General features: G+C 63.1%; 102 protein-coding genes and 1 pseudogene (2 of these 103 only partly in view). 46 read left to right on the forward strand and 57 right to left on the reverse strand.

Annotated features, from left to right (window positions below; genetic code table 11):
- From ACP7DE_RS20055 to ppnN, 11 genes are all read right to left on the reverse strand, one after another.
- On the reverse strand, positions 1–598 hold the 5' portion of the coding sequence (locus ACP7DE_RS20055) for a Gfo/Idh/MocA family protein (protein ID WP_426073721.1). It extends 404 nt beyond the left edge of the window; only the first 598 of its 1,002 coding nucleotides appear in the window; it begins with the start codon at positions 596–598; the stop codon falls past the left edge of the window.
- Between the two features lie 12 nt (positions 599–610).
- On the reverse strand, positions 611–1,633 hold the full coding sequence (locus ACP7DE_RS20060) for a porin (protein WP_426073722.1): 1,023 nt from the start codon (positions 1,631–1,633) through the stop codon (positions 611–613).
- Positions 1,634–1,660: 27 nt separating this feature from the next.
- Positions 1,661–2,620 carry a 2-hydroxyacid dehydrogenase gene (locus ACP7DE_RS20065; RefSeq protein ID WP_426073723.1) on the reverse strand — a complete coding sequence of 320 codons (960 nt, stop codon included), beginning with the start codon at positions 2,618–2,620 and terminating at the stop codon, positions 1,661–1,663.
- Between the two features lie 20 nt (positions 2,621–2,640).
- Positions 2,641–3,615 (reverse strand): sugar kinase, encoded by a 975-nt coding sequence (locus tag ACP7DE_RS20070; protein ID WP_426073724.1) that lies wholly within the window; start codon positions 3,613–3,615, stop codon positions 2,641–2,643.
- Positions 3,612–4,358 (reverse strand): sugar phosphate isomerase/epimerase family protein, encoded by a 747-nt coding sequence (locus ACP7DE_RS20075; RefSeq protein WP_426073725.1) that lies wholly within the window; start codon positions 4,356–4,358, stop codon positions 3,612–3,614. Before ACP7DE_RS20075 ends, ACP7DE_RS20070 begins: the two co-directional genes overlap by 4 nt.
- A complete protein-coding gene (locus tag ACP7DE_RS20080; RefSeq protein WP_426073726.1) occupies positions 4,355–5,089 on the reverse strand; it encodes an amino acid ABC transporter ATP-binding protein in 735 nt (244 codons plus the stop codon). The genes ACP7DE_RS20075 and ACP7DE_RS20080 overlap by 4 nt, the downstream gene beginning before the upstream one ends.
- Positions 5,076–5,726 (reverse strand): amino acid ABC transporter permease, encoded by a 651-nt coding sequence (locus tag ACP7DE_RS20085; protein ID WP_426073727.1) that lies wholly within the window; start codon positions 5,724–5,726, stop codon positions 5,076–5,078. The genes ACP7DE_RS20080 and ACP7DE_RS20085 overlap by 14 nt, the downstream gene beginning before the upstream one ends.
- Before the next feature lies 1 nt (position 5,727).
- Positions 5,728–6,420 carry an amino acid ABC transporter permease gene (locus ACP7DE_RS20090; RefSeq protein WP_426073728.1) on the reverse strand — a complete coding sequence of 231 codons (693 nt, stop codon included), beginning with the start codon at positions 6,418–6,420 and terminating at the stop codon, positions 5,728–5,730.
- A 91-nt stretch (positions 6,421–6,511) separates the two neighbouring features.
- Positions 6,512–7,318, reverse strand: coding sequence for a transporter substrate-binding domain-containing protein (locus tag ACP7DE_RS20095; protein ID WP_426073729.1), 807 nt, complete (start codon positions 7,316–7,318; stop codon positions 6,512–6,514).
- Between the two features lie 209 nt (positions 7,319–7,527).
- Positions 7,528–8,598, reverse strand: coding sequence for a LacI family DNA-binding transcriptional regulator (locus ACP7DE_RS20100; protein WP_426073730.1), 1,071 nt, complete (start codon positions 8,596–8,598; stop codon positions 7,528–7,530).
- Between the two features lie 199 nt (positions 8,599–8,797).
- Entirely contained in the window at positions 8,798–10,168 is a 1,371-nt protein-coding gene (ppnN, locus tag ACP7DE_RS20105) for a nucleotide 5'-monophosphate nucleosidase PpnN (protein ID WP_426073731.1), read from the reverse strand.
- 311 nt (positions 10,169–10,479) lie between these two features.
- Here ppnN and ACP7DE_RS20110 point away from each other — a divergent pair, with 311 nt between their 5' ends.
- The 3 genes from ACP7DE_RS20110 (at position 10,480) to ACP7DE_RS20120 (ending at position 14,509) form a co-directional block, all read left to right on the forward strand.
- Positions 10,480–11,985 (forward strand): peptide MFS transporter, encoded by a 1,506-nt coding sequence (locus ACP7DE_RS20110; RefSeq protein ID WP_426073732.1) that lies wholly within the window; start codon positions 10,480–10,482, stop codon positions 11,983–11,985.
- A gap of 130 nt (positions 11,986–12,115) precedes the next feature.
- Complete coding sequence (locus tag ACP7DE_RS20115; RefSeq protein WP_426073733.1) at positions 12,116–12,802, forward strand: UPF0149 family protein; 687 nt, start codon at positions 12,116–12,118, stop codon at positions 12,800–12,802.
- 12 nt (positions 12,803–12,814) lie between these two features.
- Positions 12,815–14,509 (forward strand): hypothetical protein, encoded by a 1,695-nt coding sequence (locus ACP7DE_RS20120; protein WP_426073734.1) that lies wholly within the window; start codon positions 12,815–12,817, stop codon positions 14,507–14,509.
- A gap of 40 nt (positions 14,510–14,549) precedes the next feature.
- Here ACP7DE_RS20120 and ACP7DE_RS20125 read toward each other — a convergent pair whose 3' ends face one another.
- A complete protein-coding gene (locus ACP7DE_RS20125) occupies positions 14,550–15,113 on the reverse strand; it encodes a GNAT family N-acetyltransferase (RefSeq protein WP_426073735.1) in 564 nt (187 codons plus the stop codon).
- Positions 15,114–15,169: 56 nt separating this feature from the next.
- Entirely contained in the window at positions 15,170–15,397 is a 228-nt protein-coding gene (locus ACP7DE_RS20130; RefSeq protein ID WP_426073736.1) for a hypothetical protein, read from the reverse strand.
- A gap of 186 nt (positions 15,398–15,583) precedes the next feature.
- Between ACP7DE_RS20130 and ACP7DE_RS20135 the strand changes: the two genes are divergently transcribed.
- Both ACP7DE_RS20135 and ACP7DE_RS20140 read left to right on the forward strand, forming a co-directional pair.
- Positions 15,584–16,789 carry a hypothetical protein gene (locus ACP7DE_RS20135; protein WP_426073737.1) on the forward strand — a complete coding sequence of 402 codons (1,206 nt, stop codon included), beginning with the start codon at positions 15,584–15,586 and terminating at the stop codon, positions 16,787–16,789.
- On the forward strand, positions 16,782–17,711 hold the full coding sequence (locus ACP7DE_RS20140; RefSeq protein WP_426073738.1) for an AAC(3) family N-acetyltransferase: 930 nt from the start codon (positions 16,782–16,784) through the stop codon (positions 17,709–17,711). The genes ACP7DE_RS20135 and ACP7DE_RS20140 overlap by 8 nt, the downstream gene beginning before the upstream one ends.
- A 56-nt stretch (positions 17,712–17,767) precedes the next feature.
- Here ACP7DE_RS20140 and ACP7DE_RS20145 read toward each other — a convergent pair whose 3' ends face one another.
- Positions 17,768–20,035 carry an OPT family oligopeptide transporter gene (locus ACP7DE_RS20145; RefSeq protein WP_426073739.1) on the reverse strand — a complete coding sequence of 756 codons (2,268 nt, stop codon included), beginning with the start codon at positions 20,033–20,035 and terminating at the stop codon, positions 17,768–17,770.
- 372 nt (positions 20,036–20,407) lie between these two features.
- Between ACP7DE_RS20145 and ACP7DE_RS20150 the strand changes: the two genes are divergently transcribed.
- Positions 20,408–22,732, forward strand: a complete 2,325-nt coding sequence (locus ACP7DE_RS20150; protein WP_426073740.1) for a penicillin-binding protein 1A — start codon at positions 20,408–20,410, stop codon at positions 22,730–22,732.
- Positions 22,733–22,775: 43 nt separating this feature from the next.
- Here the strand turns inward: ACP7DE_RS20150 and ACP7DE_RS20155 are convergent, their stop codons facing one another.
- Complete coding sequence (locus ACP7DE_RS20155; protein WP_426073741.1) at positions 22,776–23,474, reverse strand: TetR/AcrR family transcriptional regulator; 699 nt, start codon at positions 23,472–23,474, stop codon at positions 22,776–22,778.
- Between the two features lie 347 nt (positions 23,475–23,821).
- Here ACP7DE_RS20155 and ACP7DE_RS20160 point away from each other — a divergent pair, with 347 nt between their 5' ends.
- Positions 23,822–24,736, forward strand: a complete 915-nt coding sequence (locus tag ACP7DE_RS20160; RefSeq protein WP_426073742.1) for a lipase family alpha/beta hydrolase — start codon at positions 23,822–23,824, stop codon at positions 24,734–24,736.
- A 10-nt stretch (positions 24,737–24,746) separates the two neighbouring features.
- Positions 24,747–25,667, forward strand: coding sequence for a lipase secretion chaperone (locus ACP7DE_RS20165; RefSeq protein ID WP_426073743.1), 921 nt, complete (start codon positions 24,747–24,749; stop codon positions 25,665–25,667).
- Positions 25,668–25,670: 3 nt separating this feature from the next.
- Here ACP7DE_RS20165 and ACP7DE_RS20170 read toward each other — a convergent pair whose 3' ends face one another.
- The 4 genes from ACP7DE_RS20170 to ACP7DE_RS20185 form a co-directional block, all read right to left on the reverse strand.
- Positions 25,671–28,448 (reverse strand): ATP-binding protein, encoded by a 2,778-nt coding sequence (locus tag ACP7DE_RS20170; protein WP_426073744.1) that lies wholly within the window; start codon positions 28,446–28,448, stop codon positions 25,671–25,673.
- Positions 28,449–28,499: 51 nt separating this feature from the next.
- On the reverse strand, positions 28,500–29,543 hold the full coding sequence (locus ACP7DE_RS20175) for a putative bifunctional diguanylate cyclase/phosphodiesterase (protein ID WP_426073745.1): 1,044 nt from the start codon (positions 29,541–29,543) through the stop codon (positions 28,500–28,502).
- On the reverse strand, positions 29,543–31,141 hold the full coding sequence (locus tag ACP7DE_RS20180) for a methyl-accepting chemotaxis protein (RefSeq protein WP_426073746.1): 1,599 nt from the start codon (positions 31,139–31,141) through the stop codon (positions 29,543–29,545). Before ACP7DE_RS20180 ends, ACP7DE_RS20175 begins: the two co-directional genes overlap by 1 nt.
- 364 nt (positions 31,142–31,505) lie before the next feature.
- Positions 31,506–33,269 carry a methyl-accepting chemotaxis protein gene (locus tag ACP7DE_RS20185; protein ID WP_426073747.1) on the reverse strand — a complete coding sequence of 588 codons (1,764 nt, stop codon included), beginning with the start codon at positions 33,267–33,269 and terminating at the stop codon, positions 31,506–31,508.
- A gap of 340 nt (positions 33,270–33,609) precedes the next feature.
- Between ACP7DE_RS20185 and ACP7DE_RS20190 the strand changes: the two genes are divergently transcribed.
- The 7 genes from ACP7DE_RS20190 (at position 33,610) to ACP7DE_RS20220 (ending at position 41,866) form a co-directional block, all read left to right on the forward strand.
- A complete protein-coding gene (locus tag ACP7DE_RS20190; RefSeq protein ID WP_426073748.1) occupies positions 33,610–34,554 on the forward strand; it encodes a 5'-nucleotidase in 945 nt (314 codons plus the stop codon).
- Between the two features lie 87 nt (positions 34,555–34,641).
- Positions 34,642–38,085 carry a transcription-repair coupling factor gene (gene mfd / locus ACP7DE_RS20195; protein WP_426073749.1) on the forward strand — a complete coding sequence of 1,148 codons (3,444 nt, stop codon included), beginning with the start codon at positions 34,642–34,644 and terminating at the stop codon, positions 38,083–38,085.
- Between the two features lie 56 nt (positions 38,086–38,141).
- A complete protein-coding gene (gene serB, locus ACP7DE_RS20200; protein WP_426073836.1) occupies positions 38,142–38,984 on the forward strand; it encodes a phosphoserine phosphatase SerB in 843 nt (280 codons plus the stop codon).
- A 117-nt stretch (positions 38,985–39,101) separates the two neighbouring features.
- Positions 39,102–39,830: a hypothetical protein gene (locus tag ACP7DE_RS20205; protein ID WP_426073750.1), complete on the forward strand. Its 729-nt coding sequence runs from the start codon at positions 39,102–39,104 to the stop codon at positions 39,828–39,830.
- Positions 39,827–40,747, forward strand: a complete 921-nt coding sequence (locus ACP7DE_RS20210; protein WP_426073751.1) for a TIGR04222 domain-containing membrane protein — start codon at positions 39,827–39,829, stop codon at positions 40,745–40,747. The genes ACP7DE_RS20205 and ACP7DE_RS20210 overlap by 4 nt, the downstream gene beginning before the upstream one ends.
- Entirely contained in the window at positions 40,737–41,594 is an 858-nt protein-coding gene (locus tag ACP7DE_RS20215) for a DUF692 domain-containing protein (RefSeq protein ID WP_426073752.1), read from the forward strand. The genes ACP7DE_RS20210 and ACP7DE_RS20215 overlap by 11 nt, the downstream gene beginning before the upstream one ends.
- Positions 41,591–41,866: a hypothetical protein gene (locus ACP7DE_RS20220; RefSeq protein WP_426073753.1), complete on the forward strand. Its 276-nt coding sequence runs from the start codon at positions 41,591–41,593 to the stop codon at positions 41,864–41,866. The genes ACP7DE_RS20215 and ACP7DE_RS20220 overlap by 4 nt, the downstream gene beginning before the upstream one ends.
- A 7-nt stretch (positions 41,867–41,873) precedes the next feature.
- Here the strand turns inward: ACP7DE_RS20220 and ACP7DE_RS20225 are convergent, their stop codons facing one another.
- Entirely contained in the window at positions 41,874–43,739 is a 1,866-nt protein-coding gene (locus ACP7DE_RS20225) for a serine hydrolase domain-containing protein (protein ID WP_426073754.1), read from the reverse strand.
- Between the two features lie 86 nt (positions 43,740–43,825).
- Here ACP7DE_RS20225 and ACP7DE_RS20230 point away from each other — a divergent pair, with 86 nt between their 5' ends.
- On the forward strand, positions 43,826–44,188 hold the full coding sequence (locus tag ACP7DE_RS20230; protein WP_426073755.1) for a DUF4870 family protein: 363 nt from the start codon (positions 43,826–43,828) through the stop codon (positions 44,186–44,188).
- A 37-nt stretch (positions 44,189–44,225) separates the two neighbouring features.
- Here the strand turns inward: ACP7DE_RS20230 and ACP7DE_RS20235 are convergent, their stop codons facing one another.
- A complete protein-coding gene (locus ACP7DE_RS20235; RefSeq protein WP_426073756.1) occupies positions 44,226–45,392 on the reverse strand; it encodes a cystathionine beta-lyase in 1,167 nt (388 codons plus the stop codon).
- Positions 45,393–45,613: 221 nt separating this feature from the next.
- On the opposite strand from ACP7DE_RS20235, the gene ACP7DE_RS20240 reads away from it, so the two are divergent.
- Together ACP7DE_RS20240 and ACP7DE_RS20245 are read left to right on the forward strand one after the other, a co-directional pair.
- Positions 45,614–46,189, forward strand: coding sequence for a PEP-CTERM sorting domain-containing protein (locus tag ACP7DE_RS20240; RefSeq protein ID WP_426073757.1), 576 nt, complete (start codon positions 45,614–45,616; stop codon positions 46,187–46,189).
- Between the two features lie 125 nt (positions 46,190–46,314).
- Positions 46,315–47,025, forward strand: a pseudogene (locus ACP7DE_RS20245) (ISL3 family transposase); the annotation flags it as partial.
- 82 nt (positions 47,026–47,107) lie between these two features.
- Here ACP7DE_RS20245 and rimO read toward each other — a convergent pair.
- Complete coding sequence (rimO, locus tag ACP7DE_RS20250) at positions 47,108–48,463, reverse strand: 30S ribosomal protein S12 methylthiotransferase RimO (RefSeq protein WP_426073837.1); 1,356 nt, start codon at positions 48,461–48,463, stop codon at positions 47,108–47,110.
- 295 nt (positions 48,464–48,758) lie between these two features.
- Here rimO and ACP7DE_RS20255 point away from each other — a divergent pair, with 295 nt between their 5' ends.
- Positions 48,759–50,303, forward strand: a complete 1,545-nt coding sequence (locus ACP7DE_RS20255; RefSeq protein WP_426073758.1) for a hypothetical protein — start codon at positions 48,759–48,761, stop codon at positions 50,301–50,303.
- Positions 50,304–50,426: 123 nt separating this feature from the next.
- On the forward strand, positions 50,427–50,552 hold the full coding sequence (locus ACP7DE_RS20260) for a DUF1203 domain-containing protein (RefSeq protein WP_426073838.1): 126 nt from the start codon (positions 50,427–50,429) through the stop codon (positions 50,550–50,552).
- Positions 50,553–50,624: 72 nt separating this feature from the next.
- On the opposite strand, the gene ACP7DE_RS20265 is transcribed toward ACP7DE_RS20260, so the two are convergent.
- The 3 genes from ACP7DE_RS20265 to phaC form a co-directional block, all read right to left on the reverse strand.
- The gene (locus ACP7DE_RS20265; protein WP_176384465.1) at positions 50,625–51,215 is read right to left on the reverse strand and encodes a nucleotidyltransferase family protein; all 591 of its coding nucleotides are present in this window, start codon (positions 51,213–51,215) and stop codon (positions 50,625–50,627) included.
- A 196-nt stretch (positions 51,216–51,411) separates the two neighbouring features.
- Positions 51,412–51,975, reverse strand: coding sequence for a polyhydroxyalkanoate synthesis repressor PhaR (phaR, locus tag ACP7DE_RS20270; RefSeq protein WP_071076767.1), 564 nt, complete (start codon positions 51,973–51,975; stop codon positions 51,412–51,414).
- A gap of 224 nt (positions 51,976–52,199) precedes the next feature.
- On the reverse strand, positions 52,200–53,924 hold the full coding sequence (phaC, locus tag ACP7DE_RS20275) for a class I poly(R)-hydroxyalkanoic acid synthase (protein ID WP_426073759.1): 1,725 nt from the start codon (positions 53,922–53,924) through the stop codon (positions 52,200–52,202).
- A 238-nt stretch (positions 53,925–54,162) separates the two neighbouring features.
- On the opposite strand from phaC, the gene ACP7DE_RS20280 reads away from it, so the two are divergent.
- Positions 54,163–54,396: a hypothetical protein gene (locus ACP7DE_RS20280; RefSeq protein ID WP_426073760.1), complete on the forward strand. Its 234-nt coding sequence runs from the start codon at positions 54,163–54,165 to the stop codon at positions 54,394–54,396.
- Positions 54,397–54,412: 16 nt separating this feature from the next.
- On the opposite strand, the gene pgeF is transcribed toward ACP7DE_RS20280, so the two are convergent.
- Complete coding sequence (gene pgeF, locus ACP7DE_RS20285; RefSeq protein WP_426073761.1) at positions 54,413–55,198, reverse strand: peptidoglycan editing factor PgeF; 786 nt, start codon at positions 55,196–55,198, stop codon at positions 54,413–54,415.
- The gene (locus tag ACP7DE_RS20290) at positions 55,198–56,223 is read right to left on the reverse strand and encodes an RluA family pseudouridine synthase (protein ID WP_101481730.1); all 1,026 of its coding nucleotides are present in this window, start codon (positions 56,221–56,223) and stop codon (positions 55,198–55,200) included. Before ACP7DE_RS20290 ends, pgeF begins: the two co-directional genes overlap by 1 nt.
- An 89-nt stretch (positions 56,224–56,312) precedes the next feature.
- On the opposite strand from ACP7DE_RS20290, the gene ACP7DE_RS20295 reads away from it, so the two are divergent.
- Entirely contained in the window at positions 56,313–57,116 is an 804-nt protein-coding gene (locus ACP7DE_RS20295) for an outer membrane protein assembly factor BamD (protein WP_071076763.1), read from the forward strand.
- Between the two features lie 37 nt (positions 57,117–57,153).
- Here ACP7DE_RS20295 and yaaA read toward each other — a convergent pair whose 3' ends face one another.
- The gene (yaaA, locus tag ACP7DE_RS20300) at positions 57,154–57,924 is read right to left on the reverse strand and encodes a peroxide stress protein YaaA (protein WP_426073762.1); all 771 of its coding nucleotides are present in this window, start codon (positions 57,922–57,924) and stop codon (positions 57,154–57,156) included.
- A gap of 30 nt (positions 57,925–57,954) precedes the next feature.
- Here yaaA and ACP7DE_RS20305 point away from each other — a divergent pair, with 30 nt between their 5' ends.
- The 3 genes from ACP7DE_RS20305 to ACP7DE_RS20315 all read left to right on the forward strand — a co-directional run bounded on the left by ACP7DE_RS20305 (position 57,955) and on the right by ACP7DE_RS20315 (position 60,802).
- Positions 57,955–58,389, forward strand: coding sequence for a putative toxin-antitoxin system toxin component, PIN family (locus ACP7DE_RS20305; RefSeq protein ID WP_426073763.1), 435 nt, complete (start codon positions 57,955–57,957; stop codon positions 58,387–58,389).
- An 83-nt stretch (positions 58,390–58,472) separates the two neighbouring features.
- Positions 58,473–59,651 carry a pyridoxal phosphate-dependent aminotransferase gene (locus ACP7DE_RS20310; protein WP_426073764.1) on the forward strand — a complete coding sequence of 393 codons (1,179 nt, stop codon included), beginning with the start codon at positions 58,473–58,475 and terminating at the stop codon, positions 59,649–59,651.
- A gap of 47 nt (positions 59,652–59,698) precedes the next feature.
- On the forward strand, positions 59,699–60,802 hold the full coding sequence (locus ACP7DE_RS20315; RefSeq protein WP_426073765.1) for an HD-GYP domain-containing protein: 1,104 nt from the start codon (positions 59,699–59,701) through the stop codon (positions 60,800–60,802).
- 7 nt (positions 60,803–60,809) lie between these two features.
- On the opposite strand, the gene ACP7DE_RS20320 is transcribed toward ACP7DE_RS20315, so the two are convergent.
- The gene (locus ACP7DE_RS20320; protein ID WP_426073766.1) at positions 60,810–61,574 is read right to left on the reverse strand and encodes a DUF2625 family protein; all 765 of its coding nucleotides are present in this window, start codon (positions 61,572–61,574) and stop codon (positions 60,810–60,812) included.
- A 210-nt stretch (positions 61,575–61,784) separates the two neighbouring features.
- Between ACP7DE_RS20320 and ACP7DE_RS20325 the strand changes: the two genes are divergently transcribed.
- Positions 61,785–62,027 (forward strand): hypothetical protein, encoded by a 243-nt coding sequence (locus ACP7DE_RS20325; protein WP_426073767.1) that lies wholly within the window; start codon positions 61,785–61,787, stop codon positions 62,025–62,027.
- Between the two features lies 1 nt (position 62,028).
- Positions 62,029–62,157, forward strand: a complete 129-nt coding sequence (locus ACP7DE_RS20330; RefSeq protein WP_426073768.1) for a hypothetical protein — start codon at positions 62,029–62,031, stop codon at positions 62,155–62,157.
- Positions 62,158–62,164: 7 nt separating this feature from the next.
- On the opposite strand, the gene ACP7DE_RS20335 is transcribed toward ACP7DE_RS20330, so the two are convergent.
- The 19 genes from ACP7DE_RS20335 to ACP7DE_RS20425 all read right to left on the reverse strand — a co-directional run bounded on the left by ACP7DE_RS20335 (position 62,165) and on the right by ACP7DE_RS20425 (position 81,421).
- Positions 62,165–63,067, reverse strand: coding sequence for an alpha/beta hydrolase (locus ACP7DE_RS20335; RefSeq protein ID WP_426073769.1), 903 nt, complete (start codon positions 63,065–63,067; stop codon positions 62,165–62,167).
- Positions 63,068–63,154: 87 nt separating this feature from the next.
- Positions 63,155–63,571 (reverse strand): hypothetical protein, encoded by a 417-nt coding sequence (locus tag ACP7DE_RS20340; RefSeq protein WP_426073770.1) that lies wholly within the window; start codon positions 63,569–63,571, stop codon positions 63,155–63,157.
- Positions 63,572–63,582: 11 nt separating this feature from the next.
- The gene (locus tag ACP7DE_RS20345) at positions 63,583–64,230 is read right to left on the reverse strand and encodes a hypothetical protein (RefSeq protein ID WP_426073771.1); all 648 of its coding nucleotides are present in this window, start codon (positions 64,228–64,230) and stop codon (positions 63,583–63,585) included.
- A gap of 81 nt (positions 64,231–64,311) precedes the next feature.
- Entirely contained in the window at positions 64,312–65,379 is a 1,068-nt protein-coding gene (locus ACP7DE_RS20350) for a tetratricopeptide repeat protein (RefSeq protein ID WP_426073773.1), read from the reverse strand.
- 17 nt (positions 65,380–65,396) lie between these two features.
- Positions 65,397–66,299 (reverse strand): ExeA family protein, encoded by a 903-nt coding sequence (locus tag ACP7DE_RS20355; RefSeq protein ID WP_426073774.1) that lies wholly within the window; start codon positions 66,297–66,299, stop codon positions 65,397–65,399.
- Positions 66,300–68,087 (reverse strand): pilus (MSHA type) biogenesis protein MshL, encoded by a 1,788-nt coding sequence (gene mshL, locus ACP7DE_RS20360; protein ID WP_426073839.1) that lies wholly within the window; start codon positions 68,085–68,087, stop codon positions 66,300–66,302.
- Positions 68,088–68,100: 13 nt separating this feature from the next.
- Positions 68,101–68,499 (reverse strand): MSHA biogenesis protein MshK, encoded by a 399-nt coding sequence (locus tag ACP7DE_RS20365; RefSeq protein ID WP_426073775.1) that lies wholly within the window; start codon positions 68,497–68,499, stop codon positions 68,101–68,103.
- Positions 68,484–69,197 carry a type II secretion system protein GspM gene (gene gspM, locus ACP7DE_RS20370; RefSeq protein ID WP_426073776.1) on the reverse strand — a complete coding sequence of 238 codons (714 nt, stop codon included), beginning with the start codon at positions 69,195–69,197 and terminating at the stop codon, positions 68,484–68,486. The genes ACP7DE_RS20365 and gspM overlap by 16 nt, the downstream gene beginning before the upstream one ends.
- On the reverse strand, positions 69,194–69,889 hold the full coding sequence (locus ACP7DE_RS20375) for an MSHA biogenesis protein MshA (RefSeq protein WP_426073778.1): 696 nt from the start codon (positions 69,887–69,889) through the stop codon (positions 69,194–69,196). Before ACP7DE_RS20375 ends, gspM begins: the two co-directional genes overlap by 4 nt.
- Complete coding sequence (locus tag ACP7DE_RS20380) at positions 69,886–70,830, reverse strand: agglutinin biogenesis protein MshI (RefSeq protein WP_426073779.1); 945 nt, start codon at positions 70,828–70,830, stop codon at positions 69,886–69,888. Before ACP7DE_RS20380 ends, ACP7DE_RS20375 begins: the two co-directional genes overlap by 4 nt.
- A 163-nt stretch (positions 70,831–70,993) precedes the next feature.
- Positions 70,994–74,713, reverse strand: coding sequence for a DUF6701 domain-containing protein (locus ACP7DE_RS20385; RefSeq protein ID WP_426073780.1), 3,720 nt, complete (start codon positions 74,711–74,713; stop codon positions 70,994–70,996).
- Positions 74,714–74,736: 23 nt separating this feature from the next.
- Positions 74,737–75,186: an agglutinin biogenesis protein MshP gene (locus tag ACP7DE_RS20390; RefSeq protein WP_426073781.1), complete on the reverse strand. Its 450-nt coding sequence runs from the start codon at positions 75,184–75,186 to the stop codon at positions 74,737–74,739.
- Positions 75,183–76,076 (reverse strand): PulJ/GspJ family protein, encoded by an 894-nt coding sequence (locus tag ACP7DE_RS20395; RefSeq protein ID WP_426073782.1) that lies wholly within the window; start codon positions 76,074–76,076, stop codon positions 75,183–75,185. Before ACP7DE_RS20395 ends, ACP7DE_RS20390 begins: the two co-directional genes overlap by 4 nt.
- Positions 76,073–76,708 carry a type IV pilus modification PilV family protein gene (locus ACP7DE_RS20400; protein ID WP_426073783.1) on the reverse strand — a complete coding sequence of 212 codons (636 nt, stop codon included), beginning with the start codon at positions 76,706–76,708 and terminating at the stop codon, positions 76,073–76,075. The genes ACP7DE_RS20395 and ACP7DE_RS20400 overlap by 4 nt, the downstream gene beginning before the upstream one ends.
- Positions 76,701–77,285, reverse strand: a complete 585-nt coding sequence (locus tag ACP7DE_RS20405; RefSeq protein ID WP_426073784.1) for a pilus assembly FimT family protein — start codon at positions 77,283–77,285, stop codon at positions 76,701–76,703. The genes ACP7DE_RS20400 and ACP7DE_RS20405 overlap by 8 nt, the downstream gene beginning before the upstream one ends.
- Before the next feature lie 117 nt (positions 77,286–77,402).
- Positions 77,403–77,876, reverse strand: a complete 474-nt coding sequence (locus tag ACP7DE_RS20410) for a type II secretion system protein (RefSeq protein WP_426073785.1) — start codon at positions 77,874–77,876, stop codon at positions 77,403–77,405.
- A 59-nt stretch (positions 77,877–77,935) separates the two neighbouring features.
- On the reverse strand, positions 77,936–78,487 hold the full coding sequence (locus ACP7DE_RS20415) for a type II secretion system protein (protein ID WP_426073786.1): 552 nt from the start codon (positions 78,485–78,487) through the stop codon (positions 77,936–77,938).
- A complete protein-coding gene (locus ACP7DE_RS20420; RefSeq protein ID WP_426073787.1) occupies positions 78,484–79,716 on the reverse strand; it encodes a type II secretion system F family protein in 1,233 nt (410 codons plus the stop codon). Before ACP7DE_RS20420 ends, ACP7DE_RS20415 begins: the two co-directional genes overlap by 4 nt.
- 1 nt (position 79,717) lies before the next feature.
- Positions 79,718–81,421, reverse strand: a complete 1,704-nt coding sequence (locus ACP7DE_RS20425) for a GspE/PulE family protein (RefSeq protein WP_426073788.1) — start codon at positions 81,419–81,421, stop codon at positions 79,718–79,720.
- A 237-nt stretch (positions 81,422–81,658) separates the two neighbouring features.
- Between ACP7DE_RS20425 and ACP7DE_RS20430 the strand changes: the two genes are divergently transcribed.
- From ACP7DE_RS20430 to ACP7DE_RS20510, 17 genes are all read left to right on the forward strand, one after another.
- Positions 81,659–82,357, forward strand: coding sequence for an ABC transporter ATP-binding protein (locus ACP7DE_RS20430; protein ID WP_426073789.1), 699 nt, complete (start codon positions 81,659–81,661; stop codon positions 82,355–82,357).
- The gene (locus ACP7DE_RS20435; RefSeq protein ID WP_426073790.1) at positions 82,354–83,859 is read left to right on the forward strand and encodes an ExeA family protein; all 1,506 of its coding nucleotides are present in this window, start codon (positions 82,354–82,356) and stop codon (positions 83,857–83,859) included. The genes ACP7DE_RS20430 and ACP7DE_RS20435 overlap by 4 nt, the downstream gene beginning before the upstream one ends.
- Before the next feature lie 107 nt (positions 83,860–83,966).
- On the forward strand, positions 83,967–85,940 hold the full coding sequence (locus tag ACP7DE_RS20440; RefSeq protein ID WP_426073791.1) for a type II secretion system protein GspD: 1,974 nt from the start codon (positions 83,967–83,969) through the stop codon (positions 85,938–85,940).
- Positions 85,937–87,343, forward strand: a complete 1,407-nt coding sequence (locus ACP7DE_RS20445; RefSeq protein ID WP_426073792.1) for a tetratricopeptide repeat protein — start codon at positions 85,937–85,939, stop codon at positions 87,341–87,343. The genes ACP7DE_RS20440 and ACP7DE_RS20445 overlap by 4 nt, the downstream gene beginning before the upstream one ends.
- Before the next feature lie 13 nt (positions 87,344–87,356).
- Complete coding sequence (locus ACP7DE_RS20450; RefSeq protein WP_426073793.1) at positions 87,357–89,060, forward strand: GspE/PulE family protein; 1,704 nt, start codon at positions 87,357–87,359, stop codon at positions 89,058–89,060.
- Positions 89,060–90,265, forward strand: a complete 1,206-nt coding sequence (locus tag ACP7DE_RS20455; RefSeq protein ID WP_426073794.1) for a type II secretion system F family protein — start codon at positions 89,060–89,062, stop codon at positions 90,263–90,265. Before ACP7DE_RS20450 ends, ACP7DE_RS20455 begins: the two co-directional genes overlap by 1 nt.
- Before the next feature lie 7 nt (positions 90,266–90,272).
- Positions 90,273–91,838 carry a hypothetical protein gene (locus tag ACP7DE_RS20460; protein ID WP_426073795.1) on the forward strand — a complete coding sequence of 522 codons (1,566 nt, stop codon included), beginning with the start codon at positions 90,273–90,275 and terminating at the stop codon, positions 91,836–91,838.
- Positions 91,835–92,518 (forward strand): hypothetical protein, encoded by a 684-nt coding sequence (locus tag ACP7DE_RS20465; protein WP_426073796.1) that lies wholly within the window; start codon positions 91,835–91,837, stop codon positions 92,516–92,518. The genes ACP7DE_RS20460 and ACP7DE_RS20465 overlap by 4 nt, the downstream gene beginning before the upstream one ends.
- Positions 92,515–92,982 carry a hypothetical protein gene (locus ACP7DE_RS20470; protein ID WP_426073797.1) on the forward strand — a complete coding sequence of 156 codons (468 nt, stop codon included), beginning with the start codon at positions 92,515–92,517 and terminating at the stop codon, positions 92,980–92,982. The genes ACP7DE_RS20465 and ACP7DE_RS20470 overlap by 4 nt, the downstream gene beginning before the upstream one ends.
- A complete protein-coding gene (locus tag ACP7DE_RS20475; RefSeq protein ID WP_426073798.1) occupies positions 92,979–93,701 on the forward strand; it encodes a hypothetical protein in 723 nt (240 codons plus the stop codon). The genes ACP7DE_RS20470 and ACP7DE_RS20475 overlap by 4 nt, the downstream gene beginning before the upstream one ends.
- The gene (locus ACP7DE_RS20480) at positions 93,698–94,414 is read left to right on the forward strand and encodes a type II secretion system protein (RefSeq protein WP_426073799.1); all 717 of its coding nucleotides are present in this window, start codon (positions 93,698–93,700) and stop codon (positions 94,412–94,414) included. Before ACP7DE_RS20475 ends, ACP7DE_RS20480 begins: the two co-directional genes overlap by 4 nt.
- A gap of 11 nt (positions 94,415–94,425) precedes the next feature.
- A complete protein-coding gene (locus ACP7DE_RS20485) occupies positions 94,426–95,199 on the forward strand; it encodes an ABC transporter permease subunit (RefSeq protein WP_426073800.1) in 774 nt (257 codons plus the stop codon).
- On the forward strand, positions 95,199–95,957 hold the full coding sequence (locus ACP7DE_RS20490; protein WP_426073801.1) for a hypothetical protein: 759 nt from the start codon (positions 95,199–95,201) through the stop codon (positions 95,955–95,957). Before ACP7DE_RS20485 ends, ACP7DE_RS20490 begins: the two co-directional genes overlap by 1 nt.
- Positions 95,958–96,043: 86 nt before the next feature.
- Positions 96,044–96,616 (forward strand): prepilin-type N-terminal cleavage/methylation domain-containing protein, encoded by a 573-nt coding sequence (locus ACP7DE_RS20495; RefSeq protein ID WP_426073802.1) that lies wholly within the window; start codon positions 96,044–96,046, stop codon positions 96,614–96,616.
- 27 nt (positions 96,617–96,643) lie between these two features.
- The gene (locus tag ACP7DE_RS20500; protein ID WP_426073803.1) at positions 96,644–97,009 is read left to right on the forward strand and encodes a YgiW/YdeI family stress tolerance OB fold protein; all 366 of its coding nucleotides are present in this window, start codon (positions 96,644–96,646) and stop codon (positions 97,007–97,009) included.
- Between the two features lie 266 nt (positions 97,010–97,275).
- Positions 97,276–101,760 (forward strand): PAS domain-containing protein, encoded by a 4,485-nt coding sequence (locus tag ACP7DE_RS20505; RefSeq protein ID WP_426073804.1) that lies wholly within the window; start codon positions 97,276–97,278, stop codon positions 101,758–101,760.
- Entirely contained in the window at positions 101,757–102,680 is a 924-nt protein-coding gene (locus ACP7DE_RS20510; protein WP_426073805.1) for a diguanylate cyclase domain-containing protein, read from the forward strand. The genes ACP7DE_RS20505 and ACP7DE_RS20510 overlap by 4 nt, the downstream gene beginning before the upstream one ends.
- 23 nt (positions 102,681–102,703) lie before the next feature.
- Here the strand turns inward: ACP7DE_RS20510 and ACP7DE_RS20515 are convergent, their stop codons facing one another.
- From ACP7DE_RS20515 to ACP7DE_RS20535, 5 genes are all read right to left on the reverse strand, one after another.
- Complete coding sequence (locus ACP7DE_RS20515; RefSeq protein WP_426073806.1) at positions 102,704–103,159, reverse strand: MaoC family dehydratase; 456 nt, start codon at positions 103,157–103,159, stop codon at positions 102,704–102,706.
- The gene (locus ACP7DE_RS20520; RefSeq protein WP_426073807.1) at positions 103,152–103,649 is read right to left on the reverse strand and encodes a MaoC family dehydratase; all 498 of its coding nucleotides are present in this window, start codon (positions 103,647–103,649) and stop codon (positions 103,152–103,154) included. Before ACP7DE_RS20520 ends, ACP7DE_RS20515 begins: the two co-directional genes overlap by 8 nt.
- On the reverse strand, positions 103,646–104,791 hold the full coding sequence (locus ACP7DE_RS20525; protein ID WP_426073808.1) for an acyl-CoA dehydrogenase family protein: 1,146 nt from the start codon (positions 104,789–104,791) through the stop codon (positions 103,646–103,648). The genes ACP7DE_RS20520 and ACP7DE_RS20525 overlap by 4 nt, the downstream gene beginning before the upstream one ends.
- Before the next feature lie 16 nt (positions 104,792–104,807).
- Positions 104,808–105,998: an acyl-CoA dehydrogenase family protein gene (locus ACP7DE_RS20530; RefSeq protein ID WP_426073809.1), complete on the reverse strand. Its 1,191-nt coding sequence runs from the start codon at positions 105,996–105,998 to the stop codon at positions 104,808–104,810.
- A gap of 267 nt (positions 105,999–106,265) precedes the next feature.
- Complete coding sequence (locus tag ACP7DE_RS20535; RefSeq protein ID WP_426073810.1) at positions 106,266–106,883, reverse strand: FMN-dependent NADH-azoreductase; 618 nt, start codon at positions 106,881–106,883, stop codon at positions 106,266–106,268.
- Between the two features lie 113 nt (positions 106,884–106,996).
- Here ACP7DE_RS20535 and ACP7DE_RS20540 point away from each other — a divergent pair, with 113 nt between their 5' ends.
- Positions 106,997–107,941 (forward strand): LysR family transcriptional regulator, encoded by a 945-nt coding sequence (locus tag ACP7DE_RS20540; RefSeq protein ID WP_426073811.1) that lies wholly within the window; start codon positions 106,997–106,999, stop codon positions 107,939–107,941.
- A 17-nt stretch (positions 107,942–107,958) separates the two neighbouring features.
- Here ACP7DE_RS20540 and ACP7DE_RS20545 read toward each other — a convergent pair whose 3' ends face one another.
- From ACP7DE_RS20545 to alaC, 4 genes are all read right to left on the reverse strand, one after another.
- Positions 107,959–109,548, reverse strand: coding sequence for an aspartate:alanine exchanger family transporter (locus ACP7DE_RS20545; protein ID WP_426073812.1), 1,590 nt, complete (start codon positions 109,546–109,548; stop codon positions 107,959–107,961).
- A gap of 239 nt (positions 109,549–109,787) precedes the next feature.
- Positions 109,788–110,288 (reverse strand): hypothetical protein, encoded by a 501-nt coding sequence (locus ACP7DE_RS20550; protein ID WP_426073813.1) that lies wholly within the window; start codon positions 110,286–110,288, stop codon positions 109,788–109,790.
- A gap of 250 nt (positions 110,289–110,538) precedes the next feature.
- On the reverse strand, positions 110,539–112,827 hold the full coding sequence (gene metE / locus ACP7DE_RS20555) for a 5-methyltetrahydropteroyltriglutamate--homocysteine S-methyltransferase (protein ID WP_426073814.1): 2,289 nt from the start codon (positions 112,825–112,827) through the stop codon (positions 110,539–110,541).
- Positions 112,828–113,193: 366 nt separating this feature from the next.
- Entirely contained in the window at positions 113,194–114,411 is a 1,218-nt protein-coding gene (alaC, locus tag ACP7DE_RS20560; protein WP_426073815.1) for an alanine transaminase, read from the reverse strand.
- 309 nt (positions 114,412–114,720) lie between these two features.
- Here alaC and ACP7DE_RS20565 point away from each other — a divergent pair, with 309 nt between their 5' ends.
- On the forward strand, positions 114,721–115,343 hold the 5' portion of the coding sequence (locus tag ACP7DE_RS20565) for a pentapeptide repeat-containing protein (protein WP_426073816.1). 61 nt of this gene lie beyond the right edge of the window; the window shows 623 of its 684 coding nt (coding positions 1–623); the start codon lies at positions 114,721–114,723; its stop codon lies off the right edge, out of view.

Below are 115,343 nucleotides of genomic sequence, written 5' to 3' on the forward strand. Positions count from 1 at the left end.
CGGTGACATGGCGCGGTTCCGCATCGAGCAGGAAGCGCAAGGTGTCGACATCGTGCACGAACATGTCGAGCGTGACGCCGCCCGACTCCGGCGCGTCCAGGCGCCAGCCGCGCAGGTGCTGCGGCAGGTTGTTCGCGTGCAGCACGCGGCAATACAGGGGCTGGCCGATCTCGCCCGCGCGTATCAGCTCGCGCACCTTGCCGTGGCTGGCGGCGTTGCGCAAGTGGTGGTTGATTCCCAGCACCACGCCCGCTTCGGCGCAGCCGTCCAGCATGCGGCGGGCGTCCTCCAGGTTCAGCGCCAGCGGCTTCTCGCACAGCACGTGCTTGCCGGCGCCCGCCGCCTGCAGCGTATGCGCCATATGCCATTCATTGGTGGTGCTGATGTACACGGCGTCCGCGCCCGGGTGCGCCAGCGCAGTATCCAGGTCTGTATAGCTGGCGGCTATACCGAACTGCGCGGCAAAGGCTGCGCCGCGCGTGGCGTCCCTGCTGACCAAGGCCAGCACTTCCGCGTCGCCCTGCTGGCGAATCGCGTCGACCATCCATTCGCGCGCCACGGTGCTGGCGCCGACCAAAATCCATCCGATCTTCTTCATTCCATTCTCCAGTTAAAAAGTGTGGCGCAGGCCGAGGTTCCAGGCCTGGTTGCCGCTGCCGTTGTCGGTGGCGTTGCCCACCACATAGGCGGCGCCGTTGCGGTTGTCGATATGCGCATAGGCCGCGTACAAGGTGCTGCGCTTCGACAGTGCATAGGTGTAGCCGATGCCGATCTGGGAAGCGTCGCCGTTGGCGGCGCGCCGGTCGTCGCGCCGCACGTACGAGAGCAGGACGCGGTGCGGGCCCACCGGCAAGGTGGCGCCCAGCATCAGGTCCGCGCTGTCGACCGTGGTGGCGGTGCCCGCCGCGCTCTTGCTGACGGCGACGGCGCCATGCGCCTTGACCACGCCGAAGTCCCAGGTAGCGCCAAGCACCGTGTTGCGCGCCCTGCCCGCCAGCTGCACGTTTGATATGGTATTGGCATCCTGGTGCGCCATGCGCACAGTCAGCGGCCCGCTGGCATAAGTGGCCGCCGCGCCGGTGTAGCGCCTGGCCGCCGCGTCGCCGGGCACTTCGCCGAAACCGTACGCCAGTTCGCCGGAAAGGCCGCCGCGCACAGGCGAGCTGTAGGTGATGCTGTTGTCGACCCGGCTGATGTAGCCGGCCGTGAAGACATTGCTCATCCTGCCCGCAAAACCCAGGTAAAACGGGTCCAGCGCCCCCAGGCTGCTATCGATGAAGGTGTACTGGCGGCCCAGCCGCAGCGTGCCCGCCGCGCCGCTCAGGCCAACGAAAGCCTGGCGTCCGAACAGCAGGCCGCCCTGCGCCGAGCCGCCCGTGTCGGCCAGGATGCCCGCATCCATCGCAAACAGCGCCGTCATGCCGCCGCCCAGGTCTTCGCTGCCCTTGAAACCCAGCCGCGAGCCGTTGGCGATGCCGCTCGTCAGCTTGAACACCCTGCCGCCGGCGCCGCCATTCTCGGAAACCACGCCCAGATCGGTGATGCCGTACATGGCCACGTTCGACTGCGCGCAACACAGGCTGCCGCAGGCGCCGGCGCCGATGATCATTGCCCTTGCTACCTTATTCTTCATCTCTTTCCCTGTCTGTGGATACTACGCTTAGCTCACCAGGTGACGCGGACGCTCGCCGCGCAAGCCGGCCAGCAGCTTGTCCACGGCCTGCTGCGCCATGGCGTAGCGCGTTTCATGCGTGGCCGAGCCGATATGCGGCAGCGCCACCACATTGGCCATGCCCGGCAGCGGATTGTCCGGCGCCAGCGGTTCGCGCTCGAACACGTCGAGACCGGCGCCGTGGATGGTGCCCTGCTGCAGCGCCTCGATCAGCGCCGCCTCGTCGACGATGCGCCCGCGCGAACCGTTGATGAAGATGGCGCCGGGGCGCATCAGCGCGAACTCGCGCCGGCCCATCATGCGTTCCGTCTGCGCCGTCAGCGGCAGCACCACGCAGACAAAATCGGAGCCGGCCAGCAAGTCGTCGAGCGCCACCTGGCGCGCGCCCAGCGCCGCCTCCACCTCGGGCACCGCCTCGCCATTCACGTACAGCACCTGCATGCCGAAACCCAGCGCGGCGCGGCGGGCGACGGCGCGGCCGATGCGGCCCATGCCCAGCATGCCGATGGTCTTGCCATGCACGTTGACGCCATACTGGCTTTCGCCCACGCTGCGCGTCCAGCGTCCCGCCTTGACGAATTCGGCCAGTTCGACAACGCGCCGCGCGCTGGCCAGGATCAGCGCGAAGATCGTGTCGGCCGTCGTTTCCGTCAGCACGTCCGGCGTATTGGCCAGCAAGATGCCCCGTTCGCGCAAATAATCGACGTCGAACTGGTCGACGCCCACCGAAATGGTGGAAATGATGCGCAGGTCAAAGGCCGGGTCCAGCAGTTCGCGGTCCAGGCGCACGCTGGCGCCCAGCAAGCCGTGCGCGCCGCGGATGGCGGCGGCGAACGCGGCGCGGTTGCCCGCATCGATGGCCTCGAAATACGTCACCTCGCATTCGGCGCGCAGGCGCGCCAGCAGCGGTTCGGCCAGCTTTTTATACACAACCACATGTTTTTTCACGAGTGTTTCCCCTGTTCGGTTCAAGATTGGAGCAGCGCGTCGAGCTGGGCGCGGGTCGGCAAGCCTTCCATGTCGCCGGCCACCTGGATGGCGAAGGCGCCGACGCGGTTGCCGCGCCTTACCGCCTGCGCCAGCGGCAAGCCTTCCAGCAAGGCGCTGACCAGGCCGGCCGCGAAGCCGTCGCCGGCGCCCACCGTGTCGACCACGTTGGCCACGCGCTCACCCGCCACCATGCCGCTGTCGCCATCGGCCGTGCGGTAATAGGCGCCCTCGGCACCCAGCTTGATAACCACCAGGCGCGCGCCCCGCTGCAAATAAAAGCCGGCGATGTCGTGCGGCAAGTCGTGACCGGTGAGAATTTTTCCCTCCCCCAGGCCAGGCAGCACCCAGTCCGCCTTGGCAGCGAGGCGGTTGATCTGTTCGACCATCACCGCTGGCGACGACCACAAGGTGGGCCGCAGGTTGGGATCGAATGACACCGTCCTGCCGTTGGCGCGCATGAAGTCGAGCGCCTGGCCGGCGAACGCCAGGCTGGTCTCGGACAGCGCCGCGGCCACGCCGGTGGCGTGCAAGTGGCGCGCGGACAGGAAATAGGCGGGGTCGAAATGCTCCGGCGCCAGCCGGCTGGCGGCGGAACCCTTGCGGAAGTATTCGACCAGCGGATCGGCGCCGTTCTCGGCCTTCTCCTTGAGCAGGAAGGCGCTGGACTGGCCTGCGACGGTGACGACCCGGCTGCAATCGACGCCCTCGGCCTGCACGCTGGCGCGGATGAAGCGACCGAAGGAATCGTCGCCCACGCGGCTCAGCCAGCCGACCCGCAAGCCCAGGCGCGCCAGGCCGATGGCGACATTCGTCTCGGCGCCGGCCAGGCGGCGCGTGAAATGCGCCACGGCCGCCAGGTCTCCCGTTTCCTCGGCAACGAACATCGCCATCGCCTCGCCATAGGTGACGACGTCGAGCGCATGCGCCCCTCGAACCATTTCATGTTCCATCATGCGGCCTCCAGCATCCGGATGTAGCGGCCCGTTTCGGCAACAAGGTCGGCGCCATCCAGCGGGAATTCGATGGCCCGCGGCACGCCCGGCGCAATGTGGGCGAAGACGGCGCGCCAGGCCGGATCGGCCTCGGAGACGGCGCACGCGGACAGCCGCCCGCCGTCATCGAGGACGGCCTTGCAATGCACATAGCGCACATACGGCGCCAGCAGGCGCGCCGCCTGCTGCGCGTCCTCGCCCACCCAGCGCCAGTTGCCGATGTCGAACGTCAGCCCCACCGGCAGCCCGATTTCGCACGCCGCCTCCAGGAAGCGCGCCATAGTCGCCAGCTTGCCGCCATGGGCCGTCTGGTCGTTTTCCACCAGCAGCGCCACGGGCGCCGCCGCCAGCTGGGCCTTCAAGGCTTGCAGGTCCGGCGCGGCCGGGTAGTGGCCCAGCGACACCTTCAGGTAGCGCGCCCTCAGGCGCGCCGCCTCGTCCAGCATCTGCTGCAGCAACTCTTGCTGCAGCAACCCGTCCGCACCCCATAATTCGATGGGCGTGGAATACACCGAGTACAGGCCGCGCGCGGCCACCGCCGCGCCCATGCGCGCCAGGTCGGGCAAGTCGGAAGTAAACAGTTCGCGGCGGATCTCGATGCCGGCGCCGCCCGCCTCGGCCACCACGTCGATGAAATGGCTTTGGCCCAGCTGCCTTACCCTGCTTGCGCCGTAGGCCGACGCCGCCACCAGGACGGGGCTCATTTGATCGCTCCCGCGCCGACGAACTGGCGCGCTTCGGGCGTTTGCGGGTTGCTGAAGAAGGCTTCCGACGGTCCGCTCTCCCACACCGTTCCCTGGTGCATGAAGACGGTGACATCGGCCATGCGCCGCGCGAACTCCATCTCGTGCGTCACCAGCAGCATCGTCATGCCCGCCTGCGCCAGCTCTTCCATCACCTTCAGCACTTCCTGCGTCAGTTCCGGGTCGAGCGCCGACGTCACTTCGTCGAACAGCATCACTTGCGGTTCCATCGCCAGCGAACGGGCGATCGCCACGCGCTGCTGCTGGCCGCCCGACAGCTGCTCGGGATAGGCCTCGCGCTTGTGGTCCAGGCCCACCTGCTTGAGCACGCGCAGCGCCGTGGCGCGACCCTGCGCGTCGGGCACCTTCTTGACGATGCGCGGCGCCAGCATGACGTTTTCTTCCACGGTCAGATGGGGGAATAGGTTGTAGCTCTGGAAGACCATGCCGACATCCTTGCGCAAGTCGAGAAGGTGCTCCTGGCGCGCCGTCAGCGTATGGCGGGCCACGACGATGCTGCCGCTGTCGATGGTTTCCAGGCCGTTGATACAGCGCAGCATGGTGCTCTTGCCGGAGCCGCTGCGGCCGATCACGGCGATCACCTGGCCCCGCTCGACGGCGAAGGAAATGCCCTTGAGCACGTGATTGGCGCCGAAGCTCTTGCTGATATTGTCAATTTCAACGATGGGCATGGAATTTCCTTTCCAGGGTATGGCTGTAGCGCGACAGCGGATAGCACATCGCAAAGTAGATCAGGGCGACGACGGGGAAGACGATGAAAGGCAGGAAGGTCGCGTTGCTGACCAATTGCCCGGCCCGTGTCAGTTCCACCACGCCGATGATCGAGGTGATCGAGGTGTTCTTGATGATCTGCACCATGAAGCCCACCGTCGGTGGCAGCGAATGACGCAGTGCCTGCGGCAGGATGACGTAGCGCAGCTGCTGGTAACGGTTCAGCGCCAGCGCGGCGGATGCTTCCCACTGCTGCCGCTGCACGCCTTCGATGCAGCCGCGCCAGATCTCGCCCAGGTAGGCGCTGGCAAAGATCGTCATCGCCGCGCCGGCCGCGATGATCGGCGACAGCTTGTGGCCGAACAGGGCCAGGCCGTAATAGGTAAGAAACAGCACGATCAACACCGGCGTGCCCTGGATCAGCTGGATGTACAGGGCGCTGGCGAAACGCAGGAACGGGCTGCGCGCCGTGCGCAGCAGCGCCACCGCGAAGCCGGCGATGCCGCCCGTGATGAAGACGATCAGCGACAGGCCGATGGTCCAGCGCGTGGCCTCGAGCAGGAATTGCAGGTTATCCCAAGAAAAGTCACTGATCATGTCATGCTCCCATGCGCACCGCGCCCAGACGGCGGCGGCGTTTGAAGACGATCTGGCCCAGTACCCAGAAGCCGAAGCGGAACAGCAGGGCCAGCAGGGTGTACAGCACCATCACGACGATGTAGATCTCGAAGCTGCGGAAGGTTTCCGCGTCGAGCAGGTGGGCGGCGGCAGTCAGCTCTTCGGCGGAAATGGCCGACACCACGCTTGAGGCCAGCATCATCAGCGTGAACTGGCTGGCCAGCGCCGGATACACTTTTTCCAGCGCCGGCAGCAGCACCACGTGACGCATCACCTGCCAGCGCGTCATGCCCAGCGCCTGCGCCGCCTCCAGCTGCGACGGATGCACGGCGACTATGCCGGCGCGCACGATTTCCGCCGCATAGGCGCCCAGGTTGACCGTCATGGCGACGAGCGCGGCACCGTTGGCGTCAAGCTGCAGACCCAGCGACGGCAAGCCAAAGTAAATGATGAACAGCTGCACCAGGAACGGCGTGCTGCGGATCACCTCGACATACGCGCGCACCGCCACGCGGGCATAGGCGGGACCGTTCTTCAGGATGACGGCGGCGCACACGCCCACCGCCAGTCCCAGCACCATAGCCAGGGCGCTTAGGCGTATCGTCAGCACCGCGCCCCACAACAGGCGGTCCAGCGATGGCATGATGAGCTCGAAATGAAATTCATACGGCATACTCAACTCCTTATCTACGTGCGCATCCGCAGCGGGGCCACCATGGTGGCGCGCCGTGCGGACAGGCACTCTTCCTATGCGGGTTGCGGTATCAGAACGTTGGCAATGGCGGCAGCGGCGCGCCGCTCCACTTGCGCGCGATGGCGTCGAGTTCGCCGTTCAGCTTGACGTAGTAGATGAAATTGTTGAGCCACTGGTGCAGCTCGAAGTCGCCGCGGCGCACCGCCATCGAATTCGGCTGCAGCGAGTAGGCGAAGCGGACCTCGATCTTGCCCGCGCCGCGCGTCTTGATGATGTCGAGCGCCATCGTGCTGGGGATCGAAACGGCATCGACCTGCTTGCTGAGCAAGGCCTGGGTAACGGTGGCGTCATCCTCGAAACGCACGATGCTGGTGCCGGGCGGCGCCATGCGGCTCAGCGCCGTGTCATTCGTGGTGCCGCGCGTCACGCCCACCTTCTTGCCCTTCAGGTCGGCCAGGGCCTTGAATTTGCCGCCGACCGGCGCGACGATCGCCAGTTCAAACGCGCTGTAGGGCATGGTGAACATCAAGGTCTTGGCCCGTTCCGGCGTGGGCGCCAGGGTCGCCACGAGGAAATCGACCTTGCCCGATTCCAGCGACGGCACGCGCGACGGCGCCGTCAAGGGCACCACTTCCACGGGCAGATTCAGGTATTTGCCGATCAGGTTGGCGACATCGACGTCATAGCCGACGGGCGTGCCCTTGGCGTCGATGCTGCCAAACGGCGGCGTGCCGCTGACCACGCCGATGGTCAGCTTGCCTTTCTTGATCAAGTCACCCAGCGTCTGGGCGCCGGCGTCGGCGGCCGCGCCCAGGGCGCACGTCGCTGCCAGCGCGCAGGCCACGATCTTCGCGTAAAACAGTGTCGTCATCTTCATGTTTCAGTCTCCTGTGATCCCGGTACCGGCCTCGTCGAGGCACTTCCGGGAATATTGTCAAATGGACGATTGAGATCGTCTCTTGCCATGTCTTTCCATTGCCCTGCCATTGCCCTGCCTGACTATCCACTCCCCTTTCCAGTGTGAACACTCGCTATGAAACCGGTTCCATACCTTTCCCAAAAAAAAGGGCAACGCCCTCTTCCCCTTCAAGCGTCGCCGCCCTTGCCTGCTTTCCCCCCTTGGGTGGAATTGCGCACAATCAACTTACCCGGCAACAGCACCTCGCGCGGCGGGCACTGATCGCCCTGCAGGCGAGACAGCATGCACGTCATCGCCGAAAAGCCGATCTCGTAAGTCTGCTGCTCGATCGTGCTCAGGCCCGCCAGCGGCGACCACGGCAATTCATCAAAGCCCAGCAAGCCCACGTCTTGCGGCATGCGCAGCGCAAGGCGCTGCAGCATCAGCGCCAGTTCCAGCGCGACCATACCGTTCGAGGCCAGCAGCGCCACGCGGCGGCCGCGCCACTGCGCCAGGCATTGCCGCACCTGCGCGTCGATGGAGGGACTGTCGTCAAGGTCGACTGCCAGCACTTCGCCCACGCAGCCGGGATGTTCGGCCATCACGGCCTGAAAACCGTCGGCGCGCATCTGCCGCGAACTGACGCCCGTCAATGGCGGCGCGACGAAGGCGATGGCGTCGAAACCCTGCTCGATCAGATGCGTGGTGGCCAGCCGGCCCGCTTGCACATTGTCCAGGCCCACCAGGTCAAAATCGGCGCCCTCGATGCGGCGGTCGACCAGCACGATGGGCATGTCCGCCTGCTGCAAGTCGGACGACTGGATGTTGCGCCCCTGCGTGTTGACGATCAACCCTTCCACGCTGTACGAGCGCAGCGAGGCAAGCGACTGCCGTTCGCGCTGCTCGTCATTGCCGGTATTGCACAAGATCAAGGTGTAGCCATGCTGCTGGCAAGCCGCTTCCACGCCGCGCAGCACGGCCACCGTGTAGGGGTTCAGCATGTCCGCCACGACCATGCCGATCAGGCGCGTGCGCCCGCGCTTGAGGCCGCGAGCCATCTGGTTCGGCTGGTAGCCGAGGCGCGCGATGGTGCTGTCGATCTGCTGGCGGATGTTCTCGGACAAAGCGTCCAGTTCGCCGCCGAGAAAGCGCGACACACTGGTCTTCGACACGCCCGCCTCGCGCGCCACCTGGGCGATGGTCACGGGCCTTGCCGGCTCGCCGGAGGCTGTTTTTTTGCTGCCACGTACTGTATCCAAGGTTGCTCCCGACTGCCTGTTGACATCCAAACGTTAAATTTGGAACCGGTTCCAAAGATAGCACCACAGAATCGATGACGCAAGCGATTTGAGCGCTTGTGGCGATGAAGGAACACGCTGGGGGCCATGCAGAGGGGATTACGCCGCTGCCCGCCCCCGGCAAACGCGGAGTCGGGCAGCGCGATGACTGGAAGGTTGCTTACTGGATTACGGTGTAGCAAGGCACGTAGGCCGTACCCGCCAGCTTCATGCGGTGCTGCGCCACGAACGAGGCCAGCAGCGCATCCATGGGGCCCATGATGTCCTTGTCGCCATGGATTTCGAAGTTGCCGTGCTCTTCGATCGAGCGGATACCGTCGTCCTTGACGTTGCCCGCCACCACGCCGGAAAACGCGCGGCGCAGCTGGGCTGCCAGCAAGTGCGTGGGCTGATTCTTGTGCAAGCTCAGGTTGCGCATGTTTTCATGCGTGGGATGGAACGGCTTCTGGAACTCGTGGTCGATCTTCAGCAGCCAATTGAAGTAATACGCATCGCTGTGGGCCTTGCGGAATTCGCGCACCTGGCGTATGCCTTCGAGCATCTCGCGCGCCACCAGTTCCGGGTCGTCGATGATAATTTTATAGCGCTGCTGCGCTTCCGGGCCCAGCGTGTCGCTGATGAACTGGTTGATCTGCACGAAATACTCACGCGAGGTTTCCGGTCCCGTGAAAATCAACGGGAAGGGAATCTCGGCATTCTCCGGGTGCAGCAGGATGCCGAGGATATACAAAATCTCTTCGGCCGTACCGGCGCCGCCGGGGAACACGACGATACCGTGGCCCGCGCGCACGAACGCTTCCAGGCGTTTTTCGATGTCCGGCATGATGACCAGGTCATTGACGATGGGATTCGGCGATTCGGCGGCAATGATGCCCGGCTCCGTGATGCCCAGGTAGCGGCCATTGTGCAGGCGCTGCTTGGCGTGGCCGATGGTGGCGCCCTTCATGGGACCCTTCATGGCCCCCGGGCCGCAACCGGTACAGATGTCGAGACCGCGCAAGCCCAGCTGGTAGCCCACTTCCTTCGAATAATTGTATTCGGCGCGGTTGATCGAATGGCCGCCCCAGCACACCACCAGGTTCGGATTGAGCTGGGTTTGCAGCACGTTCGCGTTGCGCAGGATGTGGAAGACGGCGTCCGTCACGCCTTCCGTGCTGTGCAAATCGAATTTCGGGTTGCCCGTGACTTCATCGCTGACGAAGATGATGTCGCGCAGCACGGCAAACAGGTGCTCGTGGATGCCCTTGATCATCTTGCCATCGACAAAGGCGATGGCCGGCGCGCCCTTGATGTCGAGCTTGATGCCGCGCTCGCGCTGGATGATGGAAATTTCAAACGATTGGTAGCGCTCCAGCAAGGCGCGGCCATCGTCGATGGTGCTGCCGCAATTCAAGACCGCCAGCGCGCAGCGGCGGAAGGTGTTGTACAGGCCGCCCTGGCTGGTGTCGAGCAGTTTGTTGACTTCAGTCTTGGAGAGCACGTCCAGGCGGCCTTCCGGTGAAACCAGAGTATCGATAACGTCGTGTTCCATAATGCGAAAAATTCCTTTAAAAATCGATGCTCGAAGGTCTTGCAGCCTTAATATACGACAAGTCGGGCAAGTTGTGCTGTGGCGCCGCCAAATCGCCCCGGCCGCCCTTGCCTGCAAACCGGTTTGACCAATATGAAACAGTCATTCTTGCTAATGCAAATCGAAATCTTCGCGCAGCGCAATTTGTAGATTAGAATGCCAGCCTATTGGAATTCCCGTGCGTGAGGTTCTTCATGAGAGTCCCCGCCGCCCGCAGGCTTCCATAAGTTTGTTGTATCTATTGACTATAATAATTTTTCAGGAGGAACCGCATGAGCGGTGCGACTACGCCCAACAAGGAAGCCGTTATTCCCGAGTTCAAGCAGATTATGGGCCATCCAAGCCCATTGTGGATGTTGTTCATGACTGAATTCTGGGAACGCTTCGCGTTCTACGGAGTTCGCTGGGCGCTGGTACTGTACATCGTTGCCCAGTTCCACGGTGGCGACGGTTCAGGACAGGCAGCGGCCAACCTGACCTACGGTTCCTTCCTCGCGCTGGTGTACGCCGGCGCCCTGTTCGGCGGCTACATTGCCGACCGCGTCATCGGTTACCAGCGCTCGATCCTGCTGGGCGCCGTCTTCATGGCTGCCGGCCTGTTCTGCATCTCGGTACCGAACCAGGACATCTTCAACCTGGGCCTGGCCACCATGATCGTCGGTAACGGCATGTTCAAGCCGAACATCTCGACCATGGTCGGCAAGCTGTACACGACAGCCGATCCGCGCCGCGACAGTGGCTTCACGATCTTCTACATGGGCATCAACATGGGCGCCATGGTCGCCCCTGTCTTCACCCAGTGGCTGGCCGAGTCGATCTTCGGCACCAGCGCCATGCCGTCGTACAAGATGGTCTTCATGGCGTCCGGTTTCGGCATGATCATCAGCCTGATATGGTTCGCCATCGGCCGCCGCGCCCTGAAGGGTATCGGCGCTCCGGAAGCCGGTGCCGGCAACCCGATGCGCGTCGTCTGGGTGGCCGTCGGCTCGCTGTGCGTGATCCCGCTGATGTACTTCCTGCTGACCGTCGGCGCTGAAAAGCTGCAAATCGTCCTGACGGTGCTGTTCATCGGCCTGGCCTTCATGCTGATGATCGAAGGCATACGCAACGGTAAAGTGGCGCGTGACCGCGTCATCGCCATGCTGCTGATCTTCGTCTTCAACATTCTGTTCTGGATGTTCTTCGAACAGGCAGGCAGCTCGTTTACCTTCCTGGCTGACAAGATCGTCAACCGCGACCTGGGCTTCTGGATCTTCCCGACCGCCTACTTCCAGACGGTCAACTCGGTCGCCATCATCGTCTTTGCGCCGATCATCGCCGCCATCTGGGTCTTCCTGGCGCGCCACAACGTCAACCCATCGATCCCGCGCAAATTCGGCCTGGGCTTGCTGGGTAATGCGCTGGCCTTCGGCTTGCTGATCTTTGCTCTGTCGAGCCTGGTTGGCGCCGATAACAAGATCCCGTTCTGGACCCTGACCACTGTGTACGTGCTGCAATCGATCGGTGAGCTGTGCCTGTCGCCTATCGGCCTGTCGATGGTCACCAAACTGGCCCCAGTGCGCCTGGTCGGCCTGGGCATGGGCGGCTGGTTCCTGTCGACCGGTATCGGCAACAACCTGTCGGGCATCTTCGCCAGCCACGTCAGCGGCACGAGCGGCATGTCGGTGCAGTCGGCCCTGTCCGGCTATACCTTCGGCTTCTGGTCCCTGCTGGGCGCCGGTGTCGTGCTGTTCTTGATCGCACCGCTGATCAACAAACTGATGCACGGCGTGAAGTAAGCGTCTTGCTGTAGATCAGAACGGCGGCCTGCGGGCCGCCGTTTTTCATTCCGGCAGCCGTTTTCTCCTGGCCGGGCGGTACAATAACGCCAGGGCCACCGGCCATCCTCCCACATTACTGAAGAACCCCATGTCCAGCATCTCCACCACCACGCCCCTCTCCGACGACGAATACGCCGAACTCGACACCTTGCTGGCCGCACCCGCCCTGGCCGGCGTCGCCATGGACGTGTCCATGCTGGAAGGTTTGCTCACTGCCGTCGCCCTGAGCCCGAAACAGATCACGCCGGAACAATGGTTGCCATGGGTATGGGACAAGGCTGCAGGTAGCGCTGCGCCCGTTCAAGACGCGGACAAGGAACGTGCAGCCGCCCTGGCACAGCGCCACCACGCCTACATGGTCGAATGGCTGGCGAAGGACCCGGACAGCTTCGAGCCCATCTACGTATGCGGCCCCGAATGGAGCGTGCCCGCCTGGTGTGCAGGCTTCCTGCTTGGCACCAGCCTGGACAAGCCCCAGTGGGCGGCCCTGGCGGTCAGCCACCCGCAATACCTGGCGCCGTTCCGGCACCTGGCCGCTGCCTGCGAGCTTGACGACGATGCAGCCGAAACGGCCATGGATGGCGTGATTCCATCCGTGATCGCCATCAACGCCGCCTGGGCGCGCCAGCGCCACCTGAAAAGCCAGGTACAAAGCCAGCCCGGCGCCACCGTGCTGCGCGACGTGCCGAAGACGGGCCGCAACGACCCGTGCCACTGCGGCAGCGGCAAGAAGTACAAGAAATGCTGCTTTGATGCCGATAGCGCGGCCAGCTAAGGCGGACTCTCCTTGCGCCAGCTGCTGACGGCCATCCTGCGCTTCCTGCTGCGCCACGCGCTGCAGTTCGCGCTCTTCATCGTCATCCTGCTGGCCGGACGCTTGCTGCTGGCCGAATGGCGCGCCTACAGTGCCGGCAGCGAGGCCATGGCCACCCTGCGCCAGGCTTCCAGCAACGCCGGCAACCATGGCGCCGGCCTGGCTGATGCCGCCACGGTCCGCGTCAACGCCCTGCAACAAGCCTCGCTCACGGCCATCGCCGCGCGCATGGCGCAAGTGCAGGCGCAGTTGACCGCCTTACGCGCGCAGCAACAACCCTCGCTGTTTACTATTCCCCTGCCCGACACGAACACCCTGGCCATGCACGCGCAGGACGAAGCGGCGCGCCGCGTGGAAATCGAAGTGCTGGTGCAGGAAGCCCGTTATCTGACCTCCTTGCAAGCGGCGATCAGCGGCGAAGATGCGCGGCACACCCTGGCGCGCCTGCACGCAGAACACGTCAGCGCGTATGCCGCGCTGCAGCACAAGCTGCGCCAGCGCCGGCAACTGGAAGCGCAGCACCCCGTGGCGACCCGCCTGCCCGGCAGCGACGCCTACGCGCAGCTGTCGCAGCTCGAAGTGGAAAGCCAGCACCTGCGCGACATCAACCTGCAAGCTTATCGTGCCTGGGTAGCGCAGCGCGCCCGCACCAGCAACGCCACCCGCCCCGCCTCATTTGCCATCGACAACACGGCATTGGCCGGCGCGCTGGCGCCCGTGCAGGCGGCCATCGCGGCCGGCGAAGGGCAACTGGCGCGCAACTGGATCGCCCGCTGGCGCGCTCCCGTGCTGGACGTGGCACCGACAGCCGCCCTGCTGGTGCTGTCGGCCATCCTGCTGCCCGTCGCCATCAAGGCCTTCTTTTACTTCGTGCTGGCACCCCTGGCCTCGCGTTTGCCGCCGCTGTCGATTGCGCGCGAGCTGCAGATGGCGGGCAGTTCCCTTCCCCTTCCACCACATGGCGAATCGCGCATCTCCGCCGTGTCGCAGGCATTACAGCTAAACCCTGGCCAGCAGATGCTGATCCACCCTGCATACCTGCAATCGTCGCCCGTCAGCACGCACAAGCGCACGCAATGGCTGCTGGACTGGCGCTTTCCATTTACCAGCCTGGCCGCCGGCATGGTTGCGCTGACGCACCTGTACAGCGACGAACCAGCATCCGTGACGGTCTCCGCCAGCGACGATCCGCTGCTGGAAGTGGCCATCGTCCACCTGCCAGCCGGCAGCGCATTGGTATTCCAGCCACGGGGCCTGGTGGGCCTGATCTGCGACACGGGCCAGCCGCTGGCGATGTCCTGTCACTGGCGCCTGGGCAGCCTGCATGCCTGGCTCACCCTGCAGCTGCGCTTCATCGTCTTTCGTGGCCCCGTCACGCTGATCGTGCGCGGCTGCCGTGGCGTGCGCCTGGAGCGGGCCGGCCAGGGCCGCTCCATCAGCCAGTCCGCCACCCTGGGCTTTACGACCGACGTGCTGTACTCGACCCTGCGCAGCGAAACCTTCATCCCCTACCTGCGCGGCCAGCAAGCCTTGCTCAACGACCGCTTCGACGGCGACAACGGCGTCTACCTGTACGAGGAAACCCCGCGCCACGGCAAGCAGCCGGGCACAGTGGGCAAGTGGTTCGAGGGATTCACCGATGCGATCTTGAAAGTGTTCGGCATCTAGCTGACGAAACCATGATGAACGAATGACCTGCGCGCCTGGTTCATGTCAAGCTAAGGGCAGCACCATCCGGCACAAAATCCGGCTGCAGCAAGCCATACACATGCAGGTCGACAAACACGCCATTTAACAATTCCGCCTGCCGCAACACGCCTTCGCGCGTAAATCCCAGCCGCCCGGCCAGCCCCATGCTGGCATGATTGCCTGCCGCGCACTGCAATTCGATGCGGTGCAATTTCAGCGCGCCAAACGCATGCGCCAGGACGGCGCGTACCGCTGCGCTGGCGATGCCACGGCCCAGGAACTGGCATCCCACGTAATAGCCGATCCTCGCATTTCGGTCAGCCTGTTGTATGTCTTTCAGGCGGATGCTGCCGCATAAAGTCGTGCCGGAAAAAACATGCCATTCCAGCACTTCACCGCTGGCGGCGCGCGCGGCAGCGGCTTCCAGATAGGCCCTGGCATCGTCGACGCACGCCAGTTGCACCACGGCGGGAAGGAAAGCGTGCAGGTGGTCACGGTTGTGTCCTACCAGTTCAGCAAGGGCTTCGGCGTGTTCAGCCGAGGTTGGAACAATAGAAATATCTGGAAATGCTGAAATATTCACACGCAGAGACCTCTGGCGGGCCGGTAAAGTGAAAGAAGAAACACGTAGTGGGACCGCTACACCGCAATCGAATGCGACACCGTCAGCCACTCGTCCGGCTGCAAATTCGCCGCCGCCTCGCGGGTAGCCAGCACGCTGTCCGGGTCCAGGTCGGACCGGTTCAGCTTGTAGGAATAGGCAAAATCATCGGCATCGAATGCCTGCCCTGCCTTGACGTAATACTTGAAGCCGACAAAGGAGTCGGGATTGGTGACGACGGTGTATTCAAGCGTGACGCTATTCATGGCGGGCCTCGTCAACGATGGTGAAATAGATATTATGCGTGAATTTGCGTCAATGTGCGTCAATTCTGGCGGCAGCGACGCGGCGGCTAATCCTTGCGGCAAGTCAATGGCCCTGCCGGCTGCCAGCGCTACAGTAGCCTGAACCCACCACCACGCCATTACTGTCCATTACTGTCCATTACTGCCATGCACACCTTGCTCATGAAGATCAGGAACACACTGGCGCCGCCAGCGGGCCTGCCGGCGGCGGCGCGCATGGAGAGGCTGTCGGACCGGCGCGGCCTGCCCGCCGTCGACCCCGGACCGCAAGCCGTCGTCAAGGCCTGTACCACCTGGCTATGCGCGGCGCAAGACCATTCCAGTTCAAACGACGGCGGCGTCGCGCGCGACTACAGCCTGCTGACAGGCTGGTCGAGCTCCTACCCGGAGACCACCGGCTACATCATCCCTACCATGATCGCCCTGGCGCAGCGCACGGGCGACGATGGTCTGCACGGGAGGGCACGCCGCATGCTCGATTGGTGCGTGGCCATCCAGTTCCCGCAAGGCGGTTTTCAGGGCGGGAAGATCGATTCGACGCCGCGCGTGCCCGTCACCTTCAACACGGGGCAAATCCTGCTCGGCCTGGCCGCCGGCGTGCAAGCCTACGGCGCGGCATACCAGGACGCCATGCATCGCGCGGCAAGCTGGCTGCGCGACAGCCAGGATGCCGACGGCTGCTGGCGCAGGCATCCGACGCCGTTCGCCAGCGCCGGCGACAAGGCTTACGAAACGCATGTGGCGTGGGGCCTGTTCGAAGCGGACCGCATCGCGCCGGGCCACGGCTATGGCGCGGCCGGCCTGCGCCAGGTTGACTGGGCGCTGAGCAAACAGCGTCCCAACGGCTGGTTCGCCTCGAACTGCCTCGACAACCCGCTCCTGCCCCTGACCCACACCATCGGCTACGCCTTGCGCGGCCTGCTCGAAGCGCACTGCTTTTCGGCGCGCGCCGACCTGCTGCAGGCCGCCGCGCGCACCGGCACGGGCATTGCCAACGCCGTGGCGGCCGATGGCTACCTGGCCGGCCGCCTCGGCCCGGACTTACAGCCGGGGGCCAGCTACGCCTGCCTCACGGGTTCCGCGCAAAACGCGCATTGTTTGTTCCTGCTGTACCAGCTCACGGGCGAGCGGCACTACCTCGACGCGGGACGCCGCCTGAACCGTTACGTGCGGCGCTCGGTCAGCATCGACGGCCCCGCGCACATGCGCGGCGGCGTCAAGGGCTCGTTTCCCATCGATGGCGACTACGGCACCTGGGCTTACCTGAACTGGGCTGCCAAATTCTGCATCGATGCGAACCTGCTGGAACTGGCGCTGGAACCGCATTTGGAACAGAAAGCCGGCGATGCTTGAGCGGGCCCAACGCGCCGCCAGGGCTGCGCTGGAAGCGTGGCGCCGCGCCGCCAGCACCCGGCACGTGCGCCACAACGCACCCCACGTTACGCGCGAAGCCCTGGCGGCCGGCCTGGCGCGACTCGGCATCACGCAGGGAGAGACGCTATTCATCCATTCTTCGCTGAAAAGCCTGGGCTACGTGGAAGGTGGCGCGCTGGCGGTGATACGCGCCCTGCAGGACGCCGTCGGCCCGCAAGGCACCCTGCTGCTGCCCACCTACTATCTGCCCGGCGGCACGGTGCGCGCCACCTGCGCCATGCCAGACTATGTGTTCGATCCGCGCCGCCATGGCACGCACATGGGACGCCTGCCCGAAGCGTTCCTCGCCAGCGCCGGTGTCCGGCGCAGCATCCACCCCACCCATTCCGTGTCCGCGTGGGGCCGCCACGCCGCCGATCTCACCGAGGCGCACCACCGCGCGCCTTCGATCTTCGGCATGGACTCGCCGTGGCAGAGGTTTATCGGCTGCGACCATGCGAAGGTGCTGGGTCTCGGCATCTCCATGGGCCCGGTGACGTTCTATCACGCGCTGGAAGACGCCATGGGCGACGCCTTTCCCGTGCCCGTGTGGGAAGACGATACAAAGCTGCTGGCCTGCCTGGACCACGCCGGCCATCGCTGGGAAGTGCCCGTGCGCCCTTTCGATCCGGCAGTCGCGCAGCGCCGCATCGACCATCCCGGCCGTGACGACCTGCGCGAGTATTTTCACCGGGAATTTGACGCCGCCGGCCTGCGCGTCAACGGACAGGTTGGCGATGCGGCGTCGTGGTGCATTCCGGCGCAGGCGTTCTTCGAGCACCTGCGCCAGCTGGCGTCCGAGCACGTGACCATCTACGCCAGCGCGGCGCAGCTGGCGGCGCGGCCCATCGGGCACACATAAAAAAAACGCCCGGATCGTTATGACACCGGGCGGTTTTGATTGGATTGGCTAGAACGTCAAGCCTGCGGGCTGTCCGCCTTTTTCTCTCTTGCGACGATGTACAACAGCACGATGATGATCGCATACGGCAGCAGGGACAGCGCGTCCGAGTGCAGGCCCGCGTAGAACGGGTTGCCGTGCTCGGCCCAGTCGGCCATCATCTGGTCGAAGTGCGTCAGCACGCCTGCCGTGATGGCAATGACAATGCCGGCCAGCGCGCCGCCGGCGATGTAACCGGACGCCAGCAGCACGCCCGAACTGCGGTCGCCCGCCAGCTGGCGCTCTTCCTCGTTCAGTTTTGCGTTGTGTTCCAGCTTGTTGTTGCGGCGGTCCGCCAGCCAGCGCACCAGCCCGCCGACGAAGATCGGCAAGGTGGACGACAGCGGCAGGTACACACCGACCGAAAACGCCAGCGACGGGATGCCGGCCATTTCCAGCACCACGGCGATCATCACGCCGAACAGCACCAGGGTCCACGGCAGTTGCTGGTCGAGGATGCCCTTGATGATGTAGGACATCAGCACGGCTTTCGGCGCATCGTATTTTTTCACTTCCGAACCGTCGGGACGCTTGCTGTAATGGCCATTGATGCCCGGATCGACCAGGTAGGCCAGCTGGCCATCTTCTTTGACAAAATATTTGCCGGCCGGGCCGCCCACGGTATCCGTCTTTTGCCAGACTTTATACGTATTGTGGTCGGTGTCGGCTTGCGGGCCATGCAGCTCGCCCGTCACCGTCAGTGTCGATGCGTCAACCGTCAGGCCAGGCGCTACTTGCGCGGCCGGCACGTAGACGGTGCTCGCTTCGTTCAGTTTCAGCAGGATCGGACCGAGAATCAGCGCCGACGACAGCGCGCCCGCCAAAATCGCATACTGCTGCAGGCGCGGCGTGGCGCCCACCAGGTAGCCCGTTTTCAAGTCTTGCGACGTGGTGCCCGCGTTGCTGGCGGCGATGCAGACGATGGCGCCCACCGACAGGGCCGTCACATAGTAACGCCCGCCCGTCCAGCCCATGATGAGGAAGATCAGGCAGGTAAACAGCAAGGTGGCCACGGCCATGCCGGAGATCGGGTTCGACGAGGAGCCGATTTCGCCCGTCAGGCGCGACGACACGGTGGCGAACAGGAAACCGAAGACGAGAATGAGCAGCGCACCGAGGAAATTCATGTGCAGCGGCGTGGCGAAGGTGATCACGGCAATGATGGACAGGCAGCCGATGATGACCCATTTCAGCGGGATATCCTGGTCGGTGCGCAAGGTGGAATTGCTCTTCACGCCTTTGCCCATGCCTTTCAGGCCGGCCGACAGGCTGCGCCAGATCATGGGCATGGCGCGCACCAGCGAAATCAGGCCGCCGGCGGCCACGGCGCCCGCGCCGATGTACAGCACGTAGGCACTGCGCACGTCGTCGGCGCCCATTTCGCTGATCAACTTGGTGCCCGGCGAGAGCACGGTGGTCAGGCTGTCGCCGAAGAACTTGATCATTGGGATCAGCAGCAGGTACGACAGCACGCCACCGGCCGCCATGGTGGCCGCGATGCGCGGGCCGATGATGTAGCCCACGCCCAGCAATTCAGGCGAAATCTCGGCGCCGATGGAGCCGCCCTTCAGCGGCGCGGCAAATTCCACGCCCGGCGTATCCTTCCAGCCCTTGAACGAGATATTGAAGACTTTATACAACAAGCCGACGGCGAAGCCGCCGAAGATGATCTTGGCGCGGCGCTTGGCGTCCAGCGCAGCGGCCGAATCCTTGTCGATGCTTTCGCCGGCGGCGATGCGCGATTCTTCCGTGGCGGCCGCCTTCAGCACCTCGGCGCAGGCCGTGCCTTCGGGGAATTTGAGCTCCTTGTGCTGGTCGACGATCATGGTGCGGCGCATGGGAATCATCATCAGGATGCCCAGCAGGCCGCCGAGGATACCGACCAGCATGACGCGCGAAATTTCCAGATCGAAGCCCAGGATCAAGATGGCGGGCATGGTCACGCCCAGGCCGAAGGCCAGCGATTCGCCGGCCGAGCCGGCCGTTTGCGTGATGCTGTTTTCCAGGATCGACGAATCCTTGCCGCCCACCTTCTTGGCCAGGCCGAAGAGGGTGATGGCGATCACGGCGACGGGAATCGAGGCGCTGACGGTCAGGCCCACTTTCAGCACCAGGTACAGTGAGGAAGCGCCAAAGACCATCCCCAGAATGACGCCCATGAACAGCGCGCGGAAGGTCATCTCGGGCAGCTTCGCATCGGCCGGGATATACGGCTTCACGGCGCTCGGCATTGCATCTTTTGCCATAAATAAATCCTTAATTGTATAAAATAAACAGCCCGGATTTAAGTAATCCTCGGAAAATTAGTGTGAATTTATGACAAACAGAACCGGATGCTATGCAAGGCGCTCGCTGCGACGCAGTGCGAGCACTGCTAGCAGTGAGCAACGCCGCAGAGCGCCGGTTATGGAAGTCAGAAATCACAATAATTTATTGGGGGTTACTTAGGCCCGGGCTATTTTCTTGAAGCCGAGACTATCGCACAGCCGCGTTTCGATGAAAAGGTTTTTTGCTCCCGCTCCCGGAGGCCGGTCCCGGCGCCCCGCCCGCACAGGAAGCGCCGGCGCATTGGTCTATAATCGCTGCCACCGTGCCTTGCACGCTCACGTGAGACTGCCTTGACTGCCAAACGATCCGGATTCCCCTGGCCTTCCCGCCGCGCCACCGTGCGCGGCTTCATCCTCGCCGGCGGCGCCGCGCTGGCCGCAGCCGTGCTGCTGGCCGCCTACCTGTTCCTGTACGTGCGCCCGCGCCTGCCCGAGCTGGACGTCATCACCGACTACCAGCCGAAGATACCGCTGCGCGTGTACACAGCCGACAATGTGCTGATCGGCGAGTTCGGCGAAGAGCACCGCGACTTCGTGCCGATAGCCCAAGTGCCGGAAATGATGAAAAAGGCCCTGCTGGCCATCGAGGACGGCCGCTTCTACGAACACCACGGCATCGACTTCGTGCGCGCCGGCGGCGCCGTGCTGTCGAACCTGCGCCACGGCTTCGGCCACGGCGGCGGTTCCACCATCACCATGCAGGTGGCGCGCAACTTCTTCCTGACACGCGAAAAAGTCGCTTCGCGCAAGCTCAATGAAATCATGCTGGCCCTGAAGATCGAAACAGCCCTGTCGAAGGAGCAGATTCTCGAGCTGTACATGAACCAGATGTACCTGGGCCAGCGCTCGTTCGGCTTCGCCAGCGCGGCGCAGACGTATTTCGGCAAGCCTTTGTCGGAACTGTCGATCGCGGAAATGGCCATGCTGGCCGGTTTGCCGCAAAACCCCTCGCGCCACAACCCGATCAGCAATCCAAAGAAGGCGCACGCGCGCCAGCAATTGGTCTTGAAACGCATGCGCGAACTCGATTACATCAGCGAAGGCCAGTACCAGCAGGCGCTGGCGCAACCGCTGCATATCAATAGCCGCGGCAAGCAGGGTTTCGACACGCATGCCGAATACGTAGCCGAACTGGCGCGTCAGGCCGTCTACGCCCAGTACAAGGAAGACAGCTATACCAAGGGCATCAGCGTATACACGACGATCCTGAAAGCGGACCAGGACGCGGCCTACGCATCGACGCGCCGCAACGTCATCGCCTACGACCAGCGCCACGGCTACCGCGGCCCGGAAACCTTCATCGATATGCCGGTTGAGCCCGAGCAGCGCGACGACGCCATCGATGCTGCACTGCAAAAACGCCCCGATAGCGACGGCCTGATCGCCGCCGTCGTCACGCAAGTCGTCAGCGGCAAGGTGGTGGCCGACACGGGCGATGGCGACGCCAAGGCCATCACGGGCGAGGGCTTGCGCTTTGCCGCCCCTGCGCTCTCAAGCAAGGCGAGCGCCGGCATCAAGCTGCGCCCGGGCGCCGTGATCCGTATAGCCAAGGATGGCAAGGGCAACTGGGCCATCACGCAGGTGCCGCTGGTAGCCGCCGCCTTCGTCTCGCTGGACGCGGAAACGGGCGCCTACCACGCCATGGTGGGCGGCTTCGATTACAACCTGCAAAAGTTCAACCACGTTACGCAGGCCTGGCGCCAGCCCGGTTCGGCCATGAAGCCCTTCGTGTATTCGGCGGCGCTGGAAAAAGGCTTTTCGCCAGCCACCCTGATCAACGACGTGCCCCTGGAAATGCAGGCGGGCGGCAAGGTCTGGGCGCCGCAGAATGACGACTTCAAGTTCGATGGCCCCATCACCATGCGCTATGCGCTGGCGCAATCAAAGAACGTGGCCTCGGTGCGCATCTTGCGCGCGCTGGGCGTGTCATATACGCACGATTTTATGGAAAAATTCGGTTTCGACCCGGCGCGCCAACCCAGCAATCTCACCATGGCGCTGGGCACGGGTTCCGTCACGCCCGTGCAGATGGCGGGTGCCTACGCCGTGTTCGCCAATGGCGGCCACCAGGTGGAACCGTATCTGATCGACCGCATCGTCGACGCCAAGGGCACGGTGCTGATGCAAACCAAACCGCCCGCGCCGAACGACGACAAGACCCTGGCGCTGGACCCGCGCAACGCCTTCGTGATGGACAGCATGCTGCGCGAAGTGGCCCGCACCGGCACGGGCGCGGCGGCGACGAAAAAACTGGGGCGCAGCGACATCGCCGGCAAGACGGGCACCACCAGCGACGCCGTCGACGGCTGGTTCGCCGGCTACGGCGGTGGCATCGTGGCGGTGGCGTGGATGGGCTATGACGAACCGAAATCGCTGGGAGGACGCGAATTCGGCTCGACCCTGGCCATGCCGATCTGGATCGACTACATGCGCACGGCCCTGTCGACGCGCCCGCAAGTGACGCGCGCCGTGCCGGGAGGCCTGAGCCAGGTCGATGGCGAGTGGCTGTACGATGAATTCATCGATATGAATGGCATCAAGACGCTCGACATGGACGTGGAAACACCGACGGACCCGGCGGCGCTGCCGGAGACGCTGCCGGTGGAAACAAACTAGTGAAAAAGCCAGGAGCGATCCTGGCTTTTTTCAGCTGCGTTTTTTACGGCGCCTTGACCATGCTCAGGTATCCGCGCACCGTACTGACTACGCTATCGGCAAAATCGTCGACATTGACCTTCGCCGCGCGGTACTTCCAGCGCTTCACATACCAGTCCTGGAACAGGGCCAGGCAGTGCGCGGCCAGCAGGGTGGAATCGCCCTGCGGCTTCGGCTCGATTTCATCGATGGTGGCGGCGATCAGGGTCTGCACATACAGTTCCGAATTCTTCGCCATGCTGCGCTGCTCCACCTGCAGCACGCGCGAATCCATGAAGACAAAATAAAACCACGGCTGCAGCACTTCGGACAGGTAGATCGACGAGCGTATCATCGCTTCCAGGCGGTCCAGCGGCGACTTCACGTCGGCAAACAGCAGCGGCAAGGCTTGCGTGGCGTGGCGCACCACGTCCTCGATCATTTCGGCCAGTTGATCCTTGCTGGTGATGTAGCCATACAGACCGCCCATCGACAGCCCGGTCTCGCGGCACAGGTCGCGCAAGCTCATGGCGCGGAAGCCCACGTCATTGGCCAGGCGAAAGGTGGCGACGAAGATGCGTTCAAGATTTTCCAGCGCCGGCTTGCGGCGTTTGACGCCAATACGTTCCGCGTGACGGTCAAGAATATATTCCCAGATATTTTCGCCATTCAAAGGCGTCATCTGCTGAAACTGTTCAAAATTAAAATGGGTCGACAAGTGCATTCCCAAGTAACGGTGTAGAAGCGAGATCCAAGCAATGCCTGGACACGGCATTGCAAGACGGCGGGATGGCTGAAGCCGGGCCGATTATAGCTCAGGAAAACAACTATTTTACTTTTCAAATATGCAATGGGCGCATACGCAACGCCAAATTCCCACAGTTATTGCGCTGCATCATGCAATTCACTGCAATTTACATCCAGCAGTGATACATTCAAAAAACCGAGCGCTCGCTATTTTTGATGCATCAATAGAATGTACAGGGGCGCACGGCTCATCGCAACAGCATCGACATTTCCACTATTAATCGGCTATTGACTAGTCGATCACTAATACATAACGGAGACAAAATGAAGACTCGCTTTTGGCAACTGCTATCCACCCTTCTGATTTCCCTCGCCATCCTGCCCGGCAGCGCCAGCGCCGCCGGCTACACGCAAACGAAATACCCTATCGTGCTGGTGCACGGCCTGTTCGGCTTCGACAAGCTCGGCCCCGTCGAATATTTCTATGGCGTGCCCGCCGCCCTGCGCAGCGGCGGTGCGCAAGTGTATGTGACCACCGTGTCGGCTGCCAACAGCACCGAAGTGCGCGGCGAACAATTGCTGTCGCAGGTGCGGCAAATCCTCGCCGCCACGGGTGCGGCCAAGGTCAACTTGATCGGCCATAGCCACGGCGGCCCCACGGCCCGCTATGTCGCTTCCGTGCGGCCCGACCTGGTGGCCTCCGTCACCAGCGTGGCCGGCGTCAACAAGGGTTCCAAGGTGGCCGATATCCTCAGCGGCGCCATTCCCAACACCAGCGGCGCGCTGGGCAATGCGCTCGCCTCCCTGATCGGCATTTTATCGGGCAACAAGGGGCTGCCGCAAAACGCGGGCGCCTCGCTGGCATCGCTGTCCACGGCCGGTTCGCTGGCCTTCAACAGCCGCCACCCGCAAGGCATCCCGACCACCGCCTGCGGCGAAGGCGCCTACCAGGTGCAAGGCGTATACTACTTTTCGTGGAGCGGGGCGCAACCGTACACGAATGTGCTCGACGTGGGCGACCCTGCCCTGGCGGCCATCAGTCTGGCCTTTGGCGGCGTCAAGAACGATGGCCTGGTCAGCAGCTGCTCCAGCCACCTGGGCAAGGTGATCCGCGACGACTACGCCATGAACCATCTCGATGAAGTCAACCAATTCGTCGGCATCGTCAACCTGTTCGAAACGAACCCCGTCACCGTCTACCGCCAGCAAGCCAACCGCCTGCAAGGCCTGGGACTGTAAGGAGAAGCGCATGCACGCGAAATGGATCATCGGCGCTAGCTTGGCAGCCCTGGCCCTGTACCTGGCGCTGCGCCCGGGCGAACCGCCTACCCCGCCGCCGGAAAAACCGGAACCGGACCTGTTCGCGTTCGTGCGCTCGATGCAAGGCACGCGGCCCGATGGCAACCTGACGGTGGCCGCCGGCGACAAGCTGGTGGTCGACGCGGAACTGGGCCACCTGTTCGACTACTACCTGGCGGGCCTCGGTGAAAAACCGCTGGCCGCCATCCGCAGCCAGATCGAGGCGGAACTGGACCGGCGCCTGGCGCCCGTCCCCGCCCGCGAAGCGAAGCGCCTGCTGGGCGCCTGGCTGGCCTACAAGCAGGCGCTGGCAGGCGCGGAACAAGCCTTGCCGGCGCAAGCCGATGCGGCCCTGGCGGCGCGCGCGCGCCTGCAAGCCATGCGGGCCTTGCGCGGCAATTATTTTACGCCCGAGGAAAGCGCGGGCCTGTTCGCCGCCAGCGACGCGTATGACGACGATGCAGTGGCGCGCATGGCGATACTCGGCGACAGTGCCCTGGACGAAGCGCAGCGCCAGGCGCAACTGACCGCGCTGGATCAAAAAATGTCGCCGGCCCAGCGCGCCGCGCACGATGCGCCGCTGCAGGTGGCGCAGCTGGATACCTCCGTCAAAACCCTGCGGGCACAGGGCGCCGGCGAGAATGAAGTCTACCGCCTGCGCGCCAGCACCTTCACGCCGGCTGCGGCGGCGCGCCTGGCGGAACTGGACCGCGAAGAATCGCAGTGGCAGCAGCGCATCATCGCGTATCAAGCGCTCAAGGCGCAGCAGGCCGGCCTGGCCGGCGGCGCGCCGGATGCAGCAGCCCTGCAGCAGCTGCGCGACGCCAGTTTCACGCCGGACGAACAGCGCCGGCTGGGCGCCTACGAATAGCCATCAGGCCAGTTGCGCCAGCAAAGCCGCCGCCGCCATCACATCCGTGGAGTCGCGCCCCTGCAGGTATCGCGCATGGACAGGGGCCAGCAAGGCATGCGCGGCGGCGCGGCGGCCTTGCGTCTGCATCACGGCCGCCAGGCTGGTGGCGCAGCGCAGCTCCCAGCCCGGCGCCTGCTGCCCCCTGGCCAGCTGTAGCGCCTCTTCCAGCTGCACGCGTACCGCTTCCAGGCCGGCCGCATCGCCTTGCGCCAGCGCCCGCCAGCGGTGATGCGCATCGCGGCGCAGCACTTCCGGCGCGCTCCACGGCGCCTGCCCCGTGCGTGCGCGCCGCAGCGCCTGGCTATCGGCAGCGGCGTCGTGCAAGGTAGCCATCAAATCGATCTGTATCGGCCAGCTGCGCACCGAGGGCCAGGGGAATTGCGTCATCGACTCGCCAGCATCGAGCAGGCGCTGGTAGGCGGAGCCCCAAGCGCTCCAGTACAGCAGGCCATAGCGGGCCGCATGCTCGCACAGCAAACAAGTCCAGGTATGCGCCAGTCCCCGCTGCCCACACCACAGGGCGACGGGGATGGCATTGATGGCCAGCGCCACGCACAGCGTGACGCCATTGTGCTCGAAGCCCATCGTCACCGCCTCGCGCACCAGCGCCAGGGCGTCGTCGGGACGGCCCTGCATCCACAGGCAGCGCGCCAGCGTGCCGCGCAGACAAACCTGGTGATCGGCCAGCAAGGCATTGTTGAAGCCAAGCTGTCCGGCGCCCTCGGGGTGCGCCAGCACCATGCGCGCCAGCGCCGCCGACTGCGCGTACCGCCCGCGCAAATACTCGCCCGCCGAGCGCATGCGCGCAAGCACCAGCCGCATCGTCGTGTCGTCGCGCGCTGCGCACAGGACGGCAAGCTGCGCCACGTAATTGTCGGCGCCCTGGAAATCTGCCATCTTCAGGCTGCAGATCCACATGCCGCAAATCGCCTCGGCGCGGCGGCTGTCATCGTCCGTGCGCATGGCCAGCGCATAGCCGCGCTGGAACGAACCCAGCATGGTGCCGGTGACGCCCTGCGTATGCAGCAGCAGGTGGGCCAGCGAGGCGTGCAGCTGCATCTCGCTATCGGGGTCCTCCACCGCATGCGTGGCCATGCGCTCGAGCGCCCGCTCGACGCGCACGCGGTATTCATCCATCAGCGACAGCTGATAGAACAGGGTCTGCGCGGCCAGGGTCAGGGCCACGCCCAGCGCTACGTCGCCCTCTTCGCCGAAGGCCCAGTCGATGGCGGCGCGCAGGTCATCGACATGGCGGCCGTAGCGCGCGCTCCATTGCGCCGGCGGCATGCTTTCCCAGTCGGCGGCGATGCGTCCCGCCAGGCCCAGGCAATGGCGCGCATGGCGCAGCAGCACGGCGCCGGCGCCCCCGCTCGCCGACAGCAGCGCCGCAGCGTAGGCGCGCGTGGTGTCGAGCAGCCGGTAATACACGTGCTGGCAGCAAAACTCGATGCTGACCAGGGACTTGGCCGCCAGGTCGGCCAGCGTATCGAAGACCTCGCATCCCGCCACGGCGCTGGCCGACTCCAGGCGGAAGCGGCTCTTGAACACGCTCAGCGCCTGCAGCACCTGGCGCTCTTGCGCATCGAGCAAGCCGTAACTCCAGTCCAGGGTGGCGCGCAGGGTCTGGTGGCGCAAAGGCATGTTGCGCGCGCCGCGCGTGAGCAGGCGAAAGCGGTCATCGAGCTGGCGGCGCAATTCGTGCAAGCCAAAATGGCCAATGCGCCCGGCCGCCAGCTCCAGCGCCAGCGGGATGCCATCGAGACGCCGGCAGATGTCCACCACCACCGACACGTCGGCGTCGGCCAGCACGAAAGCATCGTCCACGGCCGCGCAGCGTTCGCAAAACAGCTGCACCGCAGTGAAATGCCGGGCCGCCGCCGCATCGGGCACGGCATCGGCCGGCGGCAATTCCAGCGCGGGCAGGTGCAGCAACTGCTCGCTGGTGATGCGCAACGGCTCACGGCTGGTGGCCAGCACATGCAGCAGCGGCGCGCCCTTGAGCAAGGCATCGGCCAGCGTGCCGGCAGCGCCGATCACGTGCTCGCAGTTATCGAGCACGATCAGCATGTGGCGCGGGCGCAGGTAGGCCAGCAGGACCGGCATGGCCTCGCCAGCCGGTACCGCCATTCCCAGCGCCGTGGCCAGCGCCAGCGGCACCAGCCGGCCATCGTCCAGCGGCGACAGGTCGACGAAACACACGCCGTCGGCATAGCGGCGCAGCACGCGCGTGGAGAGAACGACGGCCAGCGTGGTCTTGCCGATGCCGCCCGGACCGGTAACGCACAGCAGGCGCAATTGCAGCAGTTGGTTGGCCATCGTTTGCAACACCTCGGCGCGGCCCAGCATGCGCGTCAGCATGACGGGCAGGTTATGCCGCGGCTCCACGCCAGCCGTACCGGGCGCCGGCCGGCCCGTGTGCGCCAGTGGCGCCAGGAAGCCGTAGCCGCGCCCGGGGATGGTGGTGATGTAGCGCTGGCCATCACGGCCATCGCCAAGCGCCTTGCGCAACGCCGCCAGATGCACGCGCAAGGTCGCGTCGTCCACCACGACATGGGGCCAGACGATGGTCACCAGTTCATGCTTGTCAACGATGTCGCCGGCACGCTCCAACAGGGCCAGCAGCAAGTCCATGGCCCTGCTGCCCAGGCGCAGCGCGCGGTCGCCCTCGAACAGCAGGCGTTCTAGCGGCAAAAGGCGAAACGGGCCGAATACATAGGCCGGGACGGGACTGTTTATCATTCTTGCATGGGGGAGAAAGTGTTCAGGCATGCGGCTGGCGGTGGTGATATTTTACTGAGCATCCGCGCCACGCCGCATGGCGCCCTGTTGCGGCGCTGTGACAAGACAGGCCGGCGTACCAGCAGCCAGCAGCGCGGCCACGTCGGCCGCAGGCGCTGGCCGGTGCAGGTAAAAGCCCTGGACCTGGGGGCAACCCAGGCGCCGCAGCTGCGCCAGCTGTTCGCCGTTTTCCACGCCCTCGGCCAGCACCCGCAAGCCCAGGCCGCGCGCTAGCGCTATCGTCGAGGCGACGATTACAGTATCAGTGCCTGCGCTGCCCAGGTCACGGATGAAGCAGCGGTCGATCTTGATGGTGTGAATCGGCAGCATCCTGACATGGCTGAGCCCTGAATGGCCGGTGCCATAATCGTCGAGGGAAATGACCAGGCCCAGTGCGCGCAGCCGGCACAGCACCTGCGACGCCTGCGCCATGTCGTCGATGCAGCAGCTTTCCGTCACTTCCAGCTCCAGCAGGCCGGGAGGAATGGCATGCCGCTGCAGGCAGCGCAGCACGAAGTCCGGCAAGTGCGGCTGGCACAGCTGGCGCGCCGAGACATTCACCGCGACAGGCGCCAATGGCAGGCCCGCCGCGCGCCATTGCGCCAGTTGGCGGCAGGCGGCATCGATGCCCCAGTTACCCAGCGCGACGATAGCGTCAGTCTGCTCGGCCAGGCCGATGAAGGCGTTCGGGTAGATCAGGCCGTGGTGCGGATGGTCCCAGCGCAGCAGCGCTTCCAGGCCGACCAGGCGCAGTTGCGCCGTATCGAATTTACCCTGGTAGTGGAAGCAGAATTCGCCATTGACGATGGCGCTGTCCAGGCGCGCCTGCAGCTCCAGGCTGCGCGTCGAAGCCAGGGGCTTGGCACCTTGCCCATCGCGCGCCTGGCGCCGCCGCACCCTCCATATCAGGACGCAGCCCAGCGCCAGCGCCGTCAGCACCACATGCCGTAGTTGCGCGCCGTCCAGCCAGATGCCCAGCGGCAGGCAAGCTGCCAGCGCACAGCCCAGCAGCGCCCGCACCTGCGGGCCATGCCAGAACCTTGCCAGGCGCGCCACTAGGCCAGCAGGCGCGGCACGGCCGGCGCGCTGCGGCGTGGCAAGGTGTGCGTCGGCCCCTGGTGCAGGCGAAATACGCTGACCACCTGCAGCAGGTTCGCCGCCTCGCCTTCCAACGATTGCGATGCCGCCGCCGCTTCTTCCACCAGAGCGGCGTTCTGCTGCGTCACTTCGTCCATCTGCAACACCACCTGGCTGACCTGGCCGATGCCGGTGCTTTGCTCGGCGCTGGCGGCCGTGATGTCAGCCACCATCTGGCTGACCCGACCCACGGCCGCCACCACTTCCTGCATCGTGGCGCCGGCCTGCGCCGCCAGAGCTGCGCCCGCATCCACCTGCTGCGTGGAGGTGGCGATCAGGGCATGGATATCGCGCGCCGCCGCCGCGCTGCGCTGCGCCAGGTTGCGCACTTCCGTCGCCACGACGGCAAAGCCGCGCCCCTGCTCGCCCGCGCGCGCCGCTTCCACAGCCGCGTTCAGAGCCAGGATATTCGTCTGGAAGGCCAGCATGTCGATCACGCCGATGATGTCGGCAATCTGCGCCGACGACGCGCTGATGGCGTCCATGGTATGGATCACCTGCCCCACGGCCTGCCCGCCCGTGCCGGCGATGTTCGCCGCCTCGATGGCCAGCACGCTGGCATGGCGCGCATTGTCCGCGTTCTGCTGCACGGTGGAGCTGAGTTCTTCCATCGCCGACGCGGTCTGTTCGAGCGCGCTGGCCTGCTCCTCGGTGCGCGATGACAGGTCGAGATTGCCAGCCGCGATCTGCGACGAAGCAGTAGCGATGGTGTCGGTGCCGCTGCGCACCTGCTGCACGACGTCGAACAAGTTACCGTTCATGATGCACAGCGCGTCGAGCAGCTTGCCCGTTTCATCGCCGCCGTGGCGGCCGAAGGTCGATGTCAGGTCGCCGGCGGCCACGGTTTGCGCCACTGTCAACGCGTGGTGCAGCGGATTGACGATGCTGCGCGTGACCAGCCAGGCGGTGACGAGCGAAAAGAGCACGGCCAGCGCGCTCAGCGCCAGCATCATGTCGCGCGCCGTGGCGTATTCCGCGTCCACCCGGGCGCCCGCCTCCTCCATCAAGTCATGCTGGTGCGTGACGAGCGTTTCCAGCGCCGCCAGATAGCGCAGCTGCTCGCCGCGCACCGCGCCGAGCAGCAAACTGGTCGCTTCATCGCGCGCGCCCTCTTCCAACAGGGCCAGTACTTTGTCGCGCCCGCCGTTGAAGGCGGCGCGCGCCTGCGTCACGGCCACCATCAGCTTGCGGCCCTGCGGCGACAGCACCACCTTTTCCAGCTGCGCCAGTCCCTTTTCAGTGGCGTCGCCCGCCCTGGCGATGGTGGCGCGTTCCTGCGCCAGCTGCTGCGGCTCGCTCATCAGCAGCAAGTTGCGCGAGGAGCGCGCGATAATGTTGACATTCTTGATAATGTCGTTGGCCAGCACGGTTTTGGGATATTTGTCATCGATCACGTCGCGCATGCGCAGTTCCAGGCTCGACAGACGCAGCATGTCCAGCCCGGCAGTCGCCAGCAGCAGCAAGGTCAACAATGCAAAGGCGTAGCGCAGGCGCGTGCCGATTTTCATATTTGCCATCTATTCGCATCCTTCAATGTGGTGCATCGGTCATTGCGCCGGACTCGCATGCAAGGCTGACGGCAATGGCTGCCGCCTGCCACGAATGGCTGGACGCAACAGGCGAAGGGGTCAGCCGGGATGTGGCCGAGGCGGGAACAAGGGTGGTACGGCAGGCAGTGTGAGTTATCTCACAAGCAATGTCGCGTTAAGTTTTGAAAAGATTTGCTTAGATGGCAAAACAGCTATTTTCATAACGCTGTTTTTTTAGTAAGTAGTAACCGCAGTGCAGACCGTAGTGCGCGCCTGCGCGCGCATGTAAAAACGGCCGCACAAGGCGGCCGTCCGATAGCGCATGCTGGCGCCGTCTATCCGTCAGAACCCGTCAGAACACTTCCCACTCATCGTCACGCGGCGCGCTCTGGCGCTGGGACGGCACGGCGCGCAAGGCCGGGCGGCCCGAGTTGGGACCTGATGCAGGACGCGGTGCCGGACGCTTCAGCGCGCTGGCGGCCACCACGGCGCGCGGCGCGGCCGCTTTGGCATGCGCGGCCGGTGCCAGTGCGCCATCGAGTTTGAAGACGCTGACCACCTCGGCCAGCTGGCCCGATTGCTCCTGCAGCGATTCGGCCGCAGCCGCCGCCTCTTCCACCAGGGCCGCGTTTTGCTGCGTCACTTGGTCCATCTGGCTGATGGCCTGGTTGATCTGGTCGATGCCCGAACTTTGCTCCTGCGTCGCCAGGCTGATTTCCGCCATGATGTCCGTCACGCGCTGCACGCTGGCGACGATTTCGGCCATCGTGTTGCCCGCCTCGGCCACCAGCTTGCTGCCCGCGTCGACCGCCACCACGGAGTCGCCGATGAGAGTCTTGATTTCCTTGGCCGCCGCCGCCGAGCGTTGTGCCAGGTTGCGCACCTCGGTGGCCACCACGGCAAAGCCGCGCCCCTGCTCACCCGCGCGCGCCGCTTCCACGGCGGCATTCAGGGCCAGGATATTCGTCTGGAAAGCGATGCCGTCAATGACGGAAATGATATCGACGATCTTGCGCGAGGAATCGTTGATGGCGTCCATGGTCTCGACCACCTTGCCCACCACGGCCCCGCCCTTGACGGCCACGCCAGAGGCGCTCAGCGCCAGCTGGTTGGCCTGCTGGGCGTTGTCGGCATTTTGCCGCACGGTGGACGTCAGTTCTTCCATCGACGACGCCGTCTCTTCCAGCGAACTGGCCTGCTCTTCGGTGCGCGAGGACAGGTCCAGGTTGCCGCTGGCAATTTGCGACGACGCCGTGGCGATGGTCTCCGTACCGCTGCGCACTTGGCCGACGATATTGACCAGGCCGGAATTCATGTCTTTGAGCGCCTGCAGCAGCTGCCCCGTTTCTTCCGTCGTGTGCACCTCGATCTGGCTCGTCAGGTCGCCCGAAGCCACCGTTTGGGCCACTTTCACGGCCAAATTGATCGGCTGCGTGATGGCGCGCGTGATGTAAGCGGCGCAGCCGATGCCCAGCGCGGAGGTCAGCAAGCCGAGGATGACCATCAGGCTTTCCGAGCGGATCACGGCCGCGCCGACGCCCTTGACGCTCGCGTCGGCCACGCCGTTATTGAGCTTGATGATCTCGTTGAGCGTGCCTTCGGCCTTGCCGAACAGCCCGCGCGAATCCTGGTACTGCCTGTAGAACGCCACGAACAGCTCTTTTTGCCGCAGCTCGTCGCGGTTGTCGGCCAACTGGCGCAGGATGGCGCGCACCTTGTCATCATCCCCCTTCCAGGCGGCCCATTCCACCTGGAAGCGCTTCCACAGCACGGCTTCCTCCGGCGTTTGCGGCAGCGGTTCGTACAGCTTGCGGCCAGCCTCGATATTGTTCCAAGCCTTGGTGCGCAGCTGCAGCGCTTCCGCGAACTTGTCTTGCGCCTGGTAATTGTTTTCATAGATAGCGGCCGTCAGGGTGGCGGCGACGACGGCCGTCTGGCCTTCGCTGACCATCATCAAACCCTGGATAGACGGCAGGCGCACCACGCCGATTTCATTCACGGCGCGGCCCACGGTGGCGATGCCCGTGTAACCGCAGATGCCCACCACCAGCAAGGCCGCCATCATCACGGCGACGAGGGTTGCCAACTTCCATTTGATCAGTAAATTCTTAAACATGGCTAGGTCCTTTATAAAGTCACGACGACTGCTGGCGAGGTTCGGGCTGGCATGTTCGAGTAAAACAGCTGACATTTGTATAAAGGTGGCGGGGATGGGGCGTACGCTTCGTTACAATTGGCGAGAATTCCTAAATGGAAGCATAGTGGAAAAATGCCGCGCTGGCTGATATATACTTGATACAAAACAATATTTATTTCTTTACTGTGGCGCGTATTGCACAACGATCAGAAAAAATGCCCTGGCGCCACGCTTTGGTGCAATAAATCGCCGTGCGCCCCGACTGGCTGCATAGTTAATAGTCGTATAAGATGGTCAACACGCACACCACAGGAACAGCATGGCTTATCCTATCGAACACAAACTGGTGATCGGGGTCGCTTCCAGCGCCCTGTTCGACCTGGCCGAATCGCACCAGATCTACCTCGACAACGGCCCCGAGGAATACCGCAAGTACCAGGAAACGCATATCGACACGGTCTTGCCGCGCGGCGTGGCCTTCCCCTTCATCCGACGTTTCCTGAACATCAACAAGCACTATCCGCGCCAGTCGCCCGTGGAAGTAGTGCTGTTTTCGCGCAATTCGCCGGAAACGGGCTTGCGCGTGATGCATAGCATCGCCCATTACGGCCTGGATATTTCGCGCGCCGCCTTCATGACGGGCAAATCGCCCTACCCCTACCTGCCCGCCTTCAATGCCTCGCTCTTCCTCAGCGCGAATGAGCATGACGTGCGCAGCGCCCTTGCCTGCGACTATCCGGCCGGCCTGGTGCTGCCGTCGCGCACGGAAGACGACGAGAACGACGAAGAACTGCGCGTGGCCTTCGATTTCGACGGCGTGATCGCCGACGACGAAGCGGAAACCGTATTCAAGCGCAACAATGACGTCGATGAATTCCATGCGCATGAAACCCTGAACGTGGGCACGCCGCACCGCCCCGGCCCGCTGGCCGACCTGTTCCAGAAGCTGGCCACCATGCAGCGCCTGGAAGAAAAAGCGCAGCGGCGCGACCCCGGCTACAAGAAAATCCTGCGCATCGCCATCATCACGGCACGCAACGCGCCCTCGCACGAAAGAGTCGTGACGACCCTGAAAAGCTGGGGCGTGGCGGCCGACGAGACGTTTTTCCTGGGCGGCATGGACAAGTCGCGCGTGCTGGCCGTGTTCAAGCCGCATATCTTCTTTGACGACCAGTTGAGCCACCTGAAATCGGCGGGCGGCACCATCCCCATGGTGCATGTCCCCTTCGGCATAGCGAATGCGCGCGCTGGCGATGGTCTATAATCTCGCCTGTCAGCGCCGTCACTGGCGGCGCTGCGCGCACCACAGCTGTCCCACTCAACTGCCTCTGCCACTAGTGTCATCGCCTGCATGTCCTTAGACTTAAAAAAAGCCCTCCCCAAGCCCGGTAACCGCTACGCGCTGCCCGCCCTGTATGGTTCATCCGACGCCTATGCCCTGGCGCTGGCCGCTTTGGCCTTGAAAGCGCGGGGCCAGATGCTGGCCGTGGTGGTGGCGCAGGCCAGCGACGGCCAGCGCCTGCTCGATGAAATCCCATGGTTTGGCGGCAAGGAACTGCGCTGCCATCTGCTGCCGGATTGGGAAACCCTGCCCTACGACGCCTTCTCGCCGCACCAGGACCTGGTCTCCGAGCGCCTGGCCACCTTGCACGAAATCCAGACGCGCCAGTGCGACGTACTGATCGTGCCGGCCACCACGGCGCTGGTGCGCCTGGCGCCGCCGTCCTTTTTGGCCGCCTATACCTTCTTCTTCAAGAAGGGCGAAAAGCTCGACGAGGCGCGGCTGAAATCGCAGCTGACCCTGGCCGGCTACAGCCATGTCTCGCAAGTGATGTCGCCGGGCGAATACTCGGTGCGCGGCGGCCTGCTCGACCTGTTCCCCATGGGTTCGGCCCTGCCCTACCGCCTGGACCTGTTCGGCGACACCATCGAGACCATCCGCACGTTTGACGCCGATACCCAGCGCTCGCTGTACCCCGTGCACGAAGTGCGCTTGCTGCCGGGGCGCGAATTTCCCATGGACGAAGTGGCGCGCACCACTTTCCGCAACCGCTGGCGCGAACAGTTCGAGGGCGACCCTTCGCGCTCGGTCGTCTACAAGGACATCAGCAGCGGCATCGCCTCGGCCGGCATCGAATACTACCTGCCCCTGTTCTTCGAACAGACGGCCACCCTGTTCGACTACCTGCCGGAAGACGCCTCGCTGGCCCTGGTGGGCGAGATCGACGCGGCCATTGGCCGCTTCTGGACCGATACCCAGTCGCGCTACCGTTTTTTGAAGGCGGACCGCGAGCGGCCGATTTTGCCGCCCGAATCGCTGTTCCTGTCCGACGAGCAGTTCTTCGGCCTGGCCAAGCCGTATCCGCGCCTGGCCATCACGAAATCGAACGATGCGCTGGCGTCCGAACTGTCGGCGCCCGTGCCGAACATCGCCGTCAACCGCCGCGCCGACGATCCGCTGGCCAACCTGCGCAGCTACCTGCTGCAATCAGGCCGCCGCGTGATGATCTGCGCCGAATCGAACGGCCGCCGCGAAACCTTGCAGCAGTACTTCACCGAATACGATTTGCACCTGACACCGGTGGAAGGCTGCGACGGCTTCCTGCAGTCCGACGCCAAGCTGATGCTGGGCGTGGCGCCGCTGCACGCGGGTTTCGAGCTGTTCACGCCGGACGGCAACCTGGCCTTCATCACGGAAACCGAGCTGTATGCCGGTTCCGGCCGCCGCGTCGGCACCAAGAAACAGGAAGGCGTGACACAGGTCGAATCGATGGTGCGCGACCTGTCGGAGCTGAAAATCGGCGACCCCGTGGTACACATCAACCACGGGATCGGGCGCTACATGGGCCTGACCAGCATGGACCTGGGCGAAGGCGAGACGGAATTTTTGCACCTGGAGTACGCCAAGGACACCAAGTTGTACGTGCCCGTGTCGCAGCTGCACGTCATTTCCCGCTATTCGGGCGCCTCGCCGGAAGACGCGCCGCTGCATTCGCTCGGCTCGGGCCAGTGGGAAAAAGCGAAAAAGCGCGCAGCCGAACAAGTGCGCGACACGGCCGCCGAACTGCTCAACCTGTACGCCCGCCGCGCGCTGCGCCAGGGCCACTCCTTCGAATTCTCCGCGCACGATTACCAGCGCTTCGCCGACAGCTTCGGCTTCGATGAGACGCCGGACCAGGCCGAGGCCATCCACAACGTCATCAAGGATATGACCTCGGGCAAACCGATGGACCGCCTGGTCTGCGGCGACGTCGGCTTCGGCAAGACGGAAGTGGCGCTGCGCGCCGCCTTCATCGCCGTCATGGGCGGCAAGCAGGTGGCCATCCTGGCACCCACCACCCTGCTGGCGGAGCAGCATGCGCAAACCTTTGCCGACCGCTTCGCCGACTGGCCCGTGCGCATCGCCGAACTGTCGCGTTTCCGCACTGGCAAGGAAATCACGCAGGCTTTCAAGGGCATGGCCGACGGCACCATCGACATCGTCATCGGCACGCACAAGCTGCTGTCCGATGACGTGAAGTTTACCCGTTTGGGCCTGGTCATCATCGACGAGGAACACAGGTTCGGCGTGCGCCAGAAGGAAGCGCTGAAAGCCTTGCGCGCGGAAGTGGACGTGCTGACCCTGACGGCCACGCCGATCCCGCGTACCCTGGGCATGGCGCTGGAAGGCTTGCGCGACTTTTCCATCATCGCCACGGCGCCGCAAAAGCGCCTGGCCATCAAGACGTTCGTGCGCAGCGAGGGCGAAGCCATCATCCGCGAAGCATGTCTGCGCGAACTGAAACGCGGTGGCCAGATCTATTTCCTGCACAATGAGGTGGAAACCATCCAGAACCGCCTGGCCATGCTGACGGAACTGCTGCCCGAGGCGCGCATCGCCGTGGCGCATGGCCAGATGCACGAGCGCGACCTGGAAAAAGTCATGCGCGACTTCGTCGCCCAGCGTTTCAATATTTTGCTGTGCACGACGATCATTGAAACGGGCATCGACGTGCCAACGGCGAACACCATCATCATGCACCGCGCCGACAAGTTCGGCCTGGCGCAGTTGCACCAGTTGCGCGGCCGGGTCGGACGCTCGCATCACCAGGCGTACGCCTACCTGCTGGTGCACGATGTGCAGGGCCTCACAAAACTGGCGCAGCGCCGGCTGGACGCCATCCAGCAGATGGAAGAACTGGGCAGCGGCTTTTACCTGGCCATGCACGACCTGGAAATCCGTGGCGCCGGCGAGGTGCTGGGCGAGAGCCAGTCGGGCGAGATGACGGAAATCGGCTTCCAGCTGTATTCGGACATGCTCAATGAAGCCGTGCGTTCGCTGAAGGCCGGCAAGGAACCGGACCTGGCCGCGCCGCTGGCCTCGACGACGGAAATCAACCTGCACGTGCCGGCCCTGCTGCCGGCCGATTTCTGCGGCGACGTGCACGAGCGCCTGTCGATTTACAAGCGCCTGGCCAACTGCGCCACGCAAGAGAAAATCGACGATATTCAGGAAGAGCTGATCGACCGCTTCGGCAAGCTGCCCGACCCGGCGAAAGCACTGATCGAGACGCACCGCCTGCGTATCGCGGCGAAAACCGTGGGTATCGTCAAGATCGACGTGCATGGCGAGGCGGCCACCCTGCAATTCATGGCCAAGCCGCCCATCGACCCGATGCGCATCATCGACTTGATCCAGAAGAACCGCCATATCAAGCTGCATGGCCAGGACAAACTGAAAATCACGGCCGCCATGCCCGACCTGGCCGCGCGCGTGACGCAGATCAAGACCACCATCAAGCAATTGACGGTGTAGACTTTTAGATAACTTTACGCGGGACTGCCCCCATGACCAATACCAAGACCATCACCATGAATCTGATCCTGCAGGGCCTGGACGGCGACATGGCCAGGCTCGAGCGCATCGCCGCGCTGGCCGCGCCGACGTCCATCACGCGCCTCGGCCCGAATGCCGTGCGCTGCGAACAGATCGCCTACTCACCCGCGCTGCGCCCCACCATCGAAGTGGCGGCCCAGGCGGCGCAGCTGGACGCCACCTACATGATGGGCCAGCGCGAACTCGCCGAATTCAAGCTGGTGGCGATGGACATGGATTCGACCCTGATCACCATCGAGTGCATCGATGAAATCGCCGACATGCAGGGTTTGAAACCGCAAGTGGCGGCCATCACGGAAGCGGCCATGCGCGGCGAACTCGATTTCGCGGCCAGCCTGAAGCAGCGCGTGGCCCTGCTCGAAGGCCTCGATGCGTCGGCCCTGCAGCGCGTCTACGACGAGCGCCTGAAGCTGTCGCCTGGCGCGGAAACCATGCTGGCGGCCGTGCAGAAGGCCGGCCTGAAGACCCTGCTGGTCTCGGGCGGTTTTACCTTCTTTACTGAACGCCTGAAACAGCGCCTGGACCTCGATTACACGCATGCGAACGAGCTGGAAATCATCGACGGCAAGCTGACGGGCAAAGTGTTAGGGGGCATCGTCGATGCCGAGGAAAAGCAGCGCACGGTGGAGCGCGTGTGCGCAGACCTGGGCATTTCTCCATCGCAGGCCATCGTCATGGGCGATGGCGCCAACGACTTGAAAATGATGGGCATCGCCGGCCTGTCCGTGGCCTTCCGCGCCAAACCCGTGGTGCGCGCGCAAGCCGACGTGGCGCTGAACTTCGTGGGACTCGATGGTTTGCTGAACGTATTGACCTGAGTTCGCACTAAGTTCGCGGTACCGGAGGAGAGAGCGGGCGGTGCGCGCAGGGTTGTCTATTTTTGCTATATTGCAAACTTGTGATCATCCAGTCAACCCATCGTGAAAGAACAGCGCATGCCGCCACCGCTGCCAGAAGAGATACAACGCCACCTGGATTTGTTTGTCGCCGCCGCGCAAACGGCCTTAGCTGGGGACCTTGCCGCCGCCGTGCTGTTTGGCTCGGCCGCCGATGGCCAGTTGCGCGCCACCTCCGACGTCAACCTGCTGTTGCTGCTCAAGCGCTTTAGGCCGCAGGCGGCCGATGCGCTGCGCGGGCCTTTGCGCCTGGCGCACGCCGCCATCGATTTGCAGGTGATGTTCCTGCTCGACAGCGAATTGACGCAGGCCGCCGACGCCTTCGCCGTCAAGTTCGCCGATATCATTGCGCGCCATCGAGTGCTGCTGGGCAATGATCCTTTCGCCAGCCTGCACACCAGCCGCGACGCCGTGCTGCGACGCCTGCGGCAAGTGCTGCTGAACCAGCAGGTGCGCATGCGAGAACGGTATATGCTATTGAGCCTGAACGAAGAACAGCTGGCCGGCGCCATCGCCGACGCAGCCGGTCCGCTGCGTTCGGCCGCCGCCTCGCTGGCGCAGCTGGAAGGCCGGGTGCCACTATCGGGAAAACAGGCGCTCGAAGCATTTGTCGACCAGTTGGGCGACGCTGCCCTGCACGCGGCCTTGCAAGCCATGTCGACGGCGCGCGAAACGGCGCGTCTGGCGCCGGGGCAGGCCCTGCCCGCCTTTACGGGCCTGATGGCCATTACCGAGCGCTTGCGCGAACACGCGGAGCATATGCGGTGAACGGCGCGAATCCGTTTGACTGGAGCGGGCCCTGGTTCCTGCTCGCCTATCTGATCTTCGGCATGCTCGTGTACTACTTCGCACGCGAGCTGCTGATACGCCAGGAGCTGCGCAATCCACACGCCCAGCTGTCGCTGGCCGACGACCCCTACCGCATCGCCTTCTTGCGCGGCGGCGCCCTCGAAGCGGTGAAAATCGCCACCATCGTGCTGGTCGACCGTGGCTTGCTGCGCGCCGATGGCCCGTTGCTGGAAACGGTCAGCGCCGACAGCCTGCGCTTCGCCAGCCATGACATCGAACGCGACGTGCTGCGGTTGTACCTGGGCCACCAGGGCCATAGCAAGGAACTGGCCGAGCAGGCAGAGATGCTGCCATCGTGCCGCGCCTACCAAGACACCTTGACGCAGCAGGAATTGCTGGTCGGCCCGCCGCTGCTGCGCCGGCGCGAGCGCATCACCCGGGTGGCACATTACCTGCTGCTGACGGTAGCTGCAGGCAAAGCCGTCATCGCCATCAGCCGCCAGCACTACAAGCTGCTGTTCCTGGCGCTGCTGCTGATGATATTTCTGCTCATGCTGCGCGGCTTGCGCACCCAGGCGACCAGTTGGAGCGCGCAGCGGCTGCTGACGGACTTGCGCATGTTGTTTGGCCGCCTGAACATGCGCGCATCGCGCCTGCAGGCAGGCAGCCGCAGCGCCGACATGGCACTGCTGGCCGCCATCTTCGGCATCGGCGCCCTGCCCCCGTCGGTGTACGCGTATGTCGCCGAGCTGTACCCGGCATCCCGGCAAAACACGAGCAGCGACTCCTCGTCCGGCAGCACGGGCGACTCGGGCGACTCCTCATCGGGCGGCGACGGCGGCGGTTCATCCGGCGGCTGTGGCGGTTGCGGCGGTGGCGGCGGCTGTGGCAGCTAGCACGGGGGCCACGCGCGACCGCGTCGGCCTGGGATGGCGCGGCGAACTGGCCGGCGGCATTCTGTCCAACCTGGCGCAGATCGACGTGTTGGAAGTGATCGCCGACGATTATTACCATGCTGCGCGCGCCGGCATCGCCGCCCTGTGCAGCCTGGCGCGCCAAGTACCCGTCAGCCTGCACGGCGTGGGCATGGGGCTGGCCTCGACGATTCCCGCCGATCCCCGTCGCCTGCATGCGATGGCGCACCTGATGAAGACGGTGCAGGCGGAGTCGTGGTCCGAGCACCTGAGTTTCGTGCGCGCCGGCGGCGTCGAAATCGGCCACCTGGCGGCACCGCCGCGCACGCCGCACAGCGCCGCCGGCGCGGTGTCCAATATCGCGCTGGCCACCCGCATCGTCGGCAGTGTGCCGCTAATGGAAAACATCGCCACCCTGATCGACCCGCCGGCCAGCACCTTGGACGAAGCCGAGTGGCTGGCGCAGATTATCCACGGTGCGCAAGTGCCGCTGTTGCTGGACTTGCACAACCTGTATGCGAATGCCGTCAATTTTGGCCACGACCCGGAGCAACTTCTGCTGCGCCTGCCCCTGGCCAGGGTCGGTGCCGTGCATCTGAGCGGCGGCCACTGGATCGAGGCGCCGGGCGGCGCCGGCAAGCGCTTGTTGGACGACCACCTGCACGACGTGCCGCCCGCCGTCTTCACCCTATTAACCGTGCTGGCGCGCCATGCACCGCAACCCTTGACGGTGATCGTCGAACGCGATGGCAATTACCCGTCGTTCGAGCATGTGCTGGGCCAGCTGGAGCTGGCGCGCGCGGCCTTGCGCGCGGGACGGTGCGCATGAGTTCCGCCGCACTGGAAACCTATTTGGCACGACTGTACACGGACGACGTCCTGCGTGATGCCTTCCTGCTGGAACCGCGTGCGCAAGCCTTGCTGCATGGCTTGTCGCCGCAGGAAGCCGAGGCGATGGCGGCGATGGACCGCATCGGCCTGCAGATGGCGGCGGCCAGCTATCGCGCCAAGCGCGCCGGGCGCGCCGAACACGCTGCACGCGCCACGCCGCTGCAACGCTGGTGGCGTTGGTGGCACCGGCTGCTGCAAGTCTGGCGCTGAGCGCCCGCTACAGCTGCCACAGCCGCAGCGGCAGCAAGCCCCACCAGGCCAGCACCAGCAGCAGTTGCAACGCCGCCAGCAAGGCGACCCAATCCCATTTCGCCCACGAGCCCGCCTCGGCCGCCGTGCCGCGGCTACGCCAGCAGCGGGCCAGGCCGAATGCCGTCGCCAATGGCAGCGCACCCGTCGCCAGTGCCAGCAGCACGCTGGCGATGGTGACGTCGCCCAGGCAAAGGTAAGACTGGAAATAGAAAAACGGCAGGGGCAGGAGTAGCGCCAGCAGCGACTGCAGGGGCGCGAACAGATGGTCGCCCCGCCCCAGGCTGCGCAGCGCGGCGCGCCAGACGCCCACCAGCAGCACATACAGCAAGCCGGCCACACCCAGCGCCAGGCTGCCCCATAGCACCAGCATGCGCAGCATCGATGCGCGCTCATAGCTGCGCAAGCCATCGCTGAGCACATGCTTGCCATCCTCTTGCATCAGCACATGCGACGGTGTGCTGCGGTCGCTGGCGCGGAACAGCAAGCCGCCCACCGGTTCCAGTTCCTTGGGCTCGCCCTGGAACGGGATCAGGAATAGCGATTCGCCATCCCATTTCAGGCGCGTAAAGCCGAAAACGGCATCGACCCAGGCCATGCTGGCCATGGGGCTGGGCGACGGCACATACACGCCCTGCCAGTTTTCCACCGTGGGCGCGGGCGTGCCCTGCGGGGCCGGCGCGCGCAGCGGCAGTTCCAGGTCGCGCAGCAGCAGGCGGTTGAAGCGTTCATAGTCGGCCTGTTCCGCATCCGTATTGAAGGCCACGAAGAAGGCGCTGTCCTGCTCCGGATAGATGCACAGCATGGCGCGAAAACCCCCGGCCGTGCCGGGGTGGCAGGCACCCACAACATTGTGGCGGTCGCGCACGGCAAGTGCCAAGCCGTGGCCCGTTGCCAGGCCCGCCTGCGCCGCATCCGTGCCGGCCGGTTCAGACAAGGCGCCCATCAGCGCCAGGTCGATGAAGCGCTTGCCCTGCAGCTTGCCATCGCCCATCAGGAATTGCGCCAGCTTGCCCATGTCGGCCGCCGTGGTGGTAAATTGCGCGGCCGGACGCAAATACTGGGGCACGGCCGGCTGCGCCACGCCATGCTCGAAGTGGCCCATGGCCAGGCGCGGATCAAGCTGCGCACCCACCTGAGTGACGAAAGCGAACGTGCTGCCCACCATGCCCAGCGGCTGCAGCAGCTGCGCATCGAGATAACGTTCGTACGGCTGGCCCGTGACCTTTTCGATCACCATGCCCAGCAAGCCATAGCCCATGTTCGAGTACGCATAACGGCTACCGGGCCGGGCGCGCACGCGCAGCAAATTGCGCCCGCCGTCAAAAGCCTCGGCCAGCGGCGTGTCCGGCGCCGGGTTCAGGCTGAACGCCTGCCAGAAGCGCACATTATCCAGGCCGGACGTGTGCGCCAGCAGGTGGCGGATGCGCACGGGATCGCTGGCCTGCCACGGGTTTTTCAGCGCCAGTTCCGGCAGCACCTGCTGCAATGGCGTGTCGAGCGTGAGCCGGTCTTCGCTGACCAGGCGCAAGACGCCCAGCGCCAGCGCTACCTTGCCCACGGAACCCACCTGCATGCGCGTGTCCGCCTGCATGGGTATTTTCTTGGCGGCATCGCGCAGGCCGGATGCGCCGACTTTGACTGTTCCATCGGGCAAGACTTCGCTCCAGACGGCGCCCGCCAGGCCCTCTTCCTTCAAGCCGGCGGCAAACTCCGCGTCCAGGGGGGCGCTAGCGGCATGGGCCACCGTGGCGCACAGCAGCAAGGTCGGCACCGCGCGCCGCAGCCAGAATCTGGCGCGCGCGGCCAAGGTGGGATGTGGATCTGCTTTCAACAATGTATTCCGCCTTTTCCATGGACTGCGCTCCCACGCCGCTTTGCTTGTTACAATTAAAAAATTGAACAATGACGGGAGCCTGCATGTCACAAGATATTATTCTCGATAGCCAACTTCAACAGACCAAAAAACTGGCCTGGTGGTTGTACCTGATACATGGCGCCAGCTTTGTGTTTTCGCTGGGCGCCTTTTCCTTCATTCCGCTCATCATCAATTATGTGAAGCGGGACGAAGCGGCCGGGACCTTCGTGTACAGCCATCACAGCTGGATGATCCGTTCCTTCTGGTGGTATATGGCCTGGATCGTCGTCGGCGCCATCCTGTGGATCACGCTGATCGGCATTCCGCTGGCGTTCCTCGTGTGGGGCGTGGCCTGGCTGTGGAAAGCCTACCGCTTGCTGCGCGGCTTCCTCGACCTGAACAACAACCGGCCCGTGCCCATGTAATTCCTTGTGGGCAAGCCCACGTGCTTGCCCACTGCCGCTACATCGCCGCGAACGCCCGTTCGATATCGGCGATCAAATCCTGCGGATCTTCCAGCCCCACATTCAGGCGCACCAGCTGGCCCGGCAACTGCCAACCCTTGCGCATGGCGGCGATGCGGTAAGGCATCACCAGGCTGTTCGCGCCGCCCCAGCTGTAGCCAATCTTAAACAACTGCAAGGCATCGATGAAACGATCCGTCTGCTGCTCCGTGTAGCGGGCATCGAAGAGCACGGAAAACAGGCCGCCCGCGCCCGTGAAATCGCGCTGCCAGATAGCGTGGCCCGGGCAATCGGCGAAAGCCGGATGCAGCACCGTGGCGATCTCGGTCCTAGCCTTGAGCCAGCTGGCCACCGCGCGCGCGCCCGCATCGTGAGCGTCGAAGCGCAGCTTCATGGTGGGCAAGCCGCGCAGCACCAGATAGGCATCGTCCGCCCCCACGCCCATACCCAGACGCATGTGCGCCTGCGCCAGGCGGTCGTGCAGCGCCCGCTCGCGCGTGATGAGTGCGCCCATCAGCACGTCCGAGCCGCCCGACTGGTATTTCGTCAGTGCCTGCATGATGATGTCCACGCCCAGGTCAAAGCCGCGCAGGGCCAGGCCGGCCGACCAGGTGTTGTCCAGAGCCACCAGCACGCCGCGCGCATGGGCGGCCGCGCAGATGGCGGGCAAGTCAGGCACTTCCATCGTCACGGAACCCGGCGCTTCCGTCCAGATGAGCTTGGTATTCTCCTGGATCAAGCCTGCGATGCCGGCGCCGATGAGCGGGTCGTAATAGCGTGCCGTGATGCCGAAATCCTGCGCCAGCCAGCGTCCCAGTTCGCGGTTTGGGTTGTAGATATTTTCCGGCAGCAAGACATCATCGCCCGTCTTCAGCAGGGCAAAGTCCGCCATGGCGATGGCCGCCAGGCCCGACGGCGCCAGCAGACAGTATTTGCCCCCTTCGATCTCGGCCAGCCGCGCTTCCAGCGTGAACGTGGTGGGCGTGCCGTGCAAGCCGTAGGTGTAGGCGTTTTTCTCTTTCCAGTCGCCCGAGCGCATGGCCGCCACGTCCTTGAACAGCACGGTCGATGCGTGATGGATGGCGTTGGGAAACGCGGCAAAGCCTTGCGGCGCCTGGTAATCGCTGTGGATCAGCGCGGTTTGCGGAGATTTGATTGTGGTCATGGCGGCGTCGGCAAAGTACGTGGGCAGGTAAAAAGCGGATCGCGCAGTGCGGTTCCATCTTAATTGTAAGGGCTTTACTCAAAAAACGCCGTACAACTGACGCCAGGCGCATTCTGAATGAAAGAATAAATCCGATAGTGGCTTAACATTTACCATGTATTATTGGCATGCTTTATTTTTAATCTTTTAATTTTATACATTCCATTCTAAGGAGGTATTCCATGTTGAAAAATGCAGTGCTCGCTTGCGCCCTGGCTGCGGCCACGACGACGGCGCTGGCCGCACCGGCCAAACCTAACCTTGTCAATTTTTCCTATACCGGTTTTTATGATGACTTGAACGGCGGCGCATGGAACCCCGACTTGCGGCTGGAAGGGAGCTTCAATTTCAACAATACCAATGGCGACAATATCATCACGAAAAACGAAGCCTACAACCTGGTGTTCAATGGGCGGAACTACTATCATGACTGCAACAATGGCAATATCTACATGCGCTGCGGCGTAAATGTACTGGAATATTCGACTGAAGGCGGCTTGAAGATTTCAGCATATTTCACCGGCAGCTATCCCGACGAAACCTATTTTGGCACGCTCACGACGGGCGACTCTTTCGCATACACCTATTACCATCCTTTCGATCCCAGCTCAAACAGCATCCGCGTACGCTGGTCACCCGACACCAAGCTGACGATCAGTCCCGTACTGGTCCCCGTACCCGAACCTGAAACCTACGCCATGCTATTGCTGGGCCTGGCCGGTATCGGCTGGATGCAGCGCCGGCACCGCGTCATTTAAAGCACGATTGAGTAGGGGACGGAGTTACCCCCGTCGCCCTCTCACACCACCGTACGTGCGGTTCCACATACGGCGGTTCATTTCACAAGCTGGAAGCGCTGCTGGGTGTCCAGCAGCCAAACTAACACGCCACGGTCATGCTGGACGCGCAACACAGGCGCGTACTGTGGGTTGGCGAGGGGAATAGCCGGGCAGCGATCCGGCCCTTCTTCGAAGCACTGGGAGCGGAGGGCTGCAGCCGGATCGAAGCAGTGGCAATGGATATGAACACGGCCATGGATCTCGAGGTACGCCAGCACTGCCGTAACGCCGAAGTCGTCTACGACTTGTTCCATGTCGTGGCACGCTTCGGACGTGAGGTCGTCGACAGGGTCAGGGTGGATCAGGCCAATGCGTTACGCGCCCATCCCAAAGCCCGTCAGGTGATCAAGCGCAGCCGCTGGCTGCTGCTGCGCAATCGTGACAACTTGGACAACGAACGCGCCGTCGAACTGGACGAACTGCTCGCTGCGAACACCCCCTTGGCCACAGTCTACCTAATGAAGACCGAACTCAAGGAACTCTGGTATGCGCCGTCCGTTCGAGAAGGCGCGCGCCGTTGGAAGCGCTGGCTAAGGCTGGCACTTGATAGCCAGATTACGCCGGTCATCCAGTTCGCCAAACGACTACGCAAATACCTGCGTGGCATTTTGGCTTCGGCAATCTATCCGATGAATTCGTCCATCCTGGAGGACATCAACAACCGCATTAAAGTCATCAAACGGATGACCTACGGCTTCCGGGACTCAGCCTATTTCTTCCTCAAAATCAATAATGCGTTCCCCGGTAAACCGCGATGTACCAAAAAAGAGGGACCGCCAACTGGCGATCCCTCCTATTCAGAACGGTTTCAACGCGGTCTGTCAGACCATGACAGCGTTACTCTGCCGCACCCCACAAGTCGTGCGCGTCGGCCGACGTGATGGTCACGTCGAAGAACTGGCCCACGGCCAGCTTGCGGTGCGGCTCAAACGGCGGCTTCACGTACACGACGCCGTCGATTTCCGGCGCATCTGCGGACGAGCGGCCGACGCCGCCGGAGCGGGTGACTTCATCGATCAGCACGCGCACCGTCTTGCCGATCTTGGCTTGCAAGCGTTTTTTCGAGATTTCTTCCTGCAACAACATCACGCGGCCGCGGCGCTCTTCGCGCAACTCTTCCGGCACGGGATTGGCGATTTCGTTGGCGGTCGCGCCTTCGACGGGCGAATAGGCAAAGCAGCCCAGGCGGTCGATCTGCGCTTCCTTGAGGAAATCAAGCAGGTACTCGAACTCCGCTTCCGTTTCGCCAGGGAAACCGGCGATAAAGGTCGAGCGGATGGTCAGGTCCGGGTTGATGGCGCGCCAGGCCTGAATGCGGTCCAGGTTTTTCTCGCCGCTGGCCGGGCGCTTCATGCGTTTCAGCACGTCAGGGTGCGCATGCTGCATCGGAATATCGAGGTAGGGCAGGATGTGGCCGCCGCTCATCATCGGGATGATCTGGTCCACGTGCGGGTACGGATACACATAATGCAAGCGCACCCAGGCGCCGTAGGACTTGGCCAGCTCGCCCAGCGCTTCCGTCAGCTGCGTCATGTGGGTTTTCACGGGACGGCCATTCCAGAAGCCGGAACGGAATTTTACGTCCACGCCATACGCCGAGGTATCTTGCGAAATGACCAGCAATTCCTTGACGCCAGCCTTGAACAGGTTTTCCGCTTCGATCATCAGTTCGCCGATCGGACGCGAGACCAGGTCGCCGCGCATCGATGGGATGATGCAGAAACTGCAACGGTGGTTGCAGCCTTCGGAAATTTTCAGGTAGGCATAATGCTTCGGCGTCAGCTTGACGCCTTGCGGCGGCACCAGGTCGAGGAAGGGCGCATGCGGTTTAGGCAGGTGCAAGTGGACGGAATCCATCACTTCAGCCAGCGCGTGCGGGCCGGTGACGGACAGCACTTTCGGATGCACCTTCATGATAATGTCGTCGCCGGCAGCATCTTTCTTGGCACCCAGGCAACCGGTCACGATGACTTTACCGTTTTCAGCCAGCGCTTCGCCGATGGCGTCGAGCGACTCTTGCACAGCAGCATCGATAAAACCGCAGGTATTGACGATCACCAGATCGGCGCCAGCGTAGGATTTCGCCGTTTCGTAACCTTCGGCGCGCAGTTGGGTAAGGATTTGTTCGGAGTCGACCAGCGCTTTCGGGCAGCCGAGCGAGACAAAGCCCACTTTCGGCGCCGCACCTGGCATGGCCAGCATGGCCTCTGGCTTGGCGGAAGGAACGGGAATACGGTGAATTTCAGACATAGTTGGCAGCTAGTAAAATGGTGAGGCGAATCGGCTATTGTACCCCGAGCCGCCCTTAGCTGTCAGTGGCGGTCTGGTTTTGCTGCGGGATATGCAACGGTGGGAGCCACGGGCGACCTGCCCTGAGCATATTCTTTCACGCATTCCATATCTGGCTGCAGCCCATACTTGACTAATGTACTTGTTATTTCATACACAGTCTCGCTATAATAAGATTTTATTGCACTGTGGAAATAAAATGTTCATCAAAAATTTCGTTGCCAACGTTTTTGCAGGAGCCGTCTCTGCGCTGATGCTCGGTGGCTGTGTCACAACGCATGTGCAGCGCCCTCTCAGCGTCGGCGTGCCCTCCGAAGGTACAGCCGTTACTGTCAGCATTACTGCCAACACTGATGCGGTGAACGGATTGGGCCAGATCACCTTGGGCCGCCTGAGTAGCGGAGACGCAGTGTCCAGCCTGGTCCTGCAGCAATATATCCTGAACCAGGTTGCCAAGGATATGGCGCGCGACACGACTCTTTTCATGGGGACCCTGCCACCGGGGAAATACTACTTCAGTCAACTGGCCGACGCCGGCAAATCAAACCGCTACATCAAAATGGGCAGCGGCCTGGGCTTATTTACTGTGGAGGAAGGCAAGCCGGTCGATCTGGGCCGCCTGATCGTCACTCCTCTTTATGGCGAGCGTGTACTGGTCGGCCGCAGCGTGCGGGTGCGAGACAACCGCACCCTGCTCGAACGCTATTCTCCCGAGCACCTGAAGCTGTTTGCACCCGAAAAGACAGTCAGCTGGTCCGGATCGCGCAGTGATACGGATCGCGCTGAGGAAGTCGCCATGGCCCGCCCCACCGGCGCCGAATGCGTGACGGAGCTACCAGACGGCAGCGTGGCGGCCGCAACCCGCATGGGCACAGTGCTGTGGCGCAGCCCTGAGGGAACATGGAAACAACTGGCCAGTGACAAAATAGAGACGCTGAACTGCGTGCAGCCGGTGCAAATGCCGGATGCAGACTTGCTGGCCTTCGGCGAGTTCGGCACCCTGCTGCGCCATGCGCCGGGACAGAACAAGCTTGAACCGATTGACACTGGCAACCTTCCCTATGGCAATCTGGTCGGACTGGCTGGCAATATGGACGCTGGCTGGTATGTTGCCGTCCAGCGTAACAATGAAGTCACGATTTATCATTCCGCCCGTCTCGAGCGCGGCGAGTGGAATCAGGTACGCAGTGAGAAGCTGGGGAAGTGGCTCCTGAACCAGGACACCTGGTTCTGGCTGCGCGATATCGGCACAGGCTTTGCCTACACGTCGACGAAAGGAACGCTGCACCTCTACGACTACGCCAGTGGCCAGTGGTCAGAGCGGGCAATGCCCGATCGCCGTGTGGATGCGATGCGCATCAGCGGCAGCGGCAGCGGCAGCGGCATGTGGAGCCTCATAACACAAGGTTACGGGCCATTTGCGATCACCTCCAGAGATGCTTTCGTTTCAGTGAATCAAGGTCAAACCTGGCAAGAGGTCACCGCTAGCCACATTCCGCTGGTTCAGCGTACCGATGGCACCCTGCTGCGTTTTGAAAGCAGTCTGATGAGCGATACGACCTTACATGCCAGTAGCGACATGGGCAAAACGTGGACACTGGTGGACGCCAAACCGAAATCACGCGAGTTGACCCCGCTTAAATCGGGTGCGATTCTGGGAAAAATAATGCGCTGGAGCGTGCCGGCGCAATTTGAAATATCGAACGACGGCGGTAAAAGCTGGACTGCCGAAAGCATGAAGTGAAAGTTCTGACCGTCAGTCGACAATGCCATGCCCACCCGATGTGAACGATGACTACCAGGCGGCATCCGTGCCGTCTGCCTGGATCGACTTGCAGAGCAAGAGCCGGATGGCGGACGCGCCTGAATATGTGGTGAAGGCACGTCGCTTGAAACCCTGATTGAGCAGATCTTTGGCAATCAGGAAGTCAGCTATATCCACGTCCACAACGCCAGACGCGGTTGCTACGCTGTCCGGGTTGACCGGGCATAGGTAGCAATGGATTGCATGTGCGATTCTCAGGCTCCTGCATCGCTTATCATCAAATGCAGGCTATGAGCTTGCTCAGTCCGGTTCCAAAGCACGGCAGGAAGCAGCACCTGGGAATTCAATACGTAGCTTGGGCCAGGTACCTTGCCAATTCTTGCCACGCACGCGGCCTGCGTAGACGGATTGCTTCGCTGTCAGAAATCGCTCTGTCGGCCGGACCACCAGATCGAAAAGATCATGCAGGCCGAAAGGAGCCGCTATATCGATGTCTGCAAGGTCATTGAGTCGCACACCCACGGCAGTGGCGGTTTCCGGCCAGTATCTCATGGCATCGGAAGCGGTCAGGTAAGGCAGGTCCGCATTGCGTTCATGCATACGCGCCTGATTCTTTACCGACCAGCCCAGCGTGCCGTCCCGTGCTCTTAAACTCGACTCAAGCATGGCGTCATGCGCCTGTGTCGCCTTGCTTGGGTCGTACCAGATGACGTCGATATCGTGAGGCAGTGGCGAAGGCGAACGTTGGTGCAAATGATCCCAGACACAGCATCGCACAAATCCCGCAGCAACCCAGCAATCGGGCAGATCAAGTTCCCTGACAAGACGAAGGACGTGCATACGCTCATTATCGGCTGCAATCATTGCCTGCAATTGCTCAAGCAGCGCCATATATACTCCTCGTGGACCTGCAGTTGCATATCAAACGAACGCTGCGATGTCATCCTTGCCGGACAGCGCCTGCCTATCAAGGAAAAATGGTTGCACCATGCTCCGATCAAAACCCGGCACCCGAGGCGATATGGCGCCTGAATGCATAACGGCACAGGAGTTCCTGTGCCGTTATGTGGTCCGCATCGGCTGCGGCCTACTTTTTGTCTGTTGGGGGTACCGGCGGAACAAACGGGAACGTGCCGAACAGATTCTTGCTCTGGCTCTGCATCTGTTCCTGCATCTGCACGAACAGGCTCTTGCTCTGGTCGATGTAGTTGTTCATCATGCCTTGCATCATCGGGCCTTGGACATTCATGAACTGGGTCCACATTTCAGGACTGAATGGCTTGCCTTCGAAGCTGCCGGCCGAGGTGCCCGTGAATTTATGCTGGATATCGGTGAACGCTTGCACGTTCTTTTCCAGGTAGGATCCCATCATGCCCTGCATGGCATGGCCATAGTAGCGGATGATCTGCGACAACACGCTGCTCGAGAACATGGGCGCGCCATTCGCTTCCTCTTCCAGTATGATTTGCAGCAAGATGCTGCGCGTCAAATCTTCACTGGATTTAGCATCGACGACGGTAAACACTTCATTGTCCAACACCAGCTGCTTGACGTCCGTCAAGGTGATGTAGGAACTGGTTTGCGTGTCATACAGACGGCGGTTGGGATATTTTTTAATCAGGCGGTCTATACTTTTTTTTGCACTACTCATCACAAGTTCCACTTATTGCGCCGCAGCGCGTACAGAGTTAATCCGAAAAAAAAGCGAACGTGGGTCCGCTTTCGCACCTGCCTACCTTTTCCATTATAGAGTGGAAAACGGCTCCATTGCACATCAGGGTAGTAGATTCCCGCATTTATTGCAACGCAACTAAAAGTAGATTCCTGACAAGACCGGAGATTACGCCAATCTTGCCTGGCAAAACGCTTTATGACTTAATCCGCCCTGACTTTAACATACCGCCCCGGCGCCGCCTCGATTGGTGCGTGCCGTTTGTTGCCCGGTTTGCCTGGTGCCTTCACCTGCGCGCCGCCGTGTTCGGCCAGGAAGGCCGCCCATTCGGGCCACCAGCTACCCACGTGCTCGGTGGCGCCTTCCATCCATTGCTCGGCAGTCAAGGGCTTGGCTTTCGCCGTGCGTACGCCTTTGCCTGCGTCGTTGCTCCAGTAACTGCGCTTTTTCTTCGAGGCCGGGTTGATCACGCCGGCGATATGGCCCGAAGCACCGAGGACAAAACGGTTGGCTTTCGGTTTTTTCGGGTTCAGCAAGGCCGTGCTGGCGTAAGCGGCGCCCCAGGGCACGATATGGTCTTCACGCGAACCGTAGATAAAAGCGGGCGCGTCAATGCTGCTGAGGTCGACCTTTTCACCGGCCACCATCAGCTTGCCCGGCACTTTCAGGCTATTTTCCAGGTAGGTATTGCGCAGATACCAGCAGAACATGGGGCCTGGCAAGCCCGTGCCGTCGCCATTCCAGTACAGCATGTCGAACGCGGGCGGTTCCTTGCCTTTCAGGTAATTCGACTGCACGTAGTTCCACACCAGGTCATTCGGCCGCAGGCTGGAGAACGTGCTGCCCAGGTCGCGGCCCGACATCAGGCCGCCCTTGGCCAAACTCTGCTCGCGCAACGCCACTTGCGGCTCGTCAATGAAGACGTCGAGCGCGCCCGCATCGCAGAAATCGAGGAAGGTGGTCAAGAGGGTCAGGCTGGCGGCCGGATTCTCGCCCCGCGCCTTGAGCACGGCCAGCGCCGTCGAGACGATGGTGCCGCCTACGCAAAAGCCGAACATATTGAGCTTTTCCTGGCCGGAAATGTCCTGCGTCACCCGGATGGCTTCGATCACGCCTTGCTCAACGTAATCGTCCCACGTCAGGTGCTGCATGCTCAGGTCCGGATTGCGCCAGGACATCAGGAATACGGTACTGCCCTGCTCTACCGCATAACGCACGAGCGAATTTTCCGGCTGCAAGTCAAGGATATAGAATTTATTGATGCACGGCGGTACCATCAGCAGGGGCCGCTGGTGCACCGTGGCCGTCGTCGGCGTGTACTGGATCAGCTGGAACAAGGCGTTTTCAAACACCACCGTGCCCGGCGTGGTGGCCACGTTGCGGCCCACTTCGAAGGCCGATTCATCGGACTGCGAGATGCGGCCCTTTCCCATATCGGCCAGCATGTTGCTCAGCCCCTTGGCCAGGCTTTCGCCCTTGGTTTCGATCAGGGTTTGCTGGGCGTCGGGGTTGGTGGCGAGAAAGTTGGCGGGCGACATGGCGTCGACGATTTGCTGCACGGCGAATGCAATCTTTTGCTTCTGGTGCGGCGTCGCCTCCACGGCATCGGCCATGGCGCTGAGAAACTCCGCGTTCAGCAAATAGGCCGCCGCATTGAAAGCCGACAGGGGGCTGGCGTGCCAGGCGGGCGCGGCAAAGCGCCGGTCTTTCAGCTGCGGCGCCTTGCCGGCCATAAAGTCGGCCCACAAGCCCGTCAGCTTGGCCACATAGGCATCTTTCAGTTGCTCGATCACGTCCGGCTTGATGCTGGCGCCCGCATCCTGCAAAATGCCAGCAATCGGATTGCCTTGGGGCTGCGGTACCATGTTGAACCACGTCTTCCACTGCTCAGGATTGCTGATCTGCGCCATCCATTCCTTGGTCATCATTTGAGGATCGGGCATGTTCATAGATATATGTAAGTCCATTCAAGATTGAGGGACGCCGAACAAAACCTACTGCGCGTCGGTATAGGCGGCCTGCGATGCTCACCGTACCAGAATACGGTTGCGCTTCTTAGCCACCTCTCCCTTCCGCTCGCTACGGTTTTGTTAGGCGCCGAAACGTAGTCGAAAAATAAATACTTTTGGATCACTTCATGCAAACTCTTACTGACTGCCAATACTCATGATGCTCATGACCGCTGTTGCCTGGATCTATGTCGTCGGCCTCATGGCGCTGACGGAACCGTCCATCGTTGCCGGGGTGATGACCTTCGTGCTGTACTGCGTCATCCCGCTATCCATCCTATTCTATCTGACGGGCTCGCGGCGACGCAAACGCAAGGCGGCGCGCATCGCTGAGATGCAGCCGCGCGCGCTTGCCTCGGCAGACGATAAAACAAAAACGGCAGACACATAAGTGTCTGCCGTGCAGATTATTTGCGCCAGATCAAGCTGGCCTGTCTTCCCGTGACGCCATCGCGCCGGTATGAGTAAAACTGCGTCGCATCGCTGACGGTGCAGTATTCCCCGCCCGCCACGTGCGCCACGCCATCGCGCAGCAGCATGGTACGCGCCAGGGCATAGATGTCGGCCAGGTACTTGCCTGGCTTGCCATCGATAGCGGCGAACGCAGCGCTTAGCACTTGCCGCTCGACAGCGTCGCGCGCGCCGTCGCGAAACGCTTGCAGCACGTCCTGTCCCACTTCGAATTGCTGCGGGCCAATGGCCGGCCCCAGCCAGGCGAGGATCTCCGTCGCGCCCTGCGCCCGCATGTTTTCCAGCGTGCGCTGCAAGACGCCGTTGGCCAGGCCGCGCCAGCCCGCGTGGGCCGCACCGACGACCAGGCCGTCCGTCGAGCTGAACAGCACCGGCAGGCAATCGGCCGTCATCACCACGCACACGGCGCCAAGCCGCGTTGCCATGCTGGCGTCGGCATCGGGCACGCAACCGTGCAAGCTGGCCGCGTCCATCACGGCCACGCCATGCACCTGCGACAGCCAGGCGGGCTCGGATGGCAAGATAGCCGCCAGCCGCGCGCGGTTGGCCGCCACGTGCGCGGGCTCGTCGCCCACGTGCGTGCCCAGGTTCAAGCCGCCGCCGCCCTGCCCATCACCATATGGTTCCTGGCTGACGCCGCCCGCGCGCACGGTCGCCAGCGCGCCCACGTTCTCGGGCAGGCCTGGCCAATGGGGAATAATACAAGGCAACGGTGACGTCATCAGACCTGTTCCGGCTCGGGAATGCCGGCTGTGGCGATCAGTTCAGCGAAATCATCGGCCAGCGGTACGATCCATTCGCACGCTTCCAGGGTGCCCGGATGCACGAGGCCCAGTCGACGCGCCTGCAATGCCTGGCGCGAAAAGACGGACACCAGGTGCTGCTTGCCGTACACGGAGTCACCGACCAGCGCAAACCCCAGGTGCTGCATGTGCACGCGAATCTGGTGCGTGCGGCCTGTTTCCAGGCGGCATTGCATCAGACTGACGGGACGGCGGTCGAGTTCGCCGCTGCCGATCAATTCATAATGCGTGATGGCCGGCTTGGCCGTAAAGTTTTCCGAGACGGCCATCTTGACGCGGTCGCGCGGGTGGCGCGCGATGGAGGCGTCGATGGTGCCCGCCATTTTCGGCGTGCCCCACACCAGCGCAAAATATTCGCGCTTGACGGTGCGCGCCTGCAACTGGCGCACCAGATCCGTTTGCGAAGCCAGGGTCTTGCCAACCACCATCAGGCCGCTGGTATCCTTGTCCAGGCGGTGCACGATGCCGGCGCGCGGCACGCCAGCCAGTTGCGGACAGTGGTGCAGCAAGCCGTTGAGCAGTGTGCCCGACCAGTTGCCGGGGCCAGGATGCACGACCAGTCCGGCCGGTTTGTTGATCACGATGATATGCTCATCTTCGTGCACGATGTTCAATTCCATCGCTTCCGGCTTAAAAGCCTCGTCTTCCGGCGCGCTTTGCGGCAGAATGACGATCTTCTCGTCGCCATAGGCGGTCATGTTGCGTTTGGCAACTTTTCCATCGACGGTCACGAAACCGGCTTCCAGCCACAATTGCAAGCGGCTGCGCGAGTATTGCGGCACCAGCTTGGAAATGACTTTATCGAGGCGGTGGCCGCAGGCGTCCGGCGTCAGTTCCAATGTAATCGGGGCCATGATCTCGAAGGCGTCGTCGGCGGCAAAATCGCCGTCAAACGCATCTTCGGCGCCATGGTCAGAAAGGGAGTCAAACGCGGAGTCAGCCAAATTAGGCTTCGGAGTTAATATCACAGCATTCCCATCGGCTATAATCAGCCTATTGTAAAATCTTGGTTAAAACCTTCTTGCAAAACGTCATGCAAAAAAAATTATCGTTGGTAGTCGCTTCAGTCGTTCTGCTCGGCATGTCCGCTTGCAGCTTGTTGCCTGAAAAAGTGGATGAGACCAAAAACTGGTCCGTTACGAAATTATACTCGGAGGCGCGTGAAGAAATGGCCGGGCAGCACTATGAAGCTGCAATCGGCCTGTTCCAGAAGCTGGAGGCTAACTATCCTTTCGGCAACTATGCCCTGCAAGCGCAGATGGAGATCGCTTACGCGTATTATAAGGCGGGAGACCAGGCGCAGGCACTGGCTGCCGTTGAACGCTTCATCAAGTTGCATCCGAACCACGCCAATGTCGACTATATGTACTACTTGCGTGGCCTGATCAGCTTTAATGACCAGATCAGCTTCCTGAACTTCCTGTACGAGCAAGACCCGACCGAGCGCGACCCGAAAGCCACGCGCGAAGCGTTTGCGGCCTTCAAGCAACTCGTCGACAAGTTCCCAAATAGCAAATATGCGCCCGATTCGCTGGCCCGCATGAACTATTTGATCGATGCCATGGCGAAATACGAAGTGCACGTGGCGCGTTATTACTACCGCCGCGGCGCCTACCTGGCTGCCGCCAACCGCGCGCAAACGACGGTGAGCGACTTTGCCGCTTCGCCAGCCATCGAAGAAGCGCTGTTCATCATGTACCGCTCGTATGACAAACTGGGCTTGACCGACTTGCGCGACGACACTTTGCGCGTGCTGACCAAAAACTACCCGAACACGGCATTCCTCAGCCCGGAAGGGGTGAACAAGGAACGCAAGTGGTGGAAATTCTGGCAGTAAGCTGCAATAAAAAACCGGGCTAGCCCGGTTTTTTTACTTAATCACCCACGCGGCGCCGGAATACCCAGCTCTTGTCATTCGACGCTTCCGGCACGAAACCGTAGCCATCGACGTCGAACTGTTTCAGCTGCTGCGGGTCGCGGATGGCGTTGACGGCGGCATAGCGGGCCAGCATGCCGCGCGCACGCTTGGCATAGAACGAAATGATTTTATACTTGCCGTTCTTCCAGTCCTCGAACACGGGCGCGATGACGGGCACATCCAGCTGACGCGGCTTGACGGATTTGAAATATTCTTCGGAAGCAAGATTAACCAGCACTTTCGCGCCCTGCTCTTGCGCGGTACGGTTCAGGCCATTGGTAATGGTGTCGCCCCAGAACGCGTACAAATCCTTGCCACGCGTAGTCGACAAACGCGTGCCCATTTCCAGGCGGTGCGGGTGGATCAGGTCCAGCGGGCGCAGCAAGCCGTACAGGCCCGACAGGATGCGCACGCGCGACTGGGCATAGTCGAGCTGGGCCGGCTGCAGGCTGCGCGCCTCGAAACCGGCATATACGTCGCCATTGAAAGCCATGATGGCCTGGCGCGCTTCCGCCAGCTTGGGCGTCCAGGAGGCGTAGCGGGCCACGTTGAGGGCCGACAAGGCGTCGGAAATACCCATCAGACTGCCCACTTCGGCGGGCGAAAACTGGCGCATGCGCTCTATCAGCTGGGCGGAATGGTCGAGAAAATCGGGGGTGCTGTGCAACGTGGTTGTTGGCGGCGTCTCCAGGTCGAGACTCTTGGCGGGCGAAAGCACGATCAACATAAATTATCACTACAGAATAGAATTGCCGACATGATACCTGCTCCACAAAAACTCGTCCTCGACACCAACGTTTGCCTCGACCTGTTCGTCTTCAACGACCCGCGCTGGGCGCCCCTGCTGGCGGCCATGGAAAGCGGCGCCGTGCACGCCATCACACGCGAAGATTGCCGCGCGGAATATCTGGTCGTCTTGCATTACAAGCATCTGCCGCTCGATGAAGCCAGCCGTCTGCTTGCCGCCGCCCGATTCGACGCCCACATCAGCGTCGTGGCGCCACCCGTGTCCGGCGTGCGCCTGCCCGTCTGCACGGACAAGGATGACCAGAAATTCCTCGAACTGGCGCGCGACGCCAACGCCGACATCCTCATCACCAAGGACAAGGCGCTGCTGAAACTGGCCCGCAAGACGTCCAAGGCCGGCATGTTCAAGATCATGCTGCCGGAAGGCTGGGCATTGCCAGGCTGAGCCGCCAAAGCCCCGCACGCAACGGGGCGCGCTGCGCTAGAATGGGGAACGATTCCACTTTCCGCACCGCGACCCTACCGTTCATGAACAGCCCGTCCCTGCCCCATCTGACTCCCACCCTGACCACCCGCTTGCCTCTAGTGGGCACCACCGTGTTTACCCGCATGTCCAGCCTGGCGGCCCAGCATGGCGCCGTCAATCTGGGCCAGGGCTTCCCCGACTTCGATTGCGACTTGGCCCTGGTCGATCGCGTCAGCGACGCAATGCGTGCCGGCCACAACCAGTATCCGATGATGACGGGCGCCGCGCCCCTACGCGCGGCCATTGCCGCGAAGATCGCCAGCCTGTACGGCCACGCCTACGATGCGGGCACGGAAATCACCGTCACGGCGGGCGCCACGCAGGCCCTCACCACTGCTATCCTGTGCTGCGTGCACCCGGGCGACGAAGTCATCGTCATCGAACCGGCCTACGACAGCTATCTGCCGGCCATCGCGCTGGCCGGCGGCGTGCCCGTGCTGGTGGCGATGGAAGTGGGAGAGTCCGGTTACAGCGTGCCGTGGGACAAGCTGGCCGCTGCCGTCAGCAGCAAGACGCGCTTGATCATTATCAACACGCCGCATAATCCGACGGGCACCATCCTGCGCCCCGCCGACGTGGCGGCGCTTGCCGACATCGTGCGCGGCACGCAAATATTGATCTTGTCCGATGAAGTCTACGAACACATGGTGTACGACGGCGTGCGCCATGAGTCGCTCGCCCGCCACCCGGAACTGGCGGCGCGCAGCTTCATCGTTTCCAGCTTCGGCAAGACGTATCACGTGACGGGCTGGAAAGTGGGCTATGTGGCGGCGCCAGCGGCCCTGACGGCGGAATTTCGCAAGGTGCACCAGTACAACGTGTTTACCGTCAACACGCCGATGCAGCACGGCCTGGCCGGCTACATGGCGGACCCGCAGCCCTACCTGGATTTGCCCGCGTTTTACCAGCACAAGCGCGACCTGTTCCGCGACGGCCTGGCGGGCAGCCGCTTTACCCTGCTGCCGGCCGACGGCACGTATTTTCAGTGCGTGCGCTACGATGCCATTTCACAAGAGACCGAAGCGCAGTTCGCCGAATGGCTGACGGCCGAGATCAAGGTGGCCGCCATTCCCGTTTCCGCGTTTTACGCGCAGGGCAAGGAGTCGGGCATCGTGCGCTTCTGCTTTGCCAAGCAGGACGAGACCTTGCGCCTGGCGCTGGAGCGTCTGCGCAGCATTTAACCGAGCACTGAGCATGGCTTCGCCACGGTGGAGCAAAGGATGACAGCATGGTACAGCGTCGCATCGGCCCGGCCGACCTGGTTCCCGGCGAACCCCTGCCCTGGGATTTGTTTTTGGCTGACCATAGTGCCGGCCCGCAACTACGCAAGGGGCAAATCATCACGGATGGCGCGCAACTGGGCCGCTTGCTGCAGCTGGGCCTGTACGTGGGCACGCCCGAGCAGCCATCCGTGCTACGCCTGCTGAACCAGGCGGCGCAGCGCTTGGAACGGCTGCTGCTGGACTTGCGCAGCGAAAGCAATGCCGAGCGCGACGTGCGCGACATCGCCCGCGAACTGCTGCGCGCGCTCGGGCACGATGCCGACATCGCCCTGGCCAGCATCCTGCTCAATCAAATCGCCGGCAGCTACGCCGTGCGCCATTGCATCGAAACGGCGCTGCTAGCCATGCTGGTGGGGCGCAGCATGCACAAGTCCCACGATGAATTGCTGTTGATCGGCGCGGCCGCGCTGACCATGAACGTGGGCATGCTGCGCCACCACGACAGCTTCCAGGACCGGCGCGGCCCCCTGAATGACGAAGAAATGCGCATCGTGCGCCAGCATCCGCAGGAAAGCACGGAACTGCTGCGCTGTGCCGGCGTCGACGACGAGGAATGGCTCAGTTGCGTGCTCTTGCACCATGAAAACGACGACGGCAGCGGCTACCCGCAGGGCCGCACGGCCGATGAAATCCTGCAAAACGCCAAGCTGATCGGCCTGGCCGACCGCTATTGCGCCCGCGTCTCGGCGCGCAACTACCGCCGTTCCATCGTGCCCGACCAGGCCCTGCAGCACATTTTCCTCGACCAGGGCGTGCCCATCGACCCGCTGCTGGGAGAACAGTTCGTCAAGCTGCTGGGCAAGTATCCACCCGGCACCCTGGTACGCCTGCGCAGCGGCGAACTGGGCGTCGTCACGCAACGGGGCGCCGCCCATGTGCATCCGCTCAGCGACCCGCTGGGCGCACCGCTGGCCGCCGCCGAGCTGGCGCAGCTCGCCCCGCGCGACACGGCCGACAGCCGCTTTGCCATCGTTTCGTCGCTACATGAAGACGATGCCGGCGTGCATTTCAGCATGCGGCATGTGTGGGGCGATGAGGCGCGCTTGTAGACAGGCCTCAGCCCGCGCTCACAGGAGCACCCAGCAACGTCTGTTTCAGATCAAGGTTGAGCGCCCACTGCTCTGCCACCGGAATGGCGCGCCGCGAACTGGTCTTGAGTGACCCCTCTTGCGTCCACAGGAATGGATAAAAATTCAGGCATAGCTCGCCGGGCAAGGGCAATTCGTCAAAGCCATCCGCATCGCCAGGCTGCCGGCCATAAAACTGCCGCAACTGGCTTGTAAAGGCCCATTCGACAAACGTCGTGAAGCCGATCTCCAGCGCTTCCCACTCCAATGTCTCGGGGGCAAGGTAATACATATTGCCCTGGTCAGCCCCGAGTGCGCCGCCATTGATGGCAAAAAAACCGCCAAGCACATCATCGGCCACCAACAGAAAACCCTCGGCCTTTCCTTCGTTCCACGTAGCAATGTTCCTGCCCAGCTTGCCATGGCCAGACCCCAGTATTCGGAGCCAGCCGTCATCCACCAGGATGCCCCCGGTCTCATAGGCTATCGCGCCGAGGGGAGAACGCGTGGTGACCTGCAGGCTCAGCAACACATCCTCCCTGGCGGCCGAGGGAGGCAGCAATTCCACCGGTATCTCGGCCTCGCTGGCCCATTGCCTGATCAGCGGAAACGCTGGGTCTTCCCTATCCAATAATTCATTCAATGTACGCATTTCACCTGGCCTTATCGATGACCACTTCCGGCGGTCGGAGGGTTCATGACGAAGCTGGCACTGTCTGGCGGGCACCGCCAGGCATTCCAGCGGCTCGCCCATGGCGCGATCCAGTATCAATGACGAAAACTGAACGCTTGGCAAATTTTACACATACCCGCTCCTGCACGCCTGCCACTCGCCACGGAGAGCAGGCTTGATGGCGCCGCCCGACATCCCGCGCATGCCCCTGAATCGACCATTCATCCTGCGTCTGGCGCCATGCGTCGGCCCGCGCTCGCCCTTCCGCGCGGGCGCACATACCATGCCGATATGACCACTCCACTCCAGTTCAAGTCCGGCCAATTCTATGGCGACGTGCATCACGGCGCGCGCGGCAGCATTTTCGATATCCGCCGCCTGAAGGCCACGCGTGGCGACGACGAAGTCCAAACGCACCGGCATGACGATGCCCACTTCGTCTTTGTCCTGTCCGGCACGTATATTTCCAGCGCCCTGCACGCCCAATGGGCGCACGGTGCAAAGCTAGGGGATGGCGGGTTCGGGCGGCAATAAAGTGCTCGTCCCGCCGAAACACGATGCGGTGATCGTCATCATCACGACCAACTTCCAGGTGCGCGACGCCCACGCGCTCAGCGAAAAATTGCTGACCAAGCTGATCATGCCGGCATTGATGCGCCCCTGAGCGCCATTCATTTTGCGGACGTCAAATACGCCCGCAAACCATGCGTCAGGACAAAAGGAAACACGCTCGCATGATCTTCGTCGTCGAACACGCGCAGGCGCGTCTTCAAGCCGGGGAACTTGCGCGATTTCAACTTCCCGTCGAACTCGCGCAAATCGGCCAGCATGTCGGCGTCTTCCTCTGAACGCGAACGTTTCTTTCCTGGTGCCAGCTTTTCCAGGCCACCGATGCCGAAGAAGACCGATGCGGGCAAGTCCTTGTGGCTGGCGGCATACGCCTGCTCACGGTCGAACATGACGCCGGCGTCGTACCATAGCGACGGACTGCCGAGGATGTAATGCTCGAAAGTGCGCGGTTCGCTCAGCAAAAATTGCAGGCCCAGCAGGCTGCCATAGGAATGCCCGATAAACACCTTGCGCTGCATGTTCACCCGATAATGTTGCGCGATGAAGGGAAATACTTCGCCCGAGATGAACTGGCCATACGCCTTCGCTTCGCCGAACGCCGGTTGCCGCCCCGGCATGTCCGAGCGGTACTCATGCTTGCGCGGCGTGGTGGGCGTGTAATCGCGGCGGCGGCTGTACACCCCGCCATCGCCGTTGGCGTACGACAGGCCGACCACCACCACTTCTTCCATCCCGGCATGCTTGTTCAGGCGCTGCGCGATATTGCGCACGATGGCAAACGAGTAATTGGCATCCACGACAAACAGTACCGGATAGCGCTTGCTGCCTTGCCGATAGGAATCGGGCAAGGCGACATACACCTGGTAGTCGCGTTTCAAGGCTTGTGCACGGATGTCCCGCACTTCCGTATTGTCAAGAACGTAGCTGGCAGGCGCGCTGGCGGGCGCAGCCAGCGCGCTGTTGCACAGACAGCAGAATGCAATGAGCAGGCCAAGAGGTTTCAAACGGGCTTCCTTTCTTGTCACAGTGAGCATGCGACAGCCGCATGCATGTCGCAGGGAATGTCAAAGGCGAAATCGGCAACGATACCGTCAAAACTCGCCCGGCATGAACAGGTCTTGCGGTAACGAAACAGGCACGCTCGCCAACAGCGCCGGCGGGATACACTGCGCGGCTTGTTGCTCATCTTCCGCCAGGCATTGATAATTGACGATGAAATGCGCGACATGGCTCAGATACTGCTCGACCAGATTACGATACGGTTCACTGACACGCTCCGGCTTCAGCGCCAACAGCACCCCGTATGCGCGCTGAAGGAAGATCGGGATCATGTAATAGTTCTTGCTCAAGAAAAGTCCCGTCACCTGGTTGACGTAGCACACCAGGGCATAAGTCGGACTGGCCATGCGATAACACTGCTCCGGACAAAGACGCGGCGAATTGATATGTTCCTGGTAGCGCTTGATTTCCTGGCGGGCGTCTTTCGCACCTTCGCGTTCATTTCGCATGGCGCTTCCTGTCATGCCTGTTCACGGGCAAGGTCTGCCACATGCAGGGGGTGAAACGCGATGAGGTCGCCGTATCTGGCTGCCGGATGCTGCGGAGCATTCTCGATGGTGCCGCTGTACCAGCCTTCCTCTTCATCGATGCCGGTCACTTGTACCCACATTCTTTCGCACTGGCCATCCGCGCGCGCGCCATCTTCGGCGGCGAAGCGAAAAACCAGTTTCACGTACGTGCCGATGGCCAGTTGCTCGCGCACTTCCGCGGGCGGAGGCTGGATATCTGTCAAATACCGGGCAAGCCAGATGGCGTCTTCCAGGTAATAACCATGCTCAGCAAACGAGGGAAACGGATTGTCCTTGAAACGCTCCCAGTTTCCTGCGCCTGCATTCCATTGTGCGCTCCAGCCATAGGGCAAGTCATGCAGGCGCGCCAGCAAATCATCGCTACCTATCATGTATGCCAGACTGACGATTTTGACGGAGCTCGATACCGTTGCGCCTGGCGCGCCGTGAAATTGCCAATCCCCTTCATAATCATGGGACACATGCACGACGGAGGCACCGTTCAATACCTCGGTGGTCGTGAAGCAGGCAGTATTGGGGGCATCGGGAAATTTCCAGGCAGTGGTCATCTTGTTTGCGGGATCTTCCGCTTCAGTCATGTTGTACAAGTCCATCCCCCACGGCCTGCGATGTGGCTTGCTGCGGAGGTGAAAGTGGGGGGGGGGGGGCTCGGCCAGCGCTTATTTGGCGGTCGCCGCCGTCAACTGCACCAGCTTGCGCTCGACAAACGCCTGCAATTGTGGCGACAGGGTTTGCAAGCCCTTGGCCCGCTCGAATGCCTGGCGCGCCTGGGCCGGGTGGTTGTCGGCTTGCAAGGCTATCCCCAGGCCCATCCACCAGACGCTGTTGTCGGGCGCCGTCTGCAGCGCCAGCTGGTAGTGCTCGGCCGCTTCGCGGTAGCGCTGTTCGCGCTGCAGCACGCCGGCCAGGAAGGCGCGGTAGTCGCCATTATCGGTGGCATGCGGCAGGCTGCGCATGAGGGTGTCGAGAGCCGCCGCGCCGCCGTTGGGCTTATCCAGCTGCAAACGGGCCAGCATCATCGCTTGCGCCGGCTGTTTCGGGTCCAGCGCCAGGCTCAGCTGCAACTGGCGCGCCGCCTCGTCAGGATGCTGCGCTTCGAGCAACAGGCGCACCAGGGTTTCACGCGCACCCTGGTGGCGCGGGTCCATCTGCAGGGTCTGCTGCAAGGCCAGCATGGCGTCGGAGACGCGGCCATCCTGCAACTGGGCCAGCGCGCGCCGGTACTCGTTCTCCACGCGCTGCTGTGCAGTGACTTGTTTTCCGTCAATGATGCGCTCGCTGGTGACGGGTGCGGTCGTCTTCACCACCGGCGCAGCGGCAGGCTTGGCGGGTTTTTCCGTGATGCGCCGCAATTCGGCGGACCTCGCCCTTGTCGGCGCGGGGGCGGCCTCCTCGGCCTGAAACACGGGCTCGGGTTTCGCCGCCACGACAGGCGCCACCGGGGCGGCTACCACCGGCGCGGGCACAACGGCGACAGGCGCCGATACAGGCGCAGGTACCGGCGTGGTGGCAACGCTGACCAGCACGGGCGGCACCGGCGGGCGCTTCAGGTAGACCCAGCCCAGGGCGATGGCGGCCGCCGTCAGGCCGGCCGCGCCGCCGAAGACCAGCGCGCGCGAAACGCCCCGCTCGCGTTCGGGCACGGAGCGGATGCCGGCCGCGTCGCCGCGTCCATCGGGGGTGCCGCGCGCATCGAGGTCTTGCAACATCTTGTTAATCAGGCTCATCTACAGGCTCATCTTCGTCATCGGTTCAATAAAGTCCAGCTCACGGTGCAGGCGGCGGCCAGCATGCCGGCGCCGGCCAGCCACGGCCACGGCCGTCGCCAATAGCGCGGCTTGCTGGCCAGGGTATCGTTGGCAGCCAGCGCCACGTGGCGCCCGCTGACCTGCTGCCGGCCTTCGCCGTACGCCACCATCAGCGCCTTGTGCGCCATGATGTTGATCAGGCGCGGGATGCCGCCGGAAGCCTTGTACAGCTTGCTTACGCCGCCACGGCTGAACAGGCGCGCGCCATCGAAACCGGCCACGCGCAGGCGGTGTGCCACATAAAAATCCACGTCGTCGCGCGACAAAGGTCCCAGGTGATAGTGAAAGGTGATGCGCTGCGCCAGCTGGCGGATTTCCGGCAGGGCAAGCTTCACGTCCAGCTCGGGCTGGCCGAACAGCACAATTTGCAACAGCTTGCGCTTTTCCGTTTCCAGGTTCGTCAGCAGGCGCAGGGCTTCCAGGCTGTCGACCGGCATCGCCTGCGCTTCATCCAGGCACAGCAGCACGCGCTTGCCCTGCGCCGCCAGGTTGAGCAAGCGCAAGTTGAGCGACTTGAGTAGCTGATGCTGGTCAGCATCTTTCTCCAGCAACACATCGAGGTCATCGGCCAGCGCCAGGATCAGCGAACGGGGCGGCAGGTTCGGATTCGGAATGTAGGCCGTGACGAATTCCGGCCCCAGCGACTGCATGAACTTGCGGCAAAGAAAAGTCTTGCCAGTGCCCACTTCGCCAGTGATCTTGATGAAGCCCTCGCCATTGCGCGCCGCCACCAGCAAGGTGTTGAGCGCCTTTTGCGACTGCGGGCCGTTAAAGAAGAAACTGGTATCGGGCGTGAGGCCGAACGGCGCCTCGCGCAAGCCGAAATGGGCCTGGTACATTTAGCGCCGCTCCGACGGACGGCGCGGGTCGAGCGCCTCGATGCGCTTGCCCGAATCGAGCAAGTCCTCGTTCCAGCTATTGGCGCCCTCGACGATGGTCGGCTTGATCAGCACCACCAGTTCGCGCTTCTGTATCACTTGCCCCGTGTTGCGGAACAAGGCGCCCAGTACGGGAATATCGCCCGCGCCCGGCACTTGCGAGCGGTCCGAGGTGGTGGCCTGGCGCATCAGGCCGCCGATGGCGACGATACGTCCATCCTGGCTGCGCACCATGCTGTCCATTTCCGAGGTGCTGGAAGCGGCCAGCGGCAATTTCAGCGAACCGGCACTGCCCAGGTCGATTTCCTTGCTGATGGTGGTGACCTGGCTGACGGACGGATGCACATGCAAGATGATATTGCCCTGGTCATCGATCTGCGGCGTCACGTCGAGCACCACACCGGAAAAGAATGGCTGCAAGGTGACGTTCGGGCTGGAGGTGGTGCCGCCCGTGGTGCCGGTCGACGTCACGGTGGTGCTCACGCCGGTGACAAAGAATTCGTCCGTGCCTATCTTCAGCACGGCCTTCTGGTTGTTCATGGTAGCGATGCGCGGACTCGACAGCACGTGCACGGCGCCTTGCGATTCCAGGAAGGTAATCATGGCGGCAAAGTTGGCGGTCTGGAAGGCCAGGCCGAACATCGAGCCGGCCGCCGTGGCCGCCGAGCTTAAGCCAAAACCGCTGCTGGCCGTCAGGCCGCTGCCATTCGTCATGTTCGGCGGCTGGCCGCCATTGAACGGCAGCGGCGCCAGCGTGCCGCCCGGCTGGATGAAGCCCGTCGAGATGCGGTTCGTGTGGCCGCTCTTGATGGAGGCAAACGAGGCCCAGTTAATGCCGGTCTGGAAATTATCGTTCAGTTCCACTTCGAGAATCTTGGCTTCCAGAATCACCTGGCGGTCCACCGACAGCTGCGTCGCCTTCAGGTACAGGTCGACGGCGCGCAATTCCTCGGGCATGCCGCGCACCACGACGACGCCGGACTGCGGGCTGATCACCACCTTGCGGCCATCGCCCGTGCCACCGATGATGGCGCCCAGCGATTCTTTCAATTCTGCCCAGAAATTGCTGTCCGACGTGGTGCTCAGGTTGGAACTATCCTGCTGTACCTGGCTGCCGGGCTGGCCTGGCTGTTGCGGCTGGTTCTGCTGCGACTGCTGGCCGCTGGATCCCCCGCTCTGGCCGCTGTTGCTGACGCCCGCAGACGATACCGACGTCGAGGACACGCGCAAATTCGACGTGCCCTTGCGGCTGCCCGTCAGGTAATTGACCTGGAACATGCGGGTTTGCATGGTGAGGGGCCGAATCGCAATGCGCGTGCCATCAACCTTGTAATCATAGCCATACATCTCGCGCACGGCGTCGAGCGCCTCGAACAGGGTCACATCTTTCAGGTTGGCGGAAATGCTGCCCTGCACATCCGGATGCACGAGCATGTTGTAGCGCGTGCCGTTGACGAGCGAGTGAAAGAACTGGCGTGCCGGAACGTTGTTGAACGCGACATTGAAACGCTCGTCCAGCACGCCGCGCGCCTTGGGCAACTGCGCGGCCAGCGCGGACGCCGGCGGCAACAGCGCGTTTTCCACCGCCGCCGACTGCGCCGCCGGGCCGGTGGTGGCCACTGCGCCGGCCACCTGCTCCTTGATCGCATTGTAGGTGTCGCGCTTCACAGGCGCGACGTTGCAGGCGCACAAACCCGCAGCAAGTCCCAGGACGCTTGCCCGCTTGCTTATTTCAAGTATCTTCCGCATTCCCGCCTTGTATTTATTGGGTGACATGAACCTGTTTCCTTCGTACATGCATTGCATCATTCGCATCGACCGTCTTCGGATACAAACGCAGCGTTTCCAAGATCTTGCCGCGCCGCAGGGCCACGCTCACCTCGCCTATGCTGACGACGATTGCGCCGCCCACCTTGTCGCCCGCGCGCACGCTGCGGCCATCGATCACGGCCACGCGCCGCCCACCAGGCCGATTGGAAATCAACACCGATTGCAGCTGCGGCCCCGCCGCGCGGGTGGACACCGCACTGCCCTCGGCAGGCGCCGCATCGGGCGGCCTGGTCGGATCGACCAGCCCTTGTCCAAAGGCCCATGGCGCCAAGGCCAGCAGCACAGTCCCAACGGCGGCGTAGCGCCTGGCGCGCATCACAGCGCGATCCATTTCTCGTCCAGACTGAGCGTGTACAACGTCAGGTTCAGCGTGGCGCTGGGATACTGCTCGACCTTCATGTTGACCTTGCCCCAAAACACATGGGCCGGCATCGCCTCAAGAGCGTCCATATAATTCACCATATCCAGATAATTTCCACGCAATACGACTTCCACACCGTGGCGGTATAGCAGGGCTGGCGCCTTCACCGGTGCAGGCTCCGCTGGCGCCGCAGCGGCGGGCGCGGGCGCAGGCGTCGCGGCGACGGGAGCATGACCGCCCTGCCCCATGACGCCGGACGGCAAGGTGAGCAGCGACACCAGTTGCAAGCGGGCTTGCTGCTTCAGCAGTTGCTGCAACATCGGCACGACGCGCTCCGGCGCCACCAGGCCATTTTGCGTGGACTGCAAGGCATGCCGCATCTGCTGGGTTTCTTGCTTGATGCGTTCCAGCCGGATCCGGTCTTGCTGATCCGGATCGCCGGCATGCGCCGCCATCTTTTGCGCCACTTCGCCATCGATGATGGCGGCGGCCTGCTGTTGCTGGACAATAGTGTCGGCCAGCGCCTTGCGCCGGGCCATCTGAGGGGAGATAAACAGATAAAAAACGATAAAAATCAGCAGCGCGGCACCGGCGCCTAAAATCATGGCACGCTCGCGCACGCTGAGCGCATCGATTTTCAGGGCAATTTTTTGCCATTGTTGTTTCATTCTTTCACCGCCCCTGCCGCGCCGACGACAGGCGCCGCCGACGATTGCAAACTGAATTCGATAAATCGCAGCGATGGCGCAGCCACGGCCGCAGCCGTCGCTCCAGAAGGCGCCACCGGCGCCGCCAGCATGGGGGCAGGAATTTGCGCCGCGGCCATATCCAGGCGCGCAAACGATTTTCCTTGCAGCACAGACTCCCTGGACAGGGCGCGAATATACTGCGGCACCAGATCCGGCTGCACGGTGCGCCCTTGCAGGCCGATCTCCTTGCCGGCGCCGACGATACTCGCCCCCGTCAGCCACAATCCATTTACCCTGGCATGCGCAAAGGCACGGAAATAATCGGCATAACCCTGCGTATTGCCCAGCTCGCCACCTTGCAAGATAGTCTGGGCCTCGAACAAGGCGGCGCGGTCGGCTTCAGCCTGGCCCAACGCGCGCGCGATGAGGGGATCCTTCTGCGGCGTGGGGAAACGCGTAAGCACATCCGCCCGCCGCGCCTCGCGCGCGGCTAGCATGACCTTGCTGTCGGCCGCCGCGCGTTCCAGCACGTACACCTGGTGCGCGCCGTACCAGACCAGGGCACCACTGAGCAGCAAGATCAGCCCCAGTGCCTGTGCCATGCCCGCCGCCGTCAATACCTGCTTCTGCTTTTCAAAGGCGGGGTTGAACAGATTGATTTGCTGGCTCACGCTAGTGCCCCCTCTTGCCGCAGGGCCGCGCCCAGGGACAGGAAAAAGCGCGCCTGGTTGGCGGCAGATTGCAAGTCGGGCACGCGGGAAAAATCGAACAGCAGCGCCAGGTCCAGCATTTCCACAGGCATGTAGAGATTGTCCGCCAGGTAGCCATGCAAGCCCTCGCTGCCGGTCGGCGCCAGCACCAGCTTGGAGATGCTAATAAAATGAAATTGACGGTCAAAATGGTCAAACGAACGCTGCAATTCCAAAGTAATTCTATCGTAGTACTGCTGCCGCTGGGCATCGTCAACGCTGGCCAGCTGGGCCAGCGTGACGTCGATGCGGCGCGCCAGATACAGTTCGCCGTCAAACGTCACCGTCAGCAAGCCGCCCTCGCCGTCAAAAGACAACATGGCCAGACCGCGTCCTTCCGGTTCCATCAGCGCTGCCACATTGCGCTGCGCCATTTCCGGTATGTCAACCACAGCCAGCGCTATCTTGCACTCGGTGTAAAGTGCCTGGCGCTGGGCCAAAGGGGCGTTGCGCGCGGCGACGGCGAACAGGGACTGAGCGCGTCCGGCCGCATTTTTATCGGCGGGGATGCCGACCACGTCGATGGTGGCCTCGGCCAGCGGGAAATCCAGCATATCCTTCAAGCGCCAGCCAACGGCGGTTTTCAGTTCCTCAGGCGGCACATTCGGCGCATCGAGTGTCAGCAACTGATACTCGCCAGCGCCGAGCAGGGTGCTGCAACGGTAAAACTGGGCCTGCATATCCTTGTTCAGCTTTTCCAGGGTGGCGGCCGGCACGAGTTTGCGGCCGGCATAAAACGTCGCCGCCCGCACCAGCGGCCGTTCGCCCGCGCGCCGCAAAACGACGGCGGCGCACATGCCTTCTTCAGAAAACGATGTCGCCAGCCAGCCATCCTGTTTTTTTGCTTTTACGAATAAACCCATGCGACCGATCCCGAGAATAGAAGTGCTTCGGCAACTTGCCGCGCGAATGATGCATTCAGTCAATTTTAATTCATCGCATGAGAAAACAGTCTAAAAAATGAAATATTGATAATAAATTTTCAAGAAAACACCACGAATGTCACACGACTCCAAAAACCATCGCTCAAAACACCTCACGGATAAACAGCAGCGGCTCGCTCTTGAACACGCCGATGGTTTCACGCGCCTGTCCCGGCAGGTAGGGAATCAGCGAGCGCAGCATCAACGAGCCCTTTTGCGTCACCGGCGCGGCCGGCTTGGCCAACAGCAAGCTGCCATCGCCCTGCTGCAGCAAGCCGCTGTCGAGCGGTAGCGCGGTAGCGGCGGGCATCTGGGCCTCCGTCAGATTGACATAATTGGTCAACTGGAAATTCTTGCGCAGCAAGGCCGTGCAGATATCCGACGCATTGCTGACGAACACCGTGCCGTTCCAATATTGCGCGGCCAGCGGCACCAGCAGCGCGCGCCGTTCCGAACCATACATATTGGCGACCTGCATGCGGCCGTGGCGCAACTTGGTATTGCCGAGCGCCACGCTGGCCGCAGGGGTAACGGCCAGTCCATTGACGCTGGAAATGAGCGCCCCGTCGGCGTCGCTGATGGCCACCATCAGCGAAAAATTGTCGTACGGCCCATCCTGGCCGCTGGACAGCCGGTTAAAACTATAGAGCACCGCTACGCCCGTCGCAGTGGGCGGGATAGCCTGCTGCAAGCCGGGAGATGCCAGGGTCAGCATGCCGGCACCGGCGACGCCGGCCTGCACCGTATAAATCGCATTGTCGCCGCTAAACTTGATCAATTCGCCCGCCGACAGGCCGCCACTGCCGGCCAATGTCACTTGCGTGCTGCCCACCGCGTAGCCGGCACTGTCGGTGGCGTAAGAACGGCCGCTGCGGCCCTGGCTCCAGGCAAAGGCCGGAAAGGCGGGCGACAGGCGGCTCGCGGCCAGCGCCGTATTGCCATCGCGGACACCCACGGCCACGCCGGCCAAGGCGGGATAGGCACTGCCATAACGCCCTAGGATCTGATTACCCTTGCTCAAGGCCGTCGCGCCCAGCACGACGCCCAGTTCGCGCTGGCTCATATAGGTAAAGCCGCCGCAGGCGGCCGTCAGCGCGCCCGTGAGCGCGTAGTGGTCCGGGAAAAAGCGGCCGAAGACAGGTGCCGGGCTTTGCGTCTGGTTGGCGATATTGCAGCCAAACTTGCCATTCACGGCCGTATTGCTGCTGCTGCCGATCACGCAGTCGCCAGGCTGGTCGACGCTGGTGTAGGAATTGTCGAGCACTGCTTCCGGCAATATGCGGAAGGTGCCCACATCGCTGTACGTCACGCCGCTGCTGCTGGCCTGGCCGCTGGCCAGCACCGCCGGTCCAAGCGGAAACGGACTGGCGTTGGAGCTTGAACTCAGACGGTCGGTATAGTCGCTGGCGCTGACGAAGCCGACGATTTTTTGTCCCGCGGCGGAATTGTCGACCAGCGGCGTGCCGTTATAGCCGGCGACGGCCGCCGCGCCCAGAGTGAACTGGGCGCCCGCCGCCAGGCTGGGCGTGCCGCTCAGGGTGCTGTTGCTCATGTTCGAGCTGAGCGTAAATTGCTGTGGCCGCACGGCGAAACTGTCGGTCGAGCAACCCACATTGGCGCTGCCGCACACGGCCGCGGTGCAAGTCACGCGCACGCGCACGTCGCGGTAGGCGCCGTACCTGGGCGCCACGGCGCTGATGGCGGTGGCCGGGACGCTGACATTCGCGCTCGAATAGCCGCCCGTGAACGCCACCAGGCCAAGCGGAATCACCGCCGTCTGGGTGAGCGGGCAGTTATTCGCCCCCAGCGCCACGCCGGTGGCGGTATTGACCAGCAAATCCAGCGTGGCCGCGCCGTTGAAGCTCGTTTCCAGGCCGCCGTCCGTCTTCAGCTTCACCAGGTCCAGCTTGAAGGCCGTGTCGGCCAATTTGGTATTTAGGCGGGCATAGCTGATGCTATTGGTACTGGGCGTGCAGCGGGGCGACATCGCTTCACAGGCATTGAAGCGGGCCACCGCGCAGGCCTTGATCACCAGCGACTGGTCTTCCTGCTCCGTGAACTGGCCATCCGTCACGTTCACGCTGACGGTAGCCGCCGTGCCGCTGCTCAGGCCGAACACGGCCTGGTATTCGCCGTTGAACAGATAGGTCGCCACGCCATCGTTCAGGGCGCCATTATTGAGCACGCCATAGCCGGCGATCAAGGCCCAGTCGCCTATGCCGTTCGATGTGCTCAGCTGAATTTGCGTGGTGTTGTTGGGCATCACGATATTGTTATGGTTGACGTCATGCGCCGTGACCGTGAGCGTACTTTGCTGGCAAGTCAGGCCCGTGCCCGCATTCGTCACCGCATAGTGGTTCAGGCAGCCGGCCTGGCTCAAGTTCTGGTCGCGCTGCACCAGCGCCAAACCGCCTTCATAATTGTAGGCGCGCAATTCATCGATGGCCCCGTCAGTGGAATTGCCGCTGCCATTGAGCCCCGTCGCCCCACTGCGGTTATCGCCGATATACAAGCTGCCGATGCGCGGCGACACGACCGCCGCCGTGGTAAACGCCGACTCCTTTTGCAGCACGCCATCGACGTAGATGCGCAGGCGGTCGCTATTGGCCGCTGCCAGCGCATTGAAGCTCCAGCTGACCGAAATATGCTTCCAGGTGCCGGCGGGCACGCTATTGGCAGCCGTTTCCACCACGCGCTGATTGCCCAGGCTATCCGTGACGACGAAGCGCAGGGCGCCCGTGCTGCGCCGCACGAGAAAAAACCATTCATTATTCATTTGCGTGGCGTCGAGCAGTTGCGCATCGCGCGCGCCGCTGCCGGACCAGGCCGTGTTGGCCTTGTACCAGAATGTGATGGTGCCGGCACCGCCCATGGTGCCGGGCACCGACAGGCCACTGTCGATCGCATTGATGGCGGCGGTGCTGGTGTTGAGGGGAAAGCTGGCGGCACGGCAGACGCGGCCGGCGGCGATCGTCTGTGCGCTGCCCAGCACCGTGCCATCGCGCCCGTTGCCGCTGGTGTCGGTTACTTGGTCGGGCGTATCGTTCCAGCTGGGCTGCTCCATGCGGTACTCGATCACGGGGCGGGGAATGTAAAACTTGATCGCCGAATTCGTGACGGGGAAACCTGTTTGCGGCGTGTCGTAATCGTTGCTGTCCGCTTGCCAGCCTATCTGCCCCAGCTTGCCGGACGGCCCCGCCACGGCGGCGCCATACTGATAAACGAACTCACCGTTTTCCTGCAAGATCAATTGCAGCGTATAGGAACCCGTGGGATTGGCCCCCGTGGTCCATTCCGGTACCTTGTTCCAGGTCACCACGAAGCTGCGATACGGCGCGGTGCCGATGGTGGCGTAGCTGATGTAGCAAGTGAGACGGCTGGCGCAGGCCGTGTTGTAGCTGGGCAGTTCCAGTTTCGACGTGGGATCGAGGTCGTTGCCATAGATACGCATGGTGTAATTCAAGCTGCTGTCCGGATAGGGCAGCGTCTGCACCGGACTGCCATAACCGCAAGTGACATTGTTATTGAATTGCACCCGGCCGTTGGTCATCACGCGTAAAGTGGTGAAGGCCACGCCCGAATACATGAAGCTGAAGCCGATGGGCAAGGCATCGCTGAGCGTGTCGTCGAGGATGGGCGGCGTTGTGCCGCAGCCAGTAGAGCCGTTGAATCGGTAGGGCGAGGTGTTATAGCCGAGCTTGGCATGATTGCTGGCGTCGATCCAGCTGTAGGCAAAACTGGTATTGGCGTAGGTTGCCGCCTGGACCGGCGCGCAACAGAACATGGCCAGAGCGGCTATCCATAACGCGGTAATTGCCTGCATGTTGCTCCTTTAGTTAGCCGTGCTTAAAACTCCGCCTGCACGACGCGCTGGACATAATCGGGATTATTGGTGGCGTTGGCGGTGGCGCAAACGCCACCCACAGGCTGATTGCAGGCGGTGGCAATCACCTGAAAACGGGGCAATGCGCCCGCCGCCGGCGTGCAGCGGACGGTGACGCTAAAGCCGCTCAGCGCGCCATTCGCAGGCAAGACAAAATCGCTGCTGGCGACACAACTGCCGTTGACGCGCTGCCGGTACACGCCCCACTCCATGCCGGCGCGGGCCGCCTGATAGGCGCGCGCGCCCTGCACGTCGAGCGCCGACTCGGCATGCTGCATGGTAGAGACGGAAAGCAACGCCACGCCCAGCGCGGACAGCACCACCAGCAGAAAAATGGCGGTGACGATGCTGAAGCCGCGCGTCGGGCGGCTTGGCCGGCGCCGGCGAGGCATGGGGTGGCGGGATATCGTCATGGCGAATTATTGACCTGTGCCTGTTGCACCAGCGTGAGCTGGCCAGCGTTGCCGCCGGGTGCGCCCAGCGTCAGGCTGACGCTGACCAGGCCGCGCTGCACGTTGGCCAGGGTATCGAAGGAAAAGGCGCAACGGGCCACCTGATTGGCCATCAGCGCCGCGGACGGCGCGCCGGCCAGCGCCGCTGTGCTCACCGGCTGGGCCACCTGGATCGCATAGCCGGCATAGCGCGTCAGCGTGCCCGAGCCGTTCGCATTCGGCGCGCAATGATAGGTCACGACCGTACTGACCACCTGAAAACGATAGCTGGGGGAAGGCATGGATGGTGTTTGCGCGACAAAGGGGTTCTTGGCCAGCGTGACATCGTTGCCGCTGATGGAAGCGACCTGGGCGCGGTTGCATGGACCGCTGCAATTGTAGGCATTCACGGGAGGCTGATCGCCCAGGTTATTAACGACAATAAAGTCGCCGGGAACGATGGCTTGCAAGCCGGATGGCGCGGCGCCCACGATGGTGAAGCTGTTCGGTTTGCTTACCGGCGTGCTGGGATCAAAGGCCAGCACATTGCCCGGCGTTAAGTTGAGGTCATCGTCTTCCGACAGATAGCGTCCGCCCGTCTTGGTCAGCAGCAACTCCAGATAGCTGCCGCTCTCGTTGTTCGTCACGCGCACGCTGTTGGGCAAGGCCAGGCGCACGTCGCGCGTGATGCGCCGCGATGCCGTATCGGCCGCGTCGGCCAGTTCGGCGCGAGCGGTCACATCCAGGTAGCTTTGCACGGGGGCACGGATAAACACCGTCACCATGCCGGCAACGATGGCCGTGATCACCATCACCACGATCAGTTCGATCAAGGTGAAACCGCGCTGCCGGGGGAATGGAAAAGTCATCATGGGACGGCATCCCCCGCATAGCGCGTGCGGTAGCCGGCCAGCACGAGCTGTTGATTCGCGCCGTAAGTCACGGTGACCGTGATGCGCAAGACATTCATGTTGACGGGCGCGGCGGCCGAAGGCAGCCTGGCGTCGGCTGGCCCCAGTCCCGCGTCCGGTTCAATGGTCACGCTCACCACATAGCCGGCAGGAAAAGCGGTTCCGGCCGCGTCATCGGCATACACGACGGGAGCATTGAAGGCCCGCACATAGTCGCTGACATTGTAATAAGGCCGGCCCGTGGCCGGCACCGTCGCGCTGACATTTTGCGGCGTACTGCAACCGTCGGGGTTGGTGGCGCTGTCGAACGGCGCGGCATTCTTCGCTGTCTCGGCCGCCGGATCGGCGACCGGATCACAAAACGTAAACCGTGCCCCTTCGATCTCATCGAGCATGGCTTCGGCGATCGCCAGCGCCTGCTTGCGTAATTGCGGATCGGCGCTGCTGGCCGTGGTGCGGGCGAAAATTTGCAGCAGGCCAACTACGGCGATGCTGACCACCACGATGAAGATGACCAGCTCGATCAAGGTCACGCCCCGCTGCCCCGTCATGCGCGCCGGCAAGCGTGCCGCCTCGGCGCCGGACCTAGTCATGGACATAGCCGGTCTCCCCTTCGACCACGATGTTGCGCGTCATGCCGCCGCTCATGCCGATGCCGATGCTGACGCGCGCGGGGAAACTGGAGACGGGTTCGGTGTCAGTGGACTTGTAAGGACGGCCCAGGGCATTGAAGTAAAAGGCGGCCGCTTCCAGCGGCACGCTGTAGCTGATCTTGTTGGGCGCACCCTCACACAGCCACGCTGTGGCATTCGCACAGGCGGCCAGGGTGGCCTTGCGGCCGCTGTTGCTGCCGGCCGGCGGCAAGACGCGGTTGGCCACCTCGCAGGCGGCGCTAAAACACAGGGCGATGCTGCTGTTGTTGAGCCGGACGAACACGGGCCGGTTTTGCGCGATCGCCAGCTTTTGCGCATAGCGCAGCATGCTCACGTTTTGATCGGCAAAGCTGCGCGCGTCAAAGCTGTCTGGCTGGAAAAAGCGCGGCATGGCGACGGCCGCCAGCAAGCCGCCCACCACCAGCACGGCGATCAGCTCGACCAGGGTGAAGCCGCGCTGCCGGCGCCCACGGCTGGCTGGTCCGGCAAACATCAAACCTGCTGGAAACAGCATCATGTACGCCTGTGGCAATGAGCGGCATGCCGGTTGACACATGCCAGGAAGAATAAAAAACGCCTGGTAAACCAGGCGGATTGCATGCGGCGCGGATGGCCGCCGCATGCGGGGGCTACATTATTGACAATTGGCAAGGAGAGGCGCGGGGCTCACGACCCCTGTGGCCGGTGCGTAGGTGAACGCACAGGCGGCATGGCCGGAATCGGCAGCAACCGTTACCGGTGCGGTGCCCGTCACGATGAAATCCGGTGCCGAGATGCCAGCCGCCAGCACGATGCCGGCGGCGTCAGGAAAGCCGGTCGCTGTAATGCTGACATCGGTGCCTTCCATCGTCACCTTGGTGGCCGTAGCGAGCGAACCATTGACCAACCATTGCGCATGAGCCAAGGCAGCGCCTGCCTGCACTGATCCGCGGGCGCCGCTGATTTTCGCCAGACGGGCGTCAGCCGATAAATTGATAAAACGTGGAATCGCGGTAGCCGCCAGTATGCCCAGGATGACGATGACGACGATTAACTCGATCAGCGTAAAGCCCGCTTGGGCACTTTGTTGAAAACGACGAATCGACTGCTTATTATTGCTTAGCTTCATGCTGATCTCCAAAAAATCAAAAAAACAATGCTGGCAAAATTTGCCGACAGAATAAAAAACTATTTCAGCCAGCCCGCCTCGCCCATCTGTATCAGGGCCACCTCCGGCGCCTCAGCCGGGGTTGAGGGCTTGGCCGGAGTAGCGGACGCTTGCCGCAAGCTTACCTTGAATTGAAGCAACTCGGAACGGTATCCGCTAAAAGTGTTGCCTCTATTTAATATATATATTAATTCTGCATTACTTTGATCAAAAAACCAATGACTTTGGGGAAGTTTTGTTATCTCCGGCGCCGTAAAGGCACCCAAATAATTGCGCGGCTTTTCAGCCAGCCAATCGATGGGATTCCGCCCGGCTAGCGCCGACAACTGGCTTTGCCGGTCAGTCGCATACAGTTTCAGCACTTGCATGCGCAAGCCTGCCCGCAAAGCCACTACCGTTTGCTGCACCGCAACCCGCTCAGCTTCCTGCTGAAGGGTGGCAAGCCGGCTCAGCAGCACGACCGCCAGCACGGCGATGACGGACACGACAACGGCCAATTCAAACAAGGTAAAACCCCGGCGCCTTGCCTTGCCAGCCATCATGCTGTTTTTTGGCGAATGGCGCTGCGTCATTTATGCAGGGCCACCTTGCCCAAGTCCCACACCGGCAAGAAGATCCCCAGCGCCAGCACCAGCACCATGACGCCAAGAAAGGCGATCAGGATGGGTTCGATTTGCGAGGACAGGGTCTTCAATTCGTAATCCACTTCGCGCTCGTACATCTGGGCGATTTCATTCATCAACTCGTCCAGTGAACCGGACTCTTCGCCGACGGCGATCATTTGCAGCACCACCGGCGTGAAGACCCCCGCCGTCACCGAGGTGCGCAAGATGCTGTCGCCGCGCTCGACGCCGTCGCGCATCTGTTCGACCCGCGCGCACAAATACGCGTTATCCACCGTTTGCGACACCACCGTCAGCGCCTGCACGATGGGCACGCCGCTGGTGCTGGACAAGGCGAAGCTGCGCGCAAAGCGCGCCATCGTGCCTTTCAGGATGATCTTGCCGGCGATGGGAAAACGCAACTTGTAGCGATCCCACGTGTAGCGGCCAGGCACGGTGCGCAACCAGGCCCGGAAAGCGGCGATCCCGGCAATCGTCAGCGCCAGCAATATCGGCCAGTAATTGACCATAAAGGCCGAGGTGCCGATCAGGATGCGGGTCATCAAGGGCAATTCGGCGTTGAAACTGGCAAACACTTTGACGAATTGGGGAATCACGAACATATTGACGATGACCATGGCGATCAGCATGGCAGCAATGACGAAGCTGGGATAGCGCGTCGCCGTCTTCACCCGCGCCCGCATTTCGCGGTCAAACTCCAGGTGATCGAACAGGCGCAGGAAGACTTCGTCGAGGCGCCCCGTCATTTCCCCCACGCGCACCATGGACAGGTAAAACGGCGAAAACACGTCCGGATGGCGGCGCATCGCTGCCGACAATTCGCGTCCGGCATCGAGCGATTCGCGCAAATCCTTGATCACGCGGCCGAAGGACGGGCTGATGGAAGACTCCTGCAAGCCGGCCAGGCCGCGCATGATGGGCACGCCGGCCTTGAGCAGCGTATAGAGTTGGCGGCTGAACAATTGTACATCGATGGAACTGACTTTTTTTTCCATCAGCTTTTGCCACCAGCCTATGTCGGTGCTGCTGGCGACGGTTTTCTTGGTCAGCAGGATTTCCACCGGCGTCGCGCCGGTGGCAAACAGCTGGTCGGCGACAGCGCCGCTGTCGGCCCCTTCCAGCACCCCCTGGAGCAGATCGCCGCCCGCGCTGCGGGCCTTGTAGGCAAAGAAAGGCACGTCAATCCTCTGTCTGGTTGCTGATGCGCATGGCTTCCATGACCGTCGTGCGGCCCTGTATCACCAGTTGCACTGCATGACGACGCAAGGTCGCGCCCGCCATCTGGGCCAATGCCACCTTCATGAAGTGCGAAGGGTCGGCATGATTGGCCGCATCGGCCACGGCGCGCGTGATTTCCAGCAATTCGTACACGCCCGTGCGGCCCCGGTAACCCATGCCGTTGCAATGCGAGCAGCCCTTGCCGTGGAAATACTGGTTGCGCTCGACCAGCTCGCCCAGCTCCATGCGCAGCCATTCGTATTCGTTGGGCGTGGGCACATACGGCGTGGTACAGCTTTCGCAGATCACGCGCACCAGGCGCTGCGCCAGCACGGCTTGCAGCGAACTGCCCACCATGTAGCGGGGCACGCCCATGTCCATCAGGCGCAGCGGCGTACTGATGGCGTCGTTCGTGTGCAGGGTCGACAGCACCAAGTGACCCGTCATGGCGGCGCGCAAGCCGATCTGCGCCGTTTCCTGGTCGCGCATCTCGCCGACGAGCACGATATCGGGATCTTGCCGCAGGGCTGAGCGCAGCACGCGGGCAAAGTTCAGCTCGATCTTGTCGTTCACTTGCACCTGGTTAATGCCAGCCAGGCGGTACTCGACCGGGTCTTCCACCGTGATCAGCTTTTTTTCCACCGAATTGAGTTCGGCCAGCGCGCAATACAAGGTCGTCGTCTTGCCGCTGCCGGTCGGCCCCGTCACCAGCACCAGGCCGTTCGGGCGGTGCACGATGGCGCGGAAGCGTTCCACCAGCTCGGGTGGCATGCCGATGGCGTCCAGGCGCAGCGAGGTGCCGGCCTGGTTCAGCAGCCGCATCACCACCGATTCGCCGTGCTGGGTCGGCATGGTCGAGATACGCACGTCGATGCGCTGGTTTTTCACGCGGATGGCGAAGCGGCCATCTTGCGGCAAGCGCTTCTCGGAAATATCCAGGTCCGACATCAGTTTCAGGCGCAGCGCCAGCGAACTGGCGATCTTGATGTCCGCTTCCGTCTGCAGGTGCAACACGCCGTCGATGCGGAAGCGGATCTGCAGCCGCCCTTCCTGCGGTTCGATATGAATATCCGAAGCGCGCACCTGAGTGGCGTCCTCGAACACCGATTGCAGCAGCTTGACGATGGGCGCCTCTTCCAGGCCCGGATTGGCGGCCAGCGCGCCAAAGTCGACGGACACGTCGCCCAGGTCTTGCTCCAGCTCGCGCGTCAGGGTGGAGATATCCTCCGTACGGCGGTAGATGCGGTCGATGGCGGCCAGCACTTCCGTTTCATTGACGACAGCCAGCTCGATATGACGCTTGACCAGACGCGAGATTTCATCGTACGCAAACAGGTCGGTTGGGTCGGACATGCCGATCAGCAAACCCTCGCGCCGGTCTTCCAGCACCAGCGCGCGAAAACGGCGCGCCTGGGTTTCCGGCAGCAGGCGCACCAGCTCGGGATTGATGTTGTAGAACTTCAGGTTAATGTAGGGAATGTCCAGCTGGCGCGCCAGGGCACCGGAAATCTGCTCTTCCGTCACATAACCATGTTCGACAAAGACGCGGCCCAGCTTGCGGCCAGAACGCTTTTGCTCCGTCAAGGCCAGGCCCAATTGCTGTTCCGTCAGCAACTCCTGCTTCACCAAAATTTCACCGAGCCTGACTTTCTCTGGCCTTGCCATGCTTGCTCCTCGACAGATTCAACAGATGCTACACGCCAGCGGCGCGCGGGGCTATTTTATTCCAGAACCTGTTGTTTCTTAAAGAAAATACATTCCGTGGCTTGATTTTCGCGCATTTCAACACTCTGCAAGGAAACACTTGCCGCCCACCTGCGCCCACGGCAATAATGGTGGTCGTACGCCGTCTTGCCTGCCGACTATTACCCTATGAACGTTTGCGCCATCGAGTTTCACAACGTGCATCTGCAATTGGCGGGCAGCGCCGTGCTGCGCGGCGTCGACCTGCAGGTACGCGCGGGGGAATTGTTCGGCCTGGTCGGTGTAAATGGCGCGGGCAAGACTTCCCTACTGAAATGCCTGCTCGACTTCTGCACGCCCGAGCGAGGCGAGATCGCCATTTTCGGCCAGCCGCACCGGCACGGCGCGGCACGCCAGCCCTTGTCCTTTCTGCCGGAACGTTTCCAGGCGCCCTATTACCTGACAGGCGACGACTTTCTGCGCTATCTGTCGCGCCTGCACAATGTGCGTCCCGATGCGCAAGCGCTGCGGCAAGTCCTGGGCGCACTGGACCTGGCGCCGGACGCCTTGCTGCGCCCCGCGCGCGACTATTCGAAAGGCATGATGCAGAAACTGGGGCTGGCCGCTTGCTTGCTGTCGGGCAAGCCGCAACTGCTGCTGGACGAGCCGATGAGCGGACTCGACCCGAAGGCGCGCGCGCAGTTCAAGCAAGTGCTGCGGCAGGCGCGCGCGCAAGGTCGCGGCGCCCTGCTCACCTCGCATGCGCTGGCCGATGTGGAAGAATTGTGCGACCGCATGGCCATTTTGCATGGGGGCCGCATCGTGTTTACAGGCACGCCCGCCGAATGCCGCGCGCGCCATGGCGGTGTGGCGGGCGCCAGCCTGGAACAGGCTTTCCTCAATTGCATCGCTGCATGAACGCCGACACGCACGCCACGCTACAGGCGCCGTCCGAGCGGCCTTACGCACCATCCCCGCACGGCATGTACCTGCGCCATTTCGGCTTGCGCACGGCGCCCTTCGGCATTACCCCGGACCCGGCCTTCTTTTATACGGGCAATACACGGGGCGCCCTGCTCGATGCGCTGCTATATGCCGTCACGCAAGGCGAAGGCATCATCAAGCTGACGGGCGAAGTGGGCAGCGGCAAGACCATGCTGTGCCGCATGCTGGCCGAACGCCTGCCGCCCCAGGTGGACGTGCTGTACCTGCTCAATCCCCGATTGGAACCGGACGAAGTCCTGCACGCCATCGCCGCCGAACTGGGCCTCGAACTGGACGGCTGCCGCGCCGATGCCGTGCTGCGCGCCCTGCATGGCGAGCTGATCGCCCGGCATGCGGCCGGGCGCCAGGTGGTGCTGCTGGCCGAAGAGGCGCAAGCCATGCCGGGCCCCACCCTGGAAGCACTGCGTCTGCTGACGAACCTGGAAACAGCCAGCCACAAGCTGCTGCAAATCGTGCTGTTTGGCCAGCCGGAATTGCAGCACACCCTGGACTTGCCCCAGTTCCGCCAGTTAAAGGAACGCATCACCCACAGTTTTACCGTGCCATGCCTGCCGCAGGCCTTGTTGAACGATTATCTGGCGTGCCGCCTGGCCGCCGCCGGCCGCATGGCGCCGCTCGTTTTCACCCCGGCCGCGCTGCGCCTGCTGGCGCGCGCCGCGCAAGGCATCGTGCGCAGGATCAACATCCTGGCCGACAAAGCCTTGCTGGCCGCGTATGCGGACGATGCGCAGCAAGTGAGCGCGCACCATGTGCGCCTGGCCATCGCCGACAGCCCCTTCTACCGCGCCCCATGGCACGCAGGCAAGCTGCTGGCGGGGGCCTTGAGCGCGCTGATGCTGGTACTGGCCGCTGCGCTGCTGTGGCAATGGCTGGCAAGCAGCCAGGGCCAGACAGCGGCGGAGATGGCGCCGGCTTCGAGCCCCCCGTCCAGCACTATCGCGCACGCCGATGCTCGGACGGCAGCACCGTCAACGCTGCTCGACAGCAAGCTGGCCGAATCGCGCGACTGGCTGGCACAGCAAGGGCCGCAGCAACTGGTGCTGCAGATCGCCAGCCTGCCAGCCAGCGAGACGGCCGCGGCAGAAACATTTTTGCAGCAGGCGCAGCAAGCCATCGGCCTGCGCGACATCCATGTCTTTCGCCTGCCTGGCGCATTTCCGAAAAATATCGCGCCAAATACGCCGCCCGGTACTCTGTCCGAAGCGCGGCAGGCGACGCCACCGCAGGCACCCAGCGGCGGCGTCGCGCGCCTGGCGATCGTCTACGGCAGCTTTGCCGACCGGGCCAGCGCCGAAGCCGTTTGGGCCAGACTGGCCCAGGCGTCGCCACAGAAAATATTGCTGAGCGACATAAACAGTATCCGCACGGAAATGAAAGCCTTGGCTACGGCAAAAACGGGACGTGGTACACCCTGACTTTATTTCTGCATATTGCCTCCCAAGCCTGCACAGCCGATTGCTTTTAGGCCATCATGCTGGGTAAAATTACAAAAGCACAACACGACTCCAAGGGCGAACTTTTCATGAATCAACACCCTATTCCTGTGCTGGCCTCTTGGGTCGCCTTCGCCTGCAGCACCCTGCTGGCCGGCTGCGCCGCGCATCAAACGCCGCTGTCGCCGAGCCACATCAATGCACCGCCCCGCCCCGCCGGCGCGATTCCCGAACCAGTACAGCAAAGCAGTGCGCTGGCAGCCCCCCTGCCGGCGCCCAAAGTGGAAACCTACAGCGTCACCGTGCACAAGGTGCCCGTGCAATCGCTGCTGTTTGCGCTGGCGCGCGACGCCGGCATGAATATCGACATCCATCCGCAGATCGAGGGCAGCGTCACCCTGAATGCGCTGAACCAGACCCTGCCGCAACTGCTGTCGCGTATCGGCAAGCAAGTCGATATGCGCTACGAAATCGATGGCAAGAACCTGACGGTGCTGCCCGACGCGCCCGTGTGGCGCAATTACAAGGTCGATTACGTCAACATCGCGCGCAGCACCAACAGTAGCGTGAATATTGCCACGCAAATTTCTACGGCCGGCGGTGGCGGTGGCAACACCAGCAACCCTGTCGGCAACACGCAAGGCAGCGGCGGCAATGGCAATAACAATTCGACCACCCTGGTGGTGAATCGTTCGGAAAATAATTTCTGGTATAGCCTGGAAAAAAATATCCGCGACCTGCTGCGCGAGACCACGCTCAACGACGTGCAGGTGGACCCACTGGCGCAGCTGAACCAGCAATTGACGAACGTGTCCGGCCAGCAGGGGCTGCAAGGACAGCCTGGCCAGCCGCAGAACCAGGCTGGCAATGTCCCCGCGACGGGCGCGGCGGGCCAGTACGGCGCCCAGCCGCCAATGCAGAATGGCGGACAGTATGGCACCCAATATGCGCCGGCACCGGGCCAGCAGGTGGCCAGCCAGAACGCCAATCCTGGCCAGCCGCTGGACGTGAACGGCATGCCGCTGTTGAAACTGGCCAACAAGGGCAGCCCCTCGTCGGTCGTCGTCAACGTGGAGGGCGGGCTGATCGCCGTGCGGGCCACGGGGCGCCAGCATGAAAAGATTGCCGCATTCCTCGGCGCGGTCGTGCACAGCGCCAAGCGGCAAGTGCTGATCGAGGCGACCATCATCGAAGTGCGCCTGAGCAATGAATACCAGCAAGGCATCAACTGGTCGCGCCTGACGGGCAGCCTGCAGCTGCGCCAGGGGCAAGTGGGCACGGCAGCCCTGTCCAGCGGCGTCACGCCCAACGCCACGCCTGGCATTTTCCTGCTCAATTATCTGAAAGACAGTTTTTCCACCACCATCCAGTTGCTCGAATCGTTCGGCAAGGTGAAAGTGCTATCCAGCCCGAAGATCAGCGTGCTCAACAATCAGACGGCCATGCTGAAGGTAGTCGACAACAATGTCTTCTTTACCATCAAGGTGACGCCCGCCGTGATCAGCTCGACCGGCACCATCACCACGCCGGCCACGTATGAATCGAAACTGGAAACGGTGCCTGTCGGCTTCGTCATGAGCGTCACGCCGCAGATTTCCGACAGCGATGAAGTGACCTTGAACGTGCGCCCCACCATTACGCGCATCGTGGGCTACGTGCAAGATCCGAATCCGGCACTGGCCACGGCGAATGTGCAAAGCCGCGTGCCCGTGATCCAGGCGCGCGAGCTGGAATCGATCATGAAAGTGGGCAATGGCCAGATCGCCGTGATGGGCGGCCTGATGCAAGATTCCCTCGATAACGCCAGGGATGGCGTGCCGGGCCTGTCCAGCCTGCCTTTGGTGGGCAATTTGTTTACCTATCGCAATGAGGCGAGCAGCAAGACGGAGCTGGTGATCTTCATGCGCCCCGTAGTGGTCAAAGATGCCAGCGTCGATGGCGATTACCGCGACTACCGCTACCTGCTGCCCGGCCAGGCGCCGCTCAACAGCCAGCCGTACACGGATGGCCCGCCAGCGGCACCCGTTCAGCCGCAGGCGCGACTGCAGGGAGACTTCCCATGAGCTTGCTGATGCAGGCGCTCAAGAAGGCCGAGCGCGCCAAGCAGAACAGCCTTGCCGACGAGGAACTGGAAAAGCCGTCCGAAGCCTACGACCAGGTGCTGGAACTGGCACCGGCCGACGCCCTGCCGCTGCGTCCCGTGCCTGCCGCACCACCCGTGCAGCCTGCCAGCACCTTGAGCCTGGAACCGCTGCCGGATGCACCCGCGCCGCCCGCGCCCAGTGGCGCCCAGCCGGGTTCACAGCCAGGCTTACAGTCAAACCCGCAGCCAGGCCCGCCTGCCGAGCCGCCGCGTGCGCGCCCGGAACCGCCACCCGCCCGGCCACGCGCCAGCCGCAGCAATACGCCACCGAAAGGCCCCACGGGGCCCATCAGCGTCGACCCGGCCACCGTGCGAATGGCTGTACTGCTGGCGATCCTGCTGCTGGTGGCCGCTTCCATGGCATATTGGTACTGGCGCGCCAGCACCAGCCCGGGCGCGGGCGCCAATCTGCCCGGCGTGCCCATGCCGCTGACGGATGCCCCGGGCACGGCCGGTGGCGCCGCTCCCATCGTAGTGGTGTCGGCAACGGGGGCGACGCAGCCCGATGCTCCGCCCGCACCCGCCGCCTTGCCGCCGGACTACCCGCGCGACGCGCGCCAGCAAGCGGGTGCGGTGGAACAGCAGGCAAGAAACCAGCAGGCCATGATCCAGGCGGCGGCACAGGCCGCCGTGGCAGCGCAGCTGGCGCACATGGCGCCGCCCGCGCCCGCCAGCCTGCCGCCCGTGGCCGCGCCCGAGAATAGCCAGATCCAGGTGCAGCGCAGCGTTGCCGCGCTGCAAATCAACCCCGGCGTGCAGCAAGCCTACCAGGCCTTCAACGGGGGCCAGCTGGGTCTTGCTCGACAGCAATATGAAACCGTGCTGCGGCAGGATGCGAATAACCGCGACGCGTTGCTGGGCCTGGCGGCCGTGGCCCTGCGCGAAAACCAGGGCGCGCAGGCGGCAGCGCTGTACCTACGTTTGCTGGAAATCAATCCCGACGATGGCGAGGCGCTGGCCGGCCTGATCGGCCTGCGCCAGGGCGACGTGGTGCAGAGCGAGGCAAAACTGAAAGCCATCCTGGCGCGCACGCCCGACAGCGCCCCCGTGCTGTTTGCACTGGGCAACGTGTATGCCAAGCAACGCCGCTGGAACGAAGCGCAGCAGCAATTTTTCCGCGCCTACGGCGCCGCGCCCGGCAATCCCGACTATGCCTTCAACCTGGCCGTGGGCCTGGACCGGCTGAACCAGCCCAGGCTGGCCGCCACGTATTACCAGCGCGCATTGACCCTGGCGCAAACCACGCCCGCCGCATTCGACCGGGCCGTGGTACAAACGCGTCTGCGCGACTTGGCCGAGCCGGCCATCATCACACCCCGTTAGGAATAAGCACTACATGGCAGAACAGGCAAAACTTCCGCTGGGCAAGTTGCTGATCCAGAAAGGCGTGATCAGCGAAGACCAGTTGCGCATCGCCCTGATCGAGCAGCGGCGCAGCAGCGAACCGCTGGGCAAGCTGCTCATCACCTTGGGCTTCGTCACGGAAGCGACCGTGCGCGAGGCGCTCAGCGAAAACCTGAAACAGGTCAGCGCGGACCTGGCGAGCCTGGTGGTCGACGCCATCGCCTTGAAACTGATCCCGAAAGACGTGGCCAAGCGCTACCGCGTGTTTCCCATCGTGTATGAACGGCAAGCCGACAACCTGATACTGGCCATGGCCGACACCAGCAACATCGTCGCGCTCGATCAAATCAGCGCCATGCTGGTCAAGGGCATCACGATATCCACCGTGCTGGTCAACGAATCGGACATTTCACGCGCCATCGACCAGTACTATGGCTTCGAACTGTCGATCGACGGCATTTTGCACGAAATCGAAACGGGCGAAGTCAGCTATCAAAGCATGGCCTCGCCGTCGGACGAATACAGCCAGCCCATGGTGCGCCTGATCGACGCACTGCTGGCCGACGCCGTGCAGAATGGCGCCTCGGACATCCATTTCGAGCCGGAACAGTCGTTCCTGCGCATCCGCTACCGCATCGACGGCATCCTGCGGCAAATCCGCAGCCTGCACAAATCGTACTGGCCGGCCATGGCCGTGCGCCTGAAGGTGATGTCGAATATGAATATCGCCGAGGCGCGCGCGCCGCAGGATGGGCGCATCAGCATCAAGTTTTCCGGGCGGCAAATCGACTTCCGCGCCTCGGCGCAGCCCACCACGCATGGCGAAAACGTCGTGCTGCGCGTGCTGGACCGGCAAAAAGGCATCGTCCCGCTGGACGCCCTGGGCCTGGCCGAGGCGGAACTCAACTTGCTCAAATTAATGATCGCGCGCCCCGACGGCGTGATCCTCGTGACGGGCCCGACGGGCAGCGGCAAGACCACCACCCTGTATTCGATACTCAACCATATCAATACGGAAAGCGTCAACATCATGACACTGGAGGACCCGGTCGAGTATCCGATGAACATGATACGCCAGACCTCCGTCAACGAATCGGTCAAGCTGGGCTTTGCCGACGGCATCCGCTCGATGATGCGGCAAGACCCGGACATCATCCTGGTGGGCGAGATCCGCGACCGCGAAACGGCGGAAATGGCCTTTGCCGCCGCCATGACGGGCCACCAGGTGTATTCCACCCTGCATACAAGCTCGGCCATCGGTTCCGTCGCGCGCCTGCTCGACATCGGCATCCTGCCCGACATCATGGCCGGCAACATCATCGGCATCGTGGCGCAGCGCCTGGTGCGCCGTTTGTGTCCGCACTGCAAGGAAACGACGGTCGCCGACGACGTCGAGCGCCGCCTGCTGGGCTTGACGGCGGACGATGCGCCCGTGTCCATCTGCCGCGCTGTCGGCTGCGAGCGCTGCGTGCACCAGGGCTACAAGGGCCGGCTGGCCATCATGGAAATCCTCAAGATGACGGCCGAACTCGATGAATTGACGGCGCGCCGCGCGAGTAGCCGCGAATTGAAGAACGCGGCGCGCGCGGCCGGCTTCAAGGGCATCGTCGACGATGGCATGCGCCGCGTGCTGGAAGGCGTGACGACCCTGGAAGAAGTGGGCCGCGTGGTCGACCTGACGGAAAGGCTGGCCTGATGGCGCAATATGTCTACCGCGCCATGGATGCCGCCGGCGCCCTGATTCCCGGCAGCATGGAGGCGGCCAACGTGCCGGACCTGGAAGCGCGTTTGCACCGCATGCAACTCGACTTGATCGATTGCAAAATCACGGGCCAGTATCTGGTGCTGCTGGGCAAGCGCATCATCCACCGCCGCGACCTGATCAATTTCTGCTTCCACATGGAACAATTGACGGGCGCCGGCGTGCCCATCCTGGAAGGCTTGAACGACTTGCGCGAAAGCACGGATCACCCGCGCCTGCGCGAAGTCGTCACGGATCTCATTGAAAGCATCGAAGGCGGCCTGCCGCTGTCGGGCGCGCTGGCCCAGCATGGCGACATCTTCGACGCCACATTCACCAGCCTGATCCTGGCGGGCGAACAAAGCGGCAGGATCGCCGAGGTGTTCAAGAACCTGTCGGAAAGTTTAAAATGGCAGGACGAGCTGGCCTCGCAGACGCGCAAGATCATCATGTACCCCGTCATCGTGGCTATCGTCGTGGCGGCCGTGACGTTTTTCCTGATGATTTACCTCGTGCCACAGCTGACGGCCTTCATTAGCAACATGGGCGGCGAGCTGCCGCTGCATACGCGCGTGCTCATTGCCGTATCGAATGTCTTCATCGCCTACTGGTATCTGCTGCTGGCCTTGCCCGTGCTGCTGTTCTTCGGCCTGCGCGCCCTGATCCGCCGCAGCGAGGCGGCCCGTTATGCCTGGGATGGCTTGAAACTGCGGCTGTGGCTGGTCGGGCCAGTGCTGCACAAGATCATCCTGGCCCGCTTCGCCACGTTTTTTGCCCTGATGTATGCTTCCGGCATCACCATACTGGAATGCATGCGCCTGTCCGAAGGCATCGCCGGTAACCAGGTGGTGGCGGCCGGCCTGCGCCGCGCCGCCCAGCTGATCAGCGAGGGCTACGGCGTCACCGCCGCCTTCCAGCACACGGGCATCTTTCCGCCGCTGGTGATCCGCATGCTGAAGGTGGGCGAAGCAACGGGTTCGCTGGACACGGCCTTGCGCAATGTCAGTTACTTTTACAACCGCGAAGTGAAGGAATTGATCGAAAAAGTGCAGGCCATGATTGAGCCGGCCATGACGGTCATCCTGGGCCTGCTGCTGGGCTGGATCATGTTGTCGGTGCTGGGGCCGATTTACGACACTATCAGCACAATCAAGATCTGAGGCCGCCGTGTTCCGCAAACAATTACTCTACATTACCAGCGACGCCCTGTGCGCCTACGACTGGGACCACGGCGTGCTGGGCCAGGGCCAGACCTTCCCCGCCAGCGCAACCGGGCTGGACGACTTCGCCGCGTGGCTGGAAGATACGCAGGCACAGCGGTCAGGCGTGCCCGCCTACCTGCTGACGGATCTGATCGAGGAAGATTTCCAGCGCCAGCTGCTGCCCCACGTGCGCGGCAAGGCGGGCCGGGCGCTGCTGGAGCGGCGCAAGCAGCAATTGCACCGCGATACGCCCTACCGGGGCAGCACCCTGCTGGGCCGTGAAAGCACCGGCCGCCACGACGACCAGGTGCTGTTCTTTGCGCTGACCAACCCCACCTTGCTGCAGCCGTGGACGGAGGCGCTTGAGCACTTGCGCGTGCCCGTGGCCGGCATCTACTCAACCAGCCTGCTGAGTATTGCCCTGGTGAAAAAGCTGTCGATCGCGCACGAACACCTGCTGCTGGTGACGCAGCAATCGGGCGGCTTGCGGCAAAGCTATTATGAAAAGGGCCAGCTGCGCTTTTCGCGCCAGACCCTGGCCATCGCGCTCGACGGCGTGGCCGTGAATATTGCGCTGGAAACGGAAAAGACGCGGCAATTTCTCACCAGCACGCGCATGCTGGCGCGCGGCGACATGCTCAATACCGTCATCCTGGCGCCGGCAGCGCAGATCGCCAAGCTCGAACTGCTGTGCGACAACGGTGTCGAAGTGGCTTATCACTTCATCGACCTGCAGCAGGCCGGCGAACGGGTAGGCTTGCGCCAGACGCCGGCGCTGGCCGACGAATTGCTGCTGACCTTGCTGGGCAAGCATCCGCCGCCCAGCCATTATCCGCCTGGTGCGCTGGCCCGCTATTACCACTTCCAGCGCGCGCGCAACACGCTGTACGGCGCCAGCGCGCTGATCGGTGGGTCGGCCGCGCTGTGGTGCGCGATTAACTTGCTCGGCGGCATAGCCGACGGGGCCGCCACCCAGCGCCTGGCGCAGGAAACGGCGTCCTACCAGGAGCGCTACCGCATCGTCATGTCGGCGCAGCCGCCGGCGCCAGCCAAGACGCAAAACATGAAAGTGGCCGTGACCCTGGGCCAGATGATCGCCAGCCAGGCGCCGGAGCCGGGCCGGCTGCTGGGCATGCTGAGCGCCGCGCTGGACCAGGCGCCGCAGGTTGCGCTCAGCCAGCTGCATTGGCATGCGGGACGGGCGCCCGCGCGCGCCGCCAGCGGCCAGCCACCGCAGCAGCAGCAGGGTGCTAGTGCGCCGCCCCGCAGCGCCCTGGCCGGCATCCCTGTCGCGCCGCCGCAGGCGCTGCGCCTGGAAGCGGACGTGGCCATGCCGAACAATGACTACCGCGCCGCACTGGCCGCCATCACGGCCTTTGCGCAAACCCTGGCGCGCCAGCCGGGCATGCAGGTGACGATAGCGGAAACGCCGCTCGACCTGCGTCCCAGCGTGACCCTGTCCGGCAAGAGCGCCGCGCCGGCACCGGACAGCCAGGCCCGCTTTACCCTCTTGCTCGCGTGGCAGCCATGAGCGGCCCCGTCAAGCAAGCGCCCCTGCCCGGCATGCAGCGAACCGGCACGCCCACGCGTACCCTGCCCGCCTGGCTGGGCGAACTGCACCTGGTGCGCAACGCCCTGCTGTGCTTTGCGCTGACCCTGCTGGTCAGCCTGGTGCTGCTCAGCCTGAGCGCCGCCTATCGCATGCGCGAAGCGCAACAGTTGTACCTGGCCCAGCATACGCGCACGGCAGCGGCCACCCTGTTCAACCACGCGGAAGCGGAAAAGCAGGAAATCCGCGCCTACGAACCGCAATTTTTAGCCTTGCGCCAGCGCGGCCTGATCGGCGAGGAAAACCGCCTGGGTTGGATCGACGCCATCCGCCGCAGCCAGGAACAGCGCAAATTATTGCCGATCAGCTATGACATCAGCCCGCAGCAAGGGCTGCAAGTGCCGTTGCCCATGGTGATGGGGCAATATCATCTGCACGGCAGCCGCATGCGCCTGCAGATGGATTTGCTGCATGAGATGGATTTGCTGAACCTGTTGGACGATTTGCGCCAGGCCGGCTATTTCGCCGTGCAGGATTGCACGCTCAAGCGCCAGGCAGCGGCCGGCGGCGGCAGTGGAGGGACGCCCACGCTGGGCGCCGAATGCGAGCTGCTATGGCTGACCTTGGGCAGCATGGCCGTGCCCGAACTGGAGCGGCCATGAAGTACACCCTCATCCTTCGCGCCATCCTCCTGCGCGCGAACCTCCTGCGCGCCCTCGTCCTGTGCGCACTGCTGGCCGGCAGCGCGCTCACGGCCCGCGCCCAGACACCGCAGCTGGGGCGATTGTTCCTGTCGCCCGAGCAGCGCGCCCAGATCGATGCGCAGCGCTACGGGCCGCCGGCGGCCGATCCCGCCCTGGCACCGCCCCCGCCGCCGCCATCGCCGCCACCCGCCCCGCCCGTGGAATTGAATGGCGTGGTGCTGCGCAGCAGCGGCCGCTCCACCGTCTGGCTGAACCAGGAAGCGCAGAACGAGCCGCACAACCGTCTCGCGCGCGACAAGTCCGGCGCAGCCGGCACCCTGACCTTGCGCCTGTCGACGGGCCAGGTGGTGCTGCTGAAACCTGGCCAGCGCTACGACCCGGCCAGCGGCACGGTCACCGAGGCACAGGAGACACAGCCATGACGCCACGACAGCCACATCGCCAGCGCGGCGCGGCCCTGCTCCTGCTGGTGGCAGTGCTGGGCCTGGGGGCGGCCAGCCTTTTGATCAGCGCCTTCGGCCGCAAGTCGGGCGAGGCCGAACGCCAGCAGCGCACCCTGGCCACCCTGGCGCAGGCGCGCGAAGCCTTGCTGGGCTTTGCCGCCACGCAAGGCCGCCTGCCCCGTCCGGCCGCCTCCGCCCTCGACGGGCGCGAGCGGGCCGCCGACTGCACCGACGACGCCGAGTGCAGCGGCTTCCTGCCGTGGGTGGCGCTGGGCGTGGCGGGCAGTGACGCTTGGGGCAAGCTGCTGCGCTACAGCGTCACGCCGGAAATGGCGCGCGCACCCATCGTCTCGTTTTCCGCCGTCGCCAACCGCGTCGTGCTGGGCCGCGACCGCCGCGGCGAATTCGCCTTCGTGGCGGGCCAGGCACTGTGCGACGTCAGCGCCCAATGCCTGCCTGTCGTGCTGTTTTCGCAGGGCAAGGATCATCACGGCACGGCCGCCAGCGGCGTGACGCAGATCAATACGGCACGCGACAATGTCGATGAAGCGGCCAACGACAGCGCCAGCCGCAGCTTCATTGCCCGCCCCGCCACCGACAATGCCGCGCTGCCGGGCGGCACCTTTGACGACATGCTCACCTGGATCACCTTGCCCACCCTGTACCAACGCATGCGCGCCGCGCGCAACCTGCCATGAGCGCACGCCCTCTGCCGTACCGCCGCCAGCGCGGCTTTTCCCTGATCGAGATCGCCATCGTGCTGGTCATCGTCGGCCTGATGATAGGCGGTCTGGTCACACCGTTGACGGTGCAGCTGGAGCAGCGCAAGGTGGCCGAGACGCAACAGGCGCTCAATGAAGCGAAGGAGGCGCTGACGGGCTACGCGCTGCGCTACGGCTACCTGCCGTGTCCCGCCATTTCCGCCGGCAATGGCCTGGAAGACCGGCGCGGCGTCCGCTGCAATGGTGAAAAACGCGCCGGTTTCCTGCCGTGGGCCACGCTGGGGCTGCGTCAAGGCGACAGCTGGAACAATCTGTTCCGCTACAGCGTGACGCCGGCCTTCAGCGACAGCGGCCAGCTCTTCAGCCTTTCCACGCCGCGCGACATCAGCATCGTCACGCGCAATGGCGGCGCGTTGTTGCAGGCGACGGCGCTGAACGACATCCCCGCCATGATCATGTCCCAAGGCAAGAACGGCTTTGGCGCCACAAGCGTGCAGGGCCAGCGCCAGGCTGTGCCTTTCGGCAACAATGTCGACGAGCGCAACAATGCATCGAACGCCACCACCTTCATCAGCCGCGCCGCCAGCGGCCCGCAGCAGCCAGGCGGCGAGTTCGACGACCTGGTTACCTGGCTGTCGCCGAATATCCTGTTCAACCGCATGGTAGCGGCCCAAAGGCTGCCCCGCTGATGCAGATACCCATGTCGATGCTCCGGCCCGCCCTCACCATCGCCCGCTACACGCTGCTCGAAGCGCTGCGCAGCCGCCTGCTGTGGCTATTCGTGCTGGCCGCCTGCGGCGCCGCCGCCCTGGCCGGCTTCCTGCAGCAACTGGCGCTGACGGAAAGCGGCGCCGTGCAGGCAGCGCTGCTGGCGGCCACCCTGCGCCTGGTCAGCGTCTTCCTGCTGGCCACGTTCATCATCACCAGTATGGCGCGCGAAGCGGCCGAGCGGGGCCTTGAATTGCTGCTGGCCCTGCCCATGCCGCGCGCGGCCTACCTGTTGGGCAAACTGCTGGGCTACGCAGCGCTGGCGGCCGTGCCCGCCTTGCTGTTCGGCCTGTTGATGGCGCTGTTCGCCGCACCCGCGCACAGCGCGCTGTGGGCGCTGTCACTGCTGGGAGAACTATGGATCGTCGCCGCCTTCAGCCTGCTGTGCGCGGCCAGCCTGCAACAGGCCCTGCCCGCGCTTGCCGCTACCGGCGGCTTCTATGTGCTGGCGCGCATGCTGGGCAGCCTGCAACTGCTGGCGCACGGCGCGCAGGCGGGCGACTCCTGGCTGCAGCGGGCCACGGCCGGCGCCATCGACGTGCTGGCCCTGCTCTTGCCCCGCCTCGACGCCTTTACGCGCACCGATTGGCTGCTGTACGCGACCGGCGACTGGCAAGCCCTGGGCCGCGTGGCGGCGCAGACAGCCATCTATGTCGGCTTGCTGGCCAGCTGCGCGCTGTGCGACTTTTACCGCCGCAACATCTGATGGCCAGCGCCCAGCGCCCCTGGTCGAGCGTGCCGCGCCCCCTGTGCTGGCTGCTGGCCGCATGTCTGCTGCTGCAGCTGGGCTGGCGCCTGGCGCTGCAGCACGCTCCCACCCAGGCGCAGCCCCTGCCTGCGCCGCCGCCAGCGGCCGTGGCGCGCTTGGCCAGCCTGGGCGAGCCGCTGGCGATGTCGAAGGCCATGCTGCTGTACCTGCAATCGTTCGAAGACCAACCCGGCGTCAGCCTGCCGTGGCGCCAGCTCGATTATGACCGCCTGGCCGGCTGGCTGGACACGACGCAAACGCTCGATCCGCGCAGCCAGTACGCGCTGGTGGCCGCCAGTACAGTGTATGCGGGCGTGGCCGATCCACAGCGCGCGCGGCGCATGCTGGCCTTTGTCGCCGCCAGCTTTGCCGCCGACCCGGACCGTCGCTGGCCCGCCATGGCGCAGGCGGTGCTGGCGGCCAAGCACCAGTTGCACGACCTGCCGCTGGCCCTGTCGTATGCGCGCGAGTTGCGCCAGCTGGCGACGGGGCCGCAGGTGCCAGCCTGGGTGCGCGAGATGGAAGCATTCATCCTGGAAGACATGGACCAGCTCGACAGCGCCCGCCTGGTGATCGGCGGCCTGATCGCCAGCGGCCAGATCACCGACCCGCACGAGCTGGCTTTCCTGGCGCGCCGGCTCGACGAACTTGCCAAGCAACTTGCCAAGCAACTTGCCAACCCACTTGCCGCAAAGAAAGCAAAGGTGGCGCCATGACCCGCCGCCCGAAATGCCATGCGCCCGATAACATTTGCAGTAAACTGCCATACCAAGCCCCAGCACTCTTTTCCAAGGAAATCCCCATGCCTCCACGTCGCCAGCACGGCTTTACACTCGTAGAAATCGCCATCGTCCTGGTCATTATCGGCCTGCTGCTCGGTGGCGTGCTCAAGGGGCAAGGCTTGATCGACAGCGCCAAGGTGAAAAACATCATCCAGCAATCGAATGCGCTGACGGCCGCCGTCAACGCCTACCAAGACAAATTCCGCGCCCTGCCCGGCGATGATATCCAGGGCACCGTGCACGTGCCCAACTCGGCCGGCAACGGCAATGGCGACGGCCAGATCGGCGACGGCCAGCCGCGCGAATTCACCTTGGCGCCGCAACACCTGGCGCTGGGCGGCTTCATCACGGGTTCCTACAACGGCACCTCGCAATTCATGACCAGCGCCCAGGGCGGCGCCGTCTACCTGTACAACGATGAAGTGGGCGGCCGCGCCGGCAATGGCATCCGTTTCGACAACTTGCCCGAGAGCTACGCCGAGCAGATCGACAGCAAGCTCGACGATGGCGTGGCGAGCACGGGCAGCGTGCGGGCGAACATGCCATATGGCAATGCCGGTGCTATCATCGCCCGCACCGCCGTCTTTTTCTGAGCCGCCAGTCACTATCAAAGGAATACCATGTCACTGCACCGCACACTCATCGTCTCCCTGGCCGCCGCCAGTGCCTTGCTGGGCGGCAGCGCGCAAGCCCAATACGTGGGGCCGACGGCCGGCCCGATCGCGCCCAGCAGCGTGGCTGCGATCCTGAAAAATCCCGTCGACGACCAGGCCGTCGTGCTGCGCGGCCACCTGCTGCGCAAAGTGGGCAAGGAGAAATACACCTTCTCCGACGGCACGGCGGAAATCCGCGTGGACATCGATGACAAGGTCTTCCTGAACCGCAAGATCGATGCCAGGACCCAGGTGGAAATCCGTGGCGAAGTGGAAAAAGACTTTATGGAAAGTCCGGAAATCGATGTCGATGTGCTGACCGTCGTCCCGTAAGCTTCCTTTGCCATCCCGCCGCCATGGCGGGATGCGCACCTCGCCCGCCTGCCATCAGCGCAACGCAGCACGACACTGCATCTGTATTCCTTGCACAAGCTTTTTCCCACTCCAGAAACTAGGCTTGTCAGAGCAATCAATTTCGTCTAGCATCTTTTCATTCAAGGTCAGCCAGCGCCAGCGTGAGCCTGCCTGTCGACTCATCCATTCTGGGAGCTTTCCGGGTGCAAGATTTGCCTTCGATACGCTCACGAATTTCATGGCTGGTGTTCGCCTGGGTCATTCCGACGGCGCTGGTGTTTCTCCTGCTCGTGGTGCAAAGCTACACGCGCGAACGCGACCATGTCGTCAGCGAAACGGCGCAGGCGGCACGGGCAGTCGCCGCCACCGTCGAACGCGACCTGAGCGGCGCCCAGATGGCCGCGCGCATTTTCGCTGCCTCGCCCGCCCTGCAAGCCGACGACATCGGCGCCCTGCGCATCCTGGCCGACAGCCTGTTGCAGCCGGGCCTGGCCGTCAGTGCCTTCATCGTCTCTGATGCCAAGGGACGCCAGTTGATCAATACGGCCCTGCGCGCCAACCTGGCGCCGCCCCCCTTGCCGCAAAAATGGGCCGCCAGCATGCAGCGCGCGCGAGAGTACGGCAAGCCGCGGCTGACCAGCCTGCTGATGGCGCCGGACGACGTGCCACGGCTGGCCCTGAACCAACCCTTGCCGCGTGACAAAGGTCCCGCGTATGTGCTGACGGCGCTGTACCCGCCCGACTACCTGCCCGTGCTGCTGCGCGAGCTGCACCTGCCGGCCTACCTGGGCGCGGTCATCATCAATGCCGACGGCATCAACGTGGCGCGCACCCTGGCGCCACAGCGCTATGTGGGCCAGCGCAGCGCGGCGCCCCTGCTGGAACAGATACGCCAGGCGCGCGAAGGCGTGCTGCGCCATGCCACTCTGGAAGGCCTGGAGGTGTATACGGGCTTTCGCCGCGCCCCCGACGACAGCTGGACCGTGGCCGTCACGATGCGCACCAGCACGGTGGCCGAAGCCCTGCTGGGCTCGGTAGTCACGGGCTCGGTCGTCCTGGCCCTGCTGCTGGGTGCCGGCTTTGCCCTGGCCTGGCGCGTGGGCGGCCGCCTGGCCCGCACCTTGCAGGAACTGACCTTGCAGATCCACGCGCTGGCGCAGGGCAAACCCTTGCTTTCGAACAAGCACGCGGACCGCGAATCGGCCGACATGGCCAGCGCCCTGGGGATGCTGGAACGCGACTTGCGGCGCCACCGCACGCAGCTCGAAAGCCTGGTAGCCGAACGCACGCTGGCCCTGGAAAAATCCACGCGCCTGCTGGAAACCGTGTATGCGACGGCACCCATCGGCATGCTGTTCGTGGGCCTGGACCTGCGCATCGTCATGCTCAACCACTATCTGGCCGCCATCAACGGGGGCAGCGTGACGCAGCATCTTGGCCGTCCCGTGGGCACCATGCTGTTCGACGACGCCGTGCGCGCAGACGTGGAGCGCTGCGTGCGCCAGGTGATCGAGACGGGCATGCCCATCGTCGATATCGAATTGAAAGGCCACAGCGGGCAGCAGCGCGAACAGCTGAGCCACTGGATCGTCTCGTATCACCCGATTTTCGGCCCGGACCAGCAGTTGCTGGGCGTATCGGGCCTGTGGCTGGACGTCAGCGAGCGCAAGCGCAGCGAAGCGGAATTTCGCCGCTCGAAACATCTGTTCGGCACCATCATCGAAAACCTCCCGGCCATGGTCTTCGTCAAGCGCGCCGACAAGCTGAGCTTTGAAATGATCAACCGCCATGCGGAACTGACCCTGGGGCGCTCGCGCGAGCAATTGCTGGGCAAGACCGACCACGACTTCTTCCCGCCGCAGCAGGCGGCCGCCTTCGTCAGCGCCGACCGCAAGCTGCTGGCCACGGGACAGATGGTGGAAATCGAACAGGAAGCGATCAACACCGCCGACGGCAGCACGCGCCACTTCACCACGCGCAAGGTGGTCTTGCGCGACGATGCGGGGCGTGCCAGCCACGTGCTGGGGGTATCGATCGATATCACGGAGCGCAAGCGCGCCACCGAGGTGCTGCACGCCACCACCTGGCGCCTTGAGCAAAGCGAGCGCTTCATCCGCACTGTCACCGACAACCTGCCCGGCATGGTGTCGTACTGGGACGCCGACTTGCGTTGCCGCTTTGCCAATAAATTCTATAACGAATGGTTTGGCCGCAGCAGCGCCGAGCTGGCCGGCATCCACATGCGCGAATTGCTGGGGCAGGAACTGTTCGACGTGTATGCGCCCCATGTCGAGGGCGTGCTGGCGGGCCGGCCGCAAAGCTTCGAGCGCGACCTGCTCGATCCCGCCGGCCAGGTGTGCCACACGTGGACCAACTACATCCCCGACATCGACGACGGCGGCGGCGTGCGCGGCTTCTTCGTGCTGGCCTCGGACGTGTCTGAACTCAAGCGCACGGAATTGCGCCTGCACGACCTCAACGAGCAAATGGTGCGCGCGCGCGACAAGGCCGAGGCGGCCAGCACCGCGAAGAGCGAATTCGTCGCCAACATGAGTCATGAAATCCGCACGCCGATGAATGCCATCATCGGCCTGGCGCGCCTGCTGGAAGAGTCACCGCTGGAACGGCGCGAGCGCAGCTATGTCGGCAAGATCCAGATGGCCACGCAGTCGCTGCTCAATATCGTCAATGACGTGCTCGATTTTTCCAAGATCGAGGCGGGACAGATGGTGCTGGAACAGCGCCGCTTTCAGCTCGAACGCATGCTGAGCAGTGTCGGCGTGCTACTGGCCAGCAGCGCCTGGGCGCGCGGCGTGGAGCCCATATTCGTGCTCGACCCCGGCGTGCCGGACGAACTGATCGGCGATGCCCTGCGCGTGGAGCAGATCCTCATCAACCTGGTGGGTAATGCTATCAAATTCACCTCGCATGGCGAAGTGGTGCTGGCCATCGCCAAGGTGGCCGAGGATGCGACCGGCGCGACGCTCGAGTTTTCCGTGCGCGACACGGGTATCGGCATCGGCGCGGCCGAGCAGGAACGCATCTTCGACGCGTTTTCCCAGGGCGACAGCGGCACCAGCCGCAAATACGGCGGCACGGGACTGGGACTGGCCATCTGCCGGCGCATGGTGGAATTGATGGGGGGCAAACTCAGCGTGACAAGCGCGCTGGGCGAGGGTTCCAACTTCCGCTTCTGCTGCCGCTTCGACAAGGTGGTACCACCGCCCGAGCCGCCGGGCAAGAGCGCCTCCAAGGCCCTGTCGCTGCTGATCATCGACGACAATGCCAGCGTGCGCGCCATGCTGGAAGACTGGTGCGCGGCGCAGGGCTGGCACAGCCGCAGCGCCGACAGCGGCGCGGCCGGACTGGCGCTGCTGCGCGCCCACGCCAGTGGCGGGCCGGTGGCGGACCTGGTACTGCTCGACGCGGCGATGCCCGGCATGGATGGCATTTCCATGCTCACCGAGGCACGCGCCGATGACTACCTGGCGCTGCCGCCGGTGATCATGCTGGTGGCCGACCAGGACAGCGAAAACCTCGAACGCATGGCCGACAGCCTGATGCTGGCCGGCATCGTTTCGAAACCGGCCACCCCGGCGCGCCTGCTGGCGGCCGTGACGGCCGTGCGCGAAGGCCGCAGCGTCCCTTCCGCGCCGCCCGTCTCCACGCCCCTGTCGGGCTTGCTGGAAGGCATGCGCGTGCTGCTGGTGGAAGACAATGAAATCAACCAGGAAGTGGCGCAGTACATTTTGCTGCACTCGGGCGCGCGCGTGGCCGTGGCCACCAACGGCCGTCTGGCCGTCGACTTGCTGACACAAACCCCGCAGGCCTGGGATGTGGTGCTGATGGATTTGCAGATGCCCGTCATGAATGGCTATGACGCCACCCTGGCCATCCGCGCACTGGGCTTGCCGGACCTGCCCATCATCGCCATGACGGCCAATGCCATGGACGAAGACCGCCTGCGCGCCATCGCCAGCGGCATGAATGCGCACGTGGCAAAGCCCATCGATGTCGACGACATGATCCAGACCCTGACCCGGCTGGTGCCGGCACCGCTGGGCGACGGCGACGGCGACAGCGCCGTCCGGGCCGGTCATGCCGTCGCGCCCGTGCCGGAGGTGCCGGCGGCGGTGCCCGGCATCGACCTGGCTGCGGCCCTGCAACGCTTCGGCGGCGATTACGGCGCCTTCCTGGCCCTGCTCAAGCGCTTTGAAAATTCGCAAGGCGACGCCGTCGAGGAAACCCGGCGCCTGCTGGCCGATGGTCAGACGCGGCACGCAGCGCAACTGCTGCACCGCGTGTGCGGCGTGGCGGCCAACTTGGGCGCCGCGCATGTCGCCAGCCTGGCCGGCAAGGCGGAAAAGGCACTGAAAGAAGGCCGCGCGCACGCTGTCGCAGCCTTTCTGGTACAGCTGGAACTGGCGATGATCGAAGTCATCGAGGCGGCACGCACCCTGCCCTCGCCCTCGTCCTTGCGGCGCGGGCAGCCGGCGCAGGCCGCGCCCGGCAGCGTAACGCTCGACCTGCGCGCCGGCCTGGCCGAGCTGCTCGTCCTGATCCGCAACAATAATCTGAAGGCGCTGGCGCAATTCCACGCCCTGCACCCCGCCATCCAACAGTCAGACCAGGAAGCGGCCCTGGCGATGGCAAACGCGATCGAGACATTACATTTTTCCGAAGCGGAAAAACTCGTGCTCGATCAGCTGAAACGAGAGGAAAACAAGTGAGCTGGACCAACCTTGCCATGAACGGGCGCATCCTCATCGTCGATGACGCCATGGAAAACATCCAGATCCTGCACCAGCTGCTACGCGAGGAACATGAGGTGCTGTTCGCCCTGAGCGGAGAGAAAGCGCTGGAAATTGCACATAATCAACTGCCCGACCTGATCCTGCTCGACGCCGTCATGCCCGGCATGGATGGCTATGCCGTGTGCAATGCGCTGCGCCAATCGGCCATCCTGAGCGCCATTCCCGTCATCTTCGTCACGGCCCTGAACCAGCCCGAAGACGAGACACGGGCGCTGGAAGCGGGCGCCGTCGATTTCATCACGAAGCCGTTCAACGCGGCCGTCGTGCGGGCCCGCGTGCGCAGCCAGCTGACCATCAAGCGCCAGGCCGACGCCATGCGCGAACTGTCGCTGACGGATTCGCTGACGGGCGTGGCCAACCGCCGCAGCTTCAACGACACCATGGACAGCGAATGGCGACGCTGCGCGCGCGATGGCGTGCCGATGGCCCTCATCATGGCCGATATCGACCACTTCAAGGATTACAACGACACATATGGCCACCAGGCCGGCGACCTGTGCCTGCAACAGGTGAGTGCCGCCCTGCGCCGCTGCGCCGTGCGCCCGCCCGACCTGCTGGCGCGCTACGGCGGCGAGGAATTCATCATCCTGCTACCGCAGGAAACGCGCGAAGGGGCCGAAGTGGTGGCCCAGCGCGTCCTCGATGAAGTACGCGCCCTGCACATCGCGCATGCCAGGTCCAGCGTCGGCCCGCAGGTCACCGTCAGCCTGGGCGTGGCCAGCGCCATGCCCACCGAAGGCATGGACCCCAGCGCCCTGATCCGTGCCGCCGACGCCCTGCTGTACCGCGCCAAGCATACGGGGCGGGACAGGTATTGCGCGTCGGAGGGGGAGTGAGATTGATTAGTGAGATTGATTATTTACGCATAACAGCGCATCAAAAACTCCGCCACGCACACGGGTTTCGTATCGCCTTCCCTTTCCATGCTGACGGCCCAGTTCACTTGCGCCCCTTCCGGCACGTCCTCGACGGAAAGAATGTCGAGCCGCGCGCGCAAGCGGCTGCCGACGGGCACGGGCGCGGGAAAACGCACCTTGTTCAAGCCATAGTTGATGGCCATGCGAATACCGGCCATGTGCAAAGCGCCCGCCAGCATGGCCGGCAGCAAGGATAAGGTCAGGAAACCGTGCGCCACGGTGCAGCCGTACGGCGACTCGCGCGCGCAGCGCTCGGCGTCCACATGAATCCACTGATGGTCGTCCGTGGCGTCGGCAAAGGTGTCGATGCGCTGCTGGGTGATGGTCAGCCAGTCGGAAACGGCCACATGCTGCCCCGCCAATGCCTGGAAACCGGCGATGCCGGCGATATCACGCATGGTTCTGCTCCACTGGCGCCACCGGGCGGCGGCCGAACATGCCCATGCCTTCCACCGTCGTCACCACGTCACCATGCTGGTTGCGCACGCTCCACACGGAAATGACGATGCCGCGGTCCGGCTTCGACGTGGATGGCCGCACTTCCTTGACTTGGTACGTCAGCTGCAAGGTATCGCCCGCGCGCACGGGTTGCAACCAGCGGATACTGTCCAGGCCGGGCGAGCCCATGCTGGATGAATGCTTGAGCAGATTGTCCACCACCAGGCGCATCATCATGCCGCAGGTATGCCAGCCACTGGCGATGAGGCCCTTGAAAATGGTTTTTTCCGCGGCCGCATGGTCGACGTGAAACGGTTGCGGGTCGAAATCCGTGGCGAAGGCGATGATTTCCTTTTCCGTCACGTGGCGCTGACCCAGGTCGATTTCCAGGCCTTGCGTAAAATCTTCGAAATACCAGTGCTTAGGTTTGATTCCGGTCCATGCGCTCATGCGGTCTCCGTCGGCAAAAAGCCCGGTTGGGCGATAAAACGCTCGATATGGTGCTCCACATCGCCCAGGGTCAGGGCGATCATGCTCAAGCGCTTGAAATGGTGGGCGGCAGGCAATTCGTCGGTGACGCCCATGCCGCCATGCAATTGCACGGCTTGCTGGCCGACAAAGGTGGCGGCCAGTCCCACCCGCGCCTTCGCGGCCGAGACCGTGCGGCGGCGCTCCGCCACGTCGTCGCTATCGACCTTGGCGGCGGCCAGCATGGCCATCGAACGCGCCTGCTCCAGGTGGATGAACATGTCGGCCATGCGGTGCTGCAAGGCCTGGAATTTGCCGATCGGCGCGCCGAATTGCTGGCGCGTCTTCAGGTACTCGAGGGTGGCGGCAAAGATCGCATCCATGGCGCCCACGGCTTCCGCGCACAGCAAGGCGGCGCCATAGTCGAGCGCGGCATCCAGCACCGGCCAGCCCTGCCCCGCCTGGCTAATCAGGGCGTCATGCCCCAGCACCACGTGCACGAGGGTGACGGTGGCGGCGCGCTGGCCATCGATGGTGCGGTAGTCGCGCACGCTCACGCCCGGCGTGTCAACGGGTACGAGGAATAGCGAGATGCCATCCGTGTCATCCTGGCGGCCGCCGCTGCGCGCCGAGACGATCAGCGCGCCCGCCTGCGCACCATGGATGACGACGGTTTTCTCGCCGTCGAGCACGAAATCATCGCCGCTGGCCGTGGCCGTGGTGGCGATGTCGTGCATATCGTGGCGCGACTGCCGTTCGCCCAGGGCACAAGCGAGCTTCAGGCTGCCGCTGGCGACCTGTTCCAGCACGGCATCGTGGCCGCCCGCCAGGGTGACGAAGCGCGCCCCCAGCACGGTGGCGAAATAGGGTTCGACCACCAAGCCGCGGCCCAGTTCCTGCATCACCAGCAGCATGTCCACGGCCGTGCCGTCGAAGCCGCCCGCGCTGGTCGGCAGCGGCAAAGCCGTCATGCCCAGCTCGGCCAGGGTGGCCCAGGCCGCGTCGGACGTGCCCGTGGATGTATGGATGATTTTTTGCCGCGTTTCAAACGGGTAATCCTTGGCGACCCAACGCCTGAGCGCGTCGGCAAATTGCTGCTGTTCCTGATTAAAATGAAAGTCCATGTCGTCTCCTTCTGGCTTACAGGCCCAGAATCATCTGCGTGATGATGTTTTTCTGGATTTCATTCGAGCCGCCATAAATCGATGTCTTGCGGTAATTGAAGTAATACGCGGCCAGCGGCGCGGCCAGGTCGTCGCCGCCACTGCCGTGCGGCGCGCTGCCGTCGAGGAAGTCAGGGTCGAAGGGCAAGGCTTGCGGACCGATGGCTTCCACCATCAGTTCCGTCAGTTGCTGCTGCAGTTCCGAGCCGCGCACCTTCAGCATGGACGCCTGTGGTCCCGGTCCCTTGCCTTCTTCGCTGATGACGCGCAAGACCGTCATTTCCAGCGCCATCAATTCGATTTCCAGGTGGGCCACTTTGGCGGCAAAGGCGGGATCGTGCAGCAGCGGCGCGCCGCGCTTGGTTTGTTGCATGGCCAGCTGCTTGAGGAAAGTCAGCTCGCGCTTGGAGCGTCCCACGGCGGCGATGCCCGTGCGCTCGTGCCCCAGCAGATACTTGGCGTAAGTCCAGCCCTTGTTTTCCTGGCCCACCAGGTTGCTGACGGGCACGCGCACGTTGTCAAAGAAGACTTCATTCACTTCATGTTCTTCATCGAGCATGATGATGGGGCGGACGGTGATGCCCGGCGTTTTCATGTCGATCAACAGGAAACTGATGCCTTCCTGCTTGCGCACCGTACTATCCGTGCGTACCAGGCAAAAAATCATGTCCGCGTGCTGGCCCAGCGTGGTCCAGGTTTTCTGGCCATTCACGATGTAATGATCGCCGTCGCGCTGGGCCGTGGTTTTCAGGGAAGCGAGGTCGGAACCGGCGCCCGGCTCCGAATAACCCTGGCACCACCAGTCATCGCAATTCAAGATGCGCGGCAAGTAATAGGCTTTTTGTTCGGCGTTGGCAAAAGCCATGATGACGGGCGCCACCATGTTGATGCCGAACGGCAAAATCGGCGGCGTGGCGGCGCGCGCGCACTCGTCTTCCCAGATGTGGCGCTGCACGGCCGTCCAGCCCGTGCCGCCATGTTCGACGGGCCAGGCCGGTGCGGCCCAGCCTTGCTGCGCAACTATCTTATGCCAGCGCACATAATCATCACGCTTCAGGCGCAGATGCTGGCGCACCTTGCGCTGCAAGTCCGCCGGCAAATGGGTGTCGAGGAAGGCGCGCACCGTGTCGCGGAACGCCGTCTCCTCGGCCGTGTAATGCAGGTCCATGTCTGTCTCCTTGTTCTTATCGGTTGCCGTGATGACTGCACGCAAGGAAGCTCAGCGCACAAAAAAGCACGACCGTTCTCAAGGATTGTACAACAGAATGGGGGCGGCGCCAGGCCTTTTACAAAGGCCGGCGCGGCAAGTGGAGGTAGCTGGAATTGGCCGGAATTGGCCCGCTGCCGTCGTCGGCAGCTTTCGGCCAAAAGCAACACCTGGCTGGTGCGTTTGCTGACAATAATAGCTACCCTGGGCTGGCTGCTGCGTCGATCATCAAGCTCTTGCAGCGCGTCCGAGGTCCATGCCGAGCTTGTCCACAAAGCGTTCCATGGTTTGCTCGCCTAAATCGACCGCTTTGGCTCCGCCACCGGCAACGAAGGTCACGTCGTTGATACCCATCACGCCGAGTACGAGGCGCAGATATTGGGTGGCGATGTCACGATGTTGGATCGGCGATCCCTCGGTATACACACCACCCGATGCAATCAATACGCTTGCCTTCTTGCCAGTCACCAGGCCGCGACCGTCGAAGCCCAGCGTCAATCCCTTGCGAACGACATGGTCGATCCATGCCTTGAGCACTGCCGGAACATTATAGTTGTAGACCGGCGTTGCAATGACAATGTGATCGGCGGCGAGCAATTCCGCAACGAGTTCGTTCGAGAGCTGCAACTCGTTCGCCATCTCGGGAGTATGCTGCTCCGCAGGGGTGAAGTAGGCTTGCAACCAGGCAGCATTGACAAACTGAAGTCCGGCCTCCATGAGGTCGCGTTCGATCACCTCGCCATCCTGGTGCGCGGCAAGCCAGTCCTGCACGAAACGACGCGTCATGTTGCGCGACACGGAGTGTTTGCCACGCGGGCTGGTCTCGATTACCAATAGCTTAGTCATACCATCATCCTTAAAAGTGCATTGCGGGAAACGCCTGAAGCAAGCTTGTCGATCAGGCGGCTTACGTGCACACAATATATCGCCGCGAATTTATTCCCGATAGAGATTAAAATATGATTAGATCCATCGATAATTATGATGGAGTGTGCCATGGAGAAGCTATTTTGATTGGAAGTCTGACGCTCGATCAGTTGCGGGTTCTGGTGACGATCGCCGATACGGGAAGCTTTTCTGCCGCCGGTCGACAACTTGGTCGCGTGCAATCGGCCATCAGCCAGACAATAGCGACGCTGGAGGATGTGCAAGGTGTGCTGCTGTTTGACCGCAGTGGCCACCGCCCGAGCTTGACCGAGACTGGCAGGGTGCTCGTTGAGCAGGCGCGCTTGGTCTTGGCAAGCGCTGCCCGCTTCGAGGGAGTGGCAATGGGCACGCGCTCGGGCCTGGAAGCTGAGCTTGTCATTGCAATCGACCCTCTCGTGCCGACGGCGCCCTTGATCGAAAGCCTGTCTGCACTGAGCCGGACGTTTCCCAATCTGCCAGTCAGCTTTTCAACAGAATGCCTGGGCGGTTCGCTGCGACGTCTAAGAAATGACCGGGCCGCCATCGGGATTTGCTTGTTGCTGCCCTCTATTCCAGACGACATTGCCGCCTATCCGCTGCTGCGTGTCGGCATGCAGGCTGTGGTGGCGTCAGGGCATCCACTTGCTGCGTTAGGACGTCCGGCAACGCAGACCGATCTGGAACCGCATGTCCAGCTGGTGCTGTCAGACCCGGTCAATCCCGGTGGCGAAAACTTCGGGCTTGCAAGTGGAAAACTTTGGCGCTTCGTCGATCTCGGCCGGCGCCTGGACTTTCTGCTCGGCGGTTTCGGTTGGTGCCGCATGCCAGACCATCTCGTACTGCCCTTCATTGCAGCCGGGAGCCTGGTTGCCATTCATATCGAGCATGATCCAACACCCCGCGAGGGGCTGACGATTTATGCGGCGCATCAGCGTGGCCGCACGCTGGGGCCTGCAGGGCGATGGTTGCTGGACGACCTCACACGGCGCCTGTCTTGAACCTATCCTTGCCGTAATCAGCCATACAAATGCAGCAGCACTTGCACGGCGACGATCTTGACGATGGTCATGCTGGGAAAAATCATGGCGTAGCCCAGGTTCGGGCGGTCCGACTTGGCCAGGCGGTTGGCGAATACCAGCACGGCCGGGTTGCCCGTGGCGCCGGCCGCAATGCCCAGCAATTCGGGAAACGGCAGGCGCAGGAAAACCTTGCCGAGGATCACCACGAGGGCCACCACCACCAGCACCGTCACGGCGCCGAGTGCCAGCATGGGCAAACCATCGGCGCCCACTTGCTGCACGAAAGGCAAGCCGGACGCCATGCCGACGGAGGCGAGGAAAATCGTCAAGCCATAGTTGCGCATGACCAGGTTGGCAGACAGGGGCAAGCGCCAGCTGATCTTGCCGATTCTGCCCAGGCGGCCCAGGATCAACGCCATCACCAGCGGCCCCCCCGCCAGGCCCAGGCTGAACGAACCTATCCACGGCAACGGTATCGGCACCAGGCCCAGCAACACGCCCAGCACCATGCCCATGCCCAGCGAGACATAGCTGAACTCGGCCGTGGCCGTGATGGAATTGCCGAACAGCTTGCGCACGTCGGCCGCATGTTTCGCCGGCGCAATGGCCATCACGCGGTCACCGAATTCCAAGGTCAGGAACGGATGGGGCAAAATCATGGCGTCGCCGCGGCGAATAAACGCGACCTGCAGGGGGAAGTCTTTCGCCAGGTTCAGCTCGCCCAGGGGCACGCCGACGATTTCCGCGTCCGACACGAACACTTCCGTGCCGTCGAACGCACTGCGGTCCTTCATCAAGCGGCCCGGGTCCAGGTGGCCCAGCGCCGTGCGCGCCGCTTCCACGCCCGCCACCGTGCCCGATACCATCAAGGCATCACCCACGCCGAGGACCAGGCCCGGATCGGGCAAGCGGTTCTGGTGGCCCTGGCGCACACCGATCACTTGCACGCCCGCCAGCGGGCCATCGGCCAGTTCGGACAGGGCCGCGCCCGCCAATTTCGCTTCGTCGATGGTAATTTCAGACACGACGATGGGCGCGGGCGGCGGCGTCAGCACGGGTTTTAGTATGCGCCCTGCCAGGTACAGGCCCAGCATGGGGCCGACGACGCCGAACGGATACGCGACGGCATAGCCAACGGCCGCGTCGCCATTGCCATGCGACGCTTCCAGCGCCGCCTGCAGGGCCGCCGTACTGGTCATGGCGCCGGCAAACACGCCGCTGGCCATGCGCAGGGAAATATCGATCCATTGCCCGCCCCATACGGACACGGCCAGGCCGCCCATGACGGCGGCGAAGGCGATCAGGTTATGCTTCTGGCCCGCGCCGCGCAAGCCGGCGAAAAACTGCACGCCATACTGCACGCCTATGCCATACAGAAACAACAGCAGACCGATGGAGCCGACCATCGGCGGCGGTACGGCTCCGGGGGCGAATGCGCCCAGCGCCAGCCCAGCGAACAGCACGCCGCCCACGCCCAACGAAAAACCGAACACGCTGATGCGCCCCAGCGCATAACCGGCGCCGATGACGAGAAACAGGGCGAGGATAGGCGTGGACTCCAGCGTATGGCGAAATAATTGAAGCATCGAACAACCTTGATCTGGAGAAGGCCCAGTTTAGCATGCACAAAAGCTACACGATGGCGATGATGACAAGCAAGCGTGCGCACGTTTATGCGGGCAAAAACGGGCAAAAAAAAGCCCGCTACGGGAGCGGGCTGAATCTAATTCCTGTGAGGAAGTAGAGGAGACAGGTGCAATGATGCCGCGTTGCAGCATAACAATCCAATTGTATGTTGTGATGATAGAAATATGTTTTATCAATATCACGTCTGTGCCGTTCCAAAAATGATGAGTTTTCGATGGGATCGTTGTTCGCGCGTGACCAGCAGGCGGGCTTGCTCCACGGTTACGCAAGCCTGCGGTGCAAACCCCGCTGGCACTGTCTCCGCATCTCGCTCGATGCGTTGCGGATCGTTGATCACGTCATAGTCTGCACGTTTGAAAAACAGTTGCTCGATTCCGGCGTCCCCTTCGGGCATCGGTTTGACGACAATGAGCGACCAAAGGCCCTCATCGCCTAGGAATTGCTTTTGCTTCAGGAACGCGTTAACGCGCTCTGCAGGAGGCGCCGAGTCACTCACCTCGCTCTGATAAAGACCCATCGGGCACAGCATCGTGCCGACCGGCCACCCCATATCAGGCAGCGCTGCGACCGTGACCGGTCGCAATTGGGCCAAATGGCGGTCAAACGGATGCCGTTCCTCCGAGCAGGCACCGAGCGCGATCAGCGCGAGCATGCCGGCGGCGCGAAAAAGTGGAATCATCAGCTGGTTTCCTTCTTGAGGGTAGGACTACGTGAAGGTATGTTAAGCGATAAGCCGATGGTAACGGCCCAAAAAAAAGCCCGCTACGGGAGCGGGCTGAATCTATTTCCTTGGAGGAGATAGAGGAGACACCTGAATGATGCCGCATCGCAGCATCATTATCCAATTGCATGTTGTGATGATAGAAATACGATCCGGCTATATCTCAACCACATCTCAGCCATACCGGCCTCCCCTGCCCCTGCCAGCCTCAGGCCACGTTGTCGCCGCGCAAGGTTTTCGCTGTGGCCACCATGTTGGCCAGCGCGGGGATGACTTCTTTCCAGCCGCGCGTCTTCAGGCCGCAATCGGGGTTGACCCACAGGCGCTGTGCGGGAATGCGTTCGGCCGCCTTGCGCATCAGTTTCACCATCTGTTCCTGGCTTGGAATGTTGGGCGAGTGGATGTCGTAGACGCCAGGGCCGATTTCGTTCGGATACTTGAAGTCATCGAAGGCGTCCAGCAATTCCATGTCGGAACGCGAGGTTTCGATCGTGATGACGTCGGCATCCATGTCGGCGATCTGCGCGATGATGTCGTTGAATTCCGAATAGCACATGTGCGTGTGGATTTGCGTTTCGTCAGCCACGCCATTGGCCGTGATGCGGAACGATTCCACGGCCCAGCGCAGGTATTCGGCCCATTGCGACTTGCGCAGTGGCAAGCCTTCACGCAGCGCCGCCTCGTCGATCTGGATCACGCGGATACCGGCCTGTTCCAGGTCCAGCACTTCGGCGCGGATGGCCAGCGCCAGCTGGTAGCACGACACTGAGCGGGGCTGGTCATCGCGCACGAAGGACCAGTTCAGGATGGTGACGGGCCCCGTCAGCATGCCTTTCATCGGTTTTTCCGTCAGCGACTGGGCGTAGGTGCTCCACTCGACCGTCATGGCACGGGGGCGGCTGATGTCGCCGAACAGGATGGGCGGCTTCACGCAGCGCGAACCGTACGATTGCACCCAGCCGAACTGGCTGAAGGTGTAGCCGTCCAGCTGTTCGCCGAAGTATTCCACCATGTCATTGCGTTCCGCTTCGCCGTGCACGAACACGTCCAGGCCCAGAGTTTCCTGTTCCTTGACACAATATTCGATTTCCTCCCGCATCAGTTTTTTGTAGCTGGCTTCGTCCAGCTGGCCGCTGCGGAACTGGCTGCGCGCCTGGCGGATTTGCGCCGTCTGCGGGAAGGAGCCGATGGTCGTCGTCGGATACAGTGGCAGTCGCAGCAGTGCAGCTTGCTTGGCGGCACGCTCGGCATAGCCGCTGGCGCGCTGACCCAGGCTGGCATCGATGCGCGCCACGGCCGCTTTCACGTCCGGATTGTGCACGCGGCTCGACTGGCGGCGCGCTTCAACGGCAACATGGTTGGCATCGAGCGCCGCCTGCACGGAGGCGCGGCCATGGTTCAGGGCGCCAGCAATGGTGTGCACTTCATCGAGTTTTTGACGGGCAAAGGCCAGCCAGGACCGGATATCGGCGTCCAGCTTTTGCTCACTGTTCAGGTCGACGGGTACGTGCAGCAGCGAACACGACGGGGCGATCCACAGGCGTGCCTGCAGGCTGGCGTGCACGGGTTCCAGCCAGTCCAGCACTTCGTTCAAGTCCGTCTTCCAGATATTGCGGCCATTCACCACGCCCAGGGACAGCACGCTGGTGGCGGGCAATTGGGCGATGACTTGCTCGACTTCATCGCGGGCATAGCCGGCGTCCAGGTGCAAGCCTTGGACCGGCAGCTTGCACGCCAGTTCCAAATTATCTTGCAGCTTGCCGAAATATGTGGCCAGCAGCAGTTTGACACTATTGACTTTGCTCAAGGCGTCATAGGCCGTGAGCAGCGCCTGCTGCCAGACGCTGTCGAGTTCCGTGACGAGTATCGGTTCATCGATCTGCACCCACTCGACGCCCTGGGCGGCCAATTCCTGCAGCAATTGCACGTAGACAGGCAGCAAGCCTTGCAGCAGCGCCAGCTTGTCGGCATCATCCTTGGCCTTGCCCAGCCACAAGTAGGTGACAGGGCCGATCAGCACAGGCTTGGCTTTCACTGTCAACTGGCGCGCTTGCGCCAGTTGCTGCAACAAGCGGCTGCTGTCGAGCTTGAATTGCGTGTCGGCAGCGAATTCCGGCACGATGTAATGATAATTCGTGTCGAACCATTTCGTCATTTCACCGGCGTGGACGCAGCTGCAATCGCTGTCGCTGGCCGAGCGGCCACGGGCCACGCGGAAATAGTTATCGAGTGCCGCGCCACTCAGGCCGCGCACGCGCTGTGGCAAATTGCCCAAGGTAAAGCTCAGGTCCAGCACCTGGTCATAAAAGGAAAAGTCACCGACGGGCGCCAGGTCCAGCGCGTTCTGCTCTTGCCAGTGGCGCTGGCGCAATTCGGCGCCCTGGCCTTCCAGCGTTTCCAGACTGCTGTGGCCCTTCCAGTAATCTTCCAGCGCGAATTTCAGTTCACGTTTGGCGCCGATGCGCGGGTAGCCCAAATTGTGTGTGGTGACGGTCATGGTGGTAGTGCCTCCTAGTGAAGTATGGAGACATCATAGAGGCTTCCACCCATGAAAAATAATGGTAAAAACTCATAAATCCATTATTAATATTCATATGAACTCATGCTCCAACGTATCCACCTGGCCGCGCTGCGCGAAGTCGACCGCCTCGTTCGCCAAGCGTGCCGGCCGGAACACAGGCCCAAAACGACAGGCAAAAAAAAGCCCGCTACGGGAGCGGGCTGAATCTATTTTCTTGGAGGAAGATAGAGGAGACAATTGCATGATGCCGCGTTGCAGCATATAAAACCACTTTATATTCGTGATGTCAGAAATACGCAGCAGTGATATTACGGGCAATAGATCATTCCATGTGGCAACTTTTTACACTACCACCTCCGCTTTCCCGTCGCCAGAACGCAACATATTCTTGATGCCGCGCAATGCCTGCCGCACCCTGGCCTCGTTTTCGATCAGGGCGAAGCGCACGTATTCATCGCCGTATTCGCCGAAACCGATGCCGGGCGAGACGCTTACCTTGGCTTTTTGCAGCAGCAGCTTGGCAAACTCCAGCGAACCCAGGTGGCGATACGCTTCCGGGATATGCGCCCAGATGTACATCGATGCCTTCGGTTTTTCCACCATCCAGCCCGCTTCATGCAAGCCTTTCACCAGCACGTCGCGGCGCCGCTGGTACTGCGCACAAATCTCCGTCACGCAGCTTTGGTCGCCTTCCAGCGCCGCGATGGCCGCCACTTGAACGGGCGTAAAACTGCCATAGTCATGGTAGCTCTTGATGCGCGCCAGGGCCGACACCAGTTCCGCATTGCCCACCATGAAGCCGATGCGCCAGCCTGCCATGTTGTAGCTTTTCGACATGGTGAAAAACTCGACGGCCACGTCGCGCGCGCCCGGCACTTGCATGATGGACGGCGCCTTCCAGCCATCGAAGGTGATGTCGGCATACGCCAGATCATGCACCACCAAGATATTGTGCTGCTTTGCCAGCGCCACGACGCGCTCGAAAAATTCCAGTTCCACGCACTGCGCCGTGGGGTTCGACGGGAAGCCCAGCACCATCATCTTCGGTTTCGGGTAGCTTTCGCGGATGGCCCGTTCCAGTTCGGCAAAGAAATCCACGCCCGGCCCCATGCGCACGGAGCGGATATCGGCGCCCGCGATCACGGCGCCCCAGATGTGGATGGGGTAGCTGGGGTTGGGCACCAGCACCGTGTCGCCACGGTCGAGTGTCGCCAGCATCAAATGCGCCAGGCCCTCTTTCGAGCCGATGGTGACGATGGCTTCGCTGTCCGGGTCGATATCGACCTCGTAACGCTTTTTATACCAGTGGGCAATTGCGCGGCGCAAACGGGGAATACCTTTTGACGCGGAATAGCCGTGCGTGTCGGGACGTTTCACCGTCTCGACCAGCTTGTCCACGATGTGGGCCGGCGTGGCGCCATCGGGATTGCCCATCGACATGTCGATGATGTCCTCGCCACGGCGGCGCGCGGCCATCTTGAGCTCGGCAGTAATATTGAAAACGTAGGGGGGAAGACGATTGATGCGCGAAAACCTGCGCGGAGCTTGGCTGTCGGTCATGGTATCTCTTTACGTAAGCGCCCGGATCCGTCCGAGCGACGTAGGCACAATGCGTGCGCCTGCAACGATACTAACCGGGTTTATCCACCACTGGCAAGGGTGCTGTAGAGCCGTTACAATGCAGGCTGATCGAAAATGAGCGCACCGGTTGGTAACCCGGTAAGTGCGTGGCACCGTCCAGCATGCTCCCGCCCACGCGGACCCACGGCGCTGACCTTTGGCTGTTACACCAGCCGGGGAGGTGTTCTGGTTCGTGCATCTTTCCGCCGCGCCATCCCTCCCCTGCTTTTCACTTTAGGAATGAGACGGATGGCAACACACGACACCGCAGTAAGCAGCATGACCCTGGACCGCGCCGGCATCGAGCAGCAGTTGGCCCTGGCAGTGCGCCACTTCATCGATTGCACCTTCGACGGCGAAGACCTCTCGCGCCTCGATTTGCAGGGTTGCACCTTCGAGCGCTGCACCTTTGCCGAAACCAGCTTGTTCGCCAGCAAGCTGGCACGCAGTACCTGGCGCCGCTGCCGGGCCGGTAGCGCCGATTTCGAATCTGTCGACGCCGTCGACGCCACATTTGAAGGCTGCGACCTGAACAACACGAAATGGCGGCGCGCCAAGCTGGCCTCGGTCACGTTCCGCGGCTGCAAGCTGACGGGCGCCTCTTTCGAAGAAGTGGCCCACCTGGGCCTCACGTTCGAAGACAGCCTGCTGGTGGGCGCCGACTTGCGCGGATTTTCTTTCCGCAAAGCCATATTGAAACAGCTGGATTTTTCCGACGCCTACCTGGCCGGCTGCGACTTCCGCGACGCCGTCTTCGAAGGGGGCAGCCTGCGCCATGCCACCATCAAACTGGCGAAGTTCCAGGGCGCGGACTTGCGCGGCGCCGACATCGAGGGCTTCAAGCTGAGCGAAGCGGCCCTGCTGAAAGGCGC

The sequence above is a fragment of the Janthinobacterium sp. DSP2-3-3 genome (genome assembly GCF_049897325.1).
Lineage (GTDB): Bacteria > Pseudomonadota > Gammaproteobacteria > Burkholderiales > Burkholderiaceae_D > Janthinobacterium.

What these genes read in the sequence shown, in the direction of transcription:
- ACP7DE_RS20220 (WP_426073753.1), top strand. Translation starts at nt 41,591, where the DNA reads ATGAGTTCCGCCGCACTGGAAACCTATTTGGCACGACTGTACACGGAC.
- ACP7DE_RS20230 (WP_426073755.1), top strand. Translation starts at nt 43,826, where the DNA reads ATGTCACAAGATATTATTCTCGATAGCCAACTTCAACAGACCAAAAAA.
- ACP7DE_RS20540 (WP_426073811.1), top strand. Translation starts at nt 106,997, where the DNA reads ATGATTAGATCCATCGATAATTATGATGGAGTGTGCCATGGAGAAGCT.
- ACP7DE_RS20305 (WP_426073763.1), top strand. Translation starts at nt 57,955, where the DNA reads ATGATACCTGCTCCACAAAAACTCGTCCTCGACACCAACGTTTGCCTC.
- alaC (WP_426073815.1), bottom strand. Translation starts at nt 114,411, where the DNA reads ATGACCGACAGCCAAGCTCCGCGCAGGTTTTCGCGCATCAATCGTCTT.
- ACP7DE_RS20535 (WP_426073810.1), bottom strand. Translation starts at nt 106,883, where the DNA reads ATGACTAAGCTATTGGTAATCGAGACCAGCCCGCGTGGCAAACACTCC.
- ppnN (WP_426073731.1), bottom strand. Translation starts at nt 10,168, where the DNA reads ATGGAACACGACGTTATCGATACTCTGGTTTCACCGGAAGGCCGCCTG.
- ACP7DE_RS20060 (WP_426073722.1), bottom strand. Translation starts at nt 1,633, where the DNA reads ATGAAGAATAAGGTAGCAAGGGCAATGATCATCGGCGCCGGCGCCTGC.
- ACP7DE_RS20480 (WP_426073799.1), top strand. Translation starts at nt 93,698, where the DNA reads ATGAGCGCACGCCCTCTGCCGTACCGCCGCCAGCGCGGCTTTTCCCTG.
- metE (WP_426073814.1), bottom strand. Translation starts at nt 112,827, where the DNA reads ATGACCGTCACCACACACAATTTGGGCTACCCGCGCATCGGCGCCAAA.
- ACP7DE_RS20395 (WP_426073782.1), bottom strand. Translation starts at nt 76,076, where the DNA reads ATGATGACTTTTCCATTCCCCCGGCAGCGCGGTTTCACCTTGATCGAA.
- ACP7DE_RS20320 (WP_426073766.1), bottom strand. Translation starts at nt 61,574, where the DNA reads ATGGGCGAGCCGCTGGAATGCCTGGCGGTGCCCGCCAGACAGTGCCAG.
- ACP7DE_RS20080 (WP_426073726.1), bottom strand. Translation starts at nt 5,089, where the DNA reads ATGCCCATCGTTGAAATTGACAATATCAGCAAGAGCTTCGGCGCCAAT.
- ACP7DE_RS20205 (WP_426073750.1), top strand. Translation starts at nt 39,102, where the DNA reads ATGCCGCCACCGCTGCCAGAAGAGATACAACGCCACCTGGATTTGTTT.
- ACP7DE_RS20450 (WP_426073793.1), top strand. Translation starts at nt 87,357, where the DNA reads ATGGCAGAACAGGCAAAACTTCCGCTGGGCAAGTTGCTGATCCAGAAA.
- ACP7DE_RS20075 (WP_426073725.1), bottom strand. Translation starts at nt 4,358, where the DNA reads ATGAGCCCCGTCCTGGTGGCGGCGTCGGCCTACGGCGCAAGCAGGGTA.
- ACP7DE_RS20475 (WP_426073798.1), top strand. Translation starts at nt 92,979, where the DNA reads ATGACGCCACGACAGCCACATCGCCAGCGCGGCGCGGCCCTGCTCCTG.
- ACP7DE_RS20500 (WP_426073803.1), top strand. Translation starts at nt 96,644, where the DNA reads ATGTCACTGCACCGCACACTCATCGTCTCCCTGGCCGCCGCCAGTGCC.
- ACP7DE_RS20115 (WP_426073733.1), top strand. Translation starts at nt 12,116, where the DNA reads ATGTCCAGCATCTCCACCACCACGCCCCTCTCCGACGACGAATACGCC.
- ACP7DE_RS20135 (WP_426073737.1), top strand. Translation starts at nt 15,584, where the DNA reads ATGCACACCTTGCTCATGAAGATCAGGAACACACTGGCGCCGCCAGCG.
- phaC (WP_426073759.1), bottom strand. Translation starts at nt 53,924, where the DNA reads ATGATGACCAAGGAATGGATGGCGCAGATCAGCAATCCTGAGCAGTGG.
- ACP7DE_RS20385 (WP_426073780.1), bottom strand. Translation starts at nt 74,713, where the DNA reads ATGCAGGCAATTACCGCGTTATGGATAGCCGCTCTGGCCATGTTCTGT.
- ACP7DE_RS20390 (WP_426073781.1), bottom strand. Translation starts at nt 75,186, where the DNA reads ATGACGATATCCCGCCACCCCATGCCTCGCCGGCGCCGGCCAAGCCGC.
- ACP7DE_RS20280 (WP_426073760.1), top strand. Translation starts at nt 54,163, where the DNA reads ATGATGCTCATGACCGCTGTTGCCTGGATCTATGTCGTCGGCCTCATG.
- ACP7DE_RS20310 (WP_426073764.1), top strand. Translation starts at nt 58,473, where the DNA reads ATGAACAGCCCGTCCCTGCCCCATCTGACTCCCACCCTGACCACCCGC.
- ACP7DE_RS20550 (WP_426073813.1), bottom strand. Translation starts at nt 110,288, where the DNA reads ATGATTCCACTTTTTCGCGCCGCCGGCATGCTCGCGCTGATCGCGCTC.
- ACP7DE_RS20240 (WP_426073757.1), top strand. Translation starts at nt 45,614, where the DNA reads ATGTTGAAAAATGCAGTGCTCGCTTGCGCCCTGGCTGCGGCCACGACG.
- ACP7DE_RS20380 (WP_426073779.1), bottom strand. Translation starts at nt 70,830, where the DNA reads ATGGGTTTATTCGTAAAAGCAAAAAAACAGGATGGCTGGCTGGCGACA.
- ACP7DE_RS20140 (WP_426073738.1), top strand. Translation starts at nt 16,782, where the DNA reads ATGCTTGAGCGGGCCCAACGCGCCGCCAGGGCTGCGCTGGAAGCGTGG.
- ACP7DE_RS20405 (WP_426073784.1), bottom strand. Translation starts at nt 77,285, where the DNA reads ATGATGCTGTTTCCAGCAGGTTTGATGTTTGCCGGACCAGCCAGCCGT.
- ACP7DE_RS20365 (WP_426073775.1), bottom strand. Translation starts at nt 68,499, where the DNA reads ATGGATCGCGCTGTGATGCGCGCCAGGCGCTACGCCGCCGTTGGGACT.
- ACP7DE_RS20545 (WP_426073812.1), bottom strand. Translation starts at nt 109,548, where the DNA reads ATGCTTCAATTATTTCGCCATACGCTGGAGTCCACGCCTATCCTCGCC.
- ACP7DE_RS20455 (WP_426073794.1), top strand. Translation starts at nt 89,060, where the DNA reads ATGGCGCAATATGTCTACCGCGCCATGGATGCCGCCGGCGCCCTGATT.
- ACP7DE_RS20325 (WP_426073767.1), top strand. Translation starts at nt 61,785, where the DNA reads ATGACCACTCCACTCCAGTTCAAGTCCGGCCAATTCTATGGCGACGTG.
- ACP7DE_RS20445 (WP_426073792.1), top strand. Translation starts at nt 85,937, where the DNA reads ATGAGCTTGCTGATGCAGGCGCTCAAGAAGGCCGAGCGCGCCAAGCAG.
- ACP7DE_RS20190 (WP_426073748.1), top strand. Translation starts at nt 33,610, where the DNA reads ATGGCTTATCCTATCGAACACAAACTGGTGATCGGGGTCGCTTCCAGC.
- ACP7DE_RS20465 (WP_426073796.1), top strand. Translation starts at nt 91,835, where the DNA reads ATGAGCGGCCCCGTCAAGCAAGCGCCCCTGCCCGGCATGCAGCGAACC.
- ACP7DE_RS20440 (WP_426073791.1), top strand. Translation starts at nt 83,967, where the DNA reads ATGAATCAACACCCTATTCCTGTGCTGGCCTCTTGGGTCGCCTTCGCC.
- ACP7DE_RS20315 (WP_426073765.1), top strand. Translation starts at nt 59,699, where the DNA reads ATGGTACAGCGTCGCATCGGCCCGGCCGACCTGGTTCCCGGCGAACCC.
- ACP7DE_RS20145 (WP_426073739.1), bottom strand. Translation starts at nt 20,035, where the DNA reads ATGGCAAAAGATGCAATGCCGAGCGCCGTGAAGCCGTATATCCCGGCC.
- ACP7DE_RS20470 (WP_426073797.1), top strand. Translation starts at nt 92,515, where the DNA reads ATGAAGTACACCCTCATCCTTCGCGCCATCCTCCTGCGCGCGAACCTC.
- ACP7DE_RS20425 (WP_426073788.1), bottom strand. Translation starts at nt 81,421, where the DNA reads ATGGCAAGGCCAGAGAAAGTCAGGCTCGGTGAAATTTTGGTGAAGCAG.
- ACP7DE_RS20355 (WP_426073774.1), bottom strand. Translation starts at nt 66,299, where the DNA reads ATGTACCAGGCCCATTTCGGCTTGCGCGAGGCGCCGTTCGGCCTCACG.
- ACP7DE_RS20110 (WP_426073732.1), top strand. Translation starts at nt 10,480, where the DNA reads ATGAGCGGTGCGACTACGCCCAACAAGGAAGCCGTTATTCCCGAGTTC.
- ACP7DE_RS20165 (WP_426073743.1), top strand. Translation starts at nt 24,747, where the DNA reads ATGCACGCGAAATGGATCATCGGCGCTAGCTTGGCAGCCCTGGCCCTG.
- ACP7DE_RS20235 (WP_426073756.1), bottom strand. Translation starts at nt 45,392, where the DNA reads ATGACCACAATCAAATCTCCGCAAACCGCGCTGATCCACAGCGATTAC.
- ACP7DE_RS20340 (WP_426073770.1), bottom strand. Translation starts at nt 63,571, where the DNA reads ATGCGAAATGAACGCGAAGGTGCGAAAGACGCCCGCCAGGAAATCAAG.
- ACP7DE_RS20345 (WP_426073771.1), bottom strand. Translation starts at nt 64,230, where the DNA reads ATGACTGAAGCGGAAGATCCCGCAAACAAGATGACCACTGCCTGGAAA.
- ACP7DE_RS20090 (WP_426073728.1), bottom strand. Translation starts at nt 6,420, where the DNA reads ATGCCGTATGAATTTCATTTCGAGCTCATCATGCCATCGCTGGACCGC.
- ACP7DE_RS20410 (WP_426073785.1), bottom strand. Translation starts at nt 77,876, where the DNA reads ATGAAGCTAAGCAATAATAAGCAGTCGATTCGTCGTTTTCAACAAAGT.
- ACP7DE_RS20160 (WP_426073742.1), top strand. Translation starts at nt 23,822, where the DNA reads ATGAAGACTCGCTTTTGGCAACTGCTATCCACCCTTCTGATTTCCCTC.
- ACP7DE_RS20185 (WP_426073747.1), bottom strand. Translation starts at nt 33,269, where the DNA reads ATGTTTAAGAATTTACTGATCAAATGGAAGTTGGCAACCCTCGTCGCC.
- phaR (WP_071076767.1), bottom strand. Translation starts at nt 51,975, where the DNA reads ATGAGTAGTGCAAAAAAAAGTATAGACCGCCTGATTAAAAAATATCCC.
- yaaA (WP_426073762.1), bottom strand. Translation starts at nt 57,924, where the DNA reads ATGTTGATCGTGCTTTCGCCCGCCAAGAGTCTCGACCTGGAGACGCCG.
- ACP7DE_RS20180 (WP_426073746.1), bottom strand. Translation starts at nt 31,141, where the DNA reads ATGGCAAATATGAAAATCGGCACGCGCCTGCGCTACGCCTTTGCATTG.
- mfd (WP_426073749.1), top strand. Translation starts at nt 34,642, where the DNA reads ATGTCCTTAGACTTAAAAAAAGCCCTCCCCAAGCCCGGTAACCGCTAC.
- ACP7DE_RS20085 (WP_426073727.1), bottom strand. Translation starts at nt 5,726, where the DNA reads ATGATCAGTGACTTTTCTTGGGATAACCTGCAATTCCTGCTCGAGGCC.
- ACP7DE_RS20265 (WP_176384465.1), bottom strand. Translation starts at nt 51,215, where the DNA reads ATGGCGCTGCTTGAGCAATTGCAGGCAATGATTGCAGCCGATAATGAG.
- ACP7DE_RS20530 (WP_426073809.1), bottom strand. Translation starts at nt 105,998, where the DNA reads ATGGACCTGCATTACACGGCCGAGGAGACGGCGTTCCGCGACACGGTG.
- ACP7DE_RS20520 (WP_426073807.1), bottom strand. Translation starts at nt 103,649, where the DNA reads ATGAGCGCATGGACCGGAATCAAACCTAAGCACTGGTATTTCGAAGAT.
- ACP7DE_RS20170 (WP_426073744.1), bottom strand. Translation starts at nt 28,448, where the DNA reads ATGATAAACAGTCCCGTCCCGGCCTATGTATTCGGCCCGTTTCGCCTT.
- ACP7DE_RS20400 (WP_426073783.1), bottom strand. Translation starts at nt 76,708, where the DNA reads ATGACTAGGTCCGGCGCCGAGGCGGCACGCTTGCCGGCGCGCATGACG.
- mshL (WP_426073839.1), bottom strand. Translation starts at nt 68,087, where the DNA reads ATGCGGAAGATACTTGAAATAAGCAAGCGGGCAAGCGTCCTGGGACTT.
- ACP7DE_RS20490 (WP_426073801.1), top strand. Translation starts at nt 95,199, where the DNA reads ATGGCCAGCGCCCAGCGCCCCTGGTCGAGCGTGCCGCGCCCCCTGTGC.
- serB (WP_426073836.1), top strand. Translation starts at nt 38,142, where the DNA reads ATGAATCTGATCCTGCAGGGCCTGGACGGCGACATGGCCAGGCTCGAG.
- ACP7DE_RS20295 (WP_071076763.1), top strand. Translation starts at nt 56,313, where the DNA reads ATGCAAAAAAAATTATCGTTGGTAGTCGCTTCAGTCGTTCTGCTCGGC.
- ACP7DE_RS20415 (WP_426073786.1), bottom strand. Translation starts at nt 78,487, where the DNA reads ATGACGCAGCGCCATTCGCCAAAAAACAGCATGATGGCTGGCAAGGCA.
- ACP7DE_RS20350 (WP_426073773.1), bottom strand. Translation starts at nt 65,379, where the DNA reads ATGAGCCTGATTAACAAGATGTTGCAAGACCTCGATGCGCGCGGCACC.
- ACP7DE_RS20435 (WP_426073790.1), top strand. Translation starts at nt 82,354, where the DNA reads ATGAACGCCGACACGCACGCCACGCTACAGGCGCCGTCCGAGCGGCCT.
- ACP7DE_RS20130 (WP_426073736.1), bottom strand. Translation starts at nt 15,397, where the DNA reads ATGAATAGCGTCACGCTTGAATACACCGTCGTCACCAATCCCGACTCC.
- ACP7DE_RS20485 (WP_426073800.1), top strand. Translation starts at nt 94,426, where the DNA reads ATGTCGATGCTCCGGCCCGCCCTCACCATCGCCCGCTACACGCTGCTC.
- ACP7DE_RS20525 (WP_426073808.1), bottom strand. Translation starts at nt 104,791, where the DNA reads ATGGACTTTCATTTTAATCAGGAACAGCAGCAATTTGCCGACGCGCTC.
- ACP7DE_RS20095 (WP_426073729.1), bottom strand. Translation starts at nt 7,318, where the DNA reads ATGAAGATGACGACACTGTTTTACGCGAAGATCGTGGCCTGCGCGCTG.
- pgeF (WP_426073761.1), bottom strand. Translation starts at nt 55,198, where the DNA reads ATGACGTCACCGTTGCCTTGTATTATTCCCCATTGGCCAGGCCTGCCC.
- ACP7DE_RS20155 (WP_426073741.1), bottom strand. Translation starts at nt 23,474, where the DNA reads ATGCACTTGTCGACCCATTTTAATTTTGAACAGTTTCAGCAGATGACG.
- ACP7DE_RS20515 (WP_426073806.1), bottom strand. Translation starts at nt 103,159, where the DNA reads ATGCGTGATATCGCCGGCATCGCCGGTTTCCAGGCATTGGCGGGGCAG.
- rimO (WP_426073837.1), bottom strand. Translation starts at nt 48,463, where the DNA reads ATGCCAGGTGCGGCGCCGAAAGTGGGCTTTGTCTCGCTCGGCTGCCCG.
- gspM (WP_426073776.1), bottom strand. Translation starts at nt 69,197, where the DNA reads ATGAAACAACAATGGCAAAAAATTGCCCTGAAAATCGATGCGCTCAGC.
- ACP7DE_RS20070 (WP_426073724.1), bottom strand. Translation starts at nt 3,615, where the DNA reads ATGATGGAACATGAAATGGTTCGAGGGGCGCATGCGCTCGACGTCGTC.
- ACP7DE_RS20495 (WP_426073802.1), top strand. Translation starts at nt 96,044, where the DNA reads ATGCCTCCACGTCGCCAGCACGGCTTTACACTCGTAGAAATCGCCATC.
- ACP7DE_RS20255 (WP_426073758.1), top strand. Translation starts at nt 48,759, where the DNA reads ATGTTCATCAAAAATTTCGTTGCCAACGTTTTTGCAGGAGCCGTCTCT.